Source organism: Streptomyces sp. NBC_01317, assembly GCF_035961655.1.
Lineage (GTDB): Bacteria > Actinomycetota > Actinomycetes > Streptomycetales > Streptomycetaceae > Streptomyces.
This window is the reverse complement of the sequence record NZ_CP108393.1, coordinates 5,057,005-5,171,997: the sequence shown is the minus strand read 5'-3', so window position 1 is coordinate 5,171,997 and position 114,993 is coordinate 5,057,005. Positions and strand designations below refer to the sequence as shown.

The 114,993-nt window shown below is 71.2% G+C and carries 98 protein-coding genes, 1 tRNA gene, 1 pseudogene and 1 riboswitch (2 of these 101 cut by a window edge); of the genes and pseudogenes, 34 read left to right on the top strand and 66 right to left on the bottom strand.

The genetic code is table 11. From position 1 onward, the window contains the following. From OG349_RS22425 to hutU, 5 genes are all read right to left on the bottom strand, one after another. Positions 1-662: the 5' portion of a GNAT family N-acetyltransferase gene (locus OG349_RS22425; RefSeq protein WP_442806290.1), read on the bottom strand. The gene continues 499 nt to the left of window position 1, outside the view; only the first 662 of its 1,161 coding nucleotides appear in the window; it begins with the start codon at positions 660-662; its stop codon lies off the left edge, out of view. A gap of 164 nt (positions 663-826) precedes the next feature. After that, positions 827-2,029: an imidazolonepropionase gene (hutI, locus tag OG349_RS22420; protein ID WP_327236310.1), complete on the bottom strand. Its 1,203-nt coding sequence runs from the start codon at positions 2,027-2,029 to the stop codon at positions 827-829. A gap of 38 nt (positions 2,030-2,067) precedes the next feature. Continuing rightward, entirely contained in the window at positions 2,068-3,564 is a 1,497-nt protein-coding gene (locus OG349_RS22415) for a formimidoylglutamate deiminase (RefSeq protein ID WP_327236309.1), read from the bottom strand. Further along, entirely contained in the window at positions 3,561-4,769 is a 1,209-nt protein-coding gene (locus OG349_RS22410) for an allantoate amidohydrolase (protein ID WP_327238669.1), read from the bottom strand. The genes OG349_RS22415 and OG349_RS22410 overlap by 4 nt, the downstream gene beginning before the upstream one ends. 95 nt (positions 4,770-4,864) lie before the next feature. Beyond that, positions 4,865-6,595 (bottom strand): urocanate hydratase, encoded by a 1,731-nt coding sequence (gene hutU, locus OG349_RS22405; protein WP_327236308.1) that lies wholly within the window; start codon positions 6,593-6,595, stop codon positions 4,865-4,867. Between the two features lie 192 nt (positions 6,596-6,787). Between hutU and OG349_RS22400 the strand changes: the two genes are divergently transcribed. The 3 genes from OG349_RS22400 to OG349_RS22390 all read left to right on the top strand — a co-directional run bounded on the left by OG349_RS22400 (position 6,788) and on the right by OG349_RS22390 (position 10,242). Beyond that, entirely contained in the window at positions 6,788-8,278 is a 1,491-nt protein-coding gene (locus OG349_RS22400; protein WP_327236307.1) for a diaminopimelate decarboxylase, read from the top strand. A 2-nt stretch (positions 8,279-8,280) separates the two neighbouring features. Next, positions 8,281-8,958, top strand: a complete 678-nt coding sequence (locus OG349_RS22395; RefSeq protein WP_327236306.1) for an alpha/beta hydrolase — start codon at positions 8,281-8,283, stop codon at positions 8,956-8,958. A 69-nt stretch (positions 8,959-9,027) separates the two neighbouring features. After that, complete coding sequence (locus tag OG349_RS22390) at positions 9,028-10,242, top strand: MFS transporter (protein WP_327236305.1); 1,215 nt, start codon at positions 9,028-9,030, stop codon at positions 10,240-10,242. A gap of 430 nt (positions 10,243-10,672) precedes the next feature. Here the strand turns inward: OG349_RS22390 and OG349_RS22385 are convergent, their stop codons facing one another. From OG349_RS22385 to OG349_RS22370, 4 genes are all read right to left on the bottom strand, one after another. Next, entirely contained in the window at positions 10,673-11,251 is a 579-nt protein-coding gene (locus tag OG349_RS22385) for a hypothetical protein (RefSeq protein WP_327236304.1), read from the bottom strand. Between the two features lie 115 nt (positions 11,252-11,366). Then, complete coding sequence (locus OG349_RS22380) at positions 11,367-12,203, bottom strand: MurR/RpiR family transcriptional regulator (RefSeq protein WP_327236303.1); 837 nt, start codon at positions 12,201-12,203, stop codon at positions 11,367-11,369. Next, the gene (locus OG349_RS22375) at positions 12,200-13,837 is read right to left on the bottom strand and encodes an aromatic amino acid ammonia-lyase (RefSeq protein WP_442806408.1); all 1,638 of its coding nucleotides are present in this window, start codon (positions 13,835-13,837) and stop codon (positions 12,200-12,202) included. The genes OG349_RS22380 and OG349_RS22375 overlap by 4 nt, the downstream gene beginning before the upstream one ends. Before the next feature lie 135 nt (positions 13,838-13,972). Beyond that, on the bottom strand, positions 13,973-14,920 hold the full coding sequence (locus OG349_RS22370) for an FkbM family methyltransferase (RefSeq protein ID WP_327236301.1): 948 nt from the start codon (positions 14,918-14,920) through the stop codon (positions 13,973-13,975). Between the two features lie 195 nt (positions 14,921-15,115). Between OG349_RS22370 and OG349_RS22365 the strand changes: the two genes are divergently transcribed. Continuing rightward, complete coding sequence (locus OG349_RS22365) at positions 15,116-15,526, top strand: hypothetical protein (protein ID WP_327236300.1); 411 nt, start codon at positions 15,116-15,118, stop codon at positions 15,524-15,526. A 306-nt stretch (positions 15,527-15,832) separates the two neighbouring features. On the opposite strand, the gene OG349_RS22360 is transcribed toward OG349_RS22365, so the two are convergent. After that, entirely contained in the window at positions 15,833-17,239 is a 1,407-nt protein-coding gene (locus OG349_RS22360) for a cystathionine beta-synthase (protein ID WP_327236299.1), read from the bottom strand. 169 nt (positions 17,240-17,408) lie between these two features. On the opposite strand from OG349_RS22360, the gene OG349_RS22355 reads away from it, so the two are divergent. The 3 genes from OG349_RS22355 (at position 17,409) to OG349_RS22345 (ending at position 21,355) form a co-directional block, all read left to right on the top strand. Continuing rightward, positions 17,409-18,545 (top strand): SGNH/GDSL hydrolase family protein, encoded by a 1,137-nt coding sequence (locus OG349_RS22355; protein ID WP_327238668.1) that lies wholly within the window; start codon positions 17,409-17,411, stop codon positions 18,543-18,545. 319 nt (positions 18,546-18,864) lie between these two features. Then, positions 18,865-20,085: an acetyl-CoA C-acetyltransferase gene (locus tag OG349_RS22350; RefSeq protein WP_327236298.1), complete on the top strand. Its 1,221-nt coding sequence runs from the start codon at positions 18,865-18,867 to the stop codon at positions 20,083-20,085. A gap of 334 nt (positions 20,086-20,419) precedes the next feature. Beyond that, on the top strand, positions 20,420-21,355 hold the full coding sequence (locus OG349_RS22345; RefSeq protein WP_327236297.1) for a hypothetical protein: 936 nt from the start codon (positions 20,420-20,422) through the stop codon (positions 21,353-21,355). A gap of 3 nt (positions 21,356-21,358) precedes the next feature. On the opposite strand, the gene OG349_RS22340 is transcribed toward OG349_RS22345, so the two are convergent. From OG349_RS22340 to OG349_RS22330, 3 genes are all read right to left on the bottom strand, one after another. After that, on the bottom strand, positions 21,359-21,730 hold the full coding sequence (locus OG349_RS22340) for a hypothetical protein (protein WP_327236296.1): 372 nt from the start codon (positions 21,728-21,730) through the stop codon (positions 21,359-21,361). A 122-nt stretch (positions 21,731-21,852) separates the two neighbouring features. Then, positions 21,853-22,713, bottom strand: a complete 861-nt coding sequence (locus OG349_RS22335) for a Bax inhibitor-1/YccA family protein (RefSeq protein ID WP_327236295.1) — start codon at positions 22,711-22,713, stop codon at positions 21,853-21,855. A 216-nt stretch (positions 22,714-22,929) separates the two neighbouring features. Continuing rightward, positions 22,930-23,013 (bottom strand) — tRNA-Leu (locus OG349_RS22330). Positions 23,014-23,399: 386 nt separating this feature from the next. On the opposite strand from OG349_RS22330, the gene OG349_RS22325 reads away from it, so the two are divergent. Continuing rightward, complete coding sequence (locus OG349_RS22325) at positions 23,400-24,170, top strand: ABC transporter ATP-binding protein (protein ID WP_327236294.1); 771 nt, start codon at positions 23,400-23,402, stop codon at positions 24,168-24,170. 156 nt (positions 24,171-24,326) lie between these two features. After that, a complete protein-coding gene (locus tag OG349_RS22320) occupies positions 24,327-26,903 on the top strand; it encodes an ABC transporter permease (protein WP_327236293.1) in 2,577 nt (858 codons plus the stop codon). Between the two features lie 96 nt (positions 26,904-26,999). Here the strand turns inward: OG349_RS22320 and OG349_RS22315 are convergent, their stop codons facing one another. The 15 genes from OG349_RS22315 to OG349_RS22245 all read right to left on the bottom strand — a co-directional run bounded on the left by OG349_RS22315 (position 27,000) and on the right by OG349_RS22245 (position 44,609). Then, positions 27,000-28,319 carry a cyclopropane-fatty-acyl-phospholipid synthase family protein gene (locus tag OG349_RS22315; protein WP_327236292.1) on the bottom strand — a complete coding sequence of 440 codons (1,320 nt, stop codon included), beginning with the start codon at positions 28,317-28,319 and terminating at the stop codon, positions 27,000-27,002. A 276-nt stretch (positions 28,320-28,595) separates the two neighbouring features. Next, positions 28,596-29,981 (bottom strand): NAD(P)/FAD-dependent oxidoreductase, encoded by a 1,386-nt coding sequence (locus OG349_RS22310; RefSeq protein WP_327236291.1) that lies wholly within the window; start codon positions 29,979-29,981, stop codon positions 28,596-28,598. A 319-nt stretch (positions 29,982-30,300) separates the two neighbouring features. Continuing rightward, positions 30,301-31,275 (bottom strand): Ppx/GppA phosphatase family protein, encoded by a 975-nt coding sequence (locus OG349_RS22305; RefSeq protein ID WP_327236290.1) that lies wholly within the window; start codon positions 31,273-31,275, stop codon positions 30,301-30,303. After that, on the bottom strand, positions 31,272-31,853 hold the full coding sequence (locus OG349_RS22300) for a DUF501 domain-containing protein (protein WP_327236289.1): 582 nt from the start codon (positions 31,851-31,853) through the stop codon (positions 31,272-31,274). Before OG349_RS22300 ends, OG349_RS22305 begins: the two co-directional genes overlap by 4 nt. A 39-nt stretch (positions 31,854-31,892) precedes the next feature. Then, a complete protein-coding gene (locus OG349_RS22295) occupies positions 31,893-32,366 on the bottom strand; it encodes an FtsB family cell division protein (protein ID WP_327236288.1) in 474 nt (157 codons plus the stop codon). Between the two features lie 126 nt (positions 32,367-32,492). Beyond that, complete coding sequence (gene eno, locus OG349_RS22290; RefSeq protein ID WP_161311171.1) at positions 32,493-33,779, bottom strand: phosphopyruvate hydratase; 1,287 nt, start codon at positions 33,777-33,779, stop codon at positions 32,493-32,495. A gap of 298 nt (positions 33,780-34,077) precedes the next feature. Further along, on the bottom strand, positions 34,078-34,761 hold the full coding sequence (locus OG349_RS22285; RefSeq protein WP_327236287.1) for a transglycosylase family protein: 684 nt from the start codon (positions 34,759-34,761) through the stop codon (positions 34,078-34,080). A 4-nt stretch (positions 34,762-34,765) separates the two neighbouring features. Beyond that, positions 34,766-34,961: riboswitch (cyclic di-AMP (ydaO/yuaA leader) on the bottom strand. Positions 34,962-35,271: 310 nt separating this feature from the next. Continuing rightward, positions 35,272-36,261 carry a transglycosylase family protein gene (locus tag OG349_RS22280; RefSeq protein WP_327236286.1) on the bottom strand — a complete coding sequence of 330 codons (990 nt, stop codon included), beginning with the start codon at positions 36,259-36,261 and terminating at the stop codon, positions 35,272-35,274. 181 nt (positions 36,262-36,442) lie between these two features. After that, positions 36,443-37,684, bottom strand: coding sequence for a cytochrome P450 family protein (locus tag OG349_RS22275; RefSeq protein ID WP_327236285.1), 1,242 nt, complete (start codon positions 37,682-37,684; stop codon positions 36,443-36,445). A gap of 42 nt (positions 37,685-37,726) precedes the next feature. Then, a complete protein-coding gene (locus tag OG349_RS22270) occupies positions 37,727-38,740 on the bottom strand; it encodes a nucleoside triphosphate pyrophosphohydrolase (RefSeq protein WP_327236284.1) in 1,014 nt (337 codons plus the stop codon). A gap of 201 nt (positions 38,741-38,941) precedes the next feature. Continuing rightward, positions 38,942-39,598 carry a SurA N-terminal domain-containing protein gene (locus tag OG349_RS22265; RefSeq protein ID WP_327236283.1) on the bottom strand — a complete coding sequence of 219 codons (657 nt, stop codon included), beginning with the start codon at positions 39,596-39,598 and terminating at the stop codon, positions 38,942-38,944. Positions 39,599-39,697: 99 nt separating this feature from the next. After that, positions 39,698-40,117 carry a GtrA family protein gene (locus OG349_RS22260; RefSeq protein WP_327236282.1) on the bottom strand — a complete coding sequence of 140 codons (420 nt, stop codon included), beginning with the start codon at positions 40,115-40,117 and terminating at the stop codon, positions 39,698-39,700. Beyond that, positions 40,117-41,646, bottom strand: coding sequence for a serine/threonine-protein kinase (locus OG349_RS22255; RefSeq protein WP_327236281.1), 1,530 nt, complete (start codon positions 41,644-41,646; stop codon positions 40,117-40,119). The genes OG349_RS22260 and OG349_RS22255 overlap by 1 nt, the downstream gene beginning before the upstream one ends. Continuing rightward, positions 41,643-42,326 (bottom strand): hypothetical protein, encoded by a 684-nt coding sequence (locus OG349_RS22250; protein ID WP_327236280.1) that lies wholly within the window; start codon positions 42,324-42,326, stop codon positions 41,643-41,645. Before OG349_RS22250 ends, OG349_RS22255 begins: the two co-directional genes overlap by 4 nt. A 177-nt stretch (positions 42,327-42,503) precedes the next feature. After that, a complete protein-coding gene (locus OG349_RS22245) occupies positions 42,504-44,609 on the bottom strand; it encodes an N-6 DNA methylase (protein WP_327236279.1) in 2,106 nt (701 codons plus the stop codon). A gap of 172 nt (positions 44,610-44,781) precedes the next feature. Here OG349_RS22245 and OG349_RS22240 point away from each other — a divergent pair, with 172 nt between their 5' ends. Continuing rightward, positions 44,782-45,579, top strand: coding sequence for a hypothetical protein (locus OG349_RS22240; RefSeq protein WP_327236278.1), 798 nt, complete (start codon positions 44,782-44,784; stop codon positions 45,577-45,579). Positions 45,580-45,591: 12 nt separating this feature from the next. Here OG349_RS22240 and OG349_RS22235 read toward each other — a convergent pair whose 3' ends face one another. Both OG349_RS22235 and mfd read right to left on the bottom strand, forming a co-directional pair. Further along, positions 45,592-46,407 (bottom strand): HNH endonuclease family protein, encoded by an 816-nt coding sequence (locus OG349_RS22235; protein WP_442806289.1) that lies wholly within the window; start codon positions 46,405-46,407, stop codon positions 45,592-45,594. 112 nt (positions 46,408-46,519) lie between these two features. After that, complete coding sequence (gene mfd, locus OG349_RS22230; RefSeq protein WP_327236277.1) at positions 46,520-50,080, bottom strand: transcription-repair coupling factor; 3,561 nt, start codon at positions 50,078-50,080, stop codon at positions 46,520-46,522. Between the two features lie 221 nt (positions 50,081-50,301). Between mfd and OG349_RS22225 the strand changes: the two genes are divergently transcribed. Beyond that, the gene (locus OG349_RS22225; RefSeq protein WP_327236276.1) at positions 50,302-50,478 is read left to right on the top strand and encodes a hypothetical protein; all 177 of its coding nucleotides are present in this window, start codon (positions 50,302-50,304) and stop codon (positions 50,476-50,478) included. Between the two features lie 9 nt (positions 50,479-50,487). Here OG349_RS22225 and OG349_RS22220 read toward each other — a convergent pair whose 3' ends face one another. Genes OG349_RS22220 through OG349_RS22210 form a run of 3 tightly spaced genes read right to left on the bottom strand, consistent with a single transcriptional unit; the run spans position 50,488 to position 52,105 of the window. Continuing rightward, the gene (locus tag OG349_RS22220; RefSeq protein ID WP_327236275.1) at positions 50,488-51,342 is read right to left on the bottom strand and encodes a helix-turn-helix domain-containing protein; all 855 of its coding nucleotides are present in this window, start codon (positions 51,340-51,342) and stop codon (positions 50,488-50,490) included. A gap of 21 nt (positions 51,343-51,363) precedes the next feature. Then, positions 51,364-51,879, bottom strand: a complete 516-nt coding sequence (locus OG349_RS22215; RefSeq protein ID WP_327236274.1) for a DUF6879 family protein — start codon at positions 51,877-51,879, stop codon at positions 51,364-51,366. Continuing rightward, complete coding sequence (locus tag OG349_RS22210) at positions 51,851-52,105, bottom strand: hypothetical protein (RefSeq protein ID WP_327236273.1); 255 nt, start codon at positions 52,103-52,105, stop codon at positions 51,851-51,853. Before OG349_RS22210 ends, OG349_RS22215 begins: the two co-directional genes overlap by 29 nt. Before the next feature lie 303 nt (positions 52,106-52,408). Between OG349_RS22210 and OG349_RS22205 the strand changes: the two genes are divergently transcribed. After that, entirely contained in the window at positions 52,409-53,575 is a 1,167-nt protein-coding gene (locus OG349_RS22205; RefSeq protein ID WP_327236272.1) for a methyltransferase domain-containing protein, read from the top strand. A gap of 1,100 nt (positions 53,576-54,675) precedes the next feature. Here OG349_RS22205 and OG349_RS22200 read toward each other — a convergent pair. Beyond that, on the bottom strand, positions 54,676-54,888 hold the full coding sequence (locus tag OG349_RS22200; protein WP_327236271.1) for a DUF397 domain-containing protein: 213 nt from the start codon (positions 54,886-54,888) through the stop codon (positions 54,676-54,678). A gap of 15 nt (positions 54,889-54,903) precedes the next feature. After that, the gene (locus OG349_RS22195) at positions 54,904-55,758 is read right to left on the bottom strand and encodes a helix-turn-helix domain-containing protein (protein WP_327236270.1); all 855 of its coding nucleotides are present in this window, start codon (positions 55,756-55,758) and stop codon (positions 54,904-54,906) included. 144 nt (positions 55,759-55,902) lie between these two features. On the opposite strand from OG349_RS22195, the gene OG349_RS22190 reads away from it, so the two are divergent. After that, positions 55,903-56,241 (top strand): hypothetical protein, encoded by a 339-nt coding sequence (locus OG349_RS22190; protein WP_327236269.1) that lies wholly within the window; start codon positions 55,903-55,905, stop codon positions 56,239-56,241. 136 nt (positions 56,242-56,377) lie between these two features. On the opposite strand, the gene tgmC is transcribed toward OG349_RS22190, so the two are convergent. From tgmC to tgmA, 3 genes are read right to left on the bottom strand one after another with little or no spacing between them, the layout of a single operon-like run. Then, a complete protein-coding gene (gene tgmC, locus OG349_RS22185) occupies positions 56,378-57,523 on the bottom strand; it encodes an ATP-grasp peptide maturase system methyltransferase (protein WP_327236268.1) in 1,146 nt (381 codons plus the stop codon). After that, the gene (gene tgmB, locus OG349_RS22180) at positions 57,520-58,506 is read right to left on the bottom strand and encodes an ATP-grasp ribosomal peptide maturase (protein WP_327236267.1); all 987 of its coding nucleotides are present in this window, start codon (positions 58,504-58,506) and stop codon (positions 57,520-57,522) included. The genes tgmC and tgmB overlap by 4 nt, the downstream gene beginning before the upstream one ends. Beyond that, positions 58,506-58,763, bottom strand: a complete 258-nt coding sequence (gene tgmA / locus OG349_RS22175; RefSeq protein ID WP_327236266.1) for a putative ATP-grasp-modified RiPP — start codon at positions 58,761-58,763, stop codon at positions 58,506-58,508. Before tgmA ends, tgmB begins: the two co-directional genes overlap by 1 nt. A 147-nt stretch (positions 58,764-58,910) precedes the next feature. Between tgmA and OG349_RS22170 the strand changes: the two genes are divergently transcribed. Genes OG349_RS22170 through OG349_RS22160 form a run of 3 tightly spaced genes read left to right on the top strand, consistent with a single transcriptional unit; the run spans position 58,911 to position 60,464 of the window. After that, positions 58,911-59,114 carry a hypothetical protein gene (locus OG349_RS22170; protein WP_327236265.1) on the top strand — a complete coding sequence of 68 codons (204 nt, stop codon included), beginning with the start codon at positions 58,911-58,913 and terminating at the stop codon, positions 59,112-59,114. Then, positions 59,114-59,635, top strand: a complete 522-nt coding sequence (locus OG349_RS22165) for a DUF6879 family protein (protein WP_327236264.1) — start codon at positions 59,114-59,116, stop codon at positions 59,633-59,635. Before OG349_RS22170 ends, OG349_RS22165 begins: the two co-directional genes overlap by 1 nt. 4 nt (positions 59,636-59,639) lie before the next feature. After that, complete coding sequence (locus tag OG349_RS22160; protein ID WP_327236263.1) at positions 59,640-60,464, top strand: helix-turn-helix domain-containing protein; 825 nt, start codon at positions 59,640-59,642, stop codon at positions 60,462-60,464. Between the two features lie 126 nt (positions 60,465-60,590). Here OG349_RS22160 and OG349_RS22155 read toward each other — a convergent pair whose 3' ends face one another. Together OG349_RS22155 and OG349_RS22150 are read right to left on the bottom strand one after the other, a co-directional pair. Further along, positions 60,591-63,197, bottom strand: coding sequence for an ABC transporter permease (locus tag OG349_RS22155; protein ID WP_327236262.1), 2,607 nt, complete (start codon positions 63,195-63,197; stop codon positions 60,591-60,593). After that, positions 63,194-63,982: an ABC transporter ATP-binding protein gene (locus tag OG349_RS22150; RefSeq protein WP_327236261.1), complete on the bottom strand. Its 789-nt coding sequence runs from the start codon at positions 63,980-63,982 to the stop codon at positions 63,194-63,196. Before OG349_RS22150 ends, OG349_RS22155 begins: the two co-directional genes overlap by 4 nt. A gap of 370 nt (positions 63,983-64,352) precedes the next feature. Between OG349_RS22150 and OG349_RS22145 the strand changes: the two genes are divergently transcribed. Next, the gene (locus tag OG349_RS22145; RefSeq protein ID WP_442806288.1) at positions 64,353-65,966 is read left to right on the top strand and encodes an MFS transporter; all 1,614 of its coding nucleotides are present in this window, start codon (positions 64,353-64,355) and stop codon (positions 65,964-65,966) included. Positions 65,967-66,094: 128 nt separating this feature from the next. Here OG349_RS22145 and OG349_RS22140 read toward each other — a convergent pair whose 3' ends face one another. Then, positions 66,095-66,925, bottom strand: coding sequence for an SDR family NAD(P)-dependent oxidoreductase (locus tag OG349_RS22140; protein WP_327236260.1), 831 nt, complete (start codon positions 66,923-66,925; stop codon positions 66,095-66,097). 64 nt (positions 66,926-66,989) lie between these two features. On the opposite strand from OG349_RS22140, the gene OG349_RS22135 reads away from it, so the two are divergent. Continuing rightward, the gene (locus tag OG349_RS22135; RefSeq protein ID WP_327236259.1) at positions 66,990-67,724 is read left to right on the top strand and encodes a TetR/AcrR family transcriptional regulator; all 735 of its coding nucleotides are present in this window, start codon (positions 66,990-66,992) and stop codon (positions 67,722-67,724) included. A gap of 1,308 nt (positions 67,725-69,032) precedes the next feature. Here the strand turns inward: OG349_RS22135 and OG349_RS22130 are convergent. The 3 genes from OG349_RS22130 to OG349_RS22120 form a co-directional block, all read right to left on the bottom strand. Further along, positions 69,033-69,932 carry a cellulose-binding protein gene (locus OG349_RS22130; protein WP_327236258.1) on the bottom strand — a complete coding sequence of 300 codons (900 nt, stop codon included), beginning with the start codon at positions 69,930-69,932 and terminating at the stop codon, positions 69,033-69,035. A 240-nt stretch (positions 69,933-70,172) separates the two neighbouring features. Then, entirely contained in the window at positions 70,173-73,292 is a 3,120-nt protein-coding gene (locus OG349_RS22125) for an SUKH-4 family immunity protein (RefSeq protein WP_327238665.1), read from the bottom strand. A gap of 5 nt (positions 73,293-73,297) precedes the next feature. Then, entirely contained in the window at positions 73,298-74,275 is a 978-nt protein-coding gene (locus OG349_RS22120) for an SMI1/KNR4 family protein (RefSeq protein ID WP_327236257.1), read from the bottom strand. A gap of 310 nt (positions 74,276-74,585) precedes the next feature. Here OG349_RS22120 and OG349_RS22115 point away from each other — a divergent pair, with 310 nt between their 5' ends. Both OG349_RS22115 and OG349_RS22110 read left to right on the top strand, forming a co-directional pair. Further along, positions 74,586-75,086 carry a YwqJ-related putative deaminase gene (locus OG349_RS22115; RefSeq protein WP_327236256.1) on the top strand — a complete coding sequence of 167 codons (501 nt, stop codon included), beginning with the start codon at positions 74,586-74,588 and terminating at the stop codon, positions 75,084-75,086. A gap of 8 nt (positions 75,087-75,094) precedes the next feature. Further along, entirely contained in the window at positions 75,095-75,580 is a 486-nt protein-coding gene (locus tag OG349_RS22110) for an SUKH-3 domain-containing protein (protein WP_161312482.1), read from the top strand. Between the two features lie 51 nt (positions 75,581-75,631). On the opposite strand, the gene OG349_RS22105 is transcribed toward OG349_RS22110, so the two are convergent. Continuing rightward, positions 75,632-76,963, bottom strand: a complete 1,332-nt coding sequence (locus tag OG349_RS22105) for a sensor histidine kinase (RefSeq protein WP_327236255.1) — start codon at positions 76,961-76,963, stop codon at positions 75,632-75,634. A gap of 156 nt (positions 76,964-77,119) precedes the next feature. On the opposite strand from OG349_RS22105, the gene OG349_RS22100 reads away from it, so the two are divergent. From OG349_RS22100 to OG349_RS22075, 6 genes are all read left to right on the top strand, one after another. Beyond that, complete coding sequence (locus OG349_RS22100; protein WP_327236254.1) at positions 77,120-77,974, top strand: hypothetical protein; 855 nt, start codon at positions 77,120-77,122, stop codon at positions 77,972-77,974. Positions 77,975-78,183: 209 nt separating this feature from the next. Continuing rightward, complete coding sequence (glmU, locus tag OG349_RS22095; protein ID WP_327236253.1) at positions 78,184-79,653, top strand: bifunctional UDP-N-acetylglucosamine diphosphorylase/glucosamine-1-phosphate N-acetyltransferase GlmU; 1,470 nt, start codon at positions 78,184-78,186, stop codon at positions 79,651-79,653. A gap of 139 nt (positions 79,654-79,792) precedes the next feature. Continuing rightward, complete coding sequence (locus OG349_RS22090) at positions 79,793-80,770, top strand: ribose-phosphate diphosphokinase (protein ID WP_161312478.1); 978 nt, start codon at positions 79,793-79,795, stop codon at positions 80,768-80,770. A 242-nt stretch (positions 80,771-81,012) separates the two neighbouring features. Continuing rightward, on the top strand, positions 81,013-81,606 hold the full coding sequence (locus tag OG349_RS22085) for a 50S ribosomal protein L25/general stress protein Ctc (protein WP_327236252.1): 594 nt from the start codon (positions 81,013-81,015) through the stop codon (positions 81,604-81,606). 108 nt (positions 81,607-81,714) lie between these two features. Further along, positions 81,715-82,311, top strand: a complete 597-nt coding sequence (pth, locus tag OG349_RS22080; protein ID WP_161312476.1) for an aminoacyl-tRNA hydrolase — start codon at positions 81,715-81,717, stop codon at positions 82,309-82,311. A gap of 53 nt (positions 82,312-82,364) precedes the next feature. Further along, a complete protein-coding gene (locus OG349_RS22075; protein WP_327236251.1) occupies positions 82,365-82,835 on the top strand; it encodes a hypothetical protein in 471 nt (156 codons plus the stop codon). Between the two features lie 88 nt (positions 82,836-82,923). Here the strand turns inward: OG349_RS22075 and ppc are convergent, their stop codons facing one another. Next, the gene (gene ppc, locus OG349_RS22070) at positions 82,924-85,653 is read right to left on the bottom strand and encodes a phosphoenolpyruvate carboxylase (protein WP_327236250.1); all 2,730 of its coding nucleotides are present in this window, start codon (positions 85,651-85,653) and stop codon (positions 82,924-82,926) included. 243 nt (positions 85,654-85,896) lie between these two features. On the opposite strand from ppc, the gene OG349_RS22065 reads away from it, so the two are divergent. From OG349_RS22065 to OG349_RS22055, 3 genes are all read left to right on the top strand, one after another. Then, positions 85,897-86,904: an acyl-CoA desaturase gene (locus tag OG349_RS22065; protein ID WP_327236249.1), complete on the top strand. Its 1,008-nt coding sequence runs from the start codon at positions 85,897-85,899 to the stop codon at positions 86,902-86,904. Continuing rightward, the gene (locus OG349_RS22060; RefSeq protein ID WP_161312472.1) at positions 86,901-87,602 is read left to right on the top strand and encodes a TetR/AcrR family transcriptional regulator; all 702 of its coding nucleotides are present in this window, start codon (positions 86,901-86,903) and stop codon (positions 87,600-87,602) included. Before OG349_RS22065 ends, OG349_RS22060 begins: the two co-directional genes overlap by 4 nt. Positions 87,603-87,726: 124 nt before the next feature. After that, the gene (locus tag OG349_RS22055; RefSeq protein ID WP_161312471.1) at positions 87,727-88,323 is read left to right on the top strand and encodes a Uma2 family endonuclease; all 597 of its coding nucleotides are present in this window, start codon (positions 87,727-87,729) and stop codon (positions 88,321-88,323) included. On the opposite strand, the gene OG349_RS22050 is transcribed toward OG349_RS22055, so the two are convergent. Beyond that, positions 88,298-89,194 (bottom strand): trans-aconitate 2-methyltransferase, encoded by an 897-nt coding sequence (locus tag OG349_RS22050; protein WP_327236248.1) that lies wholly within the window; start codon positions 89,192-89,194, stop codon positions 88,298-88,300. The genes OG349_RS22055 and OG349_RS22050 overlap by 26 nt on opposite strands. Positions 89,195-89,342: 148 nt before the next feature. Here OG349_RS22050 and OG349_RS22045 point away from each other — a divergent pair, with 148 nt between their 5' ends. Beyond that, positions 89,343-89,840: a MarR family winged helix-turn-helix transcriptional regulator gene (locus OG349_RS22045; protein ID WP_327236247.1), complete on the top strand. Its 498-nt coding sequence runs from the start codon at positions 89,343-89,345 to the stop codon at positions 89,838-89,840. Here the strand turns inward: OG349_RS22045 and OG349_RS22040 are convergent. Then, positions 89,799-90,572, bottom strand: a complete 774-nt coding sequence (locus tag OG349_RS22040; RefSeq protein ID WP_327236246.1) for a response regulator transcription factor — start codon at positions 90,570-90,572, stop codon at positions 89,799-89,801. The two genes, OG349_RS22045 and OG349_RS22040, sit on opposite strands and share 42 nt — an antisense overlap. Before the next feature lie 245 nt (positions 90,573-90,817). Here OG349_RS22040 and OG349_RS22035 point away from each other — a divergent pair. Beyond that, a pseudogene (locus OG349_RS22035) lies at positions 90,818-91,258 on the top strand (GNAT family N-acetyltransferase); the annotation flags it as partial. A gap of 144 nt (positions 91,259-91,402) precedes the next feature. On the opposite strand, the gene galK reads toward OG349_RS22035, so the two are convergent. From galK to galT, 3 genes are all read right to left on the bottom strand, one after another. Continuing rightward, positions 91,403-92,545 (bottom strand): galactokinase, encoded by a 1,143-nt coding sequence (galK, locus tag OG349_RS22030; RefSeq protein ID WP_327238664.1) that lies wholly within the window; start codon positions 92,543-92,545, stop codon positions 91,403-91,405. Positions 92,546-92,628: 83 nt separating this feature from the next. Further along, positions 92,629-93,597, bottom strand: coding sequence for a UDP-glucose 4-epimerase GalE (gene galE, locus OG349_RS22025; protein ID WP_327236245.1), 969 nt, complete (start codon positions 93,595-93,597; stop codon positions 92,629-92,631). Beyond that, entirely contained in the window at positions 93,594-94,643 is a 1,050-nt protein-coding gene (gene galT, locus OG349_RS22020) for a galactose-1-phosphate uridylyltransferase (RefSeq protein WP_327236244.1), read from the bottom strand. The genes galE and galT overlap by 4 nt, the downstream gene beginning before the upstream one ends. A gap of 223 nt (positions 94,644-94,866) precedes the next feature. Here galT and OG349_RS22015 point away from each other — a divergent pair, with 223 nt between their 5' ends. After that, a complete protein-coding gene (locus tag OG349_RS22015) occupies positions 94,867-96,537 on the top strand; it encodes a sodium:solute symporter family protein (RefSeq protein WP_327236243.1) in 1,671 nt (556 codons plus the stop codon). A gap of 46 nt (positions 96,538-96,583) precedes the next feature. Next, complete coding sequence (locus OG349_RS22010; protein WP_327236242.1) at positions 96,584-96,871, top strand: hypothetical protein; 288 nt, start codon at positions 96,584-96,586, stop codon at positions 96,869-96,871. Positions 96,872-96,894: 23 nt separating this feature from the next. Here OG349_RS22010 and OG349_RS22005 read toward each other — a convergent pair whose 3' ends face one another. The 15 genes from OG349_RS22005 to rsmI all read right to left on the bottom strand — a co-directional run bounded on the left by OG349_RS22005 (position 96,895) and on the right by rsmI (position 114,288). Then, positions 96,895-97,674, bottom strand: a complete 780-nt coding sequence (locus tag OG349_RS22005; RefSeq protein WP_327236241.1) for a helix-turn-helix transcriptional regulator — start codon at positions 97,672-97,674, stop codon at positions 96,895-96,897. Between the two features lie 179 nt (positions 97,675-97,853). Further along, entirely contained in the window at positions 97,854-99,632 is a 1,779-nt protein-coding gene (locus tag OG349_RS22000; RefSeq protein ID WP_327236240.1) for an outer membrane protein assembly factor BamB family protein, read from the bottom strand. A gap of 94 nt (positions 99,633-99,726) precedes the next feature. Further along, entirely contained in the window at positions 99,727-101,487 is a 1,761-nt protein-coding gene (locus OG349_RS21995; protein WP_327236239.1) for an outer membrane protein assembly factor BamB family protein, read from the bottom strand. 252 nt (positions 101,488-101,739) lie between these two features. Further along, entirely contained in the window at positions 101,740-103,566 is a 1,827-nt protein-coding gene (locus OG349_RS21990; protein ID WP_327236238.1) for an ABC-F family ATP-binding cassette domain-containing protein, read from the bottom strand. A gap of 79 nt (positions 103,567-103,645) precedes the next feature. Continuing rightward, complete coding sequence (locus OG349_RS21985; protein ID WP_327236237.1) at positions 103,646-104,485, bottom strand: methionyl-tRNA formyltransferase; 840 nt, start codon at positions 104,483-104,485, stop codon at positions 103,646-103,648. 8 nt (positions 104,486-104,493) lie between these two features. Continuing rightward, positions 104,494-105,102 (bottom strand): DUF6879 family protein, encoded by a 609-nt coding sequence (locus OG349_RS21980; protein WP_327236236.1) that lies wholly within the window; start codon positions 105,100-105,102, stop codon positions 104,494-104,496. Further along, complete coding sequence (locus OG349_RS21975) at positions 105,095-105,364, bottom strand: hypothetical protein (RefSeq protein WP_327236235.1); 270 nt, start codon at positions 105,362-105,364, stop codon at positions 105,095-105,097. The genes OG349_RS21980 and OG349_RS21975 overlap by 8 nt, the downstream gene beginning before the upstream one ends. Positions 105,365-105,384: 20 nt before the next feature. Next, complete coding sequence (locus OG349_RS21970) at positions 105,385-107,370, bottom strand: tetratricopeptide repeat protein (protein ID WP_327238663.1); 1,986 nt, start codon at positions 107,368-107,370, stop codon at positions 105,385-105,387. A gap of 188 nt (positions 107,371-107,558) precedes the next feature. Then, positions 107,559-107,969 (bottom strand): hypothetical protein, encoded by a 411-nt coding sequence (locus tag OG349_RS21965; protein WP_327236234.1) that lies wholly within the window; start codon positions 107,967-107,969, stop codon positions 107,559-107,561. Between the two features lie 164 nt (positions 107,970-108,133). Next, positions 108,134-109,042, bottom strand: coding sequence for a 4-(cytidine 5'-diphospho)-2-C-methyl-D-erythritol kinase (locus tag OG349_RS21960; RefSeq protein WP_327236233.1), 909 nt, complete (start codon positions 109,040-109,042; stop codon positions 108,134-108,136). After that, positions 109,039-109,989: a 16S rRNA (adenine(1518)-N(6)/adenine(1519)-N(6))-dimethyltransferase RsmA gene (rsmA, locus tag OG349_RS21955; RefSeq protein WP_327236232.1), complete on the bottom strand. Its 951-nt coding sequence runs from the start codon at positions 109,987-109,989 to the stop codon at positions 109,039-109,041. Before rsmA ends, OG349_RS21960 begins: the two co-directional genes overlap by 4 nt. Before the next feature lie 118 nt (positions 109,990-110,107). Then, positions 110,108-111,349, bottom strand: a complete 1,242-nt coding sequence (locus OG349_RS21950) for a ubiquitin-like domain-containing protein (RefSeq protein ID WP_442806407.1) — start codon at positions 111,347-111,349, stop codon at positions 110,108-110,110. A 506-nt stretch (positions 111,350-111,855) separates the two neighbouring features. Next, on the bottom strand, positions 111,856-112,734 hold the full coding sequence (locus OG349_RS21945) for a TatD family hydrolase (RefSeq protein WP_327236230.1): 879 nt from the start codon (positions 112,732-112,734) through the stop codon (positions 111,856-111,858). Between the two features lie 82 nt (positions 112,735-112,816). Next, the gene (locus OG349_RS21940) at positions 112,817-113,263 is read right to left on the bottom strand and encodes a hypothetical protein (RefSeq protein WP_327236229.1); all 447 of its coding nucleotides are present in this window, start codon (positions 113,261-113,263) and stop codon (positions 112,817-112,819) included. 128 nt (positions 113,264-113,391) lie between these two features. Next, complete coding sequence (gene rsmI / locus OG349_RS21935) at positions 113,392-114,288, bottom strand: 16S rRNA (cytidine(1402)-2'-O)-methyltransferase (RefSeq protein ID WP_327238662.1); 897 nt, start codon at positions 114,286-114,288, stop codon at positions 113,392-113,394. A gap of 215 nt (positions 114,289-114,503) precedes the next feature. On the opposite strand from rsmI, the gene OG349_RS21930 reads away from it, so the two are divergent. After that, on the top strand, positions 114,504-114,993 hold the 5' portion of the coding sequence (locus tag OG349_RS21930; RefSeq protein ID WP_327236228.1) for a dolichyl-phosphate-mannose--protein mannosyltransferase. The gene runs 1,238 nt beyond the window's last position; only the first 490 of its 1,728 coding nucleotides appear in the window; it begins with the start codon at positions 114,504-114,506; its stop codon lies beyond the right edge, outside the window.

Genomic DNA, 114,993 nt, shown 5'->3' with positions numbered 1-114,993 from the left:
GCGGACTTCCACTCCATGAGCGTGCGCAGTGCGCCGGGGTCGCGTTCGTCGAAGACGAAGCGTGTCCCGCCCTCCTGGCGGCCGAGTCTGCGCTCCTTCGCCATGGTCGTCCTGAGGAACTTGGGCGACTGGGCGCGCAGGACCGTCTCGTACGCCTCGTACCCCTGTCCGATGTCGATGACCGGTGATCCGAACTCCTCGGCGGCGGCCGGGACGAAGAGATCCTGTCCCGCTTCGAGGTTGTCGAACTCCCAGGCGGAGAGGGAGCAGGCGCGCAGCAACTCACCTGCTGTGAGCCGCAGTCCGGGGCGGAGGACCGCTCCCTGACAGTCCGAGACGCCTTGCCCGATGGCTCTGCCCTGCCCCAACGGGCCTTTCTCGTAGGGGAAGAAGCCCACGGGCCCGTCCCCATCGCTGTCCCCGTCCGTGTCCCGTACGAGGGCGATCCTGGACCGGGGGCGTACCCGGCCGACCGCCCGGGTGAACTCCGGTTCCATGAACGGGTTGGCGGGGGCGCCGGACTTGGCGCGCAGTCCGCGCCAGGCCTCCGCCTCCGCCTCACTCAACTCCGCGGGCGCCACCACCCGGATGCGCGCGGCACTGCGTACGTCGCCCAACTCAACCCCCCGGTCCACTGCCCTCACCGCGTCCACGTCCCCCATGAACTCCCGCGTGGGCGCACGCTCGTGAGGACGGTACCGGCCCAAATCCCGCCGGGACAGTGCCAGTCGCCCATCTTGCGACGGATCCGTCGAGGAGACCGGAGGGGTGGGGCGGGAGGGGATTCAGGGGCGGTTCCGAGGGGGCGGTTCCGGGAGCGGCGGTCTCAGAGGCGTACCCCGTTCCGCCAGACCGACGACACCAGCGGGACGCCGGGACGGTAGGCGAGGTGGACGTGGCTCGGGGCGTCCAGGACGGTGAGGTCCGCGCGGGCGCCCGGGGTGAGGCGGCCGATGTCCGTACGGCGCAGGGCCCGCGCGCCGCCCGCCGTGGCCGACCAGACCGCCTCGTCCGGGGTCATGTGCATGTCCCGTACGGCGAGGGCGATGCAGAACGGCATCGAGGAGGTGAAGGACGAGCCGGGGTTGCAGTCGGTGGAGAGGGCGACCGTCGCGCCCGCGTCGAGGAGCCTGCGGGCGTCCGGCCACGCGGCGCGGGTGGAGAACTCGGCGCCGGGGAGCAGCGTGGCGACCGTGTCGCTGTGCGCGAGCGCGTCCACGTCCGCGTCGGTGAGGTGGGTGCAGTGGTCGGCGGAGGCGGCGTCGAGTTCGACGGCGAGCCGCACCCCGGGGCCGTACGACAGCTGGTTGGCGTGGATCCGGGGGTGCAGTCCCTTGGCGCGGCCCGCGAGGAGGATCGCGCGGGCCTGGTCGCCGTCGAAGGCGCCGGTCTCGCAGAAGACGTCGATCCAGCGGGCGTACGGGGCGCACGCGTCGAGCATGTCGCCGGTGACGAGCGCGACGTACGCGGCGGGGTCGCCGGCGTGGTCGGGCGGGACGATGTGGGCGCCGAGGTAGGTGACCTCGTCGGTGTGCTCGCTCGCGATGCGCAGGGAGCGTGCCTCGTCCTCGACGGTCAGGCCGTAGCCGGACTTGGTCTCCAGGGTGGTGGTGCCCTGGCGCAGGGCCTCGGCGACATAGCGGGCGACGGTGGCGTCCAGGTCGGCGTCGGAGGCGGCGCGGGTCGCGGCGACGGTGGTACGGATGCCGCCGGCGGTGTAGGCGCGGCCGGACATCCTGGCGTTGAACTCGGCCGTGCGGTCGCCGGCGAAGACGAGGTGGGAGTGGGAGTCGACGAAGCCGGGGACGACGGCCCGGCCGCCGAGGTCGAGGGCGTTGTCAGTGGGGGGTGCTTTGCTTGATTCACCGACCCAGACGACGCGGTCGCCGTCGATGACGACGGCCGCGTCCTGGATCAGACCGATGGGGGATCCGTCACCGAGGGAGGGGTCGTTGGTGACCAGACCGGCGATGTTGGTGAGGGCGGTGGTCGCCGCCGTAGTGGCGGTGTTCGGCGTGCTCGTGGGCATGGGGGAGGTGCGCTCCTTCGGCGGCGGGCCGGCGGGGGTCAGGCGCGGCGGGACAGGGCTCCGATCGCGTCCGCGAGGGCCCGCGCGGTGTCGGGGACCTGTGCGTGGACCCCGTCCCGGACGACATGACGACCGCTCACGACCGTGTGGCGTACATCAGCGGCGGAGGCGGCGAATACGGCGGTCTCCGCTCCGAGCCGGGGCAGGGGTCCCGCTGTCCTGACCGAGTCCAGGGCGATCGTGACGAGGTCGGCGAGTGCCCCTTGTTCGATACGGCCCGCCTCGGGCCAGCCGAGGGCCGCGTGGCCGTCGGCGGAGGCGGCGTGGAGCAGGGCGCCGGCCGTCCAGTGGCCGCGGGTGCGGGTGCGCAGGCGTTCGTTGAGTTCCATCGCGCGGGCCTCTTCGAAGAGGTCGATGACGGCGTGGCTGTCGCTGCCGAGCGAGAGCGGCGAGCCGGCGCGCTGGAGCTGGGCGGCGGGTCCGATGCCGTCGGCGAGGTCGCGCTCGGTGGTGGGGCACATGCAGGTGCCGGTGTGGGTGGCGCCCAGCAGCGCGATGTCCTCGTTGGTGACGTGGGTGTTGTGGATGCCCGTGGTGCGGGCGCCGAGGACGCCGTGGTCGTTGAGGAGCTGCACGGGGGTGCGGCCGTGGACGGCGAGGCAGGCCTCGTTCTCGGCGGCCTGCTCGGAGAGGTGGACGTGGAGGGGGGCGCGCCGGGCCCGGGCCCACGCGGCGACGGTCGGGAGCTGTTCGGCCGGCACGGCCCGTACGGAATGGATCGCCGCGCCGATCCGGGCGTGGCGGCTGTCCTTGAGGGCGGAGGCCCTCTCGGCCCAGGCGTCGGCGGTGCCGTCGGAGAAGCGGACCTGGTGGCGGTCGGGGGCTGCCCCGCCGCGCCGCTTGGAGACGCCGGACGAGAGATAGGCGGTGTCGAGCAGGGTGATCCTGATGCCGGCGTCGGCGGCGGCCGCGATGAGGGCCTCGCCCATCGCGTTCGGGTCGTCGTAGGGGGTCCCGTTGGCCCCGTGGTGGAGGTAGTGGAACTCACCCACGCAGGTGATGCCGGCCAGCGCCATCTCGGCGTACACGGCCCGGGCGAGGGCGTGGTACGAGTCGGGGGTGAGCCGGGCGGCGGTGCGGTACATCAGCTCGCGCCAGGTCCAGAAGGTGCCGGAGCCGACCTGGGTGGTGCCGCGCAGGGCGCGGTGGAAGGCGTGCGAGTGGGTGTTGGCGAGCCCGGGGAGGGTCAGTCCGCGCAGGGCCACGGCGCCCGGGGGCGGGGCGTCGGTCTCGGTGCGGACGGCGGTGATCCTGCCGTCGGCGACCTCGACGGCCACGCCTGGCTCGACGTGGTGGTCGAGCCAGGCGTGCTCCAGCCAGTAGGTGGCGCGGAGGCCCTGCCGGTGGTCCGGTGGCTCGGGCGACTCCTGCGGTGCTTGCCCGTCCTGCGGCGCTTGGCGGACCTGCGGTGCTTGCCCCTCCTGCGGTGCTCGGCGGTCCTGCGACCCGTGCGACTGCTGCGGTCCCTGAGTCATGCGCACGCCAGTCCTTCCAGTACGTCGGCCAGGGCGAGGACGCCCGCCAGGCAGTCGTCCTCGGCCGCGGATTCGGCCGGGGAGTGCGATACGCCGGTCGGGTTCCGTACGAACAGCATGGCGGTTGGAATGGATCCGGACAAAATGCCCGCGTCGTGCCCGGCGCCGGTGCCGAGGACAGGGACGGAGGCGGGGCCCTTCGCGGCGCCGGAAAGGATCCTGGCCAGCTCGTCGCGCAGGGCGTGCTCGAACTCGACGACGGGGGTGAAGGACTCCCGTACGACGGTCAGATCGATCCCGGCGCGTTCGGCGGCCTCGCGGGCCGCCGCCTCGATCCCGGCGACGACCGTGTCCAGGGTGGCCTGGTCGGCGGCGCGGGAGTCCAGCCAGCCACGGACGAGGGAGGGGATGGCGTTGACGCCGTTGGGTTCGACGGAGATCTTGCCGAAGGTGGCGAGGGCTCCGGCCAGCTCGGCCTCGCGCCGGGCGGCGAGGACGGTCTCCGCGTACGTCAGCATCGGGTCGCGGCGGTCGGCGAGGCGGGTGGTGCCCGCGTGGTTGGCCTCGCCGTGGAAGTCGAACCGCCAGCGGCCGTGCGGCCAGATCGCCGAGGCGATGCCGACCGGGTCGCCGGAGAGGTCGAGGGCGCGGCCCTGCTCGACGTGCAGTTCGACAAACGCGCCGATACGGGCCAGGCGTTCGGGGTCCGGGCCGAGGGTGGCGGGGTCGTGTCCGGCGGCCTCCATCGCCCGGGGCAGGGAGACGCCGTCGCCGTCGCGCAGCTCGTACGCCTTCTCGGCGGTGAGCTGTCCGGTGGTGAGCCGGGAGCCGACGCAGGCCAGACCGAAGCGGGCCCCTTCCTCGTCGCCGAAGTTGGTGACGGCCAGGGGCCTGGTGAGGCGCGCTCCCCTGCGGCGCAGTTCGTCCAGGGCGGCGAAGGAGGACACCACACCGAGGGGGCCGTCGAAGGCGCCGCCGTCGGGGACGGAGTCGAGGTGGGAGCCGGTGACGACGGCGTCCCCGGCGAGGGGGTCGCCGAGCCAGGCCCACTGGTTGCCGTTGCGGTCGAGTTCGTGGGCCAGGCCGCGGATCTCGGCCTGGGCGCGGAACCAGGCGCGGCAGTCGGTGTCGGCGGCGGTCCAGGCGTAGCGGCGGTAGCCGTGGCTGGTGGCGTCACGTCCGACGGGGGCGAGGTCGCGCCACATCTCCTGGAAGGAGGGCGGGTTCCCGGCCGTCCCCGCTTCCCCGGCGGGGGTGCCGGGTTCGCGGGCGGGCGGCGCGGGGTGCGGGGTGCGGGGGCTCACGCGGGGGTGCCGTCCGTCGTAGGAGTGGCGGACCCGGGTGCGGAGGACCCGGCTGCGGAGGACTCGTCGGGGGCGCCCTCGCGCATCGGGACGCGGACGCCGCGCGCCTCGGCGACCCTCTCCGCGATGTCGTAACCGGCGTCGACGTGGCGGATGACGCCCATGCCCGGGTCGTTCGTCAGGACGCGGCGGATCTTCTCGCCCGCGAGCTTCGTGCCGTCGGCGACGGTGACCTGACCGGCGTGGAGGGAGCGGCCCATGCCGACACCGCCGCCGTGGTGGATGGAGACCCAGGAGGCGCCGGAGGCGACGTTGACCATGGCGTTGAGGAGCGGCCAGTCGGCGATGGCGTCGGAGCCGTCGAGCATGGACTCGGTCTCGCGGTACGGCGAGGCCACCGAGCCCGCGTCCAGGTGGTCGCGGCCGATGACGACGGGCGCGGCCAGCTCGCCGGAGGCGACCATGTCGTTGAACCGCTCGCCCGCCTTGTCGCGCTCGCCGTACCCGAGCCAGCAGATGCGGGCCGGGAGTCCCTGGAAGTGGACACGTTCGCCGGCCAGCTTGATCCAGCGGTGGAGGGACTCGTTCTCGGGGAAGAGTTCGAGGATCGCTTTGTCGGTCTTGTGGATGTCGGACGCCTCGCCGGACAGGGCCGCCCAGCGGAAGGGGCCCTTGCCCTCGCTGAACAGCGGCCTGATGTAGGCCGGTACGAAGCCGGGGAAGGCGAAGGCCCGCTCGTACCCGGCGAGTCGGGCCTCGCCCCGGATGGAGTTGCCGTAGTCGAAGACCTCGGCGCCCGCGTCCATGAAGCCGACCATGGCCTCGACGTGCCGGGCCATCGACTCGCGGGCACGCAGGGTGAAGTCGGCGGGCTTCTCGGCGGCGTACGCGGCCATGTCGTCGAAGTCGACGCCGAGCGGGAGGTAGGCGAGCGGGTCGTGCGCGGAGGTCTGGTCCGTGACGATGTCGATCGGGGCGCCCTCGGCGAGCATGCGGGGCAGCAGTTCGGCCGCGTTGCCCAGCAGCCCGATGGAGAGCGGGCGGCGCGCGTCGCGGGCCTCGGTCGCCAGCTGGAGGGCATGGGCGAGGCTGTCGGCCTTCACGTCCAGGTAGCGGTGCTCGATCCGGCGCTCGATGGCGCGCGGGTCGCAGTCGATACAGATGACGACGCCATCGTTCATGGTCACGGCGAGCGGCTGGGCGCCGCCCATGCCGCCGAGACCGGCGGTGAGGGTGATCGTCCCGGCGAGCGTGCCACCAAACTTCTTGGCGGCGACGGCGGCGAACGTCTCGTACGTGCCCTGGAGGATGCCCTGGGTCCCGATGTAGATCCACGAACCGGCCGTCATCTGCCCGTACATGGTGAGCCCGAGGGCCTCCAGGCGCCGGAACTCCTCCCAGTTCGCCCAGTCCCCCACCAGGTTGGAGTTGGCCAGCAGCACCCGGGGCGCCCACTCGTGGGTCTGCATCACGCCCACCGGGCGGCCGGACTGGACGAGCATCGTCTCGTCCTGCTTGAGCGTGCGCAGCGTACGGACCATGGCGTCGAAGGAGCGCCAGTCACGGGCCGCCTTGCCCGTGCCGCCGTACACGACGAGCTGGTCGGGGTGTTCGGCGACCTCGGGGTCGAGGTTGTTCTGGAGCATGCGGAGGGCGGCCTCCTGCTGCCATCCCAGGGCGCTCAGTTCCGTACCGCGCGCTGCCCGTACGGGGCGGGGTCCTGACATGGCGGTGCCTCCTCCATGGGGGTGGTGCACAGTGGATCGCGTGGGCCGTGCACGTCATGTTGGCCGATCTATTCACATCCTGGACGGATGAATAGTTGTAGTCAACAGGCGCGGGGCGCACGCGGCCCGATCGGGGGCAGATCGACCGCAAATCGACGGCAAGCGGCCGACAACGATGATTGGCTGGCATCCATGGGCCTGGACCGCGAGAACGACCACGACCACGATCAGGACAGCGACCACCACCACGGCCGGGACAGCGATCGGGACCGGGACGGTGACGCGCCCGCCCGGCGCGACCGTGCCGTGCGGGCCGCCGTCGCACAAGGGCTGCTCACCGAGGACCAGCCCGTGATCGCCCTGCTCGACGTGGCCGGCATCCGCGCCTCCGCCGCCGCGCTCCGTACCGCGTTCGCCGAGGTCACCGCCCCGGGCACCGCCGTCCTGCACGCCTTCGCCGTGAAGGCCACCCCGCTGGTGCCGGTCCTGCGGCTGCTGAACGACGAGGGCATCGGCGCCGAGGTCGCGAGCCCCGGCGAGCTGGCGCTGGCCAGGGCCGCGGGCGTAGGGGCCGAGCACACCGTCCTCGACTCCCCCGCCAAGACCACCGCCGAGCTGCGCGAGGCCCTCGCCCTCGGCATCGCGGTCAACGCCGACAACCCGCAGGAGCTGGGCCGCCTCGACGCGCTCGTCCCCTCGCTCTCCCCGGGTACCCGCTCCCCCCTCGGCCTGCGCGTCAACCCCCAGGTCGGCGGCGGTTCCATCGGCGCGCTGTCCACCGCCACCGCGACGTCCAAGTTCGGTGTCGCGCTCCGCGACGAGGGGTCCCGCGCCTGGGTCGTCCGCGCCTGCCTCGACCGCCCCTGGCTCACCCGGCTGCACACCCACACCGGCTCGCAGGGCGTCCCGCTGGAGCTGATGGCACAGGGTGTGCGGGCGGCGTACGAACTGGCCGAGGAGATCAACGCGGCCGTCGGCCGGCAGCAGATCGACACCCTGGACCTCGGCGGCGGGCTCCCGGTCAACTTCGCCTCCGACGAGGAAACCCCGACGTACGCCACCTACGCGCGGCTGCTGCGGGACACCGTCCCCGGGCTGTTCGACGGCAGGTACGGCCTGGTCACCGAGTTCGGCCGCTCGCTGCTCGCCAAGCACGGCACGGTCCTGGCCCGCGTCGAGTACGCCAAGTCCGCGGGCGGCCGCCCGATCGCGGTCACCCACGCGGGCGCCCAGCTCGCCACCCGTACGGTCTACGACCCCGCCTCCTGGCCGTTGCGCCTCGCCGCGTACGACGCCGAGGGCCGCCCGAGCACGGCCCAGGTCGTGGCGCAGGACGTCGCGGGACCCGCCTGCTTCGCGGGCGACCTCCTCGCCGAGAACCGGGCCCTGCCGCTGCTGGGGCAGGGGGACCTGGTGGCCGCGCTCGACACCGGCGCGTACTACTTCACGAACCACTACGCGTACAACAGCCTGGCCCGGCCGGGGATCTACGGTTTTGTACGGTCCTCCGGCGGCGGCAGCGGCATCGACGGCGACGACGGCATCGACGGGGTGCGCTTCGCTACCGTACGGACTCCCCAGACGGTCGAGGAGATCGTCGCCGAGTCGGGCGGACCGCACGCGGACGCACTGCGCGCGGACGCATCGCACACGGATCGCGACACCCCACCAAGGAGCCTCTGACGATGGCCACGTACATACTGCTTCCCGGCGCCGGAACCGACACGTGGTACTGGCACCTGCTGGAGGCCGAGCTGCGCGGGCGGGGCCAGGACGTGGTGGCGGTGGACCTGCCGTGCGACGACGACACGGCCGGGCTGGCCGAGTACACCGACACGGCGGTCGGCGCCATCGGTGACCGTACGGATCTGATCGTGGTGGCCCACTCCTTCGGCGGGTTCACCGCCCCGCTGGTGTGCGACCGCGTGCCGGTCGACCTGTTGGTGCTGCTCCAGGCGCAGATCCCGGCGCCGGGTGAGAGCCCGGGCGAGTGGTGGGGCAACACGGGTTACGAGCAGGCCCGGCGCGAGCAGGATGAACGGGACGGCAGGGATCCTGACGACAACATCGCCCTGTTCCACCACAACACCCCGCCGGGGCTGGCCGCGCAGGCCCAGGAACACGCGCGTCCCCAGTCGGCCACCCCCTTCATGAAGCCCTGGCCGCTGGCCGCGTGGCCGGACGTGCCGACGAGGTTCCTGCTGCCCCGGGACGACCGCTTCTTCCCCGCCGCGTACATGCGGGGGATCGTGCGGGAGCGGCTCGGCATCACTCCCGACGAGATGCCCGGCGACCACTGCCCGATGCTCGGCCACCCCCGGGAACTGGCCGACCGGCTGGAGGCGTACCGCACGGAGGCGTAAGAGCCGCCCGTCGGCCACGCCCCGTGGCGGAGCCCGTCGGCCGGGCCGATTCCGCGCATCCTGGGACCCATGCGGATCACACCACGACACCTCGGCTACCCGGCGGCCGCGGCGGTGTTCGCCATCGGTATGGCGGGCACCACGCTGCCCACCCCGTTGTACGGGCTGTACCGCGAGGAGCTGGGCTTCTCCGAGTTCATCGTGACGGTGGTCTACGCCGTCTACGCGGTGGGCGTGATCGCGGTCCTGCTGTTCGCGGGGAACTACTCCGACAAGGTGGGCCGGAAGCCGGTCCTGCTGATCGCGGTGGGGCTGTCGGCGGCGAGCGCGCTGTGTTTCCTGTTCGAGGGCGGGCTGGGCCTGCTCTTCGTGGGCCGCCTGCTGTCGGGGTTCTCGGCCGGTCTGTTCAGCGGCTCGGCCACCGCGACCGTGCTGGAACTGGCCTCCCCCGCGCACAAGGCGCGCGCGGGCCTCGCGGCGACCGCCGCCAACATGGGCGGGCTCGGCTGCGGGCCGCTGCTGGCCGGGCTGCTGGCCGAGTACGCGACACACCCCCTGCGGCTGCCGTTCCTGGTCCACCTCGTACTGCTGGCGATGGCGGCCTGCCTGACACTGCTGCTGCCGGAGAGCGTGAAACGGCAGGCACCCGCCGGGGACGGGAAGGCGGGCCGCGTACGGCGGTGGCCCCCGCTGACCCCGCAAGGCCTGGTGGTCCCGCCCGAGGTCCACGGGGTGTTCGGCCCTGCCGCGCTCGCCGCGTTCGCCGGCTTCGCGCTGCTGGGACTGTTCAGCTCGGTCGCCCCGAGCTTCGCGGCCCAGACGCTGCACGAGGACAACCTCGCGGTGGTGGGCGCGGTGGTCTTCTCCACCTTCCTGGCCTCGACGCTGGGACAGCTCGCGATGGGCTGGGTCGGCGGACGCAGGGCGCTGCCGCTGGGCAGTTTTGTCCTGGTGGGCGGGCTGGCCCTGGTCGCGGCGTCACTGGCGGCGGAGTCGCTGGGACTACTGGTGGCGGGCGCGGTCGTCGGGGGCCTGGGCCAGGGCCTGGCCTTCCGGGCCGCCGTCACCTCCATCGGCGCGGCGGCACCACCGGCCCAGCGCGCGGGCACGATCTCGGCGTTCTTCGTCATCGCCTACATCGGCATCTCGCTGCCGGTGATCGGCGTCGGCGCACTCTCGCTCCTGCTGGACCTGCGGACCGTGGGCCTGATCTTCACGGGGTGCGTGGCGGTGCTGGCGGCGTGGGTGGGGATGCGCACGGCGGGGCGCGGTGCGAGGGGGTAGGGGCGGCGGCGCGGGGCACGGCCCGGGGAGTACGAGCGGGCGCGGCCCGGGAGGCGTACGAGCGGGCACGGCCCGGGAGGCGCGGGCGGAGGTCGCCCGGGGAGCGCCACCGGACACGGCCCGGGAAGCACGGGCGGGAGCCGTCCGGAGGAAACAGGCGGAGACCGCCCGGCAAGAACCGCCGGGCATGACCCGGCAAGTACGGGCGGGCACGGCCCGGGGGAAACGGGCGGAGGCCGCACGGGAAGCGCGGGTGGGCGCCGCACGGGAGGCAGGGGTGGGGGACGTCCCGGATGTGTCCTCGAAAGCGGCACAAGAGAGGTCGGTGGGGGGCGGAGCGAGCGAGCGGCGCGCGCGGGTTTTGGGAGCGGCCGCGCCATGAAAAGCCACGCCCCGGGAAGGGGCCCAGCGGCAGCGAGGGGCGCCCCGGTCAGGGGTGGTGGCGCCGGCCCCCGCCCGGCACCGCGTCGCCCGCGCCGGTTCCGGTGGTGCGGTAGCCCTTGACGCGTTTGCCGGCGGGACGGCCCGAGCCGGCCCAGTCCGTACGTACCCACAGCAGCGCGTCGTCCCGCCGCTCCAGGCGGCCCAGCCAGGCCGCCTTGAGCCACAGTCCCACCCCCGCGCCCGCCAGGACCGCGCCCGCGACGACCGGCACCGCGAAGGAGCTGCCGACGGCGGCGGCGAACGCGCCCACCAGCCACCAGACATGGGCGCGCCGCCAGTTCCGCAGCGTCACGGCGCGGTCCTGGAGGACGTCGAACCTGCCCGCGCGCGAGGCGCGTTCCGCCCAGGCCGTGTACTTGCGGCGGCGTACGAGCACCACGGCCGCCGCAGAGACGACGAACAGCGCCGCACCCGCGTAGACGCCGATCCTGCGCCCGGTCAGACCGGGGATCAGCAGCCCGATCCCGGCGGCGGCCAACCCGAGCCACCAGAGCGGGACCGCACCGGCCCGTACGACCACCGCGACCCTCACCAGCGATTGTCCACCGCGTCCCGCACGCCCCACGATCCGCCTCCTCACGCCTGTGTGTGGCGGGGAGATTAATAGGACTTCCTGAACATTTTCTGAGAACCGATCGCCGGGAACCGATCGGTTCTCAACCGGTCGCCCCAAGGGCGGCCTACTCCACGAACAGCCCCCGCGCCGCCGCCCCCGCGTCGAACTCCTCCAGCCGCGTCTGCGCCTCCGGCAGGTGGTCGCACATCGCCTCCAGTAGGACCCGCCCCAGCAGCATCGGCGCGCAGGCCGTGTCGAAGGCGAGGCCCGTGCCGACGGCCGCCGGGATCAGCAGGTCGCTGTGCTTGGCGACCGGCGCGAACGCGGAGTCGGCCACGGTCACCACCGTCAGCCCCGCCGCGCGCGCGTACGTGAGTGCCTCGACGACCTCCTTGGGGTGGCGCGGCAGCGCGAAACAGAGCAGGGCGCTCGCGCCCGCGCTCCTCGCCGTGTCGATCCGGTCGGCGAGCATCGTGCCGCCCTCGTCCAGCAGCCGTACGTCCGGATGGACCTTGGCCGCGAAGTAGGAGAAGCCGCGCGCCTGCGAGGAGGCGGCCCGCAGCCCGAGCACCGGCAGCGGGCGGGAGGCGGCGAGGAGCCGGCCGGCGCGCTCGACCGGCGCCGGGTCCGCGAGCAGCTCGGCCAGATGCCGGAGATTCTCGATCTCGCCCAGCACGGCCTGCTGGTACTCGTTGTACGGGGCCGCCCCCGCGTCCTGCTCGGTGGGCGCGACCTCGCGCAGGTGCTTGCGCAGCGCCGGGTAGCCGTCGAAGCCGAGCGCGACGGCGAAGCGGGTGACGGACGGCTGGCTGACCCCGGCCAGTTCGGCGAGTTCGACGCTCGACAGGAAGGGCACGTCCCCGGCCCGGCGCACCATGCTGTGCGCGATGCGCCGCTGGGTGGGGGTGAGGCGGTGGCCCTCGAAGAGCTGCTGGAGTCGGGCGGCAGGGCTGTCGCTCACGCGATCCCCCTTCTCGGGTCCGGGTCGGGCGGCCCGACGGGCGGCGGGACGGGCGGCTGGACGGACGTCGGAACGGCGTTGGCGGGTACGGCTGTTGTACGGGGCGTCGCCCGTGCCGTACGGCCCCCCGCGTCCGCCGCCAGGTCGGTGAACCGGTCGAGCAGCGCGGCGGCCCCCGTCACATCATCGGTCAAGGGCCGGTCGGCGAACGACTCCTGGAGTACGGACTCCGCCAGCTCGAAGGCCCGCCCCACCAGCAGCCCGGCCTCGGGCCGCAGTCCGCGCTGCCGCAACGCCCGCACGGCGGCGACCAGTTCGCAACCGACGACCAGCCGGTACGCACCGGCCGCGCGGAGCGTCTGGCGGGCGGCGAGCGAGGCGAAGCTGGCCTGCTCCTCGACGCCCCGGGAAAGGACGGTGTGGCCGAGGGAGGCCGGCGCGGAGTAGGCCCGCAGATCGCCCAGCGCCGCGCCCGCCGCGTACTCCAGGATCATCACGCCGGAGCTGGCGGGCTCGGCGTCGGCGAGGAAGGGCCGCAGCCGGGTGAAGGCGGGCTCGTTCAGGGCGGCGAGGCGGGAGGTGGACAGCCGGGCGGTCTGGACGAGCGAGAGCCGGAAGTGGTCCAGGGCCAGGGCCAGTTGGGCGAGGTAGAAGCCGCCGTGGTGGTACGCGGCGGGCGCCGGCTCGCTCTCCGTGCCGGGGACGATCAGCGGGTTCTCGGCGGCGGCGTTGATCTCGACGGCCAGCGCGCTCTCCAGCGCGTCGGCGGCGTCCCTGGCCGGGCCGTGTATCTGCGGGACGCACCGGAAGCCGTACGGGTCCTGGATGCGGCCGAGCGGCGGCGCGGGGCGGTCGGGCGCGCCGAGCATCCGCCGCATGTCGGCGGCGACGGCGTACGAACCGGCGTGCGGGCGGGCCGCGTGGACCGGTTCGGCGAACGTCTCGTACGAGCCGTCGACGGCCAGCAGCGAGAGCGCGGCGACCAGTTCGGTGGCGGTCACGAGGCGCCGCAACTCGTCCAGCGCCAGGGCTGCCTGACCGAGCGTCAGCGCGTTGCTGCTGATGAGCGCCAGCGCGTCGTTGTTGTCGAGGGGCTGCGCCTCGGGGGGCCGCCCGCCCCGCCAGGGGTGTTCACCGGCGAGGGCGAGGCCCAGCTGGGCGAGGGCCGCGATGTCGCCCGTACCGACGGACCCGAATTCGTTGACCACGGGGTACGCGCCGGTCTCCAGCGCCTCGCAGAGCGCGGTGACGACGGTCGGGCGCAGCCCGGCGCCGCCGGCGAGGAGCTGGTTGGCCCGTACGGCCAGCATCGCGCGGACCTCGCGGGCGGGCAGGGTGCCGCCGATGGCCCCGGCGTGGCTGCGCAGCAGCCGCAGCCCGTGGTCGGCGGCGGCCTCGGTCGGCACGGCCTCGGTGCGGTTGGCGCCGACGCCGGTGGACCGCCCGTACACCCGGCCTGACGCGGCCAGCTCGCGCGCCACGTCCCAGGTCCGCTCGACGCGCTTCATCGCGTCGGTGCCGGGGACGGGACGGGCGGCGCCGTCGGCCAGCCGCACGACGTCGGCCACCGGGAGGCTCTGCCCGTCCAGGACGACCACGGCGGCGGCCACCGGGTACGGCGGGTGGGACGACATCATGCGCGCATGCCCCCTTTTGGCATCCATTCAGCCACACACAACTCTGCATGACTATATGCAAGCCGGGCAAGCGCGGCAGCCGTCGGGCGCAGCCCTTCTCCCGAAGGTCAGGGCAGGGTCACGGCACCGTGGTCAGGCGTACTCCTTCTCCCGGGGCGCGAAGATCAGGTTGCGGCTCTTGCCCGGGCGTCCCTCGGCGATCGGCACGAGCCGGCGGTCGGACTCCGAGATCCAGCGGAAGGTGTAGTCGAGGTCCCGGAAGGGCTCGGTGAGCTGGTCGAGCAGCGTCGACTGGAGCGCTTCGAGGATGACGACGGGCCGGTCGCGCTTGAGGAGGTGCCGGGCCCCGGCGAGGACACTCGGCTCGTGGCCCTCGACATCGATCTTGATCAGGTCGATCGGGGTGTCCCCCAGGGCGTCGTCCAGGGAGACCAGCTGCACCCGGCTGGTGATCGCGCTGGCCACGGGCTTGGTGAAGTCCTCCAGGGAGGAGCCGGTGGAGAGCAGGTTCACCAGCGGGAAGCGGATGTTGATGTCCGCGAACCCCACGTGGTCGGAGACGCCCTTCTGGTGCAGCACCAGGTTCTTGACGCCGTTCACCCGGTGGTTGACGGCCAGCCTGGCGTGGATGGGCGGGACCGGCTCAAAGGCGTGCACCTTGGCCTTGGGGGCGGAGAGGGCCGCGATCATCGCGTAGTAGCCGACGTGCGCGCCGACGTCGAGGACCGTACGGCTGCCGGCGGCGAGACGGCTCCAGTGGTAGAGGCTCGCCGACTCGTAGCCGAAGCGGCCGTTCCACACGGTGTCGAGGGCGACGGCCTCGTCGTTCGCGCAGAACATGACGAACGGCGGACAGAGGCCCGAGTCGATCTCCACCCACCCGTGGTGGGGGAAGGCCTTGCGGTGGGTGTTGAGGATCTCGGTGGTCGTGACCGGCCGGACGCGCGCGGCCTCCGCCGCGGTCGCCCGGTTCGCCGCGTCGAGGTCTTGGATCCGGGTGCCGCGCGGGGCGGCGGCCGGCCGGCCGGAGCCCGGCTGCGCCCGGCGTGCGGCTGACGAGATCTTGCGGAGGATCTTCACGGGTCTCCTTGGATGTCTTCCGACGGAAGGGCCGTTCGAGTCTGCCGATGTTGTCGCCGCCCGCTGAGCGCAGGATGTTCACCGGGTGAACGTGAGGCGAATGCCTGGGCGTCGGAGCCGGCCCGTCCCGGGGACCGGGAAATGGGGGGTTACCCCCAGGGACCGGAAGCACTCCCGCTTCGTACGGTGGTCCGCATGGAAGCCTTCGATCCTGAGCTCAAGAAGGAGCTCGACGCGACCCTTCAGGCCCGCCGGGAGCTGGGGGCGGAGTACGAGCCCGCGCTCGTCGAGTCGTTCCTGGAGAAGGTCGAGCAGCGCCTCGACGGGACGGTCGACCGCCGGGTACGGCGCCAGCTCGCCGAACAGCAGATGTCGGCGGCCCGCAGCAGCCGCTCGCCGGCCGGGCCCCAGGGGTTCGGGGAGCGGTTCGGGTTCGGCATCATCTCGCTGATCCTCGCCATCCCGCTGTCCGCGATCGCCGCCGTGGCCGGCACCAAGGGGCTGGTCGTGTGCTGGCTGGGCATCGTGGCGGTCAACACGGTGCATTCGTCGCACGGCTGGCCGTGGGCCGCACGGCGGCGGCGCGAATCCGACTGGGAGGACTGACAGGCGCGGTCCCGCGCCCGGAAGCCAAGGAAACGGGGGGAAAACGGGAAACGTGAGCGCGTCCGGGAAAAAGTAAGCGCGGGGACCGCCGCACCCCCATTGCTGGGGGGCGGGACGACGACGGTCCCCGCGAGGGACACGATCCGGGTCAGGGCCGGTTCTCGTGTCCTGGGCGTCCATGGAGGTCCGGGAGCCGCTCCGTAGTCCGTGACGCCGACAACAACCAATGTGCCGTACGCGTGTTAAGCGGGTGCTGCGTGGACGTGTCGCCCTCGTACCACTTTCGCGAATGCGCGAAACCCCGGGTCAATGTGCCGGGTGGGGCACGTCCTTGGACAGGAACGCCAGCAGATCCTGCCTGCTCACGACACCGGTCGGCTTCCCCTCCACCAGCACGATCGCCGCGTCGGCGCCGTCCGAGCCGCTCAGCGCGGCCATCAGGTCGGCCACCGCCTCACCGGAACCGACCTGCGGCAGCGGCCCCGACATGTGCTTCTCCAGCGCGTCACCGAGCGCGGCCCGCTGGGTGAACAGCGCGTCCAGGAGGTCCCGTTCGACCACCGAGCCGATGATCTCGGCGGCCATCACGTCCGGGTGTCCCGCGCCCGGCTTCACGATGGGCATCTGGGAGACGCCGTACTCCCGCAGGACCTCGATGGCCTGGCCGACCGTTTCCTCCGGGTGCATGTGGAGGAGCGTCGGGATGGGGCCCTCCTTGTGCCGCAGGACGTCACCGACGGCCGCCGCGCCCCCGGTCTGCTCCAGGAACCCGTAGTCGTTCATCCACTCGTCGTTGAAGATCTTGCTGAGGTAGCCGCGCCCGCTGTCCGGCAGCAGGACGACCACGACGTCGTCGGGGCCGAGCCCCTCGGCGACCTTCAGCGCCGCCACGACCGCCATCCCGCAGGAGCCACCGACGAGCAGCCCCTCCTCCTTGGCGAGCCGGCGGGTCATCCGGAACGAGTCCTTGTCGGAGACGGCGACGATCTCGTCCGTCACCGTGCTGTCGTACGCCGTCGGCCAGAAGTCCTCACCGACCCCCTCGACCAGGTACGGCCGGCCCGAGCCGCCCGAGTAGACGGACCCCTCGGGGTCGGCGCCGACGACGCGCACGCTGCCGCCGCTGACCTCCTTGAGGTAGCGGCCGGTGCCCGAGATGGTGCCGCCGGTGCCCACACCGGCCACAAAATGGGTGATTTTCCCCTCTGTCTGCTCCCACAGCTCCGGACCGGTGGTCTCGTAGTGCGAGCGGGGGTTGTTCGGGTTGCTGTACTGGTCCGGCTTCCAGGCGCCCGGCGTCTCCGCGACCAGCCGGTCGGAGACGTTGTAGTACGACTCCGGGTGGCTGGGGTCGACCGCCGTCGGGCAGACGACGACCTCGGCGCCGTACGCGCGCATGACGTTGATCTTGTCCGTGGACACCTTGTCAGGGCACACGAAGACGCACTTGTAGCCCTTCTGCTGGGCCACGATCGCGAGTCCGACGCCGGTGTTGCCGCTGGTCGGTTCGACGATCGTGCCGCCCGGCTGGAGCTCTCCGCTCTGCTCCGCCGCCTCGATCATGCGCAGGGCGATCCGGTCCTTCACCGAACCGCCCGGGTTGAAGTATTCGACCTTGGCAAGGACTGTCGCCCGAATGCCCGTGGTCACGCTGTTCAGTTTCAACAGCGGGGTATTGCCAACCAGACTGATCATCGAGTCGTGGAATTGCACCGTATGTCTCCGGGGTCTCCGTGATGGTCCGGCCAGCGTATGCGGAGACGCGCGAGATTGGGCGACGGGCCTTACGGGGCAGTTAGCTGGTGTACGTACTCACGCGTAGGGCGCGCGGCGTACGGCGTGCGGCGAGGAGGAGGTGGCTCGGACTGTGTCGAGGGCGAGGGTGGCACGGCGGATCGCGGCGGGCGCGGCCTACGGGGGCGGGAGCATCGGCCTGATCGGCGCGGCCGGCGTGGGGATCCTGCTGGCGGAGGCGCAGCTGGCGAAGCGGTCGGTGGGCGGCGGGATCGCACCCGTACCGCCGAGCGGCAACGGGTGGTACGGACTGGCCTTCGGGCACACCGATCCGCTGCGGATGGGCATGCTGGGCGATTCGACGGCGGCGGGGCAGGGCGTGCGCCGGGCGGGGCAGACCCCGGGGGCGCTGCTGGCCTCGGGGCTGGCGGCGGTCGCGGAGCGGCCGGTGGACCTGCGGAACGTGGCGCTGCCGGGGGCGCGCTCCGACGACCTGGACCGGCAGGTGACGCTCCTGCTGTCCGGCGCGGAGCCGCCGGAGGTCTGCGTGATCATGATCGGTGCCAACGACGTCACCCACCGGATGTCGGCGACCCGCTCGGTGCGGTACCTGTCGGCGGCGGTACGGCGGCTGCGGACGGCGGGCGCCGAGGTGGTCGTGGGGACCTGTCCCGACCTCGGCACGATCGAGCCGGTGTACCAGCCGCTGCGCTATCTGGCCCGCCGGGTGAGCCGGCAACTGGCGGCGGCGCAGACGATCGTGGCGGTCCAGCAGGGGGCCCGTACGGTCTCGCTGGGCGACCTGCTCGGGCCCGAGTTCGCGGAGAACCCCCGGGAGCTGTTCGGTCCTGACAACTACCACCCGTCGGCCGAGGGGTACGCGACGGCGTCGATGGCCGTCCTGCCGACACTGTGCGCGGTGCTGGGCCTGTGGCCGGAGACCGATCACCTCGACGTGTCGCGCGACGAGGACATGCTCCCGGTGGCCAAGGCCGCCTCGGCCGCCGCGTCCCGGGCGGGCACGGAGGTCACGGGGGCGCGCGGGCCGTGGGCCCTGCTGAAACACCGGCGGCGCAGGCACCCGGTCACGCCGGTGGACGTGGCCCCCCAGGAGGCGGCCTCCCAGGACGAGGACGCGGCTGCCCAGGACCTCGCTTCCCAGGAGGCCGCCCCGCACAACACCACCCCCCGGGGCGCGAGCGTCGCGGACCCGGACGCCGAGACCCCCGCCGAGGCGCGCCGGGCCCGCAGGGCGCGCCAGGGGACGACCCCCCAGCAGACCTGACGGCCGCGCGCCACCGGTATGGAGGGAGTGGCGCATACCGATCATGGGCGGCCACCGCCCGGGGACGGTGGCGCGCGAATCGCGCCAGAGTCGGGCCGCGATCCGGTGCGTAACAGAAACCGACCGCGCGCCCCGGTACGCCGGGCGTACGCGTGCGCTACGTGTACGCCCCCGCACCCTGCGCCCGCACCACCCCAGCTGAGCAAGCGCTTAGAAAAGAGGTCCGCATCACACGGCCGGCTCGGTGACCCGAGCGCTACGTACGGGTAACTTCCCAGAGAGTCCCGCTTTCGCCGTCCAGCACCCTGGGAGCCGTCCGATGCCCGAAGCCGTGATCGTCTCTGCCGCCCGTTCCCCCATCGGCCGGGCCTTCAAGGGCTCGCTCAAGGAGCTGCGGCCCGACGACCTGACCGCCACGATCATCCGGACCGCGCTCGACAAGATCCCGGAGCTGGACCCGCACGACATCGACGACCTGATGCTGGGCTGCGGGCTGCCCGGCGGCGAGCAGGGGCACAACCTCGGCCGCATCGTCGCCGTGCAGATGGGCATGGACCACCTCCCCGGCTGCACGATCACCCGCTACTGTTCCTCGTCGCTCCAGACCTCCCGCATGGCGATGCACGCGATCAGGGCGGGCGAGGGCGACGTCTTCGTCTCCGCCGGCGTCGAGATGGTGTCGCGCCAGGTCAACGGCTCGTCGGACGGCATGCCCGGCACGCACAACCCGCTCTTCGCGGACGCCGAGGCGCGTACGGCGGAGGTCGCCCAGAGCGAGGGCGCGAGCTGGCACGACCCGCGCGAGGACGGCCTGGTCCCGGACGCGTACATCGCGATGGGGCAGACGGCGGAGAACCTGGCCCGCCTCAAGGGCGTCACCCGCCGGGACATGGACGAGTTCGGCGTACGGTCCCAGAACCTCGCCGAGGAAGCCCTCAAGAACGGCTTCTGGGAGCGGGAGATCACCCCCGTCACCACCCCCGACGGCACGGTGGTGACCAAGGACGACGGCCCGCGCGCGGGCGTCACCCTGGAGGGCACGCAGTCCCTCAAGCCCGTGTTCCGCCCCGACGGCCTGGTCACGGCGGGCAACTGCTGCCCGCTGAACGACGGCGCCGCCGCTCTGGTGATCATGTCCGACACCAAGGCCCGTGACCTGGGGCTGACCCCGCTGGCCCGGATCGTCTCCACCGGTGTCACCGGCCTGTCGCCGGAGATCATGGGCCTCGGCCCGGTCGAGGCGTCCCGACAGGCGCTCTCCCGCGCCGGGCTGACCATCGGCGACATCGACCTGGTCGAGATCAACGAGGCCTTCGCCGCGCAGGTCATCCCGTCCTACCGTGACCTGGGCGTTCCCCTGGAGAAGCTCAACGTCAACGGCGGCGCGATCGCCGTCGGCCACCCCTTCGGCATGACCGGCGCCCGCATCACCGGCACCCTGATCAACAGCCTCCAGTTCCACGACAAGCAGTTCGGCCTGGAGACGATGTGCGTGGGCGGCGGCCAGGGCATGGCCATGGTGATCGAGCGGCTGAGCTGAGCCCGTCCGGGCCGCCCCCGGACCGCCCGGGGCGGCCCGTGTTCGGTACGGCGGCGAGCCGCTGACCTGGCACGAAGAGGCACGGGGAGGCCGCCCGGGGCCTCCCCGTCCCAGCCTGCCGGTCCTCGCCGATCCCCAGTCGTGACTGAATCTCCCCCAGGATGTGACCTCTTCCACGGGGAGATTCGTTTGAGCCGGTCAGGTCCGGATGGAGACTAAACCTAAGGCCCAAAGACCTGTCCCATTCATGACGTAATGCACTGACGGCGGGCCCCGCACCCACGACAAGCTGATGTAGGAAGTCGGGGGTATCTATTGAGACCGGGAGTTGTCAGTGAGCGCCACATCTCTTGCCCTGCTGCTGACCACGGCCGCCGCGACGGCCGTGGGAGTCGCCGCACTGCACGCCGCCCACGGGCTGCGCCGCGAGGTGGCCGCCCTGCGCGGTGAGCTGGCCGCGAACCCCGCCGGGCCCGCCGTGTCCGTACCGCAGGCCAGAAGCGCCACACCGACCGAGGAGATACGTTCCGCCGTCGCCGAGGCCCTGGCCGAGGAGCGCGAGCGCGAGCTGGCCGAGGCGCGTGCCTTCTGGGCCGCGCAGGAGGCCCGCGACGCGGCCGACACCCCGTCCCTGCTGGGCGGTCTCGCCGGGCTCGGCACCGAGGAGGGCGGCCCCTTCTACGTGCCCCGCCAGGCCGACTTCGCCGGACTGGAGTCCCTGGAGTCCGTGGACGCGCTGGACTCCCTGGACCTCGACGCCCTCGACGGCGGCGGGTTCACCGACGCGGACGACACCTTCGCCGACCTGCCCGACCTGAGCGAGGTCAGTGAGGTGAGCGAGTTCGCCGGCGAGTACGCCGAGGACTCTCCCGAGCTGGCCGCCGCCCGTCGCCGGCACCCCTCGCACCCGGACTTCGTACCGGTGCAGACGCCCGTGGTCACCGACCACGAACGCACCGTCGCCCGGCTCGAAGAGCTCGCCGAGACCCGTACGGCACTGGCGGACGTACGGCCGGGACCGCTGGGCACGCTCGACGTCTACGTCTTCACCGACGGCACCACGCTCTGCATGACGCCCGGCCACCGCGAGACCGCGGAGCGGCTGGCCGAGTCCCTGCGGCAGGGCGGCGCGCCGTTCCTGCTGGGCGGCTCGGGAGTCTCCGGGGCGTACACGCTGACCTTCTCGACCGACGGTCCCGCCGCGGACACCGGCAGGGACGCCGGGGAGCACATCTACATCCTCGCGGACCGCGTCATAGCTTCGCTCTAGTCGTCAGAGCTTCGCTCTGGTCACGGCCCGCTCGACCGACCTCACGGCCTCGTCCAGCTCCACCAGGGACGGGGCCGTTCGCAATGCCTCGGCCAGGTCGGCGGCGGCGACGGTCAGCTGGTCCGCGACCACGAAGACCCCGGCGTCCGGCATGAGCCGGGGCTCCGGCGCTGGGCCGGCGCCGCTCGCGTCGCCACCACCGCCACCCCCGCTCGCGTCGCCGGCCGCTTCGAGGCGCTGGGCCCGTACGGACAGCTCCCTCGCCAGCGCCAGCGCCTCGGACGCCGCGCCCCTCTGGAGCCTGCTGCGGGGGGCGGACCGCAGGCGGTCGGCGAATCGGTCCACGGCGGCCGTCAGGGGCGTTGTATCGAGCACGCCGCGACCCTACGCGCCCGGGCGACGCGAAGGGGTCCGTGGCACCTGCCACGGACCCCTTCGCGTCTGTCTGTTGCCGCGTCAGCCGTTCTGTGCCGCCGTCAGCCGTTCTGTGCGCCGCGTCAGTCGTTGCCCTGAAGGATCGACAGGACCCGCAGCATCTCCGTGTAGATCCACACGAGCGTCACGGTGAGGCCGAAGGCCGCCAGCCAGGACTCCTCGCGCGGAGCGCCGTACGCGACGCCGTCCTCGACCTGCTTGAAGTCCAGAGCCAGGAAGCACGCGCCGAGGATGATGCCGACCACGCCGAAGAGAATGCCGAGGCCGCCGCTGCGGAAGCCGAGGCCGTCACCGCCGCCGAACAGGGCGAACAGCGCGTTGACCGCCATCAGGATCAGGAAGCCCATCGCCGCGGCCATCACGAAGCCGTAGAAACGGCGGGTGACCCGGATCCAGCGCATCTTGTACGCGATCAGCACGCCGGCGAAGACCGCCATCGTGCCGAGCACGGCCTGGATCACGACACCCGGCGAGATGTACGTGCTCACCGCGTTGCTGATGACCCCGAGGAAGACACCCTCGAAGGCGGCGTACGCGAAGATCAGCGCCGGGACCGGCGTGCGCTTGAACGACTGGATCATCGCGAAGACGAAGGCGATGAGCGCGGCGCCGATGGCGATGCCGTACGACTTCCCGAGGTTCGCGTCGTCCACCGGCAGCAGGACCCAGGACAGGACCGCCGTGAGCACGACCGTGCCCAGCGTCATGGCCGTACGGGCCACGACGTCGTCGATCGTCATGACGTCCGCGCGGGCGGGCGCCTGCGGGCCGCCGAGCTGAGTGCCCTGCTGAGGCGCGTAAGGGTTGGTCGCGTAGGGGTTGGTTCCTACGGCGGGGCCCCCGGCCGGTGCCGCGGTGAAGCCCGCTTGGCCGTTGTCGCGGCTGAAGCCCCGCCGCGAGAAGACCGGGTTGGTGCTCCTCATCTCACTCCTCCATGGCCACCCAGCGCGGCCTTGGCACAAGAGTAATGGGCGAGCAAAAGGAACACCCTACTGCTCCGGGAGGATCTTTCCGGGATCGTGACCCGAAACGGGTGCCGTCCATCACACCGGCGGAGCGACGGCGGGCCGGCCGGCCCGGGCGGAGAAGTCGTCGGACCGGAATGAGGGCTTCCGGTGGGGAATGAAAAGTCGGATATGTGCCCGGAACCGGACTTGAACCGGTACGCCCCGAGAGGGGCAGCGAGGTTTAAGCTCGCCGTGTCTGCATTCCACCACCCGGGCGTGGCGCGGCTCCGCGTTGGCACACGAGCATATCGGGGCGCGCGCCCCGAATTTCAGCCCCATGGCCCGATGTTGTCTTATTTTACTGACACCTGAGGGTGCGTCAGCACATGGAATGAGCCATCGACACATGGTGGGCGCGGGTGGTCATTACCTACTGCGGCGTACGGAAATGACGAAAAGTCGCCGCCCGGTCACTCAAGTCGTACCTGTCCGGGGGCAGGTCGTACCTGTCTCAGGGGTGGTGTCATCCCCGAGGAGGAGCCGGACGGGCTCCGGTCAGTCCCAAGAGGGCCCCGGGAACGGGCATCGGGGCTGACGCACCGCCGCCGGACGGCCGAGACGATGAAGGGGTCCACTCAGCGCGTCGACAGGAGTCCCCCGCCGTGACCACCACCCCGCTCGCCCACCGCGCCACCGCCGTGGCCGCCCGCGCCTCCGGGCTGTCGAAGGTCTACGGACAGGGCGAGACCCAGGTGGTCGCCCTCGACCAGGTCAGTGTGGACTTCGGCCAGGGCGAGTTCACCGCCATCATGGGCCCGTCCGGTTCCGGCAAGTCGACGCTGATGCACTGCGTCGCCGGCCTCGACAGCTTCAGCGCCGGGTCCGTACGGATCGGGGACACCGAGCTGGGCTCCCTCAAGGACAAGCAGCTCACCCAGCTCCGCCGGGACAAGATCGGCTTCATCTTCCAGGCGTTCAACCTGCTGCCCACGCTGTCGGCGCTGGAGAACATCACGCTTCCCATGGACATCGCGGGCCGCAAGCCCGACAAGGCCTGGCTCGACCAGGTCATCACCATGATCGGCCTGGCCGACCGGCTCGGCCACCGGCCCACCCAGCTCTCCGGCGGCCAGCAGCAACGGGTCGCCGTCGCCCGCGCCCTGGCCTCGCAGCCGGAGATCATCTTCGGCGACGAGCCGACCGGGAACCTGGACTCGCGCGCGGGCGCCGAGGTGCTGGGCTTCCTCCGCAACTCCGTGCGGGAGCTGGGCCAGACGGTCGTCATGGTGACCCACGACCCGGTGGCCGCGTCCTACGCCGACCGGGTGATCTTCCTCGCCGACGGCCGGATCGTCGACGAGATGCTCCACCCCACCGCCGACGGCGTGCTCGACCGGATGAAGGCGTTCGACGCCAAGGGCCGCACGAGCTGACGGGTCGTACGACCACCGGCGCACGACCCGTCACCGCACGACCCGTCACCGCGGGACCGCCTTCGCGCGACCGCCTTCGCACGCCAGCACGGCCGTACGACCGCACCCGCCCGGCCCGCCCCGTCCCACCCGGCCCATCCCACCAGGACTCCCACCATGTTCCGTACCGCCCTGCGCAGCGTGCTCGCGCACAAGGCCAGGCTGCTGATGACCGTGCTCGCCGTGATGCTCGGCGTGGCCTTCGTCTCCGGCACCCTGGTCTTCACCGACACCCTCGGCAACGCCTTCAGGAACCAGTCGGCCAAGAGCTACAAGGACGTCTCCGTCGCCGTCAGTTCGCACGACAGCCGTGACGACGGAGGCCGTGACGACGGAGGCCCGGGAGGCGGCGGCGGCGAAGAGGGCGGCGGCCGGAACCCCGGCATCAGCGCCGCGACCCTCAAGAAGATAGGCGCGCTGGACGGCGTCTCCTCCGTCGTCGGCCGGGTCGACGGCTTCGCCGGGGTCGCGGACCAGGACGGCAAGCTGATCGGCAGCGGCTGGTCCAACACCGGCTCCAACTTCGTCCCCGCCAAGGACGGCGAGGACCCCGCCTACACCTTCACCGAGGGCGCGGGCCCCGAGCGGGACAACCAGGTCGCCCTCGACCGCACCACCGCCGACAAGGGCGGGTACCAGGTCGGTGACACGGTGCGGGTCGGCACCAACGGCCCGGTGCGCGAGTTCACCCTCAGCGGCGTCTTCACCACCGAGGACGGCGCGGTCAACGCGGGCGGCAGCCTCGTCCTCTTCGACACCGCCGTGGCACAGAAGCTCTACCTGGAGCCCGGCTTCTTCAAGGACGCCACCATCAGCGCCGACCCGGGCGCCTCCGACGCGGCCGTGCTCGCCGGGGTCAAGAGCCTCCTGCCGGACAACGCCGAGGCACAGACGGGCAAGCAGCTCGCCGACGACCAGGCCGCCGACATCGAGAGCGGGCTCTCCGGCCTCAACCAGATCCTGCTGGCCTTCGCCGCGATCGCGCTGTTCGTCGGCGTCTTCCTCATCTCGAACACCTTCACCATGCTCGTCGCCCAGCGCACCAGGGAGCTGGCCCTGCTGCGTGCCGTCGGTGCCTCGCGCCGCCAGGTCAAGCGCTCCGTGCTGACCGAGGCCGCGGTGGTCGGCCTGATCGCGTCGGCGGTCGGCTTTGTCGTCGGCCTGGGGCTGGCGACCGGACTGCGGTCCGCCATGGGCTCGTTCGGCGCGCAGCTCCCCGCCGGACCGCTCGTCGTCTCCCCGACGGCGGTCGCCGCCGCCTTCGGTGTCGGTGTCCTGATCACCCTGCTCGCCGCCTGGCTGCCCGCCCGCCGCGCGGCGAAGATCCCGCCGGTCGCCGCGATGAGCAGCGTGCACGGCCTGGTGACCACCAAGTCGCTGGTGGTACGGAACTCGATCGGCGCCGGACTGACCCTCATCGGGTCCGCCGGAATCTTCGCGGGCGCCGCCGCCGGCTCCGACGGACGGATGCTCATCGGGGCCGGCGCGTTCCTGACGATGATCGGTGTCATCGTGCTCATCCCGCTGCTCTCGCGCCCGGTCATCGCGCTCGTACGGCCGCTGCTCCGGGGGGTGTTCGGGGTCTCCGGCAAGCTGGCGGCGCAGAACGCGGTGCGCAACCCGCGCCGTACCGGAGCCACCGCCTCCGCGCTGGCCATCGGCCTCACGCTGGTCACCGGGCTCACGGTCATCGGGGTGACGGTCGGCCGGGCCGTGGACAAGGCGACCACGGACAACATCCGCGCCGACTACATGGTGCAGATGGCGAGCGGCGGCGGCCTGGACCCGTCGGCGGTCGCCGCGCTGGAGAAGGCGCCGGGCGTGAGCGCGCTCTCCCCGCAGCAGTCCGCCGGCATCGAGGTGAAGGGGAAGTTCCACTCCGCCTCGGCCGTCACCCCCGGGGACATCCAGCAGCTGTTCGCGGTCGCCACCCTCTCGGGCTCGCTGGACACTCTCGCCCAGGGCGAGATCGCGGTCTCCGGCAAGATGGCGAAGTCGAACCACTGGCGGACCGGTGACACCCTGCCGGTGACGTACGACGACGGGAAGCGGGGCTCGCTGCGGATCGGCGCCACGTTCGAGGAGAACGAGTTCCTCGATTCGATGCTCGTTCCTACGGACGTCGTCAAGGCGCACGAGTCGCGGCCGTACATCGGCGAGGTGTGGGTCAAGACGGACGGCGGCGCGAGCGCCGCTCACGAACAGGCGCTCGTGGACGCGCTGGGCGACAACCCCGGCATCAGCGTCATGGACCGGCAGGACATCAGGAACACCTTCGGCGGCTTCATCAACACCGCGCTGAACATCATGTACGGCCTGCTGGCGATGGCCCTGATCATCGCGGTCCTCGGCGTCGTCAACACCCTGGCGATGTCCGTCTTCGAGCGGCAGCAGGAGATCGGCATGCTGCGGGCCATCGGTCTCGACCGGGCGAAGGTGAAGCGGATGATCCGGCTGGAGGCCGTGGTCATCTCGCTCTTCGGCGCGGTGATCGGGGTGGCGCTGGGCGGGTTCCTGGCCTGGGCGATCGGCCAGACGATCAAGAGCTCGATCCCCGGGTACGTACTGGTCGTCCCGTGGGAACGGATCGGGATCTTCCTGCTGCTGGCCGGGGTGGTCGGCGTACTGGCCGCCCTGTGGCCGGCGCGCAGCGCGGCGCGGCTGAACATGCTGACGGCGATCAAGACCGAATAGCGCATCTCCTCAGGACGCCCTGAAGAGAGACGAGCGCCGGACGGGCCTGGAGCCCGTCCGGCGCTCTGTCCCCGCGCTGTGTCAGTGCCCCCTGTGTCAGCGCCAGTCGCGGGCGCGCAGCGGCATCCCTGACGCGCCGTTCTCCGGAGGCCGTACGGCCAGGATCTGGTTGACCCCGATCCGGTTGGTCTCGAAGGAGAGGGCGGACGCGGCCATGTAGAGCCGCCACACGCGGGCGCGGCCCGGGGAGGTGGCGCGGACCGCGCGGTCCCAGTGCTTCTCCAGGTTGGCCACCCAGCGGCGCAGGGTCAGCGCGTAGTGCTCTCTTATCGACTCGACGTCACGGGCCTCGAAGCCGGCCTCCTCCAGGGTGGCGACGGTCCGGCCGAGCGGGGCCAGTTCGCCGTCCGGGAAGACGTACGCGTCGATGAAATCGTCTATGCGGTACTCGTCCTCGTTCTTCTCCGGCCGGCGGGCGATCTGGTGGTTGAGCAGCCGCCCGCCGGGCTTGAGGAGGGCGTACAGATCGTCCGCGTACTCGCGGTACTGGACCGAACCCACGTGTTCGGCCATGCCGATGGACGAAATGGCGTCGTACGGACCGTCCTTGACGTCCCGGTAGTCCTGGACGCGGATGTCCACCAGGTCCGCGAGCCCCTCCTCCGCGATCCGCTCGCGCGCGTACGCGGCCTGCTCCCGGGAGAGGGTGATGCCGGTGACCCGGACGCCGTACTCGCGGGCCGCGTGCAGGGCCATCGAGCCCCACCCGCACCCCACGTCGAGCAGCCGGTCCCCCTTCTTGAGCGCGAGCTTGCGGCAGACGAGGTCGAGCTTGTCGCGCTGCGCGTCCTCCAGGCTGGTGCCGGCGTCGGGCGCGCCGCCGGTGCCGGGGCCCGCGTCCCAGTAGGCGCAGGAATAGACCATGGACGGGCCGAGGACCATGGCGTAGAAGTCGTTGCCCACGTCGTAGTGGTGGCTGATGGCTTCCTTGTCACGGCGCTTGGTGTGCGTCGCGCCGTGCCGCCGCCTGATCTCCTCGGGGGGCGGGGCGGGCGGCGGCCACGGCCCCGCGATCGCGACCAGCCCGCGGGCCGCGGCCCGCATCCGGGGGTCCAGTACGGGATGGACCGCGTCCTTCGCGTCGGCGCCGCGCTCCCAGATGATCCCGGCGAGCTGCTCCAGCAGCGCGTACAGGTCGCCGTCGACGTCGATCTCACCGGCCACCCAGGCGCGGGCCAGGCCCATTTCGCCGGGCTTCCACAGGAGTCGGCGCAGGGCCCGGCGGTTGCGGATGATGAGGACGGGTGCGTTCGGGGGGCCCGACTCGCTGCCGTCCCAGGCACGGATACGGACCGGGAGCGGCGCCCCCAGCAACTCTTCGGCAAGAGTGGTCAGCCGCGGCGCGGCGTCGGCCATGGCGTACACCTCCGTGGTGGTGGATACCGGACATACACAACACCACGTAAACACCGGAGGCGGTCACTTGCAGTCCCGACAGCACGCAATGAGAAGGCAAAATACCTGCATTCACCATGCACTTTGTTCCGGTTGTACCCGGCCGGGGCGGGGTGACCCACCGGTCAGGGGCGGGGCACGTACCGACCGGACCGGGCCAGGACACGGTGAAGGGCCGCCCGCACCACGGATGGCGGGCGGCCCTTCACCGGGTCGCAGTCGTACCGGCGCCGCCGGTCAGGAGGCCTTGGCCTTCTCCTGCGCGGGCTGCGGGGCAGCGGCCGCCGGGGCCGGCTTCGCGGCCTCGTAGAACTCCTCGCGCGGCGTCTCCATGGCGCCCAGCGAGACGACCTCGCGCTTGAGGAACATCGCGAGCGTCCAGTCGGCGAAGACCCGGATCTTGCGGTTCCAGGTCGGCATCGCCATGCCGTGGTAGCCACGGTGCATGTACCAGGCCAGCCGGCCCTTGAACTTGATCTTCACCTTGCCGGCGACGATCATCGCGACGCCCTTGTGCAGGCCCAGACCGGCGACCGCGCCCTTGTTGGCGTGGCTGTAGTCCTTCTGCGGGAAGCCGCGCATGCCGGACATCACGTTGTCGCCGAGGACCTTGGCCTGCCGGAGCGCGTGCTGCGCGTTCGGCGGGCACCAGGCGTTCTCCACGCCGGCCTTGCGGGCGGCGATGTCCGGGACCTGCGCGTTGTCGCCGGCGGCCCAGATGTAGTCGGTGCCCTGGACCTGGAGCTTCTCGCTGGTGTCCACGTGGCCGCGGGGGCCGAGCGGGAGACCGTAGCGGGCGAGCGCCGGGTTCGGCTTGACGCCGGCCGTCCAGACGATCGTGTTGGAGTCGACCTCCAGGCCGTTGTTGAGCACCACATGACCGTCGACGCAGGAGTCCATGCCGGTCTTGAGGTAGATCTCGACGCCGCGGCCCTCAAGGTGCTCCTTGCCCCACGTGCCCAGCTTCGGGCCGACCTCGGGGAGGATCTTGTCGGCGACGTCGACGAGGACGAACCGCATGTCCTCGCGCGTGACGTTCGAGTAGTACTTGGCCGCGTCGCGGGCCAGGTCCTCGACCTCACCGATGGTCTCCGCGCCGGCGAAGCCGCCGCCCACGAAGACGAAGGTCAGCGCCTTGCGGCGGACCTCCTCGTCGGTGGTCGAGTCGGCCTTGTCCAGCTGCTCCAGCACATGGTTGCGCAGGCCGATGGCCTCCTCGATGCCCTTCATGCCGATGCCCTGCTCGGCGAGGCCGGGGATCGGGAAGGTACGGGAGACCGCGCCGAGCGCGACGACCAGGTAGTCGAAGGGCAGCTCGTAGGCCTCGCCGACGAGCGGCGCGACCGTGGCGACCTTGCGGTCCTGGTCGATGGTCGTGACCCGGCCGGTGAGCACCTCCGCCTTGGGCAGCACGCGTCGCAACGGGACGACGACATGCCGGGGCGAGATGCTGCCGGCGGCAGCTTCGGGGAGGAAGGGCTGGTACGTCATGTACGAGCGAGGGTCGACAACCGTGACGGTCGCCTCCCCGTAGCGCATCTTCTTCAGAATGCGACGAGCTGCGTACAGGCCTACGTACCCACCGCCTACAACGAGGATCCTGGGACGCTCCGTGGTGCTCATGCCATCGAGTATCCACCCCCCTCGGAGGGGGTGCTCGTGAGCCCCTTCACAAGGTGTTGGGTACCCCGTGCTACACTGCGCGGCCGCCTTACCGGGAGGCCCTTTTCCGGCACCGTACCGGAGGGGTGAGTGAGGCCTTGTTCACCCCCCGTGAGCTGCCCCTCTCCCTCTTACACGGAGTGGACCACCCCTCGGGTTCATGCGCGTGTAACGCCCCCGGAACTGTGTCGCATTGAGGTCCGGGGACCCTGTTCGGCCACCGGACGGCCCTACGGAACACGAAGAGCGCCCAAGCGAGCCGTTTTCCTTGTGAAGAACTTCACGAAGTTTCTCGCGGGCCTCTCCGCGCGGCTCCCCGGACGTCCGCCGCGACGCCGTGGGCGATGCCGTCGAGGATGTCGTGCTCGCTCACGACGACCTCCGTCGCGCCGGTCCTTTCCATGATCACCAGGAGGATCAGGGAGCCCGCGCCGATCACGTCGACCCGGCCCTCGTGCATCACCGGGATCGCCGCCCGCTCGTCGTGCGTGGCGCGGAGAAGGCGCTCGGTGATCTCCTTCACCCGCGCGAAGGGGATACGGGAGCGGTGGATCGCGGCGGAGTCGTACGCGGGCAGGTCCAGCGCGATCCCGGCGACCGTGGTCACCGAACCGGCGAGCCCCACCAGCGTGCGCGGCTCCTCCAGCGGGACGCTCTCCCCCGCCAGGTCCAGGGCCGCCTCGATGTCGGCCCTCATCGCGGCCACCTCGGCGGCCGTGGGCGGGTCGCTGAGGACGCCGTCGTGCAGGAGGTGCCGCTCGGTCAGCCGTACGCAGCCGATGTCCACGGACCGTCCCGCCCTGACCCGGTCGTCGCCGACGACGAACTCCGTCGAGCCGCCGCCGATGTCCACGACCAGGCAGCTGTCCCGGACCTCCAGCTCGTTCGTGGCGCCGGTGAAGGAGAGGGCCGCCTCCTCGTCGCCCGTGACGACCTCGGGCTCGACACCCAGGATGTCCAGGACCCCGCGGACGAAGTCGTCGCGGTTCTCGGCGTCGCGCGAGGCGGAGGTCGCCACGAAGCGGACCCTCTCCACCGCGTGCTCCGCGACGACGGCCGCGTACTCACGGCAGGCGGCGAAGGTGCGCTCCAGCGCCTCGGGGGCGAGCCGGCCGGTCCTGTCCACGCCCTGGCCCAGCCGGACGATCCTCATCCGCCGGTCCAGGTCGGTGAGTTCGCCCGTACCGGGATCGATGTCCGCGACGAGCAGGCGGATCGAGTTCGTACCGCAGTCGATGGCCGCGACCCTGGTCACGCGGGACTCCCGTCGCTGGGCCGGCTGTCCTCGGCGGTGGGCCGGTCGTCTCCCGGGGTGGCCCCGCACGGCGTCACGCACGGGCCCTTGCGCCACCACTCCGGCAGCATCGCCAGCGCCTCGTCCCCCAGCGGGTTCACGCCGGGGCCCGCCGCCAGCGAGTGGCCGACCAGGACGTGCAGGCACTTCACCCGGTCCGGCATGCCACCGGCGCTGGGGAAGCCCTCCAGGACCTCGATGGCGTCCCGGCGCGCCAGGTAGTCCTCATGGGCCTTGCGGTACGCGGCGGCCAGCCCGGGATCGGTCGCGAGGCGCTCGGACATCTCCTTCATGACGCCGTTCGCCTCCAGCGTGCCGATGGCCGAGGCCGCGCGCGGGCAGGTCAGGTAGTACGTCGTCGGGAAGGGCGTGCCGTCGGGGAGCCGCGGGGCGGTCTCGACCACGTCCGGCTGTCCGCAGGGACAGCGGTGCGCGATGGCCCGCAGCCCGCGGGGCGGGCGGCCCAGCTGTTCCTTGAAAGCCGCGACGTCCGCCTCGGTGGGCTCGGTGCGTTCGGTCTGCGGAGGGGGCGTGTCCATGCCTGCCTAGGTTCTGCGTCGAGTGTGACGTGTCCGGTGTTACGTGTCCGGGCGGTCCGCGTTGTCCACACTGTCCAGCACGTTCGAGTACCAGGGGCGGTCGGCCGCGCCCTGGTCCTCGCGTTCCTGGCGCGCCGCGTCCGGGTCGATCATCGTGTAGCCGGTGTCCCCCGGCATCAGGTAGTGGAGATGCTCGCGGGCCAGCCGCTCGATGTAGGCGTCGTCCTGGAGACGCGCCTTCTCGTCGCGCAGCTCCTCCACCCGCTGCCGCGCCTCGCGCGAGAGCCTCTCCTGGTCGGCGATCTCGTTCTGCTGCGACACGTACTGCCGCATCGGATAGGCGAGCGCGACGACCAGCGTGCAGACGACGAGGGCGAGGAAGGCCGCGCGTCCGGTGAGCCGGGAGCGGCGGGCCTGGCGGCGGTTCTGCGAGCGGTAGACACGGGCCGCGGTCTGCTCTCCGAGCACCCGCAGCCTGGTCGCGGTGGAGAACCGGTCCCGGTTCCCGGCCATGGTCCGCCTCCCCTGTCACGTACGTACGTCCCCGGACACGGTACGGGACCGGGGACGGGGACGTACGGACGACGGGCTGGTCGGCGCCTGCCGACCGGCGCGGTCGGAGGGCGCCGGGCGGCGCGGTCAGCCCTTGAAGCGGGGGAACGCGCTGCGGCCGGCGTACACCGCGGCGTCGTCGAGGATCTCCTCGATGCGCAGCAGCTGGTTGTACTTGGCCACGCGCTCCGAGCGGGCGGGCGCGCCGGTCTTGATCTGGCCGCAGTTGGTGGCGACGGCGAGGTCGGCGATGGTGACGTCCTCGGTCTCGCCGGAGCGGTGGGACATCATGCACTTGAAGCCGCTGCGCTGGGCCAGCTCGACGGCGTCCAGCGTCTCGGTGAGCGAGCCGATCTGGTTGACCTTGACGAGCAGGGCGTTGGCGGAGCCCTCCTCGATGCCGCGGGCGAGGCGCTCGGGGTTGGTGACGAAGAGGTCGTCGCCGACGATCTGGACCTTGGAGCCCAGCTTGTCGGTGAGGACCTTCCAGCCGGCCCAGTCGTCCTCGTACAGCGGGTCCTCGATGGAGACCAGCGGGTAGGAGGCGACGAGCTCCTCGTAGTACTCGGTCAGCTCGGCGGCGGAGCGGGACTTGCCCTCGAACTCGTACTTTCCGTCCTTGTAGAACTCGGACGCGGCGACGTCGAGCGCGAGCGCGATGTCGCGGCCCGGCGCGTAACCGGCCTCCTTGATGGCTTCGAGGATGAGGTCGAGCGCGGCGCGGTTGGAGTCCAGGTTCGGCGCGAAGCCGCCCTCGTCGCCGAGGCCGGTCGACAGGCCCTTGTCCTTCAGGACGCGCTTGAGCGTGTGGTAGACCTCGGCGCCCCAGCGCAGGGCCTCGGAGAAGGACTCCGCGCCGATCGGGGCGATCATGAACTCCTGGATGTCCACGTTCGAGTCGGCGTGCGAGCCGCCGTTCAGGATGTTCATCATCGGAACGGGCAGCAGGTGCGCGTTCGGGCCGCCGAGGTAGCGGAAGAGCGGCAGGTCGGAGGCCTCGGAGGCGGCGTGCGCGACGGCGAGGGAGACGCCGAGGATGGCGTTGGCGCCGAGCGACGACTTGTCCGGGGTGGCGTCCAGGTCGAACATCGCCTGGTCGATGAGGCGCTGCTCGGTGGCGTCGTACCCGACCAGCTCCGGGCCGATCTGCTCGATGACGGCGAGGACGGCCTTCTCGACACCCTTGCCCTGGTAACGGTTGGGGTCACCGTCGCGGAGTTCAAGGGCCTCGAACGCACCGGTGGAGGCACCGGAGGGGACAGCAGCACGGCCGGTGCTGCCGTCGTCGAGGCCGACCTCGACCTCGACCGTGGGGTTGCCTCGGGAGTCGAGGATTTCCCGGGCTACGACGACGTCGATGGACGGCACGAGCATCTCCTTCATGGGATGTGACGCTTTGGGTGCGGGGCCGCTCGGCCGCGCGACACGAGCCTAACCGGCCCCGGGCCGTCGGCAGGCCGGTGCCCGCCCGCTGGGACGAAATGAAGACGTCATCCTGATGACACGGGGGCGAACGGGCCCGCGGCCGGAACGTGGAAACCCCGGCCCGCGCGCGTACGGGGGAAGAACGCGCGGGGCCGGGGTGGTCCGGGGTGGGGCCACGAGGGGGGACGGACGGCCCCGGGGGAGAGCGGATCAGCTCACCGGGCGGCTCGGCTCAAGCCCGCCGGGCTCAGCTCAGGTGGAGCTGCTGGCCCGGGAAGATCACGTCCGCGTCGGTGACGATGTCCTTGTTCAGGTCGAACAGCTTCTTCCAGCCACCCTTGACGTGGTGACCGGCGGCGATCTTCGACAGGGTGTCGCCGGACTTGACCTTGTACTCGCCGTCACCCTTCTTGATCGTGGTGGGACGGCTCGCACCGCGCGAGGCCGGCTGCTCGGCGCTGCGCGTGGACGGCGCGGACTGCTGCTGCGGCGCGGACTGCTGCGGCTGCGCGGCGGGCTGCTCGGCCGGCTGCGACGGGGCGGCCGGGGCGGAGTCGTTCGAGGCGCCGGAGAGGCCCACACCACAGCTCGGCCACGCGCCCTTGCCCTGGCCCGCGAGGACCTTCTCGGCGACGGCTATCTGCTGGGACTTGGAGGCCTGGTCGGCGCGGGCGGCGTAGGCGGTGCCGCCGTACGCGGCCCAGGTGGACGGGGTGAACTGGAGGCCGCCGTAGAAGCCGTTGCCGGTGTTGATGGACCAGTTGCCGCCGGACTCGCACGCGGCGACCTGGTCCCACTCGGCGGTGGTCGCGGCGGAGGCGGACGTGGCGCCCAGCAGCGGGACCGCGACGGCGGCACCGGTCACCCCGGCGAGCGTGGCGTAACGGACGGCCTTGGACGGACGGCGGTGCTTGGCCTTGGAACGCAGCATGAAGCTATCTCCTCACCGACGCCTGCGAGGTCAGCTGTCGGGTTCGGGCCAAGTGAGTTGCCCGGCCGCGTGCCAACAGGGGCCTCCCGGCCCTCGCTGTACGCGGCTTCACCCCGAGCCGGTCGCCGGACGTCTCTCGACGGCCGGGGCCGGCACCTAACCTGTGGGTCCCCCGCTCCTGCCTTCGGCGCTTGACGCGACGACTACTCCCCCCGACCGACGGCAGGATTCGGCGTGACGGTCGACGGGGCCCGCGGTGCGAGCGGTTCAGACCGTAGACACAGGTCCACCCGATGTCCAAAGAGCCCGATCAGGGAAAAATCGCCCGAACTCCCCTGTGTTCCGTCCGTGTTTTCGCAGGTGAGGGCCGAAAACGTGCCACCTGGGGGCCAAAGGTCCCCTGTTGAGACAAAGAGACCCTTGTCTCACTTGCGCAGAAGTGGACATAGGGTCTCCAACCGCCCCCGGAAGCGGACCGGGGGCGGACCGGGGGCGGACCGTCAACTGCCCCTACTTCACGCTGAGATCAACGGTCTGGCCAGGCAGGATGACGTCGGGGTCGGAGCCGAGCGCGTCCTTGTTCGCCTCGTAGAGCGCGGACCAGCCGCCCTCGACGCCGTTCTCGTCCGCGATACGCCACAGACAGTCACCGGGGCGGACGACGTATTCGCCGTCGGGGGTGCCGGCGACGTCGGCCGTCACGCCTTCCGCGTCACGTGTCACCCCGTCACCTCGGGAGGCGTGACGCCCGGATTCACGCTCTTCGCCCGAGTTGTCCGGCGTGAGGCCGGTCGCGCCGGGGCTCGCCGGGTCCTCGGGGGCCGCGCCGCCGCGGTGCTTGCCCTTGACGGTGTCCGTGGTGGCTCCGGAGGAGGGGGTGGCCGAGCGGGAAGGCCTCGGGGTGCCCGCGTCCGTGGCGCCGCTCTCCGTACCGTCACCGCCGTCCCGTTCGCCGCCCGCGCTCCTCGCGCTGCCGGAGGGGGTGCTGTCGGGGCTGGTCGGGGTGGTGTCGGAGCCTTCCGCCCGATCCGTGTCCGACTCGCCGCCGGAGTCGGTGGACGCCTCCGGGCTCGCGGACTCCTCGACCGTCCCGGGAGCCGCTCCGGGGTCGACCTGGGGCTCCTCCGTGTTCTTCAGGAGTCCGGCGACGGGCGCGCAGCTGGCCCACGCCGACGGGCCCTGGGCGTCGAGGATCTTCTCGGCGACCGCTATCTGCTGCGAGCGGCTGGCGAGGTCGGGGCGGGTCGCGTAGTCCCCGCCGCCGAAGTCGTCCCAGGTCTCCTGGGCGATCTGGAGTCCGCCGAAATAAGCGTTGCCGAGGTCCGCGCTCCACGCGCCCCCGCTCTCGCAGTCGGCGACGCGGTCCCAGGTGGAGGCGTCCGCCGCGCTGGCGGAGGTGGCGCCGAGCAGGGGAATGGCGATCGCGGAGCCGGTCACCCCCGCCGCGACGATGAGAGCGGGCGCCTGGCGGGGGCGACGGTGTCGGCCGTTCGCGGACATGCGGTTGCCTTCCGTGTGCCGTACGACGCAGGGAGCGTCACACGTGAAATCGACTACAGCGTGTGGCTGCTGAGCTGTCGGTGAAGGTAGCCGGACTCGAACGCTTGTCACAAGTCGATGCAGGGGAGATCACGTGAAAGTCACAATCCTGACGGTCCGTCAGCCATTTCAGGGCTGTAAGTCAGCTGGGCAAAGGCGTGAACTGCACCGGAAGTGTGCGCAATCCACGCATGATGAGCCCTCCCCGCCACCGCAAATCAGCCGGATCTCCCGCAAGTCGCACGTCGGGCAGGCGTGTCAGCAGCGTGCCGAGCGCGGCCTGTCCTTCCAGCCGGGCGAGCGGCGCCCCGACGCAGTAGTGGATGCCGTGTCCGTAACCGAGATGCTGGTTGTCACGCCGTGCGAGATCCAGCCGGTCCGGATCCTCGAACCGCGCGGGGTCCCGGTCGGCCGCCGCGAGGACAACAAGGACGGGATCGCCGGTCGCGACCGCCTGCCCGCCGAGCGTCAGCGGCTCGGTGGCGTACCGCCACGTCGCCAGCTCCACCGGCCCGTCGTACCGCAGCAGTTCCTCGACGCCGGTCGCCAGCAGGCCGCTCTCCCCCGCGTCGAGCGACGCCTGGAGCAGCGCGCGCTGCTCCGGGTGGCGCAGCAGCGCGTACATACCGTTCCCGATGAGGTTGACAGTGGTCTCGAACCCGGCGAAGAGGAGGATGAAGGCCATCGCGGCGGCCTCGTTCTCGGTGAGGTGCTCGCCGTGGTCGCTCGACCGGATCAGGTCGGAGATCAGGTCGTCGCCGGGGTTCTCCCTCTTACGGTGGATGAGTTCGGCGAGATAGTTCCGCATCTTCTTGACCGACCGCGCGACGCCGCCGCGCGGGCCGCCGCCGTGGCGGATCATCATCCCGGCCCAGTCCCGGAAGTCGTCCTGGTCCTCGCGTGGCACCCCGAGCAGATCGCAGATCGCGTAGATGGGGAGGGGGAAGGCGAAGTCGTGGATGAGGTCCGCCTCGCCCTTCGCCGCGAAGCCGTCGATGAGACGGTCCGTCAGCTCCTGCACGCGTGGCGCGAATTGAGCCACGCGGCGGGGGGTGAACGCCTTGGACACGAGCCGCCGCAGCCGGGTGTGGTCCGGCGGGTCGATGTTCAGCAGATGGGTCATCAGCTCGGCGTTGCGCTCCCCCGGAATCCCCGTCCTCCCCTTGGCGTGCGCCGACCCGGCGTGGTGGACGGGGTTCTTGGAGAGCCGGGGGTCGGCGAGCGCCCGCTTGGCGTCGGCGTACCGCGTGACGAGCCAGGCCTCCACGCCGCTGGGCAGCTCGGTCCGGTAGACGGGCGCGTGCTCGCGCAGCCAGGCGTAGGCGGGATAGGGGTCGGTGGCGAACTCCCAGGTGAAGAGCTCGGGCACATCGGGGGTGGACATGCCCTGACAGTAATCGGGGGTGGTCGGGGCGGTGCGTACGGGCTATTCGGTGAGGCCCTCCGCCGCGCGGATCGCGTCCCGGTACGTGCGGGCGGCGGCGCGCAGGGCCGTCTCCGGGTCGGTGCCGGTGCGCTCCGCCTCCATGGCCAGGGCGAGCAGTTGGTAGCCGATGCCGTCGCCCGCCGGGGGCGGGACGTCCAGTCCCGCCGTACGGACCCGGCCCGCGAGCTTGGCCGCCAGGGCGAGTCCTGGCTGGCCCAGCGGGACGCCGTCCGTGACCGAATCGCGCTGCTTCTCGATCGCCTTGGTCCGCAGCCAGTGCGCCTTGACGTCCTCGGGGGTCTCGGCGGTCTCGTCGCCGAAGACATGGGGGTGGCGGTGGATGAGCTTGTCCACGAGCGTGCCCGCGACGTCGTCGATGGAGAACGGCTCGATGTCGTCGTCCAGGCCGTCCTGGGCGATGCGGGCGTGGAAGACCACCTGGAGCAGGACGTCCCCCAGCTCCTCGCGCAGCTCGTCGCCGTCGCCGTCCTCGATCGCCTCGACCAGTTCGTACGCCTCCTCGATGCCGTACTTGGCGAGGCCCTGGTGCGTCTGGACCGACGACCACGGGCATTCGGCGCGGATGCGGTCCATGACCTGGACGAGGTCGAGGAGCCGGGCGCCGGGGAGGTCGTACGAGCCGGGGAGCAGCTCCAGGTCCGGCATCTGGACGCGGCCGGAGCCAGCCAGGCGGGCGAGGCCGTCGGTGAGGACGGTGTCCGTGCCGTCGCCGCCGGCGGTTGGCAGGACCACGACCGTACGGCCGCCGGTGCACTCCTCCACCAGCTCCTGGGCGGTGGGCGCGGTGTGCTCGACGGTGACGCCGGCCTCGCGGAGGTACGGGAGCTGGGGGTGCGCGGGGTCCGCGCAGAGGACCCGGTCGGCGGCGTGCAGGGTCTGCCAGGCGGGCCAGGAGAGGAGGCCGGGGGCTACGCGGTGGCTGGCGGTGAGCAGCACGATGCGGCCGGGGGCCGCGGTGTCCTGGTCGGTGGGCGCGGGGGGTTCTTGGGTCACCTCTTGAACCTACCTCCGGTGCGGGCGGGGCCCGCCGGGCGGGCGGGTCCTCAAGCGCCGGACGGGCTGGGGGTGCGGCGGGTCGTGCCGGAGCCGCCCGGCGGGCGGGTTGTCCTCAAGCGCCGGACGGGCTGGAGTGGTGCGGCAGGTCGTCCACGCCCGCCCGGCGGGTGGGTGTCCTCAAACGCCGGACGGGCTGGACTACGCGTCCGTCGGTTGTTCCTGCGGGGCCTCTTTGGTCACCTGGGTGATCCATGGGGTCTTCGCGTCGCCCAGCTGGACCTTGCTGTTGTCCCAGCTGCCGTAGCGCGGGTTCACGTCGATGCTCAGCTTCTTGGACGTCGCCGCGAGGCCCGCCACCAGCTTCTGCTGGCCCTGCGGGGTCATCGAGTCCGCGCCCAGCGCCGCGCCGACCTTCGTCAGCAGGACGTCACGGCGGATCGCGTCGTCGAGCTGGTCCGGGGTGACCGCGCCCTGCTGGAGGGCCAGCGCGAGGAACTGCTTCTCGCCGCCGGACTGCGCGACCGCCTGCTGCCGGGCCGCCTGGATCTCCTTGCGGCTCACCGTCACGTCGGCGTCGTCCGCCGCCCGCTGGAGGACGCGGTCGAAGATCATGCCGTTCAGCTTGATCTGGCTGAGCCGGCCGGTGTTCTTGATGAGTTCGGCCGACTGGGGCGACGCCTCCTGGGCGGTGCGGACGTCCCGTACCGCTCCCTGGAGGGTGGACACCTCGATCCGCTGCCCGCCGACCACCGCCGCGGCCCCGGGATGGGCGTCGCTGCCGCAGGCGGTGAGCAGGGGAGCCGCGGCGAGGAGCGCGACGGAGAAGGAGAGCGCGGTGCGACGGCGGCGGTGCAAAGGGAGCCTCCCGGCGTGATTGTGCGGCGATGCACAAGGCCTTGCAGTGATCGATGTTAGGCAGTCCGCGTGGCAGGGGCCACTGGTTCGACCAACGATTCACCGGGAGATTGGGGTGCGCCCCGCCGGAGAAGTCGATTCCGGGTCCCGGTCGGGGCGGAGCATGATCGCGCGGGAGACCACAAAAGTGATCGGCACGGCCGCGCCCGCGGCGCCCAGCGGGGCGTAACGGCTGCTGAGGCGCAGCACGTCCACCAGCAGGTAGACACCGCTGGTGGTGATCACGAAGTTCGCGGCGTTGGTGAGCGGGAAGAGCACGAACTTCCGCCAGGTCGGGCGGGTCCGGTAGGTGAACCGGCTGTTGAGGAAGAACGAGCCGACCATGGAGAGTGTGAACGCGATCACATGCGCGGCGACATACGGCAGCCGGGTCAGCAGGAGCAGGTAGAGGGCGTAGTAGGTCCCGGTGTTGACCACTCCGACCAGGGCGAACCTGATCAGCTGGCCGCGGAGCGTCATCAGGCGCCCCGGAACTGCTGCTGGTGTTCGAGCGCGCGCCGCAGTTCGGCGGGGAGCGGGTGGTACGGGCCGTACGCCCGCTCCGTGTCCCACAGCAGGCTCTGCAGCTGCCGCCGCGCCGCCGCGTGATCGCCCACCGCGAGCAGCAGGTGCCCGATGCGGTGGCGGATCTCGAAGGTCCGGCCCGCGTCGCCGCCCGGCTGTCGCATGCTTTCGTAGTACGGCACCAGCGCGCGGTACTCCGCGAGCGCGGCGGCGGCCTCGCCGAGCTGTTCCAGGCACTGCGCGGCCTCGTACCGGAACTGGAGCGCCTGCGGGTCGCCGGCCCCCGCCTCGGCCGTCCTGTCGTCGGCGAGGCGGCGCAACTCCGGGAGGGCGCGCCGGTACTGGCCGTCGTCCAGCAGGGTCGACGCGTACTGCTTGCGCAGGATGCGGACCACCGGGGAGTACTCGCCGTGTTCCGCCGCGGCGGCGGGCAGGATGCCGCCGAGGATGTCCACGGCCTGCGTGATGCTGCCCTCCCCCAGCAGCCGCTTCACCTCGTCCACCGCCGCGGCCACGTCCGGCCGTTCGGCCGGGACGGGCGCCTGCTGGGTCACCGGCGGGGACGGCACGGTGGTGGCCCGGTCCGGCCAGGGGGCGTGCGGGCGCAGGAAGGGGCGGGTCGGGTCGAGCGGGCCCGTGGGGCCGCCCCGGGCGGGCAGGAGCGGGACGAGGTGTTCGTACACCTCCTGGGCACCGGCGGGGCGGTGTTGCGGGTCCTTGGCGAGCAGGCGCAGCACGATGCGCTCCAGCTGCTCGGGCACCTCGGCCCTGAGCCGGCGGATCGGCACGGGCGCCTCGTACAGATGGCGGTGCAGGACCCCGAGGACGGTGGAGCCCGCGAAGGGCACGTTCCCGCTGAGGAGTTCGTGGAGGAGCACGCCGAGGGCGTAGAGGTCGGTGTACGGGCCGACGGCGCCGCCCATCGCCTGTTCGGGCGCCATGTAGGCGGGGCTGCCGATGGGCGAACCGGTGTGGGTGAGGCGGGTGGTGTCGGTGTCCAGGACGGAGGCGACACCGAGGTCGAGGACCGTGACCGTACCGTCGGGCCGCACCATCACGTTCCGCGGCTTGAGGTCGCGGTGGACGATGGGCACCGCGTGTACGGCGCCGAGGACGGAGCAGAGCTGGGCGGCGACGGAGACGGCCCAGGGCCAGGGGTACGGGTCGTGCTCGGCCAGGTGGTCGGCGAGGTCCGCGCCCTCCACGTACTGCATGACCAGGTACAGGTCGTCGTTGTCGCCGCCCGCGTCGTGGACGGTGACCAGGCCGGGGTGGTCGACCTGGGCGGTGACCCGGCACTCGCGGACGAAGCGGCGGCGCATCTCGTCGGCGCCGCTGGCGGCCGTCATCCGGTCGGGGCGCAGGAGCTTGACGGCGACGCGGCGGTCGAGCCGCTGGTCGTACGCGGTCCAGACCTGGCCCATGCCGCCCTGTCCTATGACCGTGGACAGCTCGTAACGGTCCGCGATGACCCGTCCGTTCACCGGCCTTCCTGGCCCTTGCCCTTGCGCAGGAGGTCGCTCAACTCGTCCAGCTCGGCGCGCACCTGGTCGATGCGGGGGTGGTCGGTGGTGCGCGGGAGATCGGAGGTGCGGGGCAGATCGGAGGTGCGCGGGCCGTCCGTGCGCGACGGGTCCGGGTGCGGGGTGTCCGTACGCGCGAAGTCCGCGGGGTGGCCGTGCGCCGGGGGTACGGCCGGGGGCGGCGGGACGTGCGGGCGCACGGCGGGCGGCGGGGTGGCCGTACCCACCGGGGGGTAGCCGTAGGCAGCCCGCGGCGGGACGGGCAGCGGCGGCACGGGCTGCGGGAAGGCCGCTTGGGCGTCACGCCGCCTGAAGTGCGCGATCTCCGCGTACAGGTAGTAGGCGAGGACGGAGACCGCGGTCGCCAGGAGCAGACCCACGCCGACGTCCGACTGGGTGGCCGTCAGGTTGTCGGTCTCGTCCGTCCCGATCAGCCCCACGCTGAGGACGAGCACCGCGACGGTGAGGATCAACAGCGCCCAGTTCAGGCCCTTGCGGGTGATGATCGCGAGCCGCAGCATCGGCGCCCAGGCGAGGAACCCGCAGCTGAGGACAGCGGCCAGCGCGAAGAACACACGCAACACGATGACCGCGGATCCGTCTCGCGGTTGCTGCGGCGGCACGTAGCCGTGGCCGTGCATCACTGCTCCTGAAGGCCTGGGGACGAGGCGGAACCCGCTGTACGGGGACGAGCGTATACAGCGACGGTGACACACCGCCCCCGGGTTGCGCGGAACTGGTACCGCATCGACAACTCCTCCCCGAACCGGGCCCGTACAGGCCCTTACCGGCCACGGAACGGATCCGCGGCCGTTGGTTCAGCCGGGGTCGACGCTGCCGTCCGTCAGGCCGTCGTGAAGCCCTCGGACCAGCTGTTCCCCCAACTGTCCCGCGAGCCTCACCGCATCCTCGAAGGCGGCCAGCGCGCGGAAGCGTTCACCGTACCGCCGCTGGTCGGTGAGCGGGAGCCTGGGCAGGCGCAGACGCCGTACGTCGAGCCGGGTGGCGGTGGAGGCGTAGCTGCTCGCCCGGCGGTTGTTGGCCGTGCCCCGCAGGAATCCGGCGAGGAACCAGGGGTCGAGGGCGGCCGGATCCGGCCGCAGCAGCTGGAGGTTGCGGCCGAGGGCGGCTCCGGCCGTCGCGGCGTCGACCACGCGCACCACCGCGCCGCCTCCTAGGACGGGGACGACGACATCCCCTTCCTCGGTACGTACGGGCTCCTCGGGCGGGCCTTCGGGGAGGGCGCCGGAGGGGGCGCGGCCGGCGAGGACGTCCTGTTCGGTGAGGACGGGGGTGGGGGCGGCGGACGGGGTGGGGGCGGCGGTGCCTGTGCCTGCGCTTGTGCCTGTGCCGCCCGCGTGGAGCACCAGGGCTCCGGCGCGGGCGAGTTCGCCGACGGTGACGGTGACGGCCGGCAGGGGGGCCCGGTCCGCCTCCCCCGCGCCGTCCGCCGCCCTGACGGCCGGCGGGACCAGGTCGTGGGTGCGGCGCAGGGTGTCCGTCAGCCGTTCCCGTACGAGGGCGAGTTCGGCGGTGCCGCTCGCGGCGGCCGGGGGCGGGAGATGGCGGGCCGGGGCCAGGTCCACGTCGTCGTCCAGCAGCTCGATGACGGACACCGCGCCGCTGACGCCGGGCCGCTCCTCGACCGTGCCCTGCCGCTCGAAGGCTCCCCAGGCGTCCAGGACCGTGCCGTGGACGGCGGACCAGTCGAGGGTGTCGCGCCCGCCCCCGGGGGCGGCGAGCCCGGCGGTGTCGACGAGGAGCAGCTCGGGCGGGGGCCGGTCGCCGGCTGCGGGCCTGCGCAGGACCCAGAGGTGGAGCGGGATGCCGTACGGGGGCGCGGCGCCGGCCGGCAGGGCCACGACGGCCCGCAGGGCGCCGCGCCGCAGCAGGTCGGCGCGGATGCGGCGGCCGGAGCGGCGGGAGGCGGCGGCGGGCGGCATCAGGAGGACGGCGGTGCCGCCGGGGCGCAGGCGGGCCAGGGCGTGCTGGACCCAGGCCAGTTCGGACTCCGTACGGGCGGGGAAGCCGTACTCCCAGCGCGGGTCGTAGGCCAGCTCGTCGTGGCCCCAGTTGCGCTCGTTGAACGGCGGGTGGCAGAGGACGGCGTCGACCGCCAGGCGGGGGAACGCGTCGGCGCGCAGGGTGTCGCCCGCGTGTACGCGCACGTCGGCCTCCGTATGAAGGGCGACGCGCAGCGCGGTGAGCGCGGCGGGCTCGGGCACGGCCTCCTGGGCGTACAGGGCGGCCGGGTGCGGGACGGCGCGCAGCAGCGTGCCGGTGCCCGCGGCGGGGTCGAGCACACTCACACCCTCGGCGGTGGCGCCCGCCAGCGCGGTCATGAGGGCGGCGGCTTCGGGCGGGGTGAGCGTGTACTGGCGGGGGTTGGCGTCGAGGTAGCGGCCGAGCAGGAACTCGAACGCTTGGCGCGCGCCGAGGTCGGCGGCCAGTTCGGCGGCGGAGCGCAGCAGGGGCACACGCGAACGCATCTCTTTGGTGCCGGGGGTGTGAACCGGTCTGTCGCCCTGTTCGCCGAGGCGGGCGGTGAGGACGTCGTCCAGGGCGGCGGGCAGCAACTCGGCGAACCGCACGTCACTGGCGGCGGCCAGCTCCAGCCAGACCATGGGGCGCTCGTGGACGAGGAGGAGGGCGCAGCCGGTACGGATCAGGGCGGAGGCGGCGCCCGCAGGGTCGCCCGAGACTTCCTGCCAGACGCGTTCGCGCAGCGGGACCTCGGCGAGTTTTCCCTGGTCGCGCAGCCATTGTTCGACCTCGCCGAGGGCGAAGGACGGGCTGGTCTCGGTGCCTCCGACGGGCTGGGGGAAGTCGCTGTGGCGGCGGCGCCAGTTGCTGACGGCGGCCCTCCCGACGCCGGCGAGCCGGGCGATTCCGGCGGCCGTGACCTCCGCTGCGCTCTCCGGCACCTGGCTGCCTCCCTCACCCGCACGGCTGTCGTGTCGGACCGAGCATAGCGGCGCGCAGCCCTTCGTACGGATTCATGTGGTGGACGTTGCTGATTCCGAGAATCGTGGTTGACTCGGTTCACAGCATCTGTTGTCATTGACTCATCGCCACACAACTTTCCCGGAGACCACCATGCATGTCCTTCTCTCGACCCGCGCCCGCCGTGGCGCCCTCGCCGCCCTCTGCGCGGCCGCCGTCCTGACGCTCCCGGCCTGCGGAACGGGCTCGGGCGGCGACAACAGCCCGGCGAAGAAGTCCGCCAAGGCCGCGAAGGCCGAAAAGAAGCCCGCGCCCTTCGCGGACCAGTCCGGCCCCGAGGTCATGGACCAGGCCTTCGCGGCGACCCGCGCCGCCACCTCTCTGACCCTCAAGGCCGACATGCCCGACCCGGAGGGGCGCGTCGCCGTCGATGTGGCCCTCGACAAGAAGGGCGACTGCGCGGGCACGATGTCGATGAACGGGCAGGGCACGGTGACGCTCACCAAGACCGGCTCGACCGTGTACATGAAGTACGACGAGGAGCTGCTGCGGGCGCAGGGCAAGGGGCAGCCGAAGGCCGAGGTGGACGCGGCGGTCGAGATGCTCGCCGACCGGTGGATCAAGGCCGACGCCAAGGAGCCCGACGCCAAGGACCTGGTCGGCTTCTGTGACCTGGACGAGCTGCTGGCCGCGTTCGAGGGCGGCGACAACGTGGCCCGCAAGGGCCCGGTGAGCACGGTGGACGGCCGGCCGGCGCTCACGCTGACGGAGACGGACGGCTCGTCCGACTACACCGTGCACGTCGCGACGGAGGGGAAGCCGTACCTGCTCAAGGTCGCCTGGACCGGCAAGGAGGAGGGGACCATGGCGTTCTCGGAGTTCGACCGCCCGGTCGCGGCGGAGATCCCGGCCGACAAGGACGTGGTGGACCTGGCGAACCTGGACGGCTGACGACCGTCCGCGTCAGCCGCCGCACTGACGGAGCATCACCTTCTTGTCCGCCGCCGTCACGGGCAGTTCGTACTTGAGCGAGACCTGGGCGAACCGCACCACGTACGAACAGCGGATCCGCTTGTCCGGGGGCAGCCAGGACGCCGGGCCCGAGTCCGACTTGGATCCGTTGGTGGGGCCGTCCACCGGGATGAGGTTGAGCGGGTCGTTGGCGATCTGCTTGCGCTTGTCCTCGTCCCAACGGGCCGCGCCCATCTGCCAGTCGTACGACAGCGGCATCACATGGTCGATCTGCACCTTCGACGCGGACTGCTTGCGCCACTCGATCGTCTTGCCGGTGTACGGGTCCCGCAGCGTCATCGAGACGACGACGCAGTCGGACCCCGACCGGTACTTCAGCCGCTCGCCGTCCCGGGCGAGCAGGTCGTTCCTGGTGTCGCAGCCGTTGTGCGCGAAGGGCACCCCGTCGGCGGAGTCCAGCCAGGCGTAGCCGAACTTGTCGCGGTCGTAACCGGTCTTGGGGCCGCGCCCCTTCGTCTTCACCCGGTCGATGAGCTTGCGGCCCGCGCTCCTGTCCGCCTCCGACGTGAGGGGAGCGAGGCCGCGCTTCGTCCCGTCGGGGTTCTTCAGCGGGCCCGCGCCGGAACCGCCCGAGCCCGAGCCCGAGCCCGAGCCCGCGTCCGAGCCCGGGTCCTGTGCCCCGGCCGACGCGGCCGGCCCCGGGTCGATGCCGATCCCGCCCTCGCACCCGCCGAGGACGGCGACCGCCAGCACCACGGCCCCACCGCGCAGGCCTGCCCGCGCCACCCGTACCCCACGTCCGTTCACGCCCGCACCCTACGCTTCCCGCCGGCCGGCCCGGCAGGAGACGTATGCCCCCGATCCCCCTACTGAGGCCCGGCGTTCCGGGCCTCAGCGGGTGGAAAGGACGGCGGCGTCCTCAGGACCCCAGGATCGTCGCCAGGAACTCCCCGGTCCACGACAGCAGTTCGCGTCCCACCACCGGCTTCCCGCCGATCTTCCCCGCCGTCGGACGCGGCACCAGGATCTGGTGCGCCGCCGGCTTGATGACCGTACGGGGATGCAGCCGCTTGAGGCGCAGTTCCTGCGACTCCCTCAACTCCACCGGCGCGAAGCGGATGTTGGGGCCCTGGAGCACGATCTCCCCCACCCCGCACGCCCGCGCCAGCATGCGCAGGCCCGCCACCAGCAGCAGGTTCTCCACCGGCTCGGGCAGCTTGCCGTAGCGGTCGGTCAGCTCCTCGCGTACCGCCGTGATGTCCGCCTCGGTGGTGGCGGAGGCGATGGCGCGGTACGCCTGGAGGCGCAGCCGCTCGCCCGGCGCGTACTCGTGCGGGACGTGCGCGTCGACCGGCAGCTCGATCTTGACTTCCAGCGGCGCTGCCTCCTCCACCGTGCCGTCCACGGCGGCGCGGTAGTCCGCGACCGCCTCGCCGACCATGCGCACGTACAGGTCGAAGCCGACGCCCGCGATGTGGCCGGACTGTTCGCCGCCGAGCAGGTTGCCCGCGCCGCGGATCTCCAGGTCCTTCATGGCCACGTACATGCCGGCGCCCATCTCGGTGTGCTGGGCGATCGTCGCGAGCCGTTCGTGCGCGGTCTCGGTCAGAGGCTTCTCGGGCGGGTAGAGGAAGTAGGCGTACCCGCGGTCGCGCCCACGGCCCACCCGGCCGCGCAGCTGGTGGAGTTGGGACAGGCCGAAGTTGTCGCCACGCTCCACGATCAGGGTGTTGGCGTTCGAGATGTCGATGCCGGACTCGACGATCGTCGTGGAGACCAGCACGTCGAACTTCTTCTCCCAGAAGTCAACCACGACCTGTTCCAGCGCGCTCTCGCCCATCTGCCCGTGCGCCGTGGCGATCCGCGCCTCGGGGACGATCTCGCGCAGCCGGGCCGCGGCCCTGTCGATCGACTCCACCCGGTTGTGGATGTAGAACACCTGGCCCTCGCGCAGGAGTTCACGGCGGACCGCCGCGCCGATCTGCTTCTGCTCGTACGGGCCCACGAAGGTCAGCACCGGGTGGCGCTCCTCCGGCGGGGTGGTGATGGTCGACATCTCGCGGATGCCGGTGACGGCCATTTCGAGCGTACGGGGGATGGGCGTCGCGGACATCGTGAGGACGTCGACGTTGGCGCGGAGCTTCTTGAGCTGCTCCTTGTGCTCGACGCCGAAGCGCTGTTCCTCGTCCACGATGACCAGGCCGAGGTCCTTGAACTTCGTCTCGGACGAGAACAGCCGGTGCGTACCGATGACGATGTCGACCGCGCCTTCCCGCAGCCCCTGGAGCGTCGCCTTGGCCTCGGCGTCCGACTGGAAGCGGGAGAGGGCCTTCACCGAGACGGGGAACTGCGCGTACCGCTCGGAGAACGTACCGAAGTGCTGCTGCACCAGCAGCGTGGTCGGTACGAGCACCGCGACCTGCTTGCCGTCCTGGACGGCCTTGAAGGCGGCCCGTACGGCGATCTCCGTCTTGCCGTACCCGACGTCGCCGCAGACCAGCCGGTCCATCGGGACCGTCTTCTCCATGTCCTCCTTGACCTCGGCGATCGTGGAGAGCTGGTCGGGCGTCTCCACGTACGGGAAGGCGTCCTCCAGCTCGCGCTGCCAGGGGGTGTCGGGGCCGAAGGCGTGGCCGGGGGCCGCCATGCGCGCCGAGTAGAGCTTGATCAGGTCGGCGGCGATCTCCTTGACGGCCTTCTTCGCGCGCTGCTTGGTCTTCGTCCAGTCGGCGCCGCCGAGGCGGTGCAGCGTGGGGGCCTCGCCGCCGACGTACTTGGTCACCTGCTCCAGCTGGTCGGTCGGGATGTACAGCCGGTCGCCGGGCTGCCCGCGCTTGGCGGCGGCGTACTCGACCAGCAGGTACTCGCGGGTCGCGCCCTGGACCGTACGCTGCACCATTTCCACGTACCGTCCCACGCCGTGCTGTTCGTGGACGATGAAGTCGCCCGCCTCCAGCGTGAGGGGGTCGATGGTCTTGCGGCGCTTGGTGGGCAGGCGCTGGCCGTCCTTGCCGGCGGCCTTCTGGCCGGAGAGGTCGGTCTCGGTGAGGACGACGAGCTTGAGCGCGGGATCGACGAATCCCCAGTCGATGGAGCCGCGGGCGACGTGCACCACGTTCGGCGAGATGTCCACGAGGCCGCGGCCGTTCCCGGCCTCGGGGGTGTCGAGGCGGGCCGCGATGCCCTCCCCGCCCAGCACCTCGACCGTACGGGCAGCGGTGCCCTGGCCCTCCGTGACGTACACCGTGCGCCACCCGTCGGCCAGCCAGCCCTTGGTGTCGGCGAGGGCGCGGGAGGTGTCGCCGCGGTACGACTCCGGCGCGCGCATCCCGAGCCTGATCGTCTCCGCCGAGACGTCGTCGGCCTCGGAGTCTGCCGCGAACGGGGACACGGACCACCACATCATGCCCAGCTCACGGGCCCGGTCGCGGACGTCCGCGATGCCCCGGAGCGAGGCCGCGCCCACGTCGATGGGGGCCTTCCCGCCCTCGGCGCTGGCGGCCCAGGACGCCTGGAGGAATTCCTGGCTGGTGGCGACGAGGTCGGCGGCCCTGGTCCGTACCCGCTCCGGTTCGCACACCAACGCCATGGATCCCTCGGGCAGGACGTCGAGCAGCAGCTCCATGTCGTCCACCAGCACGGGGGCCAGGGACTCCATGCCCTCGACGGCGATCCCCTCGGCGATCTTGCCGAGCAGTTCGCCCAGCTCGGGGTGGACCTCGGCGAGCGCGGCGGCCCGCTCCCGTACCTGCGGGGTCAGCAGCAGCTCACGGCAGGGCGGCGCCCACAGCCCGTGCTCGGCGACCTCCAGCGAACGCTGGTCGGCGACCTTGAAGTAACGGATCTCCTCGACGTCGTCGCCCCAGAACTCCACCCGCAGGGGGTGCTCCTCGGTGGGCGGGAACACGTCGAGGATCCCCCCGCGTACGGCGAACTCACCGCGCTTCTCGACCAGCTCCACGCGGGCGTAGGCGGCTGCGGCGAGGGCCTCGGTGACCTCGTTCAGATCGGCGCTCTGCCCGCTCTTGAGCGCGACGGGCTCCAGCTCGCCCAACCCTTTGACCTGCGGCTGAAGGACGGACCGAATGGGCGACACCACCACACTGACCGGCCCGGCGGACGGATCGTCCTTGGCAGGGTGGGCGAGGCGGCGCAGGACGGCGATGCGCCGGCCGACGGTGTCGGACCGGGGCGAGAGCCGCTCGTGCGGCAGCGTCTCCCAGGACGGGTACTCCACGACGGTGTCCGGATCCAGCAGCGTCCGCAGCGCCGCCGCCAGATCCTCGGCCTCCCGCCCGGTCGCCGTCACGGCCAGCACCGGTCGCCCCGACTCCCGCGCCAGGGCGGCGACGGCGAAGGGCCGCGCGGCGGGCGGCCCGACCAGGTCGACGTGCATACGGTGACCGTCGGCGGCGGCCTTCACCGCTTCGGCGAGCGCCGGGTCCTTGATGACGGCGTCGAGCAGACCGTGCAGGCTCATGAAGGGTGGTTTCCGTCCAGATCCGTTGAGCGGGGCTGCCGCGGTGCGGCTGAGGGGACAACGCGAAGGGCCCGACACGTCGCACGGGCCGGGGTGCTCCCAGGGTACGTCGCCGGGAGAGACGGGGGGGACGGGGCGGTGGCCCCCGAGAGACCGCTCGGACGGCCGAGGAATAGCCACCACCGTCCGAAGGTTCCCGTTCCAACGAAGGAGGCGTCGACATGCCCGATGCGAAGACCCCCCAGGACCAGGCCGAAGCAACCCGCCACACCCGCTTCGGCACACTGCCGGAGCGCATCCGCCTGGAGGACACGGTCCAGGCCGTCCCGGCGACGCCCCCGGACCCGTCGAGGGACTCGTACAACCACGACGAGTGGTTGACGCGTAACGCCCTGTAGCGGGTGTGCTCAGGCTCTGCGAAGACGTTCCGCAGCGTCAGAGATCAGCTTCCGCGCAGACTCTCCTCGTACGGAGTGCCGTGCGAGGAGGTCGAACGCTCTGGCGTACAGATCGACCTGACTCGGCTGGGTCAAGGTCACGGCGGCGTCCAGTGTGTCGGCGTGCACGCGTTCGGCGTCGAACACGGTGAAGGTCGGCAAGGGCCACATGGTGCGTACGGCCGAGAACGGAATCACGCCCAGGTTGACATGGGGGCGGGCCGTGAACGACAAGAGGTGGTCGAGCTGGGCGGACATCGTCCTGTCGTCGCCGATGCGGTACCGGAGAACGGATTCCTCCATCACGAGGAAGAACTGACGCCGGTCTTCATGTACGACTCTGTTGCGCCTCAGCCTCGCCGCGACAGCTTCCTCCACGTCGTGCCGGGTGCCTCGGAAGGACGCAATGGAAGTGAGCAGCGCGGTCGCGTAATCCGGCGTCTGTAGAAAGCCAGGCACTACGTCGGAGCAGTACGCACGGAATCGCGCCGTACGTTCGTAGAGTGGCGCGCCCGCCTCCTGAAGGTTTCGTAGACCGGAGCGTTGAAGCCGCCGCCACTCCACATTCGCCTCGGTGGACTGCCTGTTGGCCGCGACCAGGTCCTCCGACCGGTCGGCGGCATGACAGGCCACGCACCAGCTTCGGATGTCCGCATCCGACGGCTGCGTACGGGCGTTCTCGATCCGCGATGTCTTCGACTCGGACCACGCGCACCTGACGGCCAGTTCACGCCCCGAGATCCCAACGTCGAGCCGCAGATCGCGCAGGCGTGCCGCGAGCGCCTCGCGGGCCTGGCGGGCGGTGGCGGAGGGGTGCTGGGGCATGGTGGCGAGCCGGCCGTTCGTTCAGATCACGAAGTCCTCGTGCGGGATGGCACGTTCCCACACCCTCTCGAAGGCCGCCACACAGAGCGCCATCATGGCGGGGGCGTCGGTGAGTTCATCCTCGACCACCTCCCCGTCGCCGGAGAAGTGGTGCACGCGGAGCATGGACTCGTCGAAGGCCCAGAAGTCGTTGGCAGGCAGCGGGATTCCGTTGGCCAGCCGACGTGGCAGCCAGCGCACTTCCTCCCCCGCCATGACATTGCCGCGCGTGACGTAGTGCTCCCAGCGGATGTATTCGCTCACCGGCTCGGAGATGATGCGCGCGCGACGGATCATTACGCCCCGAGCCACGCTGTTGGCGATCAACTGGTCGTACGGGTGCCACCACGACCCCTGATCGGCCCAGTTGATCCGCTCCCCTCGCCTCCACGCGTCGAATCGCTCCGTGGGTGCGTAGCTGTCCCGCATCTCCAGGTGCAATGCGGACATCCGGCACTGACCCAGCAGTTCACCGAAGCTCGGCGCGTTCGACGGCATCGCACGCCTCTCTGATCATGGGAACCATACGGGCGGGAATCCTGATAATCGCCTCGCTGTCCGGCACGGGTCCGTTCGCCGGGCTGGTCGCGTCACACTCCGCTGCTGTCGCGGGGTCGGGCTTCCAGCCCTGCAAAAGGATTTCACGTGCCTCGGGGTCCACCCACACCGTAGGACAGTGATCACGATCGGTGTCAGGATCGATTCCGATGAACTTCAGGGACATCCTCAGCCTTCGACTGTCTGTGCGCTTGGCTCCCCTCGCCTTTTGAAGTTAAGCCGAAGACGCGCCAATGCGAACGCTGAGCAGGCGATTTGGTGTGCAAGCTGATGCAAGGTGGTGGAAGAGGGGACGGCGGCGACGTCATCCTGAAACAGCGTCACAGGACGCTGACGAAGGAGGCGCACCATGGCCAAACACGAGAAGCCACCACCGCAGCCCGGGCAGGGCACACCGCCGCCGGGGAACTCGGACGGGCAGGTGCCGAAAGCACCTGAGCCCGACGGCAAGCACAAGAAGTAGGAACGCGTGGACTCATGGGATGAGTGGCGTCGCGGCCTGGCGGCGGAGATGGACCTGCGTGGCGACTGGCCCGACCGGTCTCCTTGGATCCGCTCGGCTGTCGACGCCGCGCCACGGCACCTCTTCGCACCGGACCGGCTGTGGCATTGGGACGATTGTGCGTACGTGCCGGTGGACCGGGACAGCGACCCCGAGGGGTGGGCGGCGGAGGTGTACGGGAATCCGGACGACGCCGCTGTCACCCAGGTCACCGACGGGCTCCCTTCCTCCAGCCTCTCGTGCGAGGCGGTGGTGGTCGACATGCTGGACTCGCTCCTGCTGGAACCGGGCCACCGGGTTCTGGAACTGGGCACCGGCACGGGCCGGAACGCCGCGTTGCTCGCGTGGCGGGCGGGGGACGAGTCGGTGACCAGCGTCGAGGTGGATCCAGACTTGGCGGTAGGGGCACGGGAGCGCCTTGGCGCGGCGGGACGCTCGGGTGACCGGGTGCGGGTCGTGGTGGGTGACGGCGGCACGGGGTGGCCGGCGGGGGCACCGTACGACCGGGTGATGGCCACGTACGCGGTCGACCGGATCCCGTGGGCGTGGGTGGCCCAGACCAGACCGGGCGGCAGGATCGTGACCCCGTGGGGCCGGCTGGGACACGTCGCGCTGACGGTGGCGGAGGATGGCAAGTCGGCGACGGGTTGGGTGCAGGGACTGGCCCAGTTCATGTCCGCGAGGGGAACCGCCGGTCCGGCGCGGACCTTCAGCCAGGTACGCGGAACCGCCCCCGCCGAGGCCGAACGCTCGATGACCAGAAACCTGGAACCGCTGCGGGACAACGCCCATCTACGGTTCGCGTTGAGGGTCGCCCTGCCGGACGTCCGAATCACCACAGCGGAGGACGAAGACGGCCTGAACGCGTGGCTGCACGACGAGGGTGGGGTCGGGTCCTGGGCAACACTGTCAGCCGTGGGCAGTGGCGGTGACGACGACAACAGCACGGTGGTACATCAGGCCGGACCGCGCCGGTTGGCCGACGAGTTGGAGGAGGCGTGGGACGCATGGATCGCCATGGCCAGCCCCAACCTGTACGACTACGGCATGACGGTGGAGCCCGACGGCCAGTATGTGTGGTGCGGAGACGCGGCAACGGGCCCGAGGTGGCAATCGGTTCAGACCGAGGAGTAGTCGGGGGCACCCGGGTTGTCTGGTTCGGGTGGGGCCGCCCCTGTTGTTGATTGTCGCGGGGCCGGGCCGGGCGTCAAGGGCGCTCCTTCGTCGCGTCGGCTTCGCCGATTCCACTTCGTTCCACCCTTGACACCCACCCCGGCCCCGCTAGGAAAGGCGGAGGGGGGCGGCCCGGGGGAAGGTCCCCCGGGGGGCAGTCTGTTGTCGGGGTTTCGTCGCGGACCGCGCCTCTCGGCGGGGATTTTCGCACCACTTGAATGGGGCAGTCGGTCTCGGCCCGGCGGCTGACGACCGCCTGTTGGCGGGCGCGCAAGCACCGTGTCTGAGCTGAGTGGATGGTGGGGCGGAGGTGGCGGGGAGAGGCGGCCGGTCCGGCCTGTTTCGGTGGGTGGTGTGCTCTGAGAGCCCGTTAACGCAACACACGACGCAAGATCGGGGATGAAGGGCTCTCAGGAGCCCTCAAGGATAGGGCAAATGAGGCATTTCACCTGCCGGGGCTGGGCCCACCACCCGGCCGCCAGCCACCGGCCCGCACACAGAGGTCAAACCGCAGCCGAGTGAGTGGGATGGGCGGCCGCCCGGCCCGTTTCGGTGGGGTGTGTGCCACCAGAGCCCCTTAACGAAACATAGGACGCACGACCGGCCACGAGAGGCCTCCAGCGGACCCCAAAGGCCAAGCAAATGCGGCATATCGGCCACCAGGGCGGATGGGAACCCTGCCCGACCCCGCAGCCGACCACGGATCTCAGACACGGTGCCTGCACACCCGCCAACAGGCGGTGGTTGGCCGCCGAGACGGCTCGCCACCGCCCCATTCAAGTGGTGCGAAAAACCCCGCCGAAAGCCGAGGCCCGCGACGAAACAGGAAGCACAAACTAGCCCCCGGGGAACCTTCCCCCGGGCCGCCCCCCTCTGCCTTCCCTTGCGGCTTCGGGGCGGGGGTCAAGGGTGACCGCAGGTCATCGCGCAGCGACGCGACGCAGGAGCGCCCTTGACGCCCGCCCCGAAACCGCGACACTCAACCGCAAGGGGCGGCCCCACCCGCCTCACTCGATGCCGGGCACCCCGACTACCCCTCGGCCCGAACCCGAGCACTGCAACTACCCGTCGCCTTCAACCTCGGCGAAGTGGTCAAACTCGCCTGCTTTGATACCCAGGATGAAGGCGCGGAGCTTCTCCGGGGTGGTGGTGACGATCATGTCCGGGTCGTCGCTCTCGTGGAGCTTGACCGTCCCATCGTCGGCCGCAGCGATGTGGAGACAGTTGGCTGCCTCGCCACTGAACGACGACTTCTGCCAGTCGAGGGCGGACACGATGGTTCCCCTTCCTTACATGTCTCCTGCGATCCTGCGAATCAGATCCCGGGACTTCGCTGGTTTGAGGCTACAGCCCTCCATGCGGTCCAGAACGGTCCGGTACTTCACCAACTGCGGTTGGGCGTCAAGAAACGCCGAGCCATGGTCCGTGTCGAGTTGGACCGTGTCCAGAGCCGGGACCTTTCCTGCGATGTAGTGAATTCCCTGTCCGGAGCTCGGGAAGGTGCCTCCACCGAAGGGGATCACCAAGATGGTGATGTGCTCGCGCTCGCTCATGTCGAGGAGAGCCTCCAACTGGGAGCGCGCAGTCTCCGGTCCGCCGAAACCCATGCGCAGTGCGGCCTCATGGATGATCGCGGTCAACGGCGTCGGGCTGTCCCCGTAGAGAACCACCTGCCGCTTGATTCGGTACGAGACCCGGTGTTCAACCTCATGCGGCGCCAGTGACGGCACCACGTCACCAATGATGGCGTGGGCATGGGCTCTTGTCTGGAGCAGACCAGGCAGATGAATCACCGAAGCCGTACGCATCGCGCTGGCGTGGTGTTCAAGTTCGGCCAGATCAATCGTGTCCGGCGGAAGCATGTCCCGGTACTCGTCCCACCAGCCGCGCGTCCGTCCACCGGTCATCGCCGCAAGAGCCTCGATCAGCGGTTCATCCGTGCAGGTGTAACTACGCGCCATGGCCCGGACCCGGTCCGCCCCCACCGAGTACCGTCCCGCTTCGATGCTGCTCATGCGAGGTTGAGATGTGCCGTGCAGTGCGCCGGCCTCAGTCGTGGACAGATCGGCCTGCTCGCGCAGTCTGCGCAGTTCAGTACCCAAGCGGCGCTGGCGTACCGTCGGCGGCACAACTTTTGACGGCATGAGTCTCCCCTCTCTTTCGAGTGCATCACGTTGACTCAACGGCATACATGCCATCACTCGGCTACATTGTGAACCACGTCACGGCAGTTGACCAACTCCCGTGCCTATCACCCCGCCCCGCCCTTCTCCCGACAGGGGAATCCCATGACCGTATCGCCGCAGAACCCCGCCCCGGACCCGTTCGACTTCGAGCGGGAGTTGTACGAACTCGTGCGCGACACCGCGCCCCGCCTGTTCGCCGTCGTTGTCGAGTCGGGGATCGGTACGGAGGACCGGGACGCCGTTGTCATCGCCTGGGGGCTCGCGTACGAGGACGGGAAAGCTGAGGTCACCCAGGTCGGCGGCGGGCGGCGCTGGCGGCTGGAGGCGGCGGATCACGTGATGCGGTTTGTCGGGCGGTCGGAGGGGTGTGCGCCCCGGCTGGTCTGGCTCGCCCCCGCAGGCGACAACGGCCAAGGACAAGAGCAGGAGCAGGCCGCCTGAACACCGCACAGAACGCACAAGTCCGGCCCCGGTGGGCGTTGGAGGACGCCCACCGGGACCGGAGGCCCGTACGTTATCGCGGCCGTGCCGACCCGCTGCCACCGCGCCGCTCGGCCCACCACCGCCACCGATCCGCTCAGGTGGGCAGTTGCCATCCCGGGCCGTCCGGAGCTTCGAGCCACACCGTCTGAACTTCGTCAGTGACCGTCATTCCGAAGGCGGTCTGAGCCGGTGATCCAGCGGCCTGCCACGTCGCCAGTGCCTCCTCCACCCGGTCCCACAGCCGAAGCGGCCCGCTCTGGTGGACGGTCCATCCCTTCCCCGCACCCTCGGGCTCGGTCCACGCCTGCGAGCCGGTCGCCACGTCCACCAGGACCACATCGTCGCCCTTGGTGACGAACTCAGCCGACGGTGCGGCTAGTTGAGCAACGAAGCGGCCGGTCCAGTCTTGGAAGAGGCCGGGATCGACACGGCAGGCACGGACGTCACCCACCCGCCGGATCAACATCGGCCGAGGCGGGCGTTCATGGGGTCGGGCGAGCATGAACGAGACCTCGTCTCCGGTGAATCGACCACTGGCGGCACCGTCGCCACCGAGGCTCAGACGGATGAGTCCTGAACCTGTCATCCAGCCCCCGAGCGCGCCGGTGATGGTGCCACCGTCCCGGACCTGCCACAGCCAGGACGGCGGGATGTGCCGTACGGCACAGGTGGCGACAACGGCGTCGTAGTCGCCTCCCTCGTAGTACCCCTGGAGCCCGTCCCCTGTGACCAGGGTCGGCGAAAAGCCAACCGTCGACAGATGCTCGGCCGCGCTCCGCCCCAGGCCCGGGTCGTACTCGATCGACGTGACGTTGGCCGCTCCCAGCCGGTGACAGAGGATGGCGGTCGAGTACCCGGTCCCCGTTCCGACTTCCAGTACCTTGTCCCCTTCCTTCACGCCGGCCACTTCGAGCATCCGCACGACCAGGGACGGGAGGGTCGAGGACGACGTGGGTCTCCCCGCCACGGGGTCGGAGGCATCGGCCGCGTCGGTCCCGTCAACCTGAGTCACCCAGGTGGTGTCGGCATGAGCGAGCCCGAGCCACTCCTTCTCGCCGACACCGTGGCGGCGGACCGGTTCCCACAGCGGGCCGGCCGGCCGGTACACATCCGTACCGAGAAAGACGTCACGAGGTACGGCTTCCACCGCCGCACGCCACGCGGGGTCGGTGAGCGAGCCGATGTCCGCCATGCGAGCGGCGAGGTCACGGCGGAGGCTCGCCGTGTCGTCAGTGGTCATGCCGACTCCCTGGTCAGAGAAGTCCCCTGATACTGGAGCTGATCGGCGAGCGCCACGGCGATCTGCCGGGTGAGCGGATCGGGGAACCACGCCCACTGACCGTTGGGGTTGCATTCGTACATCCACCAGAGCCCGGTGCGGTCGAGGCCGAAATCGAAGGCGGCGAAGACCAGTCCGAAGGCGTCCAGATAGCTCCGTACAGCCTTGGCCACACGCGGCGGTGTCTCGATCAGCGTGTACGACAGAGCATCGTAGTCCCGGCGCCAGTCCAGCCGAGGCGCGCCGTCGACGCGCACCGCGAAGGCCTTCTCGCCGACGACGGTGAGCCGGACGTCGGCCACCTTGTCCACGCGGTGCTGGAACAGATGAACTGTCCGCGCCACGCCCGGGGTGATGTCCGCCGGTTCCACCTCGTCGACCCAAACGGTGAGCGCTCGGCCGCCACCCCCGAGGTAGTCCGTGTTGCGCACAGGCTTGTACACGACGGGCCCGCACTGTGTGGCGAACTCCCTTGCGTGTTCTGCGTCGTTGGTCATCAGTGTCGGAGGTACGTCCAGCCCGCACCGCGCGGCGGTGACGAGCTGGGCCGGCTTGTACTCCGCGTCGCGATTCCGCCAGGGGTGATTCACGTAGTGCGCGCCCGGCAGCGCCCCGAGGATGCCACCGAGCCCGTACTGGGCCTGACCACGACACCAGTCACCGTCCTGTTCGCTCAGGCCTTCCGGAGCGGCGTAGACGCCGGGACGGCGCCAGTAGACGGAGCGGACCCCACCGAGTTCGACCGTGCGGGTCGAGGTACGCAGGCTGCCGTGCAGTCCTCGTCCGAGGAGCGCGTCGACCGTGACCGTGCCGGGGAAGTCGGCGGGGTTCAGACGTACGACCGGGACGGCCCTCTCGTTCAACTCCTCGATGACCAGGTCGGCAGTGACATCATCCGCCCGGCTGACGACGAGGACGGGCGCCTCCCCACTCTCGACGCCCATCAGTCGCTGTCCCCGCTCTGGTCGCTTCCTTCGTCCGGAGTGCCGTCCAGGCTGGTTCTCGGCTTGGTCTCCGACGAGGTTTCCGACCTCTTGTGCTTGCTCATCAGCGTCACGGGCACCATGCTCCCGTCGTCGTCGCACCACACCCCTGTCTGTGTCACCGGATCGAGTACGACAGTGGCAGGCGCGTCACGGGGGCCGGCCGGAAACGGCCGCATGCGGGTCAGACCCCAAGGTGCTGCGGACTCATCGATCATTGCTACCTCCTCGGTCGACAGAACCGTAGGGACGCGGCGGAATGCCGTGCCAGAAGGTTGCGGAAAGTTGCAGATTGACGACCCGCACACCTTCCGTAAGGATGCCGTTACTGCATGTTTCCGCAACCCTCTTCCTAGGAGGCGGAGTTGTTACTCACCCTTGTAGCCAAGGACCCGGATTCGGAACCCAGCGGCTCACCGACGCTTTATCGCACCGACCGCGAATCCTGGGTCGTGCAGGGCTGGGTGGTCACCGATCCCGACGCGCTGGCCGCCATGGACATCCCGGAAGGCGAGACGTGCGTCGAGATCCCCGACCGGATGATCCCGTTCTTCCGGCAGCGGCAGTGATGCGCCCCGCCGACCACGACGAACTGAATCGGCTGTGCAAAGGCGTCAAGAAGTCGTTCGTCCATCTGGAAACCCGGGATTCCTATGGAACCGAAGTCGAACTGCCGCACATGGCCACGTGGCGCCGCGGAGAGCCCGACGACTTCGCCTGGCTGGGCTGGTGGCTCGAGATGCTGCGGGGGCACCGGGCCGCCGGGCGGACGTGCCGCCGGGCCCGTGTGGTGTCCGAGCCCGTCAGCGATTACCAGCGGTGGACGATGAGCCACGTCGGCCTGTTCACCGACGCCGGTGAGGACATCCGCTACGTCGCCCGGCCGCGACTGGCGACGGTGCCGCTGCCGGGCAGTGGGGACTTCTACGTATTCGACGACGAACTCGTCCTGTTCCTCCACTACACCGGGAACGGAACCAATTTGTCGTTCGAGATCACCGAGGACGACCGGACCGTACGAACCTGTCGAGAGGCATTCGAATCCGTCTGGGCCTTGGCGGCGCCGCTCCATGCCTACCGATCCGAGTAGCCCCGTGGCCGAGGCACGCAAAGACCTTGGCGCCCGGCTGCGAGACATCCGGAAGTCGGCCGGTCTCACCGGCCAGGCCGTCGCGGATGCCACAGGACAACACGTCACACGAATCAGCCGGGTGGAGAACGGTGGCCAGACGCCCACCGAACGCAACATCCGGGACTGGTGCGCCGCATGCGGCGCCGAGGATCAGATTCCCGAACTGGTCGCGACGGCACGCTCCGTGGAGTCCGCCTATGTGGAATGGGCACGGCAATCCCGGGCAGGGCTGCGGCGTCTCGGTGATCTGCACACTGTGGCCACCTACCGGAAGACGTCGGTCTTCCGCATTCACGAACCCGTCGTCATGCCCGGCATCTTCCAGACGGAGACGTACATCAGGCACATGCTCGCCTTCTGGTACGAGTTCCTCGACTCCCCGGACGACGCCGATGCCACCGTGGCCATGAAAGCCGAACGTACCGCCGCCGCCATGACGCCGGGCAAACGCATCCTCGTGGTCCTCGGCGAACAGGCGCTGCGCACACGCCGCGGTACGCCGTCCGACCAGGCTGACCAATTGGCCCACCTGTTGTCGCTCATGCGCCTGCCGTTCGTGTCCGTCGGCATCATCCCGGCCGACGCCCGGCGACGAGCCGTCGGGACCACCGGTTTCTGGATCTTCGACGAGAACGCCGTGGCACTCGAGACACCCACAGCGGCGATCAAGGTCACCAGACCGAAGGAAATCGCCCTCTACGCCGCGATGTTCGAACGACTGCAACGTGAATCCGTCTACGGGCACGAGGCACGGCAGCTGGTTGCCAAGACTCTGGCGAGTATGTGAGACGCCCTCCGCCTCCGCCCGCCGGGAGACACCCGCTGAATGGCCCGGCCGCTGTCGTCGCCCCACGTACCGGGCCCTGGTAGGCATCCGTGATGCCTACCAGGGCCCGTCTGTCGTCGAGAAGGGTCAGTCGCTCGCGATCGCGTTCAGTACGTTCATCCGGCCCGCCCTGAACGCCGGGACCAGGGCTGCGAACAGGCCCACGAAAGCCGAGGCCACGAAGACGCCCGCTATCGTCGGCCAGGGGATTTCCAGGACCCCCAGGCCCTCCAGCGCCAGCAGCTTCTGGGCCGCCGTGCCCCAGCCGAGGCCGAGGCCCAGGCCCAGCAGCGCGCCGAAGACCGCGATCACCACCGACTCCAGGCGGATCATGCGCCGCAGTTGGCGCCGCGAGAGGCCGATCGCGCGCAGGAGGCCGATCTCGCGGGTGCGTTCCACCACCGACAGGGCCAGGGTGTTCACCACGCCCAGCACCGCGACCACGATCGCCAGGCCCAGCAGGCCGTACACGATGTTGAGCAGCTGGCTGATCTGGTCCTTGAGGTCCTGCTTGAAGTCGGTCTGGTTCTGCACCTTGTACTGCGGGTACTCCGCGAGCGACTTCTTGAGGGCCTCGTACGCCTCCTTCTCCTTGCCGTCCTGCGCCGCCGCGAACATGATCATGTTCTTGGGCATCTTGTCGGCCGGCACGTACTTCTCCGCCGTCGCGAGGTTGGTGTACATCGCGCCCTTGTCGATGTTCGTGTCGTCCGACGTGATCGCCGCGACCTTGAGCCGAGCCGTCTCACCGGCCTTGAACGCGACCTTGATCGTGTCGCCGACCTTGACGCCGTGCCGCTCGGCGAAGGCGTCCCCGACCGACATGGCGTCCTTGCCGTACGCCCCCGCCAGCTCCCCCGACACCGTCTCCCGGCGCAGGTCCTGCGCGTACGTCGGGTCGGCGGCGACCACTCCTTCGTCCTCCGCCTTGCCGTCCGGCGTGGTCAGCTTGGCGTCGACCATCCGGTACTGGGTGACGTGTTCGATGCCGGGCGTACGCTCCAGCGCGGCCTGCGCCTTCGGCACGATCGGTGTGTTCGGTACGGAGGGCTGGATGATGAAGTCCGCGCCCACCGACTTGTCCAGCTCGTCGGTGGCCGAGGCGACCATCGAGGAGCCGACCACCGAGAGGCACGCCACCAGCGCGAGGCCGATCATCAGCGCGGCGCCCGTGGCTCCCGTACGGCGGGGATTACGCAGCGCGTTGCGCTCCGCCAGCCGCCCGACCGGGCCGAACACCCGGAGCAGCACCGCGCTGAGCACCCGTACCAGACCACCTGCGAGCAGCGGGCCGATCACCACAAAACCGATCAGCGTGAAGACCACGCCCACCCCGAGGAACAGCGAACCCTCCGCCGCCTCGTCGGCGCGGGTCGCCACGACGAGCGACAGAGCGCCCGCCGCTGTGAGCAGCAGCCCGAGGACGGCCCTGAGCAGGCCGGCCCGTCCGTCCGCGGGGGTCCCGGCGTCGCGCAGCGCGGCCATCGGGGAGATCCGCGCGGCCCGCCGGGCCGGGATGTACGCGGCCACGACCGTGACCACCACACCCAGCACGAGCCCGATCGCCGGAGTCGTCCACTTCACGGTCAGGTCGCCGGTGGACAGTTCCAGGCCGGTGGCCGACATCAGCTTCATCAGCCCGACGGCCAGGCCCACCCCGGCCGCCACCCCGGCGACCGACCCGAACACCCCGAGCAGTACGGCCTCGAAGAGCACCGAGCGGTTGATCTGCTTGCGGCTGGAGCCGAGCGCCCGCATCAGGCCGATTTCCCGGGTGCGCTGGGCGACCAGCATCGAGAAGGTGTTGACGATGAGGAAGATGCCGACGAGGAAGGCGATCCCGGCGAAGCCGAGCATCGCGTACTTCATCACGTCCAGGAAGGACCCGACGTCCGAACGGTTCGCGTCGGCGGCCTCCTTCTGCGTCTGGAGCTTGTACGGCCCCGCTGTCCCGGCCGTCCCCGCCGTCCCCGCTCCCAGCGCCGCCGCCACGTCCTGCTTGAGCTCCGTGTCGCTGACGCCCGCGTCGGCGGTGACGTACAACTGGGTGAACAGTCCCGGGGCGCCGAGCAGTTCACGCTGGGCGGTCGCGGTGTCCAGGTAGAGGACCGTCGCGCCCGGGTTGGTCACCTTGAAGGCGGCGATGCCGGTGATCTTCTTGGGGAAGGTGCCCGTGACGGCGATCGCGCGCAGCTCGTCACCGATCTTGATGTGGTGCTTGTCGGCGGTGTCGGCGTCGATCATCGCCTCCGTGGGACCACGCGGCGCGTGGCCGGAGGTGATCTCCATCGAACGCAGGTCGTTGCGGGTCCAGTTGCCGACGAACGTCGGCGCGCCGGTCGTGGCACCCACGTTCTTGTTCTCCGCGTTGACGACGGTCACGCTCTGGCTGCTGACCGCGCCCTCGACGGACTTCACCCCGGCCACCGCGCCCACCCGCGCGACGGTGGAAGCGGGCAGGGTCTCGGGCTTGCCCGTGCCGGGCTGGCCGCCTTCGCCACCGGAGGACTTGGGGCTCACCGTCACGTCGGGCGAGCTGACGGCGAAGAGCTTGTCGAACGTCGTGTTCATCGTGTCCGTGAAGACGAGCGTGCCGGAGACGAACGCCACCGACAGCAGGACCGCGACGGCCGACAGCGCCATCCGCCCCTTGTGCGCGAAGAAGTTGCGCATCGAGGTCTTGACCACGGTCACGACGTCCGCCCCCGCGCGTCGAAGTCCTTCATGCGGTCCAGTACGGCCTCGGCGGTCGGGCGGAACATCTCGTCCACGATCCGGCCGTCCGCGAGGTACAGCACGCGGTCCGCGTAGGACGCGGCGACCGGGTCGTGCGTGACCATCACGATCGTCTGGCCCAGGTCGTCCACCGACCGGCGCAGGAAGCCCAGCACCTCGGCGCCGGCCCGCGAGTCCAGGTTCCCGGTCGGCTCGTCGCCGAAGATGATCTCGGGGCGGGCGGCGAGTGCCCTGGCCACCGCGACCCGCTGCTGCTGACCGCCGGACAGCTGCGTCGGCCGGTGCTTGAGCCGGTCGGCGAGGCCCACCGTCTCCACCACCTTCCGGAGCCACTCGGCGTCCGGCTTGCGGCCGGCGATGTCCATCGGCAGCGTGATGTTCTCCAGCGCGTTGAGCGTCGGCAGGAGGTTGAACGCCTGGAAGATGAAGCCGATCCGGTCCCGGCGCAGCTGCGTCAGGCGCTTGTCCTTGAGCTTCGTTATCTCGGTCTCGTCGAGGTAGATCTCCCCCGAGGTCACCGTGTCGAGCCCGGCGAGGCAGTGCATCAGCGTCGACTTGCCCGAGCCCGAAGGGCCCATGATCGCCGTGAACTCCCCCCGGGCGACGTCCACATCGACGTGGTCGAGCGCCACGACGCGGGTCTCGCCCGCCCCGTACGCCTTGACGACCTGCCGCGCTCGCGCCGCGACGGCCGTACGCTCTCCAGTGCCCCCGTGCCTGGGGATGGTTGCAGCCGTTGTCACGGTCATTCTCCTAAGTCAGTCGTTCCCCTCGTCGCGGTCGGCGCGACGGGGTCCCGGGATGTGCTCTGAGTCTGTCGGCCGACGCCCGCGCGCACCCTGGTGCGCGGCGGTGTCTTGGCCAGGGGGTTTTCCCCACCCCCCGGGTGCGGTCGCCCCCCGTACCGGCGGCCGCGGTTGCCGTACGTACAAGCTAAGGACCACGGCGCTCTCCACGCGTCCTCCACCGGAAGGACAGGCCCCTGGCCGGAAGTAAGGAGGAGCCCCTAGGGGACTCGCTCCGTGGCCGGTGGCGGGGCCGCGCCCTGCCACCGGGGGGCCGGTGGGTGAGAGGGTGTCCCCGACGCACATACGTGCATAGGGAAGGGATCTTGTGAGCAGCGGCGGCACCGAGGACACGGAAGACACCAAGGACGCCGGGGACGCCCACGACACCGAGGCGATAACCGAAGCCGCTCCCGCCACTCCCCGCGGGCGCGGCCCCGTCGTCGCGGCGCTGATGCTCGGCATGGCGCTGGCGGCGCTGGACGGCACGATCGTCGCGACCGCCGTCCCGCAGATCGTCGGCGACCTCGGCGGATTCTCCGTCTTCTCCTGGCTGTTCTCCGGCTATCTGCTCGCCGTGACGGTCACCCTGCCCGTGTACGGGAAACTCTCCGACACGCTCGGCCGCAAGCCCGTCCTGATCGCCGGCATCATCATCTTCCTCATCGGCTCACTGCTCTGCGCGAGCGCCTGGAACATGGCCGCCCTCATCGCGTTCCGCGTCGTCCAGGGCCTCGGCGGCGGCGCGCTCCAGGGCACGGTGCAGACCATCGCGGCCGACCTCTACCCCCTCAAGGAACGCCCCAAGATCCAGGCCAGGCTGTCCACCGTCTGGGCGACGTCGTCGGTCGCGGGACCGCTGGTCGGCGGGTTGTTCGCGGGGTACGTGGACTGGCGGTGGATCTTCATCGTCAACCTGCCCGTGGGGGCGGTGGCGCTCTGGCTGATCGTCCGCCACCTGCACGAACCGGCCAGGCCCGCCGCCGGGCCGCGCCCCCGCGTCGACTGGGCGGGCGCGCTCGCGGTCTTCGCCACCGCGACGCTGCTGCTCACCGCGCTGGTCCAGGGCGGGGTGGCGTGGCCGTGGGTCTCCGTACCCTCCCTGGGGCTGCTCGCGGGCTCCGTGGCACTGGCCTGCCTGACCGTCGTGATCGAGCGCAGGGCGGCGGACCCGATCATTCCGGGGTGGGTGTGGAAGCGCCGTACGATCGCGGCGGTCAATCTGGCGCTCGGCGCGCTGGGGCTGCTGATCGTCGCGCCGACGCTCTTCGTACCCACGTACGCGCAGTCCGTCCTCGGGCTCGGGCCGATCGCGGCGGGCTTCGTCCTGTCCGCGATGACGCTGAGCTGGCCGGTGAGCGCGGCACTCTCGAACCGTGTGTACAACCGGATCGGATTCCGCAGGACCGCGCTCGTCGGGATGTCGGTCGCGCTCGCGGTCCTGCTGGCGTTCCCGCTGCTCCCCTTTCCCGGGGAGGCGTGGCAGCCGGCGCTGATCATGCTGGTCCTCGGGGCGGGGTTGGGGCTCTTCCAACTCCCCCTGATCATCGGGGTCCAGTCCTCGGTGGGCTGGGCGGAGCGGGGTACGGCGACCGCGTCGATCCTCTTCAACCGCCAGATCGGTCAGAGCGTGGGGGCGGCGGTGTTCGGGGCGGTGGCGAACGGCGTCCTGGCGTCGCGGCTGGCGGCGGGGGCGGGCGCGGGTTCGGGTTCGGGGGCGGGTTCCGGGGCGGGGCCGGGGTTGCCCGGAGACCTGGACGCGGTCTCCACCGCGCTGAGCCACCCCGGGTCGCTGAGCGCGTCGTCGGAGGAGTACCTGCGGCGGGCGGTGGACGCGGCGGTGGACCACGTGTTCGTGGGGGCGGCGGGGGCGGCGGTGCTGTGTGTTCTGGTGCTGCTGTTCGTGGCGCCGCGCGTGTTCCCGGTGCTGCCGGACGAGTAGGCGGTGTCCCGCAGTGTCTCGCGGTGTCCCGCGGTGTCCCGCGGTGTCTCGCGGCGATACGGCCAACTCGTCCTGAGCCGGGTCTGTACGCGGCATGTCGGGCCGGCGCCGGGCGCCGGTGGGGTGGCTCAGTCGAAGTCCACCGAACGGCCCAGCTCCGCCCACCGCTGGTCGCCGGCCACCAGCGCGGCCATGTTGGCCGCGTTCATGTCCACGGCGGCTTTGCCGAGCACGAGGTGCAGCGGGGGCTCGTCCATCTCCGCCACCTGGAGGAACACCCGCCCGATCTTGGCGGGGTCGACCGGTTCCTTGCCCCGCAGGCCACGGAGGTGGTCGGCTATCGCGCCGACTGTGGGCGCGTACGCCTCTCCGTACGGGGCGATCTTCATGGACGGGCCCGACCAGTTGGTACGCATGAGGCCGGGCTCGGCGAGGGTGACCTTGATGCCCAGGGGGCCCAGCTCGTCGTTGAGCACACCGGAGAAGCCCTCCATCGCGAACTTGGCGCTCTGGTACGCGGACACACCGGGGGCGGTGCCGCGCCCGCCGATCGAGGCGACCTGGATGAAGTGACCGGAGCCCTGCTTCCGGAAGACGGGGACGGCGGCCTTGGACACGTGGACGGTGCCGAAGAAGACCGTCTCCACCTGGGCCCGGAAGTTGTCCAGGGTGATGTCCTCGAAGGGGATCATGTCGGCGTACCCCGCGTTGTTCACGACCACGTCGAGGCGGCCGAACGTGTCCACCGCCGCGCGCACGGCCTCCTCGGCCTGGCCGAAGTCGGTCACGTCGAGCCGCTGGAGCAGGACCTGGTCGCCGTACTTGTCGGCCAGGTCACGCAGGACGTCGGGGTTCCGCGCGGTGGCCACGACGTTCTGGCCGGCGGCGAGGACTTCCTCGGCGACCGCCCTGCCGAGGCCTTGAGAGCTGCCGGTGATGAGCCAGGTCTTTGTGTTCACGCCTCCGAAGTTAACGCAACGGCGTTCCGATAACAAGAGAACGCTGTTGTGTTAACTTTGGGGTATGAATGGCCAGCTCCCTGCCTTCCAGCGCGCCCGCAGCCCCGAGAACAAGGAACTGCGAGCGGCATCGATCATGGAAGCGGCCCGGGTCCTGGGGCTGCGCAAGGGCGTACGGGAGGTCACGCTCACGGACATCGCGGCCGAGGCGGGCATCAACAAATCGGCGGTCCTGCGCTACTTCGAAACGCGCGAGGAGATCTACCTCCGGCTGACGGCGGAGGGCTGGACGCGGTGGGCGGGAGCGGTGGGGGAGCGGTTGGCGGGGGCGGGGGTGGGGGTGGGGGTGGATGCGGGCGCGGGCGCGGCGGTGGGTACGGGCGCGGCGGTGGGTACGGTGGCCGGCCTGGCGGACGTGCTGTCCAGGACCCTGGTCGATCAGCCCCTGTTCTGCGACCTTCTCGCCCATGCCGCGCTGAACCTGGAACGCAACGTCTCCCGCGAGGCGGTCCTGTCGTTCAAGCTGACCGCTTTGGCCGCCCTCGACGAACTCGCCGCGATGGCGACGCGCTTCCTGCCGTCACTGGGACCTGTGGCGGCAAAGAGACTGATCGGCGGCGCAAGCGTCCACGCGGCGGCGCTGTGGCAGTTCTCCCACCCCCCGCAAACCCTCGCGGACCTTTACGCGGAACACCCGGAACTGGGCCACGTGGTGGTCGACTTCGCCCCGAGACTCACCGCGATCACGCTGGCGCTCGCGGTGGGCTTGATGGAGGTGCGGGGGGTGGATGGGTTGTAGGCGGTGGCGGTGGTTGTGTAGTTGCGGTGCTGCCCAGTGCCCGGGTTCGGGCCGAGGGGTAGTCGGGGGTGGCCAGCACCCAACAAGGCGGGTGGGGCCGCCCCTTGCGGTTGAGTGTCGCGGTTTCGGGCCGGGCGTCAAGGGCGCTCCTGCGTCGCGTCGGCTTCGCCGATTACGCTGCGCTCCACCCTTGACCCCCGCCCCGAAACCGCAAGGGAAGGCTGGGGGGGCGGCCCGGGGGAAGGGTCCCCGGGGGCCAGTCTGTTCTCGGCGTCTCGTCGCGGGCTGCGGCTTTCGGCGGGGCTTTGCGCACCACTTGAATGGGGCAGCCGGTCTCGTCTCGGCGGCTGACGACCGCCCGTTGGCCAGCGCACAAGCACCGTGTCTGAGATCCGTGGTCAGCTGCGGGGTCGGGCAGGGCCCCGGCCCGCCCTGGTGGTCAATATGCCCCATTTGCCCAGGCTTTGAGGCTCATAGGGGCCTCTTCCCCCTGGCCTTGTGTCCTGTGTTTCGTTAAGGGGCTCTGACAGCACACAACCCACCGAAACGGGCCCGGCGACCGCCCCACCCACCACACATGCCCCCACCACCCACTCAACTCCGGCTTGACGCCCGCGTACGGGCCGGTGGGTGACAGTCGGCCGCCAAGACTGCCCACCACCACACCCCGGCAGGCCAAATGCCCCATTTGACCTGGATTTTAGGGCTCCTGAGGGCCTCTCCCACCCGGCCTTGTGTCCTGTGTTGCGTTAAAGGGCTCTCACAGCAAACAACCCACCGAAACAGGCCAGACCAGCCGCCTCCCCCTACCACCACCGCCCCACCACCCACCCACCACAGACACGGTGCTTGCACACCCGCCAACAGACGGCGTGGCAGCCGCCGAGACGACTCGCCACCGCCCCATTCAAGTGGTGCGCAACACCCCGCCGAAAGGCGCGGACCGCGACGAAACACCAGGGACAAACAAGCCCCCCGGGGACCCCTCCCCCCGGGCCGCCCCCCTCCGCCTTCCCTAGCGGGGCCGGGGTGGGGGTCAAGGGTGACCGCAGGTCATCGCGCAGCGACGCGACGCAGGAGCGCCCTTGACGCCCACCCCGGCCCCGCGACAATCAACAACAGGGGCGGCCCCACCCGAACCACACAACCCGGGCACCCACGACTACCCCTCGGCCCGAACCCGCACCCAATCACTCACCCAAACCCAAACCCCCGTCACCACGACAAACCCAGCCCGTCCGGCGATTGAGGACAAGCAGTAAGCGCAACCGAACACCAACCCGCACCGAAGGAACCGAAGAAAACGCGTCACCCCTCCGCCGGCGCCCTCCCCGTCAGCGCGGCCAGCGCGTTGCGCACCAGCGTCATGTGCGCCTGCATCTCCTCGCGCGAGGCGTCGTGTTCCCGCACCACCCGCTGCGCCTCCCGCAGCGCCCGCTCCGCCGAAGCTCCCGCCGACGACAGCAGCTCCGCCGCTTTCGCCTGCGCGTTCTCCTGGCCGTGGCGGGCCCGCTCCCCCGCCTCGGAGAACGCGCGCTGCGCCTCCGTCAGCTCCGCCTGCGCGTACGCGGAGAGTTCCGCCGTACGGACCTCCCACTCCGCCGCCCGCCCGGCGATCTCCCGGTCCGTCGCCGCCAGCCGCTCCGCGTGGCCCTTCTCCAGGCCCTCCACCACCGCCTGCGTCCGGCGGCGCATCTCCCGCAGCTCCTCCAGCGCCTCCCCGCGCCACGCCTTCGCCTCGCGCCGCGCCTCGACGCGTTCGGTGTCGGCCAGCGCCTTCGCCGCGCCGAGCACGTCACGCGCGTACGCCTCCGCTTCCGCCCGCACCGCCTCCGACGCCTCCCGCGCCGCCTCCTTGGTCTCCCGGCCCTCCGCCCTGGCCGTGTCGAGCACCGCCCTGGCCTCCTCGCGGGCCTCCGCCCGCACCCGGTCGCCCTCGTCGGCGGTCAGCGTCATGATCTGCGGGGCCCGGCCGCCGAGCGACTCGTACGTCTGCGGTCCGCGCGCCCGCACCTCCTCGGCCCGCTCCCGCAGCAGCGCCGCCTCGCCCTCCATGCGCTTGGCGAGGACGGTGAGGCGGGCCGCGCGTTCCCACGCGTCGTCACGGACCCGCGACAGGGTGGTGACCTCGTGGTCCACCTGTTCCGGGTGGTAGCCACGCCCGCGCGTGGGCACGAAACCGTGAACAGACGGCTGAGCAGCACTCATCGGGAAGCCCCTTCCGGCACACAACGCGATCCGGCGCACATCCTGCTGGATCGAAGCGAAATGCGCATAATGCGACACTCCGCCCATCTGTCCTGCCCAAGGATGCGGCATGGCACGCGGAATGCCGGAATCCGCTGCTCAAGAGGGAGACGAGCCGGAAACGGCCCGGGCGCCCGCCGCGTCACGCGGAGGGCGCCCAGGTCATCCGTACAGCACGTTGTGAGGCTCGGAACGGATCTGTCAGAGCAGGCCGTCCCACATCTGCTCCAGCAGCACCGACCACCAGCTCTCCGGCGACGACAGCGCCGCCGGGTCCAGCGCCGCCAGCTGCGCCTGGAAGTCGACGGTCCAGCGGCCCGCCTGTTCCGGCGTCAGCCCGTAGCGCAGACGCCACATCCGGCCGAGGAGCGCCAGCGAGCGGGTGAACTCCGGCAGCCCCGTGTTGACGAACTGCGGCGGCACCGACTGCCCGCCAGGACCCGGCTCGACGGGGACGGCCATGATGTGCGCCGTACCGTACTGGACACAGATCGCCCGGCCGAAGTCACTGCCCATGACGAGGTACGAGCCCGCGTCGGCGGCCGGCTGGATCTGCCGCTGCGCGGCCAGTTCGGCCAGGGTCGGGACGACCGGGTGGGCCGGCTGCGCCCAGAAGAACGGCCCGAAGTCGGCCGGCAGCCCCGCCCACACGAGCGTGCGCGCGACGAGGTCCGGCACGCCCTGCCGGGACACCGCCCGCTGGTCGAACCGGCAGATGCCCTGCGGGCCGAAAGCCCCCAGCAGCTCCTGCGCGACGCCCTCGGGCGGGATCGGCGGCGCGGGCGGGATCTGCGGCAGCGGTGCCCGTACCGGCGCGGGGCGCGCCGGGCCGTCCGCGACCTGGTGCAACTCGCCCTGGTGGGTGAGCAGATGCTGCATGCCCTGCTGGCGGCTGGCGTGGTCCTGGCCGTACGGGGCGACGCTGGTGATCCGCACCTGCGGCCAGCTCTCGCGGATCATCCGCGCGCAGTACGCGCCGGGCAGCTCGCAGGACTCCAGCTCCGTGTGGAGTTCGAGGACCTGCTGCGGCGGCACGTTCAGGGCGCGCAGCTCGTGCAGGATCTGCCACTCGGGGTGCGGGGTCCCGGGCGCCGAGCGGCGGATGATCTGCGCCTCCGAGCCGTCGGGCGCGCGGTAGCGCAGGACGGCCTGGTAGCCGGGGCCGACGGTCGGCAGGCCGTAGGGCTGCGGGTAGCCGTACGGCGGGGGGCCGGACGCGGGTGCCTGGGGCACGGGGCCCGGTCCGTGGGGTGCCATGCCGTGCGGTACGGGACCGGCGCCGGGACCGGAACCGGGTGCGTACGGTACGGGGCCCGGCGGTACGGGGCCGTGCCCGGCCCCGGGCACGCCGGGCGGACCCGGCGGCTGCGGGGGGCCGGCCGGGGGGCCGACCGGGTTGGGGCCCGCGAGCATGGTCGCGGCGTGGTGCACACCGCCCGGCGGCGGCCCGGGAGGGCCGGGGGGCTGGGGAGCGCCGGGACCCGCGCCGGGAGGACCGGGCGGGCCGGGCGGCTGCGGGGCGCCCGCACCAGGGGCGCCGGGCGGGCCCGGCGGCTGGGGGAAGCCGGGCGGGGGACCGAGCGGGTTGGGGCCCGCGAGCATGGTGGCGGCGTGGTGCACCCCGCCGTCCGAAGGCGCACCGGGCACACCGGGACCCGCGCCGGGAGCGCCCGGCGGACCGGGCGGCTGCGGGGCGTCGGAGCCTTGCTGCGGGACCAGTTGAGTCGGCAGATAGCCGCTCGCCGGCACACCGGGCGCACCCGGGCCGGACGTCGGAGGCGTCCCGCCGGCCGCACCGGCCCCACCGGGAACACCCGGCGGGCTCGGCGGCGGAGGCGTGGTGGAACCACCCCCACGCCCGCCGCGCGGAGGCGCGTACGCCTTGCTGGTCGCGGCATCGGCGATGTCCCGGGCTCCGGGGGCGGGACCACTGCCGGGGCCAGCGCCGGGTCCGGCACTGCGATCCGGGCCGGGGGCGGCAGGGCCCGTACCAGCACCCGCGTGCCCGGCGGCCGGACCTGCCTGGCCTGCGCCGGGCCCTACGCCCGGACGCGCCTGACCTGTGTTGAGCTCCTCGCCGGGGCCCTGCCCCGCGCCGGGGCCCGCGTGGCCCATGCCGGGGCCCATGCCCGGCCCTGCGGGACCCACGCCGGGAGCCGAAGGGCCCGATCCGGGCCCCCCAGGGCCGGCGCCCGGACCCGTGCCCGGACCCGCGCCGTGTCCCATGCCGTGTCCCACGCCGGGAGCGTTACCGGGAGCCCCACCATGGCCCGCGGGGCCCGCGCCTGAACCCGCGTGAGCTATGCCCTGCCCTGCGGGACCCGCAAGACCCGCCCCCGGACCTGCGTGGCCCGCGCCGGGACCGCCACCAAGCCCCGCAGGGCCCGCGCCCTCGCCGGAACGCGCGGAATCCGTGCCGGGTTGTCCGGCAAAGCCGCCCCCCGGCCCCTCCACCGCCGGTGCGATCGTCGTCCTCGGCAGTCCGCTGCCGCTCGACATCAGGGCCGTCGGGGCGTCCGCCGCCAGGCCCGGGGGTGGGGTGTCCTCGTCGTCCGCGCCCGAGAGCGGCGGGGCGAAGACGGTGGGGGGCAGCGGTACGGAACCGTCGTTCGCCGCGTTTGTGTCCGTGCCCGTCCAGGGCGTCGCCCCGGGCGGTACGGGCGGCTGCGGGCCCGGTCGTACGGGACCGCCGGGCGCCGGCGCGTTCGTGTCCGTCCCGGCCCACGGTGTCGGCCCGGGCGACCCGGAGGGGACGGAGGGGACGATGTCGGTGGGGGCGTAACCCCCGCTCGCCGCCAGCGGCGCCGCGCCGCCCAGTGAACCGCCGCCCAACGACTCGTTGCCGCCCAGCGATCCGTTGCCGGGGGCGCCGGCCCCGTACCCGCGTACGAGATCGGTCGGCGCGTCCTCCGGAGAAGGCGACGGAGACGGAGCCTCGCGCCTGTCCGGGATGCCCAGTCTGTCCGCCGCCTCCTGGAGCCACTCCGGCGGCGTCAGCAGGAACGACGTCTGGTTCAGGTCGATCCGCTGCGGCGCCTCCGGCGCGGGTACGGCGTCCGTGGGCGCCCCGTACTCCTCCTCGTACCGCCGGATCACCTCACCGACCGGCAGCGCCGGCCACAGCGACGCGTCGCCGCTGTCCCTGGCGATCACCAGCCGCTGCCGCCCGCCGTCCGAGACCGGACCGCCCTCGCGGTCCTCCGCCCAGACGACGAAGCCCAGCTCGAACTCCCGTACCCGCACCTCACGCTGCTGGTAGCCGGGCACCTCACCGTTGATCCACTCTTCCGCGCGCTCCTGCGCCTGCGCGAAGGTCACCATCGTGGTCATCCCTCCACCGGGACGGCGCGGGCGAAGCCACCGTCCACCATCAGGTTCGCCACCGTCTCCAGCTCCGGCGGGTTGCCCGCCAGGCGGAGCAGGAAGGCGTCGAAGTCGTCGCCGCACGGCAGCAACAGCCGTTCCACCCGCTCCTGGACGCTCCAGCCGTCCTGGTCGCGGGCGTCGTCGTACGCGCAGAACCAGACCGAACCGAGCCGCTCACCCCTGACCTTGACGGCCAGGATGCCGCCCTGGACGAAGCCCACCGCCAGGTAGTCCTTCGTCAGATGGTCCCGCAGGCACTTGTTGACGTACACCAGGTCGTTGAACGCCGCCTCCTCACGCACCGTGAAGAACGGCTGGTCCACCAGCAGCCCCAGCTCCGCGTCGAGCGCCGCGCCGGCCGGCGCGCAGCCGCCCGCCGCCTTGAGGAACGAGCGGTACGCGCCCGGCAGCCGGTAGCCGAGATCCTCCTCGACGCCGAGCACCTGCTGCTCGGTGACCGACATCGCTCCCTTGGGCAGCCCGAAGTGGCCGGGCCTCGTCTCCTGGAGCGGGCGCGTCCCGCGCTTGGCGTGGTCCACGCGCGCCGTCGCGAGACCCCCGTGGTGCCGCAACAGGGCCTTCACCTCGACCGGTACGAGCACCAGCCGGCGCGAGCCCGGCGTGTGGTGCCAGGTCCAGCCGTGCGGAGTGGCCACCGCGGGGACCGTGTCCCACAGCTCATGGCCCGCGGCGGCCAGCGCGGCGTTCGCCGACACGTAGTCCGTGAGCCGCAGTTCGTCCACGCCGAACCCCTCCGGGGGGTCCGCTATCTCCGCCGCGGCACGCGCGTACGGCACAAAATCCGGACGGCCGTCCTCGTCCACCCGCACACCCCCGGGGTGGCGGGACGCCCGGACCGGGTCCGGGAAATGCACGACCTGCCCGGCGTAGGCCGCGTTCGGTGGCGCGGCTTGCTGCCCGAGCCGACCTGTCGTCATGGCGGTTGCCCCCTGCTGCTTCCGGCTGGTTCAGCACAGCCCTGGTCCGGACAGCCTATGCGGTGGGGCAAGAGGGGACCGAGACGCTCCGGGGCCGCGATCGCACCCCCGGCCCCGGGTCCCGGCACACCCCGGCCGGACCCTCCCCGTCCCCGTGACCAACGGTCACGCCCGGGTGACCCAGCGCCGACAGAACGCCCCTATTCATGCCCCAGCTTTCCCACGGCCCGTCACATTTGGCAGGCTGTCCCCTCGACACGGGGGCGTGATACCAGCGGCTTCCCGCCGCGGGCACGGGAGGGACAGCACTTTGCACACAGCACCGACCGACACGTCCGGCGACCCACGCCTCAGCTGGAGCAGTACGGAACCGCACCGGGCGCCCGCGCTCCGGCAGCGCCGCGACGGCATCCTGCCCGCCGTCGCGGCGGCCCTCACCGTGCGCGGCGAGAACCTCACCTGCACCGCCGGCAAGGCCGACAAGCCGCCGACGCTGCACCCGCTCGTACAGGACTTCCTCGACACGCTCACCAGCGGACAGCGGGAACGGTTCACCGGCCGCTGCCCCGAGGCGATCCTGCTCTCCCGCCACCTCACGGCCACCGAGGAGGGCCGCTCCAAGCGGGCCAGGCGCAAACCCCTCACCCACGGCGAGGCGCGCCGCTCCCTCAAGCAGGCCAAGCTGACCGCCCGTCGCATCCGGGAGGACGGCGACCCGCTGCACGGCAGTTACGCACCGCCGTGCCGGTCCTGTACGGCCATGCTCGCCCACTTCGGCGTGCAGCCGGTCGACCCCACCGAGAAGAACTGAGCCGCGCCATGCCCGACCTCTCCACCACCCGCTTCCCCGTGCCCATCGACGCCGCCCTCCGCGACGCCGGCTGGCAGCCGGGGCGGTGGGACATAAAGCAGGCCGAGGAGTGGGCGGACACGCTCCGCGCCCACATCACGCCCGCCGGGCACACACACGCGGTGTTCCCGGCCGCCGTGGAGGCCTGGGCGGAGTTCGGCGGCCTGCGGGTCGCCGCGCCGGGCCCGGGCCGTCAGATAGCCCCCGTGGCGTTCCGTATCGACCCCATGGCGGGCATCCACCTGGCCCGTACCCTCTCGGACCTGGGGCGCTCACTGGAGACCGGGATGAGCCCGCTGGGCGAGGACGACGGGCAGGGGGTGCTGGCGATCGACGACACCGGGGCGGTCTACAGCATCGACCACACGGGCGACTGGTTCCTGGGCCCGGACATCGACCAGGCGCTGGCCACCTTGATCGCCGGCAAACTCCCCACGCGCCTGACGGAGAACTGACCCCGGACCACCTCGTCCCAGGACACGAGTGCCACCACCCACCCCACCCCCCTAAGCCGCAGCCCGGTACGGCAGCACCGCCGACACCCGGAAACCCCCCGCGTCCGTCTCCCCCGAGACGAAGACGCCGCCCAGCGCCGTCACCCGCTCCCGCATCCCCAGCAGGCCGTTGCCGCCGCTCGGCAGGCCCGCGTCCTGCGCGCCGCTGTCCGACGGGCCGTTCTCCACCTGCATCGCGACCTCCGCCTCGCGGTGCGCCAGCCGTACCACCACCTTCGCGCCCGCCGCGTGCTTCAGGACGTTGGTCAGCGCCTCCTGCACCACCCGGTACGCGGTCTGTTCCACCTCGGCGGCGTACGGTCGCGACTCCCCGTGCACCGTCAGCTCCACCACCATCCCCGTCTCCCGGGACTGGCCCACCAGCGCCTCGATGTCCCCCATGCCGGGCCCGTCCTCGGCCGCCGCGGCGGCGGCAGCGGCGGCCGCCAGCCCCACCGCCGCCAGCGGCACGGTCAGCGCGGGACCCGTGTCCGAGGCCTTGCGCGCCGCGACCTGCTCACCGGCCCGCAGCACCCCGAGCATCTCGCGCAGCTCGGTCAGCGCCTGGCGCCCCATGTCGCCCACCAGCGCCGCGTTCTTCACCGCCTTCGGCGGGTCCTTGAGCGCCACCGCCTGCAACGCCGCCGCGTGCACCACCATCAGGCTCACCCGGTGCGCCACCACGTCGTGCATCTCCCGGGCGATCCGGGTCCGCTCCTCCGTACGCGCCCACTCCGCGCGCTGCTCCGCCCGGTCCGCCAGCAGCGACAGTTCCTGCTCCAGGCTGTCGGCGCGCTCCCGCAGGCTCTCCATCAGCCGCCGCCGGGCCCCGACGTAGAGGCCGAAGAGCACGGGCGGGGCGGTCAGTCCGACGGACATCATGATCGCGATGAGCGGTACGTACCACCGGGCGGCGTCGAAGTCCCCCTCGGAGACGCTCTGCCGGGTCCGTATGAACGTGACGATCAGCGTGCCCGCCAGCTGCATCCCGGCCAGGGAGGCGATGACGCGGCGCGGTATCTCGGAGGCGGCGAGGGTGTAGAGCCCGACGACCGCCATCAGGAAGCCCATCTCCGCCGGGGTCACGGCGATCGAGACGAGCACCACGCTGGCCGGCCACCGCCGCCGCAGGAGCAGCGCGGAACCGGCCAGGAGGCCGAAGACCACCCCCACCGGTACGGGCAGCGCGGCGGTGTCCGCGAACCGGACCCCCTCCAGCCCGCACTCCAGGGCCGACACACCGGCCAGCCCCACATCCAGAACAACACTCCGCCGACGCTCCCACCACCAGTAGCCGCGGGCGGTCGGGCCCGCGGCGTCCTGATGAGCCCCCGTTGTGGTCATGTCTCCCAGCCTACGGGCGGGCGCGACTCATTTTCTTGTGTCCTGGATTGCGCTGGACGGGACGAGGGACACAACAGATGGGGAGCGATCACTCGAACTGGTGAATCGACCATGCATTCGAGCCGGAAGTCATGATTCCGTACGACGATTTCCCGCATGACATCTCTGAACGGCAAATATGCCGACTTCGAAGGACTCCGGGAGCGGGCGGTGGCGCTGCGGCGGGAGGGGTTGAGCCTGCGGCAGATCCGCGACCGCCTCAAGATCCACAACAACGACCTCCTCGGCCGCCTGGTCAGGGGCGAGCCCGCACCGGAGTGGACCAAACGCCCGAGAGCCAAGGACGACCTGCGGGAGAAGGCGCGGGAGCTGCGCTTACAGGGGCTCACGTACGACCAGATCCAGGTGGAGCTGGGGTGCTCGAAGAGTTCGATCTCGCTGTGGGTACGGGACCTGCCGAAGCCGCCGAAGCGCACGCGCGAGGAGGCGTCGGCGATCGGGCGGCGAGGCTGGGAGGCAACGCTCGCTCGGCGGGATGTGGAACGGCAGCGGACCAAGAGCGAAGCGACGGCCGAGATAGGCACCCTGTCCGAGCGCGAACTCTTCCTGATCGGAGTCGCGCTCTACTGGGCGGAGGGGGCCAAGCGCAAGACCCACCGACCGCAGGAACGGGTCTCGTTCATCAACAGTGATCCGAACATGATCAGAGTGTTCCTGGCATGGCTCGATCTGCTCGGCGTCAGCAAGGATCGCTTGCGCTACCAGGTGCAGATCCACGAGTCCGCCGACGTGGGCGCCGCCGAGCAGTTCTGGGCAGAGGTCGCGGGCGTCGAGGTCCAGGCGTTCGGCAAGACCACACTGAAGAAGCACAACCCCACGACCAACCGGAAGAACGTCGGAGACAGATATCGCGGGTGTTTCTGCGTGCGAGTCCTACAGTGCGCCGACTTGTACCGTCGCATCGAGGGCTGGTGGTACGGCATAGTGTTAGCTGCGACGCCACCAGCCTAGCCAAATGTCTGGTTTGGTTGCACATGATCCCCCATGGTGTAATCAGGCAGCACTGCGAGTTTTGGTCTCGTATGTTCAGGTTCAAATCCTGATGGGGGAGCTTCACGGAACGGGTCCTGACCTTCACGGTCAGGACCCGCACTCGTTTCCGGCGCGAAACCCCCCGGTATCCTGCGGTGGTCCACCACCCGAAGCCGAAGGGCATTCCCGTGAGCGCCAACCGCCCGGCAGCCGTCGTCGTTCTCGCAGCGGGTGAAGGCACCCGCATGAAGTCGAGCACTCCCAAGGTCCTGCATGAGATCTGCGGGCGTTCGCTCGTCGGACATGTGGTGGCCGCGGCCCGTGACCTCGGGCCCGAGCATCTCGTCGTGGTCGTCGGACACGCCCGTGAGCAGGTGGAGACCCATCTGACCGAGGAGTACGACGGGGTACGCACCGCCTTCCAGGCCGAGCAGAACGGCACGGGACACGCCGTCCGTACCGCCCTCCAGGAGCTGGGCAGTGTCCCGGACGGGACCGTGGTCGTCGTCTGCGGCGACACCCCGCTCCTCTCCGGCGACACGCTGAACGCGCTCGCCGCCACCCACGCGGCCGACGGCAACGCCGTCACCGTCCTGACCGCCGAGGTCCCCGACTCCACCGGGTACGGACGGATCGTGCGGGACGGCGCCAGCGGCGCGGTCACCGCGATCGTGGAGCACAAGGACGCCACCGACGCGCAGCGCGCGATCCGGGAGATCAACTCCGGGGTGTTCGCGTTCGACGGGCAGCTCCTCGCGGACGCGCTCGGCAAGGTCCGTACGGACAACAGCCAGGGCGAGGAGTACCTGACGGACGTCCTCGGCATCCTGCGCGAGGCCGGCCACCGCGTCGGCGCGGCGGTCGCCGCCGACCACCGCGAGATCCTGGGCATCAACAACCGGGTCCAGCTGGCGGAGGCGCGCCGGCTGCTGAACGCGCGCCTGCTGGAGCGGGCGATGACGGCCGGGGTGACGGTCGTGGACCCGGCGTCGGTGTTCGTGGACGTGGACGTGACGTTCGAGCAGGACGCGGTGATCCACCCGGGCACCCAGCTGCTGGGCACGACGCACCTCGGTGAGGGGTCGGAGGTCGGGCCCAACTCCCGGCTCAAGGACACGCACGTGGGCGCGGGCGCGCGCGTGGACAACACGGTCGCGGACGGCGCGGAGATCGGCGCGTCGGCGACGGTCGGCCCGTACGCGTATCTGCGGCCGGGGACCCGGTTGGGTGTGAAGGCCAAGGCCGGTACGTACGTGGAGATGAAGAACGCGACGATCGGCGAGGGCACGAAGGTGCCGCACCTGTCGTACGTGGGTGACGCGACGATCGGCGAGTACACGAACATCGGCGCGGCCAGCGTCTTCGTCAACTACGACGGCGAAGTGAAGCACCACACCACGGTCGGCTCACATTGCAAGACGGGCTCGGACAACATGTTTGTGGCGCCCGTCACCATCGGCGACGGCGCGTACACGGCGGCCGGGTCGGTCATCACGAAGGACGTACCGGCGGGTTCGCTGGCCGTGGCCCGTGGCCAGCAAAGGAATATCGACGGCTGGGTGGCGCGGAAGCGGCCGGGCAGCGCGGCAGCGCGGGCGGCCGAGGCGGCGGGTCCGGCAGCCGCTCCGGCGGGTGGAGGGGCCGGCGGCGAAAGCTGACCGGAAACAGCCGCGCTCATCTCGGCGTACCGTGATATCGACCCATCCGTTTATCGCACATCGCGTAACTGCACGATTCGGCTGGCTCGCAGCGACACGCGGGTGCAGCGGCAGTCAACACGTCTGAGGAGACAGTGCTGTGACCGGGATCAAGACGACCGGCGAGAAGAAGCTGATGCTCTTCTCCGGCCGCGCCCACCCCGAGCTGGCCGAAGAGGTCGCCGACCAACTGGGTGTCGGGATCGTTCCGACCAAGGCGTTCGATTTCGCCAACGGTGAGATCTACGTCCGCTACCAGGAGTCGGCCCGTGGCGCGGACTGCTTCCTGATCCAGAGCCACACCGCTCCGATCAACAAGTGGATCATGGAGCAGCTGATCATGATCGATGCTCTCAAGCGGGCCTCGGCCCGGAGCATCACCGTGATCGTGCCCTTCTACGGATACGCCAGGCAGGACAAGAAGCACCGCGGGCGGGAGCCGATCTCGGCCCGTCTGGTGGCGGACCTGATGAAGACGGCGGGCGCCGACCGAATTCTGACGGTCGATCTGCACACGGACCAGATCCAGGGGTTCTTCGACGGCCCGGTGGACCACCTCTTCGCGCTGCCGGTCCTCGCGGACTACGTGGCCGGGAAGGTGGACCGTACGAAGCTGACGGTCGTCTCGCCGGACGCGGGCCGGGTGCGGGTCGCGGACCGCTGGTGCGACCGTCTCGGCGCGCCGCTGGCGATCGTGCACAAGCGGCGTGACAAGGACGTGGCGAACCAGGTGACGGTCCACGAGGTCGTGGGCAATGTCGCGGGCCGGGTGTGTGTGCTGGTGGACGACATGATCGACACGGGTGGCACGATCTGCGCCGCGGCGGACGCGCTGTTCGCGCACGGCGCGGAGGACGTCATCGTGACGGCGACGCACGGGGTGCTGTCGGGTCCCGCCGCGGACCGGTTGAAGAACTCGAAGGTCAGCGAGTTCATCTTCACCAACAGCCTGCCGGACCCGGGTGACCTGGAGGTCGACAAGATCACGGTGTTGTCGATCGCGCCGACGATCGCCCGCGCGGTGCGCGAGGTGTTCGAGGACGGGTCGGTGACCAGCCTCTTCGAGGAGCAGGCGTGACGACCTTCGCCTGAGAGGCTTGAGAGGCCCGGGAGCCTGGGCCAAGATCGCCCGGGAGCCCGGGCGAAGATCGATTTCTGGGGCGGCCTCCCCGCCGGGTAGACTCACCGAGTTGCTCGGCGAGGGAGGCCGCACCTGTGTGCGGTTGGTCCGTTATCGACGCGCTCTTCGTAGCAGGCCTGTCGTGGCCGGGTGACGGCATTTTCCGTCATCTTCTGTCAGAATCTACGAGGAGTGCAGTCATGTCCGAACTGAAGATCAGCGCCGAGATCCGCAACGAGTTCGGCAAGGGCGCCGCCCGCCGTGCCCGCCGCGACCAGAAGGTCCCCGCGGTCATCTACGGCCACGGCGCCGACACGGTGCACGTGACGCTGCCGGCCCACCAGCTCCAGATGGCGCTCCGTACCGCGAACGCCCTGCTCGACCTGGACATCGACGGCCGCAGCGAGCTGGTCATCCCCAAGGCGATCCAGCGCAACGCCATCAAGGGCGACATCGAGCACGTCGACCTCCTCGCGGTGAAGCGCGGCGAGAAGGTCATCGTCGAGGTGGCCGTGCACGTCGAGGGTGAGCTGGCCCCGGGCGGGAACCTGCTGGAGTACGTCCTCAACACGATCACCGTCGAGGCCGAGGCCACGAACATCCCGACCTCGGTGACGGTCTCCATCGAGGGCCTGGACTCCGGCGCGACCGTGCTCGCGCAGGACATCCCGCTGCCGACCGGCACGACGCTGTCGATCGACGGCGAGGCGGCCGTCCTCCAGGTCGTGTCCGCGCAGGCCGAGGAGCCGGCCGCGGAGACCGCCGAGGGCGAGACCGCGGGCGCCGAGGCCTGATCCAGGCGCATCCACGCCTGACTCGACGGGGTGGCGGGCCTGCGGGCCCGCCACCCCTTTCGGCTGTGACGACAGACGGCTGTACGACCATGAGGAGACGCGGCGCCGATGACAACAGATGCCAACGCCCCCTGGCTGATCGTGGGCCTGGGCAACCCCGGGCCGGGGTACGCGGCCAACCGGCACAACGTCGGCTTCATGGTGGCGGATCTGCTGGCGGAACGCATCGGCGGCTCGTACAAGCGCGCCCAGAAGGCTCAGGCGCTGGTCATCGAGGGCCGGCTCGGCGCCCCGGGCCCCACCGGCCGCCGCGTGGTGCTGGCCAAGCCGACCTCGTACATGAACCTCTCCGGCGGACCGGTCGCGGGCCTGCGTGACTTCTACAAGGTGGAGACGGCGAACATCGTCGCGATCCACGACGAGCTGGACCTCGACTTCGGCGCGCTGCGGCTCAAGCTGGGCGGCGGGGACAACGGGCACAACGGCCTCAAGTCGATGACCAAGTCCATGGGTCCCGAGTACCACCGGGCGCGGTTCGGCATCGGCCGCCCGCCGGGGCGGATGCAGGTCGCGGACTTCGTGCTCAAGGACTTCTCGTCGGTGGAGCGCAAGGAGCTGGACTACCTGGTCGACCGTACGGCCGACGCGGTGGAGGCGCTGGTGACGCAGGGCCTGGAGCGGGCGCAGAGCGCGTACAACTCCTGAGCCCACCGGCCCGACTTGACCTTGTGCCATCCCATGGCCAAGGATCGCGGCCCATGAAGGCCAGCTCCTCCGACCGCCTGTTCCTCCTCGGCCGCCGCACGGCGATGGGCGGGGTGGCCGTCCTGCTCCTCGCCGCCGGTTTCTGGTCGTCGTGGGGGACGGCGCAGCACGTGGTGCTCGCCAAGGGCCGGGAGCACGGCACCCTCACGGTCACCAGCTGCTCCGCCTCGTCCTGCACGGGCCCGTACGACCCGGACGGTCCGGCGGGTCCCCGGACGGGGATGAGCGCCGAGCGGTCGGTCGCCGTGAAGGAGGGGGAGCGCATCCCCGTGGTGGTGAAGCCCGACACCGACGAGCTGGTACGGACGGGCCTGGGCGGTCAGTTGCACGCCTGGCTGCCGTTCGGCGGCGCGCTGCTGCTGGCCTCTCCGCTGATCGGGGCGGGGCTGCGGATGACCCGTACGGCGTGGGTGACGGGTCTGGCGGGTCTTGCGCTGCTCCTGGCGACGTTCCTGGCGCTGTGACGTCCTCAAGGACAGTCCCGTACCACCCGAAAGGGGTACGTCCGCGTCACGTCGACGCGGACGTACCCCTTCGCACACACGTAGGACGTCAGCCGGTGTTGCGCAGCCCGGCCGCGACCCCGTTCACCGTCAGCAGCAGGGCCCGTGAGAGCAGCGGGTCCGGTGTCTCGTGGCGCTCCGCCGCCGCGCGCTGGCGGGCCAGCAGCGAGACCTGGAGGTACGAGATCGGGTCGAGGTAGGCGTCGCGGATCGAGAACGTCTGCTGGAGCACCGGGTCGGAGTCGAGCAGCTTCTCGCCGCCGGTGATGCGCAGGACTTCCCGCACGGTGAGCGCGTGCTCGGCCTCGATGTCCGCGAAGACGTGCTTGAGGTTGTCGGGGACGAGCGTGTCGACGTAGTGGCGGGCGATCCGCAGATCGGTCTTGGCCAGGGTCATCTCGACGTTCGAGAGGAAGTTCTGGAAGAAGTGCCACTGGCCGTACATCTCGTCGAGGACCGTGTCGAGACCGGCCTCGCGCAGCGCCTTGAGGCCGGATCCGACCCCGTACCAGCCGGGCACGATCTGCCGTGACTGGGTCCAGCCGAAGACCCACGGGATGGCCCGCAGGCCGTCGAGGCCCGCGCCCGAGTCGGGGCGGCGGGAGGGGCGGGAGCCCAGGTGCAGGTCGGCCAGCTGGTCGACGGGGGTGGAGGCGAAGAAGTACGCGGGCAGGTCCGGGTCCTCGACCAGGCCGCGGTACGCGGCGTGCGCGGCGTCCGAGACGGTGTCCATGGCCGCGTCCCAGCGGGCCAGGGCCTCGTCGGACTGGCGCGGCGCGGTGTGCAGCGCGGAGGCCTGGAGGGTGGCGGCGACGGTCAGTTCCAGGTTCTCCCTGGCCAGGGAGGGGATCAGGTACTTGTCGGAGATGACCTCGCCCTGCTCGGTCACCTTGATCTCGCCCTCCAGCGTGCCCCAGGGCTGCGCGAGGATCGCGGTGTGCGAGGGGCCGCCGCCGCGGCCGACGGTGCCGCCGCGGCCGTGGAAGAGCCGCAGCCGTACGCCGTACCGGTGCGCGACGTCACGCAGCCGCCGCTGGGCGCGGTGGATCTCCCACTGGGAGGTGGTGATGCCGCCGAACTTGGACGAGTCCGAGTAGCCGAGCATGACCTCCTGGACGTCGCCGCGCAGCGAGACGAGCCGGCGGTACGAGGGGTCGGCGAGCATCTCGTCGAGGATGACGTCGGCCGCGCGCAGCTCGTCGGTGGTCTCCAGCAGCGGCACGATGCCGATCTTCGCCCAGCCGCCGTGCAGGTCGAGGAGGCCCGCCTCGCGGGCGAGGACGGCCGCCGCGAAGACGTCGTCGGCGCCCTGGCACATCGAGATGATGTACGACTCGATGACCTCGGGGCCGAAGCGCTCGAAGGCCTGGCGGACGGTGTGGAACACGCCGAGGGTCTTCTCGCCGGCCGCGTCGAGCGGGGCCGGGGTGGGTGCGAGCGGGCGGCGGGAGCGCAGCTCCTTGGCGAGGAGCTTCTGCCGGTAGTCGCGCGGCATGTCGCTGTAGCGCCAGGATTCCTCGCCGAGCCGGTCGAAGAGCTGTCCGAGCGCGTGGTGGTGGGCGTCGGCGTGTTCCCGTACGTCCATGGTGGCGAGCTGGAGGCCGAAGGCGGCGAGCGTACGGATCGTCCGGTCCATGCGGCCGTCGGCGAAGAGGCCCCCGCGGTGTTCGCGCAGGGAGGTCTGGATGAGTGTGAGGTCGGCGAGCAGCTCGGAGGTGCCGAGGTAGTCGCGGCCTTCTTCGTGCGGGGTGTTCCTGGCCAGGCGCTCGCGGGTGTTGACGAGCTTCTGGCGGATGCAGGTGGCCTTGAGGCGGTACGGCTCCTCGGCGTTGAGGCGCTTGTAGCGGGGGCTGATCTCGGGGAGCCGGGCGAGGTCGTTCTGGAGCGAGTCGAGCAGTTCGTCCGTGGCGCCGGTGTAGCGGATGGAGTTGGAGAGCAGTCCGCGCAGGTAGTCGATCTGTTCGAGGGCGTCGGTGATGCCGTGTTCGTGCTGGAGGATCAGTACTTCGCGGGTGACCTCGGGGGTCACGTTCGGGTTGCCGTCGCGGTCGCCGCCGATCCAGGTGCCGAAGGTGAGGGGCCGGGTGCCGGCGGGCAGCTCGACGCCGACGCGCTCCAGCTCGGCGACGAGGTCCTCCAGGACGTCCCCGACGGCTCCGGCGTGCAGTTCGTCCAGGTAGTAGATGGCGTTGCGGGCCTCGTCGGCGGGCTCGGGCCGTACGACGCGCAGTTCGTCGGTCTGCCAGATCAGGTCGATCGACTCGGCGAGCCGCAGGTCGTGGCGGCGGCGGTCGGAGGCGATGACGGGGACTTCGAGCAGCTCGGCGATCCGGCGCAGCTTGTTCAGCACGGAGCGGCGGGCGGCCTCGGTGGGGTGCGCGGTGAACACCGGGCGGACGTTGAGGTTCTTGACGGTCTCGCGCAGGTGCTCGGGGTCGGCGTCCTTGAGCCGGTCCGCGGTGCGCGCGAGGAGCCCGCCCTCGGCGGCGCGCCGCTCGCGCATCTCCCGGCCGCGGTGGACCTGTTCGGTGACGTTCGCCAGATGGAAGTAGGTGGAGAACGCGCGTACGAGCTTGGCGGCGGTCTCCAGGTCGGTGTCGCCGAGCAGCTCGGCGGCTGCCTCGCCGTCCTCGCGGGTCAGCGCGCGGACACGCTCGACGAGTTCGAGGAGTTCGGGGCCTTCCTGGCGGACGAGGGTCTCGCCCAGCAGGTCACCGAGACGGCGGATGTCGGAGCGCAGCTCCGCGCTGGCGGATGGGGTCTGGTCGGCACTGCTCACAGGTGCGGCTCCTTGCAGTGTTCAAGCACGTCTGGAGGGTCTGGGGGCATTCGGACCGGCCGGGTGTTCGAGCGGCGGGTCCGGCGGACCGCGCTGTCCGACCACACCAAGGATAGGTGTCGTTCGTTCGACGTTATCCACAGGCCTCTTGTCGCGGCGTTGGGCGCTGCCATACTTACGATGCCGTAGGTTACGCACCCGTATCCGGGCATCTGCCGCATTCCTCACCCCAGGGGCTCCCCAATGACCACAACCCCCGATGTGATCGAAGAATCCACTCCTCCTCCCACCGTCCCCGCGCCGTCCGACGGCGGCGCCCCACTCCCCTCCGCCACCCTCGGCGCGGACAGCAAGGGGACGATCGAGCAGGTCGCTCTCCTGCTCTTCATCGCCGTCCCGTTCGTCGCCCTCGTCGCGGCCGTGCCGCTCGCCTTCGCGTGGGGCGGCGTCAGCTGGCTCGACCTGGGCCTGATGGTGTTCATGTACTACCTCGGGTGCCACGGCATCACGATCGGCTTCCACCGCTACTTCACGCACGGCTCGTTCAAGGCGAAGCGGCCGTTGCGGATCGCTCTCGCGGTGGCCGGGTCGATGGCCGTGGAAGGCCCGCTGGTGCGCTGGGTGGCCGACCACCGCAAGCACCACAAGTTCTCCGACGCGGAGGGTGACCCGCACTCGCCGTGGCGCTTCGGCGAGACGCTGCCGGCCCTGATGAAGGGCCTGTGGTGGGCGCACATCGGCTGGCTCTTCGACGAGGAGCAGACACCGCAGCAGAAGTACGCGCCCGACCTGATCAAGGACCCGGCCCTGCGCGCGGTGTCCCGGCAGTTCGCCCTGTGGACGGTCGTCTCGCTGGCGATCCCCCCGTTGGTCGGCGGTCTGGTAACGATGTCCTGGTGGGGCGCCTTCACGGCGTTCTTCTGGGGTTCACTGGTCCGGGTGGCTCTCCTGCACCACGTCACCTGGTCGATCAACTCGATCTGCCACGCGGTCGGCAAGCGTCCGTTCAAGTCCCGCGACCGCTCGGGCAACGTGTGGTGGCTGGCCGTGCTCTCGTGCGGCGAGTCGTGGCACAACCTGCACCACGCGGACCCGACCAGCGCGCGGCACGGCGTGCTGCGGGGCCAGGTCGATTCCAGCGCCCGCATCATCCGCTGGTTCGAGCAGCTCGGCTGGGCCTCGGACGTCCGCTGGCCGAGCGCCGACCGCGTGGACTCCCGGCGCCAGGGCGCATCCTCCAACGCGGCATGATGGGCAACGTGGCGATCGACGGCGGTACGGACAGCACGGGCAGCACGGAGAAGAGCCGGCCCCCCGCGGGAGGCCGGCGTGCACGCCGAGTCCGTATGACCGGTGCGGAGCGCCGCGAACAACTGCTCGACATCGGCAGGACGGTGTTCGCCGAGAAGGGTTTCGAAGCGACGTCGGTGGAGGAGATCGCGGCGAAGGCCGGGGTCTCCAAGCCCGTCGTGTACGAGCACTTCGGCGGCAAGGAAGGGCTGTACGCGGTGGTCGTGGACCGCGAGATGCGCCAGCTGATGGACATGGTGACCAGCGCACTGACCGCCGGTCACCCGCGTGAGCTGCTGGAACAGGCCGCGTTCGCGCTGCTCGACTACATCGAGCGGTACACGGACGGTTTCCGGATCCTGGTCCGCGACTCGCCGGTGGCCCAGTCCACGGGCACGTTCGCGTCCCTGATCAGCGACATCGCGGTCCAGGTCGAGGACATCCTCGGCACGGAGTTCAAGAACCGCGGCTTCGACCCCAAGCTGGCGCCGCTGTACGCCCAGGCGCTGGTGGGCATGGTGGCGCTGACGGGCCAGTGGTGGGTGGACGCCCGCCGCCCGAAGAAGTCCGAGGTGGCGGCCCACCTGGTCAACCTGGCGTGGCACGGCCTGGAGGGCCTGGAGCCGAAGCCCCGGCTGATCGGGCACCGGAGGTCGTGATCCGTGCCGATGTCCTCCGGGCGGTCAGCCCGGAGGGCGCGCGGTCACTCGTTGTGATGACGACATCCGATTCCAGCCGCTACCGTGAAGCTGTAGCGCCAGTATCCCGTTCATGGGAGGAATCATGACCGCCGAGCCAGTCAAGGTCGCGCACCAGTGGCCTTTGCCCCCGCAGGACGGATACACCGTGGACGATCTGTTCACGCTGCCGGAACTCCCGCCTCACACAGAGTTGATCGACGGGAGTCTTGTTTTCGTGAGTCCGCAACGCCGCTTCCACGCCAAGATGATCAATCTGCTGCTGAACGGGCTGGAGCGCACCGTACCCGCGGAGATGACGATCGAGCGGGAGATCACCGTGGTGCTTGATCGCCGCAACGGACCCGAGCCGGACATTTCCGTGGCCCGTAGCAGTGGCATCGTCGACATGGACCAAACGCATTTCCTGGCGGCGGACATCCTCCTGGCCATCGAGGTCATCTCACCGGAGTCCGAGGCACGTGACCGCAGCGCCAAGCCCGCGAAGTACGCCGCCGCGGGCATTCCGAACTTCTGGTTGGTCGAGAGGGCCGGGGCCGACAAGCACCCCGTCGTCCATGTCTACGAACTGGACCGTCTGACCAAGGCTTATGCCCTGACAGGGATTCACCACGACCGCCTCAAGACCGGTGTCCCGTTCACCATCGACATCGACATCAGTCGTGGTGCGCTGGGTCGCTGAGCGGCTTGCGGGCCACCGCGAAAATGCGGCGGAACGGGAAGACCGTGCCGTGGGGGCCCGGGGGGTAGGCCTCGCGCAGGGCGTCTCGGTATTGGGTGGTGAACCGGTCGATCGCCTGGTGGTCGTCCCCCAGTGCCGTGAGGACCGGGCGCAGCGCCGTGCCCTTCACCCAGTCCAGGACCGGGTCCTCACCGGGGAGGAGTTGCAGGTACGTGGTGTCCCAGACGTCCGCCTCGCAGCCCAGGTTCTCCAGGAGGGTCAGGTAGTCGGCGGGCTCCAGGACGCGGGCGTCGCGGCGGGCGCGGCCTGCCAGGCGGTCGCGCCAGGCGGGGCTGTCGCACAGGGCCGCGAGCAGGACGTGGCTGGGGGCGTCGAAGTTCTTCGGGACCTGGAAGGCGAAGGTGCCGCCGGGGGCGAGGCCGTCGAGCCAGGCGGGGAAGAGGCCGGGATGGCCAGGGACCCACTGGAGCGCCGCGTTCGAGACGATCAGGTCGTACGGGCGGGCCGGGTCCGGTGTCCACGTGGTGGCGTCCCCGGCGACGAAGTCCATCCGGCCGCCGCCCGGCGTGGGGCCCGCGTACCGCTCCGTGGCCAGGTCCAGCATCTCGGCGGAGTTGTCGAAACCGGTGATCAGCGCGTTCGGCCAGCGGTCGGCGAGCAGGGCCGTGACGTTGCCGGGGCCGCAGCCGATGTCCGCGACGGTGAGGGGGGCGGCGCCGGCCGGCGGGTCGGGGATCCGGGCCAGCAGGTCCAGGAAGGGGCGAGTGCGGTGGCCCGCGTGGCGCAGGTACTGGCGAGGGTCCCAGGTCGCGGCGGGGGGTGGGGCGGAGGCGGAGGGTGTTGCGGAGGCGAGGTGCGCGTCGGGGTGCATCGTCGGGTCCCTTGGGGGTCGGGGAACGGGTCCGGGCAGGGCGGGGCCCGGCGCCAGGCATCCGCGACCGCCTACGGCACCCAGCCTGCACCGGATGTATCTTGACGTCAAGAGACTTCATGTCGAGGGACCCTCTACACTGATCGCCATGGAGGATGAGGTCGACCGACTGGTGGCGGCATGGCGGCGGGAGCGTCCTGACCTGGACGTGGAACCGCTGGAGGTGCTCAGCCGCGTCTCCCGGCTGGCCCGTCACCTCGACCGCGCGCGCCGGCTCGCCTTCGCCGAGCACCAGCTGGAGCCGTGGGAGTTCGACGTACTGACGTCACTGCGGCGCGCGGGAGACCCGTACCAGCTCTCACCGGGGCAGCTGCTGACCCAGACACTCGTCACGTCGGGCACGATGACCAACCGTATCGACAGGCTGGCCAAGAAAGGCCTGGTCGAGCGGCTGCCGGACCCGACCGACCGGCGGGGCGTCCTGGTCCGGCTCACCGTCGAGGGCCAGGACCGCGCGGATCAGGCGCTCGCCGGGCTGCTGGCCCAGGAGCGCGCGATCCTCGCGGAGCTCTCCCGCGCGCAGCGCGGGGAGCTGGCCGGGCTGCTACGCCAGCTGACCGCCCCTTTCGACAACATCCCCGGCTAGATCCGCCGGACCGACCCCGGCCCGGCGGGCCAGGGCGACGGCGGCCAGCGTGGAGTGCACACCCAGCTTGCCCAGCACGTTCTGCATGTGCGTGCGCACGGTGTGCGGGGAAAGGAAGAGACGCTCGGCGACCGCCTTGCGTCCCAGCCCCGCGACCATGCACCGCAGCACCTCGCGCTCGCGCGGAGTGAGCGACTCGACGAGCCGCTCGCTCTCCGTGCGGTGTTTGCGCGCGGCCGTCAACTCCCGCAGAACGCCGGTGAGCAGCGCCGGCGGCAGATGCGTCTCGTCGCGCAGGACGCCTCGTATCACCGCCAGCAGCCGTTGCAGTGAACAGTCCTTCGCGACCCAGCCGGACGCGCCCGCCTGGAGCGCCAGCGCCGCGCGGCGCTGGTCGTCCTTCTCGGCGAGCACGACCGCCCGGACGGACGGCTGGCCGGAGCGGACCCCGGCGACGAGCGAGAGCCCGTCGACCAGTACCGCCCCGCCGTTGTCGGGCACGGCCCGCGCGACCGGCACCTGAACCGGTCCCGCGATCGTGCCCAGGTCGGCATCGACGAGCATCACATCGAACCGGCGTCCCTCGGCCGCCGCGCGGTCGAGACAGCGCAGCGCCGCGGGGGCGCTGCCGGCCGCCGCGACGTCCACGTCCGGCTCGGCCGCGAGCGCGGCGGCGAGTGACTCGGCGAAGATGCGGTGATCGTCCACCACCAGAACCCTGATACGTACCAATGGACACCCCCAGAAGGCGGGGAGCGGACGTCGCGGGTACGGCGCCCGGCGAACGGGGTCGCGTCGACGGCACGGCCGCCGCCGTGCTGCTGACTGTGCACCCCACCCCGGGCGTCGTACCCGACTTGCTCCACCCCTGCATCAGCACCGGCCCCCACCGGTGCTGTGCATCAGCGTACGGCCGTGGGCCGTGAGCGGAAGGAAATTCGCAGAACTGGTTGACGGGGTTGTTTAAGGTGGGCTTCATGTTTCGTATTGAGACAGAAGTCGACAAAGAACGACGTACTGAGCTCGGCGAACGACTGCGGGAGACCAACGTGGAGCGCTCCCCCGTGATGCGCACACTGCGGGACAGCCCGCTGGGCCGGGAGGAACCGCTCCACGTGTGGCTGCTGGAGGAGGCGACGGGCGCACTGGCCGGCGGGCTCGTCGGCCGCACCTGGGCCCGCTGGCTGCATGTGGACCTCCTCTGGGTGGACCCGAACCACCGGGGCGCCGCCCTCGGCAGCCGCCTCCTGGGGGAGGCGGAACGGGTGGCGAGGGACGAACGCGACTGCGCGCGGGCGCGGTTGGAGACGTGGGACTTCCAAGCGCCCGGCTTCTACCGGAAGCAGGGGTACGAGGTGGCCGGCGAGGTGACGGACTATCCGCCGGGGGTGACGGAGTACATCCTGGTCAAGTCGCTGAGCGGGAGCAGCACTTCGGAGGACGGGCAGGACGGTCAGGACGGTCAGGAGGGGCGGGACGGTCAGGAAGGCCGGGGAGGCCGGGGGCGCCTTCTGCGCCGCTTCGGGCGGTGACGCCCCGGCCCCGCCCGTCGGCTCAGCCGGTCAGACCAGCCGTCGCGCGCCCCCCGACGGGACCGCCGTGAAGACGCGCGGCGCGGTGAAGCCCGCCGCCGCGAACGCCTTCTCCACCGCCGCCGTGACCCCGTCCGCGTCCGCCTCCTCCACCAGTACGATCGCCGAGCCGCCGAAGCCGCCGCCGGTCATCCGGGCCCCCAGCGCGCCCGCTCCCACCGCGCCGCTCACGACCAGGTCCAGCTCCGGGCAGGAGACCCGCAGGTCGTCGCGGAGGGAGGCGTGGCCCTCCACCAGGACCGGGCCGACCGCGCGTACGTCCCCCGCGTCCAGGAGCGCGATGACCCGCTCGACGCGGTGGTCCTCGCTCACGACATGGCGTACGTAACGGCGGACGTTCTCGCCCTCGTCCGCCAACCGGTTCAGGGCGGCGGAGAGTTCGCCGTACGGGACGTCCCGCAGGGCCGGTACGCCGAGCGCCCGCGCGCCCGCCTCGCAGCCCGCGCGCCGTTCCGCGTACGCGCCGTCGCCCAGCGCGTGCTTGACCCGGGTGTCCACGACCAGCAGCCGGAGCCCCTGCGCCGCGAGGTCGAACGGCACTTGACGCCGCGTCAGGTCGCGGGTGTCCAGGTAGAGGGCATGGCCCTCGGTGCAGCACGCCGACGCCGTCTGGTCCATGATCCCGCACGGAACGCCCACGAAGTCGTTCTCGGCGCGCTGGGCCAGCACCGCCAACTCCCCGCCGTCCAGGCCCAGTTCGAACAGGTCGTTGAGGGCGAGCGCGGTGACGACCTCCAGGGCGGCCGAGGAGGAGAGCCCCGCGCCGGTCGGCACGGTCGACGTGAGATGGATGTCCGCGCCGGTGACGGGGTGCCCGGCGGCGCGCAGCGCCCAGACGACCCCGGCCGGGTACGCGGCCCAGCCGGTGTCCGAGCGGGGTTCGAGGGCGTCGACGGCGAGTTGCACGACGCCTTGGGCGACGTCGGCGGAGTGGAGCCGCAGCACTCCGTCCGTACGGCGGGAGACCGCCGCGACCGTGGTGTGCGGCAGCGCGAGCGGCATGACGAAGCCGTCGTTGAAGTCGGTGTACTCACCGATCAGGTTGACCCGTCCGGGCGCCGCCCAGACCCCGTCGGGCCGGGCCCCGTACAGGGCGAGGAACTGCTCGGCCACGCCCCGGTCACCCGTACCACCACCGCCGTGGCTCGCGCTCCCGCCGCCCGTACCCCCGCCGCCCGCACCGCTCTCCGTCACGCTCACTCCCGCGTCTCCTCACGCCGTGCGAACGCCCACGCGTCCGCCACAATGTCACCCAGGTCCGAGCGGGTCGGGGTCCAGCCGAGCCGCGTGCGCGCGGTCTCGGCGGACGCGACGAGCACCGCCGGGTCGCCGTCGCGGCGCCCGGCCACCACTTCCGGGACCGGGTGGCCCGTGACCTTCCGTACCGTCTCGATGACCTCACGCACCGAGAACCCGCTCCCGTTGCCGAGGTTGCACACCAGGTGCTCGCCCTTCACCGCCGCCTCCAGCGCGCTCAGGTGCGCGTCGGCGAGGTCCGCGACATGGATGTAGTCGCGCACGCACGTGCCGTCCGGCGTCGGGTAGTCCTCGCCGTAGACGGAGATGAACTCCCGCTTTCCTGCTGCCACTTGGAGCACCAGCGGGATGAGGTGCGATTCGGGGTCGTGCCGCTCCCCCGCGCTCCCGTACGCCCCCGCCACGTTGAAGTACCGCAGCGACACCGCCGCGAGCCCGTGCGCCGCGCACTCCCCCGCGATCATGTGGTCGACGGCGAGCTTCGAGGCGCCGTACGGATTGGCCGGCGCGGTCGGGTCGGTCTCCGTGATGGGCGTGGAGACCGGTTCGCCGTACGTCGCCGCTGTGGACGAGAACACCAGCGTGCGCACCCCGGCGGCGCGCATCGCGCCGAGCAGCGCCAGGGAGCCGCCGACGTTGTTCTCCCAGTACTTCTCGGGTTTCGCCACCGACTCGGCGACCTGTGAGGACGCCGCGAAGTGCAGGACGCCGTCGTACGAGGAGTCCAGCCATTCGGCGGCGTCCTGGACGCGGCCCTCGATGAACTCCGCGCCCGCCGGGACCGCTTCACGGAATCCGGTGGAGAGGTCGTCGAGGACGGTCACCTCGTGGCCGACCTCCAGCAGATGGGTCGCCACCACCCCGCCGATATATCCCGCGCCACCTGTGACCAGGTACTTCTTGCTCACTTGCTCGCTACCTCTCGCAATCGCCCGGCCGCGGTCTCCGGCGGCACGTCGTTGATGAACACGCTCATGCCGGACTCGGAGCCCGCGAGGAACTTCAGCTTGCCGGACGTACGCCGTACGGTGAAAAGCTCCAAGTGCAGGGCGAAGTCGTCCCGCCCCGCGGCCCGGAAGGGCGCCTGGTGCCAGGCCGCGATGTACGGGGTCGGCGGTTCGGCCTCCCCGAAGATCCGGTCGAAGCGCTTCAAGAGTTCCAGATAGATCTGTGGGAACTCTGTGCGGGCCGCGTCGTCCAGGGCCCGCAGGTCGGGGACGCGGTGCTTCGGGTAGAGGTGGATCTCGTACGGCCAGTGCGCGGCGTACGGCACGAACGCCACCCAGTGCTCGCCCTCCAGCACCACCCGGGTGCCCTCGGCGCGTTCGCGCGCGACGACGTCGTCGAAGAGGTTGCGGCCGGTCTCCGCCCGGTGCGTACGGGCCGAGCGCAGCATCAGCTCGGTGCGCGGGGTGACGAAGGGGTACGCGTAGATCTGCCCGTGCGGGTGGCCGAGCGTCACCCCGATCTCCTCGCCGCGGTTCTCGAAGGCGAAGACCTGTTCCGCCTGGGGCAGCCGGGCCAGGTCGGCGGTGCGGTCGGTCCAGGCCGCCAGGACCAGCGCGGCCTGTTCCTCGCCGATGTCCGCGAACGACGCGTCGTGGTCAGAGGTGAAGCAGACCACTTCGCAGCGGCCCGAGTCCCCGGCGAGGGAGGGGAAGCGGTTCTCGAAGACGACGACCTCGTACGACGAGTCCGGGATCTCGCTGAGCCTGCCGTCCCTGGAGGGGCAGAGCGGGCACTCGTCGGCGGGCGGGTGGTACGTACGGCTCTGGCGGTGCGAGGCGATGGCGACGGAGTCGCCGAGCAGCGGGTCGCGGCGGATCTCGGAGGAGGTCGCGACCGGGCCGAGGGGCCGGCGGTCCACCGCCTGGCGCACCACGCTGCCCCCGTCCCCGGAGTCGTAGTAGATCAACTCCCGGCCGTCGGCGAGCCGCGTCACCGTCTTCTTCATTCCGTCGCCTCCAGGCCCGGCCCACACGTGTAGAGCGTCACCACTCAAACAGAATCGCACACAAGAAACCACAAGCAAACAGATGCGTCAACGCTTGCCTGTGGGGCACATGCAACGACGGCACCGATCAGTTTCCGATTCCCCACCGACAACCCCGCATCACCAAAGCCGTACATATCAACCAAGATCGATCACGATCGAACTTGCGACGAAGCGAGTACCCATGCCATATCTGGCCGAAGGGCTCCGTCTCCCGACGAACGGGCTCGACTACACCATCCTGGCGATCTACTTCATAGTGGTCCTCGGCATCGGGTTCGCCGCCCGGGCCAGCGTGAAGACCAGCCTCGACTTCTTCCTCTCCGGCCGTTCGCTGCCGGCCTGGGTGACGGGACTCGCCTTCGTCTCCGCCAACCTCGGCGCCACCGAGATCCTCGGCATGGCGGCCAACGGCGCGCAGTACGGCGTCTACACCGTGCACTGGTACTGGATCGGCGCCATCCCCGCCATGGTCTTCCTCGGCCTGGTGATGATGCCCTTCTACTACGGCTCGAAGGTCCGCTCCGTACCGGAGTTCCTGCTCCACCGCTTCGGACCCTCCTCCCACCTGCTCTCCTCGATCATCTTCGCGGTGTCCGCCGTCCTGATCGCGGGCGTCAACCTCTACGCGATGGCGATCGTGCTGGAGGCGCTGCTGGGCTGGCCTCAGTGGGTCGCGATCGTCGTCGCGGGCCTCTTCGTCCTCGTGTACATCACCATCGGGGGCCTCTCCTCGGCGATCTACAACGAGGTGCTCCAGTTCTTCGTCATCCTCGCCGCGCTGATCCCGCTGACCGTCGTCGGCCTCAAGCGGGTCGGCGGCTGGGGCGGCCTGACCGACTCCCTGACGGACTCGAAGGGCGGCGCGTTCCTCACCGCCTGGCAGGGCACGGGCGTCGGCTCGCCCAACCCGCTCGGCGCGAACTGGCTCACCATCGTCCTCGGCCTCGGCTTTGTCATGAGCTTCGGCTACTGGACCACCAACTTCGCAGAGGTGCAGCGCGCGCTGTCCGCGAAGAACCTCTCCGCCGCCAAGCGGACCCCGCTCATCGCCGCGTTCCCGAAGATCTTCATCCCGCTGGTCGTGATCGTCCCCGGTCTGATCGCGCTGGTCATGGAGCCGACGCTCGGCAAGGCCGGCAGCGGCCTCCAGTACAACGACGCGATCCCGGTCCTCATGCGCGACCTGCTCCCCAACGGTGTGCTGGGCATCGCCGTGACCGGCCTGCTGGCCGCCTTCATGGCGGGTATGGCGGCGAACGTGTCGTCGTTCAACACGGTGTTCACGAACGACATCTGGGGCGCGTACCTCAAGAAGGACCGTGAGGACGCCTACTACTTGAAGACCGGGCGGATCGTCACGGCGGTCGGTGTGCTGATCGGCATGGGTACGGCGTTCATCGCCTCCAGCTTCAGCAACATCATGAACTACCTCCAGACGCTGTTCTCCTTCTTCAACGTCCCGCTGTTCGTGGTCTTCATCATCGGGATGTTCTGGAAGCGGACCACCCCGGCCGCCGGTTTCTGGGGCCTGCTCTCCGGCACGGTCGCCGCGATGGTCAACTACTTCTGGCTGTACAAGGGCGGGGTCATCTCCATCCCCAGCGACCAGGGCGCGAACTTCGTGTCGTCCATCGTCGCGTTTGTCGTCGGCGCCGTGGTGATGGTCGTCGTCTCGTACGTCACCAAGCCGAAGCCCGCCGAGAAGCTCGACGGCCTGGTGTACGGGACCCGCTCGCCCGGCATGGACGAGGCCGCCGCCGAGGGCGACGACGCGTGGTACCGCAGGCCGGCCCTGCTGGGCTGGGGCGCGCTCATTCTCGCCGCCGTCTGCTACGTCCCGTTCTCTCTCTGATCCCGACTCTCTCTGATCCCGACCGGTCGACAAGGAACACAACGACATGAGCGACTACCGGAACGACGTCGAGGAACTGGAGACCAAGTCCGCCACCGCGGCACGGCTCTTCGACGTACGACGCATCATCGGCGGACTCTTCGTGGTCTACGGGATCATCGTGACGATCGCCGGGATCACCGCGTCCGACGCCGACCTCAAGAAGGCACAGGACATCAACATCAACCTGTGGACGGGCATAGGCATGCTGGCGCTCGGACTCTTCTTCCTGATCTGGCTCAAACTGCGCCCGACCGCGCCGGCCGAGGAGTCAGGACCGCCGCCGGCCGAGTGAAGCCCCCATGGCCGGGCCCGACCTCATTCGCGATCGCCGAAGCGTTCGTCGCCGAAGCGTTCGTCGTCGAGGTCCGGCCCGGTGCCGGGCCCTCCGGTGGCAGACCCTCCGGCGGCAGACCGCCCGGTGACGGGCCCGTTCACCACCGCCCGGTCCAGCAGTCCCGTACGGGCGGCCAGCGCCGCCGCCTCCAGCCGTGAGCCCACCCCGAGCTTCATCAGCACCCGCTGCACATGGGTCCTGGCCGTGCTGGGCGCGATGTTCATGCCCGCCGCGATCAGCCGGGTGTCCTCGCCCTCGGCGACCCGTACCAGCACCTCGACCTCGCGCGGGGTGAGCATCCGCAGCAGCCGCTGGCCCTCGTCGTCGGGCTGCGCCGCCGGGTTCAGCAGCTCGGTGAACGCGCCCTGGAGCAGCATCGGCGCCACCGCCGCCTCGCCCGCGCGTGCCTTGACCATGGCGCGCTCGACGCCTTCGATCCGCTCGTCGTGGCGTACGTAACCGGATGCCCCGGCGGCGAACGCGGCGGCGATGCCGCGGGGGCTGGGGACCGGCCCCAGCACCACCACGGCCACCTGCGGGCGCTCGCGCTTGATCCGTACGATCGGGTCGAAGACCCCGGGCTCCGCCGGTGTCGCCGTACCCATCAGGCACACTTCGGGCGCCCTGCTCACCACCAGCTCGGCGACCCCCGAGGTGGGGGCGGCCGCCGCGAGCACCCGGTGCCCGCGCAGTTTCAGGGCCGAGGCGAGCGCCTCGGCGAGCAGTCGGTGATCATCGACCACCATGAGCCGCACGCCCATCGAGCCAACCCCCATCGCGCTGGAGCCTGGTCCCCCCGGGCTCCTGACCCGGCAAGCTACACGCTTGTTCGAGATCGCGCGCCCCCTACCGGCCAGAAGCCCCCCGGATTGCGGAATTTCCTGCCATTCAGGACGAGTGGGGGCAGGTCATGTCCGCGAAGTGGCGTTACCCGGTCGTGCTACCCGGTCGTGAACGACACCGCGAGGTACGACGTCAGGTTCAGCGTCGACGGCTTGCTCAGCATCGCGTCCGCGATGAAGAGCCGGCCCCCGGCGAAACGCATCTCCGAGTATCCCTTGGTGAAGCTGGTCTCGGCTTCCCGTACCGCCTTGTCGGACGGATTCTCCATCAGGACGGTCTGCTTGAAGGTGGACCCGTCGATGGAGACGATCTGGCCGCCCTTGTCGTACGGGGGCCACTTGTACGCGATCAGGTTGCCGCCGTCCATCCGCAGCGGCGTGATCGTGTAGCGGTCGCCCGCGTCCGCGCGGTCGCTGGTCGTCTTTCCCGTGGCGAGGTCGAAGGAGACGATCTCGTTGGTCTGCCCGTAGTCCCCGGAGCCGTCGTGCTCCTCGGTGGGCAGGTACAGGCGGTCGTTGCCGACCACGACGTCCCGGCAGGACTCGACCTCGGTGGTCGCGCAGTCCGCCGCGTACGTGTCGGCGTCGGCCGGGATCTTGGCCCGCAGCGCACCCGTCTTCTCGTCGATGGAGAAGAAGTCCGAGATGCCGCTGCCGTCGCCCGCGGTGTCACCGACGTCGGCGGCGACGACGAGCGGCTGGGTCGAGATGACGCTCGCGTACGCGACACCGGGCGGCATCTTGTACGAGGAGAGCGGGGCGCCCGTCACCGGGTTCAGGGTGTCGATGCTGACCTGGGGGTCCTCGTACGTACCGCACTTGCGCGCCACGACGAGCCCGGCGCCGCCGCCGTACCCCATGTCGGCGCAGTTCTCGGCGCTCGCCTGGGGCTTCCAGCGGAGGGCGCCGGTGGCGAGGTCGAGGGCGGCGCCGCCGTCCGTACCGCCGAGCGCCACCGTGCCGGCGCCGATGGTGATCTCGTCGAACTTGAGCTTGGCGTCACCGGTGTTGGGGCCTGTGACGCTCTTGCGCCACACCAGCCTGCCCGCCGTGAGGTCGATCGCGCCGATCTCCGTGCACGGCTGGTAGTCCGTCTTGCCGGTGCGCTTGGCGGCCTCGAAGGCGATGGCGGTGAGGTTGTCCTTGACGTGGTCCGTGGCGGCGCAGAGCTGGCCGGGGAGGGGGATGCTCCACAGCTGGGTGCCCTTGGCGGGGTCGTACCCGACGATCTCGTTGACGCCGGTCTTCACGAAGGCGGTGTCGGTGAGCCAGGAGCCGGAGACGTTCGTGATGTCGGTGACCTTGGGGGTCGCCAGCTTGAAGGCCATCGTGGACTTGACGTCGGCGGGGGCCTTCTCCTTGCCGCCGCCTCCGATGCCGTTGTCGGTGTCCTTGCCGTCCTTCTGGCCGTCCTTGCCGTCCTTGCCGCCGTCGGCGCCGGCGGTGGTGTTCTTGCCGTCGTCCTTCGTGCCGTCGCCACCGGAGTTGGCGACGTAGATCCCGCCGACGACGATCAGGGCGACGGCGACGGTCGCGGCGAGGATGATCTGGGCCTGGGTGGAGAGCTTCTTGCGGCCGCCGTTGTCGCCGGCCGGTGCGGGTGGCGGCGGGTACGGGGACTGCGGCTGGGCCGGGTAGCCGTACGGGGGCTGCTGGCCGGGGTAGCCGTATCCCGGCGGGGGAGGCGGCTGTTGGCCGGGGTAGCCGTATCCGGGCTGCTGGCCCTGCGGCGGGTGGCCGTACTGCGGATTCTGTGGCGGGTAGCCGTACTGCGGGGGTGGCGTCGGGGCTCCGAAGCCGGCGGGCGGCGGGTCCTGCGGGGCGCCGAACCCTCCCTGAGGGGGCTCGTTGGGCGGCGGGGGCGGCGGCTGTGTCATGGCGTACGTACCTCGGAGGAAGGCTCGGAAGGCGGGGAGGAAAGGGGAGCGCGGGGAGCGGCGGGCGCGGGGCTCAAGACGTCAACAGCCACGGTCAGTTGCCGAACGCCATCATCGTCTTCTCCTTCAGCTCCGCCGCGTCGTTGCTCGCGCTGACGCGGCCGCCCACGACGTAGAAACGCCCGTCCGCCCAGGCCAGGGTCGGCTGGTAGAACGAGTCCTCGATCTCGGCCGTGGACGCGGGGTGCTGCTGAACGATCGTCGGCACACCGCCGGTCGGGGCGATGGTCGCGACCGCGCCCGCCTTGTCGTACGTCGGCTCCACGTACACCACCACCTTGCCGCCCTCCATCCGCAGCGGCGTGATCATGCGGTCGCCGGGTGCCTTCGAACGCCACGTGGGCTTACCGGTGTTGAGGTCGAAGGCGACGACCTCGTTCGTACGGGACGTGCTGCCCTTGGCGGGCGCCGTCGCCATGTAGAAGGTCTTCGCATCGGCGGCGAGGCCGGTGCAGCCCTCCAGGTTCCGCCCGAAGATGACAAACCCGCCGCCGCAGTTGGGCGCGAACGAGTCCTTGCCGCCGGCGAGCGAGGAGCGGAGCGTGCCGTTGGCGTTGAGCGCCAGGACGTTCCAGGACGAGTCCTTGTCCTTCTCGCGCGTGGAGATCACCAGCGGGTCGACCGAGTAGACCTTGTCGACCTCCCAGTTCTTGGCCAGCTTGTACGTCCACCTGGCCTTGCCGGTGACGGGGTCCAGCTCCTCCAGCTGGTGGTGCGAGGTCTCGAAGTCGCCCGTGGGGCAGCTCTCGGCCGCGATCAGCTTGGGGCCGCCGGCGAAGGCGAACGGCTTGCAGGTGCCCGTCGACTTCTCGAACAGCTGCTTGCCGTCGGTCATCCGGTAGGCCTGGGCGCCCGCGGTCCTGGCGGCGGTGACGGTGCTGCCGCTGATCGTCAGGTTCACGTCGCTCAGGATGTCGAAGAGACCGATCTCCTTGATCTCCTGCTTCCAGCCGCCCTTGCCGGTGGCGAGGTCGACGAGCTGGAGCTGGTTGCAGTCGCTCTTGTCGCTGGTGCCGTTCATGTACCCGATGACGATCTTGCCGTCGGCGGAGGGCGCGGTCGGTGCGGCGCACAGCTCGGCGGGCAGGTCGAGCGTCCACTTCTTCTTGCCGTCGGTGGCCGAATACCCCACGACCTGCTTGTACATGGCCTTGACGACGGTGTCGCCGGCGAACCACGGGCCGTAGACGTCGGCGCCGTCGCGCGGCAGGTCCACGTCGTTGGTCTGGAGGAAGAGCACCTTGGACTCCCCGTCCTCGCGCCCGGCGTTGAGGTCGTCGTCGGCCTCGCGCCCGCCGCCGGTGCCGTCGCCCTGGTCGACGTCCGCCGACGAACTGCCCGTCGGCTTCGGGTCCTGGCTCGTGTCGGCGACGGGCTTCTTGCCGTCGTCGTCACCGCCGCTGAGGACGGCGTACGTACCGCCGCCGACGACCAGGAGCGCGGCGGCCGCCGCGACGACGAGGCCGGGCTTGCCCTTGAACGGGTTCCGGCCGCCGCCGCCCGGGGGCGGGGTGGGGGCGCCGGGGAACTGCTGGGGAGGGTAGCCGTAGGGGCCCGGCTGCTGACCGTACGGACCGGGCTGCTGGCCGTACGGGCCGTAGGGACCGGGCTGTTGACCGTAGGGCCCGGGCTGCTGGCCGTACGGGCCGGGCTGTTGCGCGTACGGGCCGGGCTGACCGTAACCGGGCTGACCGTAGCCGGGCGGGCCGGCGGGCGGCGTGGGCGGCGCGGCCGGTACGTGCGGTGTCTGCGACGGCTCCTGCGGTGGCGGCTGCTGCCCGGGTGGCTGAGTCATCAGCGCGTTCCCCCTGTGTCCCCTGTATACGGCCCACTGCCCGACCGGTCTCCCCCGCTGCTCCGATGGCTGGTCCCTCGGAACGGAGCGGTTCGGGTATGGATTCCGCATCGTCACTTCAGTCGAGCGGGGCTTCTTTGTATCACTCGGACGCGTGTACGGAACGGGCCGGTCCTCCCCTGTTCCCAAGGGAGAACCGGCCCGTGACGCGCCCGTTATGCCTCGGCGCGCGCCCTCTTCACGCGTCCTCTTTCACGCGTCCTCGGCCAGCTCCAGCCACCGCATCTCCAACTCGTCGCGCTCACCGATCAGTTGGCGAAGCTCGGCGTCCAGCTTCGCCACCTTCTCGAAGTCGGTGGAGTGGTCGGCGATCTGCTGGTGCAGCAGCGTCTCCCGGTCCGACATCTTGGTGAGTTGGCGCTCGATCTTCTGGAGTTCCTTCTTCGCCGCGCGGTCGTCCTTGGCCGACGCGGGGGCGGCGGCGGCCGGCGCGCCTCCGGAGGCGGGCAGGGTGGCGGCGGGAGCGGCCGGGGCGCCCGACTCGGCGAGCTTCTTGCGTCGCTCCAGGTACTCGTCGATCCCGCGCGGCAGCATCCGCAGCGTGCGGTCGCCGAGCAGTGCCATCACCTTGTCGGTGACGCGCTCGATGAAGAACCGGTCGTGGGAGATGACCACCATCGAGCCCGGCCAGCTGTCGAGCACGTCCTCCAACTGGTTGAGCGTCTCGATGTCGAGGTCGTTGGTGGGCTCGTCGAGGAAGAGGACGTTCGGCTCGTCCATCAGCAGCCGCAGCAGCTGGAGCCGGCGCCGCTCGCCACCGGACAGGTCCCCCACCGGGGTCCACTGCTTCTCCTTGGTGAACCCGAACTGCTCGCACAGCTGACCGGCCGTCATTTCCCGTCCACCCCCTAGGTCCACCCGGTCCCGCACCTGCTGCACGGCCTCCAACACCCTCAGCGTGGGCTTGAGTTCGGCGACCTCCTGGGAGAGGTAGGCGAGCTTGACGGTCCTGCCGACGGTCACCTTCCCCGCCGCGGGCTGGACGTCGCCGCGGGTACGGGACGCCTCGGCGAGCGCGCGCAGCAGCGAGGTCTTGCCGGCGCCGTTGACCCCGACGAGCCCGATCCGGTCACCGGGTCCGAGCTGCCAGGTCAGATGGCTGAGCAGCACCTTCGGCCCGGCCTGGACGGTCACGTCCTCCAGGTCGAAGACGGTCTTGCCGAGCCGGGCGTTGGCGAACTTCATCAGCGACGACGTGTCGCGCGGCGGCGGCACGTCGGCGATCAGCTCGTTGGCGGCCTCGATCCGGAAGCGCGGCTTGGACGTACGGGCGGGGGCGCCGCGCCGCAGCCAGGCCAGCTCCTTGCGGACCAGGTTCTTCCGCTTGACCTCTTCGGTGGCCGCGATGCGCTCGCGCTCGGCGCGGGCGAAGACGTAGTCCGAGTAACCGCCCTCGTACTCGTGCACGGCCCCGCGCTGCACGTCCCACATCTTCGTGCAGACCTGGTCGAGGAACCACCGGTCGTGCGTGACGCAGACGAGCGCGGACCGCCGCGCCTGGAGGTGCTTCGCCAGCCAGGCGATGCCCTCGACGTCGAGGTGGTTGGTGGGCTCGTCGAGCACGATCAGGTCCGGCTCGCCGATGAGCAGCTTGGCGAGCGCGATCCGCCGCCGCTCCCCACCGGAGAGCGGCGCGATGACGGTGTCGAGCCCCTGCGGGAACCCGGGCAGGTCCAGCCCGCCGAAGAGCCCGGTCAGCACATCCCGGATCTTGGCGTTCCCGGCCCACTCGTGATCGGCGAGATCCCCGATGACCTCGTGCCGGACGGTGGCGGCCGGGTCGAGCGAGTCATGCTGCGTGAGCACCCCGAGCCGCAGCCCGCCACTGTGCGTGACGCGCCCGGAGTCGGTCTCCTCCAACTTGGACAGCAACCGGATCAGGGTGGTCTTCCCGTCCCCGTTACGCCCCACAACCCCGACCCGGTCCCCCTCGGAGACGCCGAGCGAGACACCGTCGAGCAGCGCACGGGTGCCGTACACCTTGGTGACTGCTTCGACATTGACCAGATTGACGGCCATTTCACTCCTGTACGGGGGGACGGATCGACGTCCCAGCGTAGTCGCCGTACCAACCCGCCTGACATTCCGGGCGGCCGGCTCACTCCGGCAGCGACTCCACCACCCACAGCGGGCCGTCCGCGCACCGGACCGCCACCGCACCGCCGACAGGATCGACGGAGGTGCGCAGCACCCTCACCCGCTCCCCCGCCACGTCCGCGATCGGTCCTGACCTGCCGGAACTGCCGAAACGCAGGGCACGTACCTGGTTGTGGATCCGCGACCGGGTGTGATTCCAGTCGACGTACGAGAAGCCGGGCTCCATCCACCCCGCGTAGGACGCCTGGTCCTCGCGTTGGGCGGTCCCGGGGAATCCGTCGGCGACATGGTCGAGTGCCGCCGGCAGGAGTCTTTCGATACACGTATCGACCACTGACCAGAGTTGATCGGGAATGACATCGTCCGCCAGGGCGATCCCGGATTCCTGGACCAGGATTCCGCCGGAGTCGAACTCCTCGTCCATCCGGTGAATACTGACACCGATGTCGGGGTCACCGTTCCGGATCGCCCAATGCACGGGGAGGGGACCCCGGTATTTCGGCAGCGTCGACGTGTGGACGTTGACGGCTCCGTACCGGGTGGCCGCGAGAGCCGAGGCCGGGAACTTCCACGGGAATCCGTAGCAGACGACGAGATCCGCGCCGTACAAACACAAGGTTTCCGCCAGCGCCTTCTTGTTGCCGGGGAGAATCAGGTCGATCCCGGGCGGAATTCCGTCGACGATCTCACCGGCCACCTGGCCGGCTCCGGACCGGGTGGGACCGGCGGGGCGCAGGGATCGCGCGTGGACGTAGGCGACGGGCGTACGGCCGGTCCGCTCGCAGACCCGGTGGAGCAGGGCGAACCCCTGCGCCGAGTAGGACACCAGGATGACGCGCACGAGTCTCCTCACACCTCGGGGGGAGGCAGGGGGCTGACGCGGCGCTCGAAGAAACTGTGGAGCCGTTCTCCGGAGCGGTGCAGGTCCTGGATCACCTTCTTGCACTCGGCGATCTTCGCTGCGTCGGTGAACCGGCGGCTGCCGGCGAGCACCCCCTGCTCGTCGTAGACGATCTCGTACATCACCGATGTCCCGAGAATCGCGATTTCCGGCAGCACCTCGTCCGATTCCCAAGCGCGGACGTCGTCCGGGCCCACGACCCGGGTGTCCTCACCGTGTTTCTCCTTCAGCCGCAACAGGTGGAGTTCCCATTGCAGATAAGGCACGAGGGGTTCCTCGACCACACGCACCCGGTGCAGAGCGAATCCGTGGTCCTTGATTTCGTGGAAATACCGCTCGAAGTGGTCTTCCTGCTCCGCGATCAGCGTCAGCGCGGTGGGCCATTCGCCCCGGGAGAACGCTTCCCAGCTCGCCACCCCGGGCTCCCGGAAGTGCTGCTGCCTTTCGAGCTTCCAGAAACCGGCTTCGCCGCAGTTCCAGAAGTACGTGGCGAATTCTTCCTGGTACGCGTCCAGGTCGAGCCGCTCGCTCGGCACGCCCGCCAGAAGGTTATGCATCCGGTGTGTCCGCCTTCGCCGCGACCGCCGTCCTGCGGGGGATGACGACCAGTCGCTCGTCCGGAGCGATCGTCACCCCCTCCGGCAGCCGGCCCCGGTAGGAGTCCGTGAGATCCCTGCCGATCACCGCGACATCACCGTTCTCCAACTCCCAGATGTCCGGGCAGCCCTGCTCGCCGCCGGTGGTCCCCAACTCCTCCGGGGACTTCCCCAGCCGACGGCGCAGCGGCGAGGAAGCGTCGGCTTCCCATCCACGCGTCATGCGTACCTCCCAGTAGGCCATCACGATGTCATGCCGTTGTGACGCTCGGCACACGCTTGTCGTTGACCGGCCAGCCTCTCGCGGGCCACCACGGTCCACGGATGCGTGGGCCCGAGCACCCGCTCCCGCGCCTCCACCACGATCCCGGTCTGCTCGATCGCCTCCGCGTTCTCGCCCAGCGCCGCGAGCACACTGCCGAGCAGGCTCCGGGACGCCAGTGTGATCGGGTACTCGGCCCCGTACCGAAGCTCGTGGGCCGCCAGAGCGCCACGGGCCAGTGGCAGCGCCTCGGCGGGTCTGCCCGTGTTGAACAGGGCTCCGGCGCAGTTGAGTTCGGCGGACAGTGTGATCGGGTGCCCCGGTCCCAGCTCGCGCACGCAGTCGGCGACCAGAGCGGGTCCGCCCTCCACTTCACGCTCCAACTCGGGCCCTGGCGGCAGCTCCAGCAGACACGCGCGCGCCTCCAGCGTCAGCGGGTGCCCACTGCCCAGCACCGAAGCCCTGCCGGTCACGGTCCGGTGCATCAGCGCCACCGCCTCCGCCGTACGGCCGAGCCAGGTGAGCGGACGTGACAGATGCAGGCAACTCGTCAGCGTGTCAGGGGCGTCGGCGCCCTGGGTACGGACCAGGTCGGCGAGCACCTCCCGGTGGAGCGTCACCGACTCCTCCAGGCGCCCCAGCCGGTCGACGGACTTGCCGATGCGCTGGCGGAGCCGTAACAGAAGGATGTGGTCGCTCTCCAGCCGGGCCCCGGCGAGTCGCACGGACTCCCGCGCCACGGTGAGCGCCGAGGCGTAGTCACCGGCCCGGTGCTGGGCGGTCACCAGGCGCAGCGCGCAGGTGACCGCCGCCTCCACCGTCGTCCGCCGCACCGCGGACCAGTCGCGGACGCGCCGCAGGAGGGCGAGGGTGTGCGTGGCGAGCAGACCGGTCCCCGCGTCCCGTGATCCGCGCTCGGGCAGTTCGGGGAGCGCCCGGGCGAGCAGATCCGCGGCGGTCGCCGCGACCGGGTCCCGTCGCTCCTCGGGGACTCCACGCGCGACGCTGTCGAGCAGCACACCGTGGGTACGGAGGCAGCGCGGCCCGTCCCCGGGAATGAGTTCGGTGAGTGAGTGGTCGAGCAGCCCCCGCAGGGCGGACTCGACACGGTCCGCCCGTAGGTCCGGGAGGAGTTCGGCCCCGCTCAGGACGGTGAGCGGCAGCGGGTCGTCCGACCAGCAGGCCAGCAGGCGCAGCAGCGGGACGGCGTCCGGCATGCCTTGGCCGACCAGGGTGTTCAGCGAGAGCTGCCAGGTGCCGCTGACCAGGTGGCGAGAGTCGTGACCCGTGGCTGTCGCCCCCTTGTCGATCAGTTCGATGGGGTCCTGACGATCTTCGAGGCGCCGACTGTACTCGGCCATGGTCCAGGGCTCGATCATCTGGTGGGCCAGGAATCCGCCGGCGAGCGTCAGGGCCAGCGGAAGGCGGCCGAGCCGGTCCGCGATGGCGCCGGCGTCCTCGACGGTGCCGGTGCCGGGAGCGAGGTCGCACAGCACCTGGGCGGCCTCGTGGCGGGGCAGGACACCGACGTGGAGCAGTTCGGCCGCCGGCCACCAGCGGGTCGCCGACTGACGTGTGGTCACCAGCAGGGTGCCCCGGGGGCTCGTACGCGACCAGCCGCCGTCGCGCAGTACCGCCGGGTCGTCGGCGTTGTCGAGCACCAGCAGCCAGGGCTCGTCGGAACGGTCGAGGCGGTCCCAGACCAGGTCGGCCGCCGCGCGGAGACCGTTGCGTGCGGCCATGAGCGCGCCGTCGCCCGCACCCCGGTCCGCGGCGACGGCGAGCATGCCGGCGCGCAGGGAGGCGTGGTCGGAGGCGTTGACCCAGAACCCCAGGCGGCCGGCCTCGGTCACCGCGTGACGGAACAGGGTGTACGCGACGGCCGTCTTGCCGCAGCCGCCGAGACCATGAAGGACGAAGACCTCGTTCCCCGCTCCCTCGGTGAGGGCGGTGCGCAGCCGCCGCATGAGCTCCTCGCGGTCGCGGAGGATCGCGGGTGCCCGGCCCACCGCGGGATGCCGTACGGAGTCGGGGCCCTGCCACGAGGGACCGTGGTGATGATGTTCGGTGATGTGCTGGTCGCCCGAGGCCTGGTAGACGCGCCCCCGGTCCTCGGCCCGCCCCTCCTGCCCGCCCCCGCCGCCCTGGCGACCGGTCACCCCTGGTCCAGCCGCAGATCTCGGCCGGCCTGGTAGATCCGGGCCTGCCCGGACGCGGTGGCCTGCTGCGTCGGAGCCGGTCGAGCCGCTTCGTCCGGAGTCACATCGGCGAGCAACGCCCGTAGATCCTCGGCCACTTCGGGATGAGCGATCAGCAGCCGCCGGATGCGGCCCTGCCACTCCGCCCGTACCTCCGCCTCGGTCTCCGGGTCGTCCATGGCCCGGGCACTGAGCAACTCCTCGCGGGAGGAGTCGAGTTCGGCGGCGACGGACTGTTCCCTGTCGGGGCGGGCCCGTCGCCAGAGGAGCGGTAACCGCTCACTCACGCCGTGCCAGGCGTCCGTCGCCAACAGGCTGACCAGGGTCGTACCGGCGGTACCCGCCAAAGCGGCCAACTCCGGATCCATGCGCGCGGCCCTCCGTCGAAATGTCACCGGGCGCATCACATTAGGTGGTGGGTGGGTTCACGTACAGTGAGCCGCTCTTCCGCTGCGGGGGCGCGGGATCGGCCGGGTACGTGGGTGGTCGGAGCGCAAAGGGTGGGAGCGCAGGTGGCCCGGAGCGCGGGCGGTCAGGACGGGTCGTGCCTGATGACCGTCGCGCCCTGGGACGGGGACGGGGCCGGGCGGGCTGTGTGGCAGGTGGTTGAGGTGTGGAGGGCGGTGGCTACCTGGGTGGCTGATTCCTCGTCCTTGGTCAGGAACGCCGTCGTGGGGCCCGAGCCGGAGACCAGGGCCGCCAGGGCGCCCGCCGTCATGCCTGCCGTGAGGGTGGCCGCCAGGGACGGGCGCAGGGAGAGGGCCGCGGGCTGGAGGTCGTTGGAGAGGGTGCCGGCCAGGGCTACCGCGTCGCCCGTGCGGAGTGCTTCCAGGAGTGCCGGGTCGGGGGCCGGGGCCGGGATGTCCTTGCCGGCCGTGAGGCGGTCGAACTCCCGGAACACCGTCGGCGTCGAGAGCCCGCCGTCCGCCACCGCGAACACCCAGTGGAAGGCCCCGCCCACCGGGAGCGGGGTGAGCTGTTCGCCCCTGCCCACACCCAAGGCCGCGCCGCCCAGCAGGCTGAACGGTACGTCGCTGCCCAACTCCGCGCAGATGGAGAGGAGTTCGGATTGCGGGGAGTTGAGGGACCAGAGCGTGTCGCAGGCCAGTAGCGCGCCTGCGCCGTCCGCGCTGCCGCCCGCCATGCCGCCCGCCACCGGGATGTCCTTGGCGATGTGGATGTGCACCCGGGGGTCGATGCCGTGGCGGGCCGCCAGGGCCATCGCGGCCCGCGCCGCCAGGTTGGTGGTGTCCAGGGGGACCCGGGCCGCGTCGGGGCCCGTGCAGGTGATGCGCAGTTCGTCGGCCGGCGTGACCGTGATCTCGTCGTAGAGGCCCACGGCGAGGAAGACGTTCGCCAGGTCGTGGAAGCCGTCGGGGCGTGCGGCGCCCACGGCCAGCTGGACGTTGACCTTGGCCGGTACTCGTACGGTGACGCTCACGCGTCGGTCTCCTTCGGGGGTGGGGACGGAGGCGGGGTGGTCGGTTGGGGGTCCGTCGGCGGCTTGGGAAGTGTGGTGGGTTTTGACTCCGCGATCCTCGCGAACTCCTCCACCGTCAGCCCCTCCCCCCGCGCCTGCGGCGAGACCCCCGCCGCCACCAGGGCCGCCTCCGCCGCCGGTGCCGAGCCCGCCCAGCCCGCCAGGGCCGCGCGCAGGGTCTTGCGGCGCTGTGCGAACGCCGCGTCCACGACCGCGAAGACCTCTGTCCTGGAGGCCGAGGTCGCCACCGGTTCCGCCCTGCGGACCAGCGAGACGAGGCCGGAGTCCACGTTGGGCGCCGGCCAGAAGACCGTACGGCCGATGGATCCGGCCCGTTTCACGTCCGCGTACCAGTTGGCCTTCACCGACGGCACTCCGTACACCTTGTTGCCGGGTCCGGCCGCCAGCCGGTCCGCGACCTCCGCCTGGACCATCACCAGCGTCCGCTCGATGGTCGGGAAGTGCTCCAGCATGTGCAGCAGGACGGGCACGGCCACGTTGTACGGAAGGTTCGCCACCAGCGCGGTCGGTGGCGGGCCCGGCAGTTCCGCGACCCTCATCGCGTCGGAGTGCACGAGCGAGAAGCGGTCGGCGCGGGCCGGCATCCGTGCCTCGACCGTCGCGGGCAGCGCGGCGGCCAGTACGTCGTCGATCTCGACGGCGATCACCCGGTCCGCCGCCTCCAGGAGCGCCAGAGTCAGCGAGCCGAGCCCGGGGCCGACCTCCACGACGACGTCGTCCGGGCGCACCCCGGCGGTGCGGACGATCCTGCGGACGGTGTTGGCGTCGATCACGAAGTTCTGCCCGCGCTGCTTCGTCGGGCGTACGCCCAGCGCCGCGGCCAGTTCACGGATGTCCGCGGGGCCCAGCAGGGCGTAGGTGTCGGGCGGTGGCTCAGTGGTGCTCACCGGGTAAGCCTACGGTCAACCGGGGCCAGCCCTGTCGCCCCTGTCGTCCCCGTCGGCCCCTCCGCCCGTCAGCCCGCCGCCCCGCCGCCCCGTCACCGCCGTCACCCCGTCACCGCCGTCACCCCGTGAGCCTCCGGCCGCAGTGCGGCCACGGGCTCGCGCCCCGCTGCACGTACAGCTTCTTCGCGCGGAACGTCTGCTCCGCCGCCGGGGCGTCCTGCGGGCGCCCGCTGCCGCCCAGCGCCTGCCAGGTCCCCGTGTCGAACTGGTAGAGCCCGCCGTAGTTCCCCGACGCGTCGACCGCCCCCGGGCGTCCGCCCGACTCGCAGGCGGCCAGCCCGCTCCAGTTCAGGCCGTCCGCGCCCGCGACGGACGTCGGCATCTCCTTCGTACCGACCCTGACCCGCTGGGTGACCGGCTCGCGGACGATCTCGTCGTGGAGCCTGCGGGGCTTCTGCCGTACGCCGTTGACGGTCCGCAGCGCGTACGTGACCCGGCGCGCCCCCTGCCGTCCCTGCCGGTCCACGACCTCCGTGCCCTTGAAGAGCGAGGCGTCCCGGGTCGTCACGGTGTCGTACGGGATCGCCTCCTCGCGTACCTCCTCGCGGCCGGTGATGCGCAGCACCGTGACCGTCTGGCCGTCGCGCGGGAAGCTGTCGCGCGCGACGGAGGTGGTGTCCTGGCCGCGCAGGGTGATGCCGGCCTGGGCGAGGGCCTCGCCGACGGTCGCCGCGTTGGTACGGATCGTGCGCTCGCGGCCGTCTGCCATGAAGGTCACGGCGCGTTCGGTCCGTACGTCGAGGGCCAGGCCGTGCCGGGCGATCGAGGACGAGCGCGAGACGGACAGGAACGCGCCTTCCGCCCGTACGCCCAGCTGGCGCAGGGCTCCGTCGACCGTGCGGGCCGTCGTCCACACCTGGCGGCGGTGGCCGTCGAGGGTGAGCAGGACGGGGCGGCCGTAGCGGACGACGACCTCGTCGCCGCTGGCCAGCTCGGCGCCGGGCGCGGGGGCGATGATGTCGTGCGCGCCGACGGTGACGCCCTCGTCGGCCAGCAGCTCCGCGACGTTGTCGGCGAAGGTGTGCATGGTGCGCGGGACGCCGTCGACGCTGAGTTCGACGGCCTTGTCGTTGGCGACGAAGGCGGAGGTGCCGCCGGCGAGGAAGGCGACGACGAGGGCCTGGGGGACGAGGCGGCGGAGATTCCCGGCGGGGAGGTGGTTCCCGCCGGTGAGACGGTTCCCGGCCGGGAGACGGTCGGGGGCCGCTTGGGGGTGTTCGTCCTGCGGGAGGCGCGGGGGCGGCGGTGCGGGGCGTCTGCGGCGGTGGGAGGAGTGGCGGCCGGGGGTGGGGGCGGGCACGGGGGCGTACACGTCGGGGCCGGCGGAGGGGGCGCTGTAGGGGTCATGCGTGCTGTACGGGGCGTTCGGGGCGTACGCGTCATGGGTGCCGTCAGGGGTGCCGTACCCGTCAGGGGTGCCGTACCCGTCAAGGGTGTCGTACGCCTCGGGCGCCTCGTACCGCGTCTCGCACGGGGCCTGCGCCTCGTACCCGCCGCCGTACGGCGCCTCTCCCCCGTACGGCAGCACCGGCGCGACCCGTCTCAGGTCCAGGATCTCCACCACCTCGGCCGGCTCGGCCGTTTCCACGGCCCTGGCACCGCGGTGCCCGCCGCGTGCGGCCCGGTGACTGCCTTGCGCATTGCTCACGACGCTCCAGAGGATCCGGTCGGCCCCGCCGCGATCGACGGTGCGGCCGGGACACTAGCGGAGCTTCGGTCACTCTCCAAAGCGACTCGACCACTCAGCGTCGTGACGCTACCCTGCGCGCGGCGGCCTCCCGGGAGCCGGGAAGCACTGCGGACCCCTCAGGACAACCCGTAACCGAACGCCTGCGCCGTATTGCGCGCGATCGCCTCCGCCAACATGTCCTCTCCGATCCCACGCACCTCAGCCATCGCGCGCAAAGTGACCGGAATCAGATACGGCGCATTCGGCCGGCCCCGGTAGGGCGCCGGTGTGAGAAAAGGCGCATCTGTCTCGACAAGGACACGTTCCAATGGCGCTACTGTGAGCGCGTCACGCAACGGCTGAGCGTTTTTGAATGTCACATTGCCTGCGAAAGACAGGAAGTAACCGGCGGCCGAACAAATTTCGGCCATTTCCGCGTCACCCGAATAACAATGGAAGACCGTACGCTCCGGCGCACCTTCTTCGGCCAGGATGCGCAGCACATCCGCGTGCGCCTCGCGGTCGTGGATGACCAGCGCCTTGCCGTGCCGTTTGGCCATCTCGATGTGGGCGCGGAACGACCGCTCCTGCGCGGCGACGCCGTCCGGGCCTGTCCGGAAATAGTCGAGACCGGTCTCGCCGACGGCCCGTACGTGGGGCAGCGCGGCCAGCCGGTCGATCTCCGCCAGCGCGTCGTCCAGCGCCGCGTCGCCGCCTCCGGGGCGCGCGCCCTGGCGCGACCACCCGTCGGGGTCGCCGAGCACGATCCGGGGGGCTTCGTTGGGGTGCAGGGCCACCGCCGCGTGGACGTTCTCGTACGCGGCTGCCGTCTCGGCGGCCCACCGGGACCCCTTGAGGTCGCACCCCACCTGGACCACAGTCGCCACACCGACCGAGGCGGCCTTCTTCAGGGCGTCCTCGACCGTGCTGTCCTGCATGTCCAGGTGGGTGTGCGAATCCGCGACCGGCACCCGGAGGGGCTCGGGCAACGGTGGCGCGGCCTGTTTCGAACTCATGGGCGCGATCCTACGAGAGGACCGCGCCCACGGGTTCACGTGCGGTGATCACCCGGGTTCGGGGTCACTCGGCCACGTCGGTTCACCTGCGGTGATGGAACGGGTGCAGCAGGTCCGACAGGTGCCAGTGGTGGACGGGCCTCCCCGTGCCCCCGTCCCCCGGCTCCGACCCGTCGTCCCGCACGGGTATCTTCCCGTTCTTGTCCGCCTTCGACGCCTTCCCGGCCCTGCCGTTCCTGGCCGCCCTGGTCGTCCTCGCGGGCTCGTAGTGCTGCATCGCCAGTGCCCTCACCGACGACACCTGCCCGGACCTCATGATCCGTACGACGTGTCCCCCGCAGTTGCTGCACGACGGGCTGGAGAGCGGGGAAGGGACCCGCACTCCGCCGGCCTTGTATACGACGAAATTGTGGCCCGTGCCGTCGACGTGGTGCTCTATGTCATAGGCCTGTTCCCACCCATGACCACAGCGCATGCAACAGAACGCATATGCCTCGTGCGCGACAGCGGCGCCCGTAATCTCAGTCATGCCAGCTCCTCTCCACTTCTCCAGTGGACGCCTATTACGGCGGGAGCGCACCAGGCCCTGTCGATTAATGGAGCGGTCTTGGCCTACTCATGCCCAAATGGCCCGGCACCCGGTCCGCGCTTTGCAATTCACGATCGTCCTTTACCTTCCCGAGCGGCGTTCTTCGCCGCGACCACGGCGTCGAACACCTCGCGCTTGGGCAGCCCCGCCTCGGTGGCCACGGCGGCGATCGCCTCCTTGCGCCGCTCGCCCGCCTCCTCCCTCACCAGCACCCTGCGCACCAGCTCCTCCGGGGCCAGGTCCCCGGCCCCCGGCGCCGACGCGCCCTCGACGACGACGGTGATCTCGCCCCGTACCCCCTCCGCCGCCCAGGCGGCCAGTTCGCCGAGACCGCCGCGCCTGATCTCCTCGTACGTCTTGGTCAGCTCGCGGCACACGGCGGCCCTGCGGTCGGCGCCGAAGACCTCCGCCATCGCGGCGAGGCTGTCGTCCAGCCGGTGCGGGGCCTCGAAGTAGACGAGGGTGCGGCGCTCGCCGGCGGCTTCCCGGAGCCGGGTGAGGCGTTCGCCCGCCTTACGGGGCAGGAACCCCTCGAAGCAGAAGCGGTCGACGGGCAGGCCGGAGAGGGCGAGCGCGGTCAGGACGGCGGATGGTCCTGGTACGGCGGTGACCCGGATGTCGCGCTCGACCGCGGCGGCCACCAGCCGGTAGCCGGGGTCGGAGACGGACGGCATGCCCGCGTCCGTGACGAGCAGCACCCGCGCGCCACCGGACAGGGCGTCGACCAGATCCGGGGTCCTGGCCGACTCGTTGGCCTCGAAGTAGGACACGATCCGGCCACGGGGCTGCACGCCGAGCGCCTGGGTGAGGCGGCGCAGCCGGCGGGTGTCCTCGGCGGCGATGACATCGGCGGTCTCCAGCTCGGCGGTGAGCCGGGGCGGGGCGTCGCCGAAATCGCCGATCGGGGTGCCGGCGAGGACGAGGACGCCGCCGGTGGGGCGGGTGGCGTAGGCGCCGGGTTCCAGGGGGAGGTCGTCGTCGCTCTCGCCCGGCCCGTCTCCCAATCCCTCTCCCACCCCGTCGTCATCTTCGTGATCTTCGTGCGACGCACTCAATGGATGAGATTCGTACGCTTCATGCGGCTCGTTCGGTCCCGGCGTTGCCTGCGTTCCGTTCACATCCGTCATCCTCGCAGGGCGCGACGCGCACCACTCACAGCGGCGTTCCCTACGATGGCGCGGTGACCAGTACTGCGCCAGAAGCCCTCCACGGGCCCGACGCCGGCGACAAGCCGCCCTCATGGCCCCAGCGGCTGCGCCGATTCGGCCATGTTCCCCGGCCGGTGATCGGGCTGCGCGAGCGGCTGGTGCCGCCGTACACCGAGCCCTCCGAGCGGCTGTGGGCCGTGCTCGCGTGCCCGCCCGTCCTGGCGGCGCGGCTGACGCGCTGGTCGGCGTGGGGCGGGCCGCTGCTGATCACGCTGGTGGCGGGGCTGCTGCGGTTCTGGCACCTGGGGTCACCCAAGGCGGTGATATTCGACGAGACGTACTACGCCAAGGACGCCTGGGCCCTCATGCACCAGGGGTACGAGGGCAACTGGAAGGTCAAGGACGTCGACAAGCTGATCCTGGCCGACCCGTCCTCCGTGACGGTGCCGTCGGATCCCGGCTATGTCGTGCATCCGCCGGTGGGCAAGTGGGTCATCGGGCTCGGGGAGGAGATGTTCGGCC

What these genes read in the sequence shown, in the direction of transcription:
- OG349_RS21980 (WP_327236236.1), bottom strand. Translation starts at nt 105,102, where the DNA reads ATGCATAACCTTCTGGCGGGCGTGCCGAGCGAGCGGCTCGACCTGGAC.
- OG349_RS21975 (WP_327236235.1), bottom strand. Translation starts at nt 105,364, where the DNA reads ATGACGCGTGGATGGGAAGCCGACGCTTCCTCGCCGCTGCGCCGTCGG.
- OG349_RS21970 (WP_327238663.1), bottom strand. Translation starts at nt 107,370, where the DNA reads ATGCGGCGGCTGCGCACCGCCCTCACCGAGGGAGCGGGGAACGAGGTC.
- OG349_RS21945 (WP_327236230.1), bottom strand. Translation starts at nt 112,734, where the DNA reads ATGAGTTCGAAACAGGCCGCGCCACCGTTGCCCGAGCCCCTCCGGGTG.
- eno (WP_161311171.1), bottom strand. Translation starts at nt 33,779, where the DNA reads ATGCTCGTGCCGTCCATCGACGTCGTCGTAGCCCGGGAAATCCTCGAC.
- tgmB (WP_327236267.1), bottom strand. Translation starts at nt 58,506, where the DNA reads ATGGGCGTCGAGAGTGGGGAGGCGCCCGTCCTCGTCGTCAGCCGGGCG.
- OG349_RS22195 (WP_327236270.1), bottom strand. Translation starts at nt 55,758, where the DNA reads ATGCCGTCAAAAGTTGTGCCGCCGACGGTACGCCAGCGCCGCTTGGGT.
- OG349_RS22335 (WP_327236295.1), bottom strand. Translation starts at nt 22,713, where the DNA reads ATGAGGAGCACCAACCCGGTCTTCTCGCGGCGGGGCTTCAGCCGCGAC.
- OG349_RS22310 (WP_327236291.1), bottom strand. Translation starts at nt 29,981, where the DNA reads ATGAGCACCACGGAGCGTCCCAGGATCCTCGTTGTAGGCGGTGGGTAC.
- OG349_RS22260 (WP_327236282.1), bottom strand. Translation starts at nt 40,117, where the DNA reads ATGACGCTCCGCGGCCAGCTGATCAGGTTCGCCCTGGTCGGAGTGGTC.
- OG349_RS21940 (WP_327236229.1), bottom strand. Translation starts at nt 113,263, where the DNA reads ATGACTGAGATTACGGGCGCCGCTGTCGCGCACGAGGCATATGCGTTC.
- OG349_RS22275 (WP_327236285.1), bottom strand. Translation starts at nt 37,684, where the DNA reads ATGTCCACCCCCGATGTGCCCGAGCTCTTCACCTGGGAGTTCGCCACC.
- OG349_RS22285 (WP_327236287.1), bottom strand. Translation starts at nt 34,761, where the DNA reads ATGCTGCGTTCCAAGGCCAAGCACCGCCGTCCGTCCAAGGCCGTCCGT.
- OG349_RS22400 (WP_327236307.1), top strand. Translation starts at nt 6,788, where the DNA reads ATGGGCCTGGACCGCGAGAACGACCACGACCACGATCAGGACAGCGAC.
- OG349_RS22410 (WP_327238669.1), bottom strand. Translation starts at nt 4,769, where the DNA reads ATGTGGCGCGACCTCGCCCCCGTCGGACGTGACGCCACCAGCCACGGC.
- OG349_RS22110 (WP_161312482.1), top strand. Translation starts at nt 75,095, where the DNA reads ATGCCCGACCTCTCCACCACCCGCTTCCCCGTGCCCATCGACGCCGCC.
- OG349_RS22055 (WP_161312471.1), top strand. Translation starts at nt 87,727, where the DNA reads ATGACCGCCGAGCCAGTCAAGGTCGCGCACCAGTGGCCTTTGCCCCCG.
- OG349_RS22295 (WP_327236288.1), bottom strand. Translation starts at nt 32,366, where the DNA reads ATGGCCGGGAACCGGGACCGGTTCTCCACCGCGACCAGGCTGCGGGTG.
- OG349_RS22075 (WP_327236251.1), top strand. Translation starts at nt 82,365, where the DNA reads ATGAAGGCCAGCTCCTCCGACCGCCTGTTCCTCCTCGGCCGCCGCACG.
- OG349_RS22005 (WP_327236241.1), bottom strand. Translation starts at nt 97,674, where the DNA reads ATGGGCGTGCGGCTCATGGTGGTCGATGATCACCGACTGCTCGCCGAG.
- OG349_RS22210 (WP_327236273.1), bottom strand. Translation starts at nt 52,105, where the DNA reads ATGTCCCTGAAGTTCATCGGAATCGATCCTGACACCGATCGTGATCAC.
- OG349_RS22300 (WP_327236289.1), bottom strand. Translation starts at nt 31,853, where the DNA reads ATGGACACGCCCCCTCCGCAGACCGAACGCACCGAGCCCACCGAGGCG.
- hutU (WP_327236308.1), bottom strand. Translation starts at nt 6,595, where the DNA reads ATGTCAGGACCCCGCCCCGTACGGGCAGCGCGCGGTACGGAACTGAGC.
- OG349_RS22315 (WP_327236292.1), bottom strand. Translation starts at nt 28,319, where the DNA reads ATGGCCGACGCCGCGCCGCGGCTGACCACTCTTGCCGAAGAGTTGCTG.
- OG349_RS22045 (WP_327236247.1), top strand. Translation starts at nt 89,343, where the DNA reads ATGGAGGATGAGGTCGACCGACTGGTGGCGGCATGGCGGCGGGAGCGT.
- OG349_RS22105 (WP_327236255.1), bottom strand. Translation starts at nt 76,963, where the DNA reads ATGACCACAACGGGGGCTCATCAGGACGCCGCGGGCCCGACCGCCCGC.
- OG349_RS22050 (WP_327236248.1), bottom strand. Translation starts at nt 89,194, where the DNA reads ATGCACCCCGACGCGCACCTCGCCTCCGCAACACCCTCCGCCTCCGCC.
- OG349_RS22395 (WP_327236306.1), top strand. Translation starts at nt 8,281, where the DNA reads ATGGCCACGTACATACTGCTTCCCGGCGCCGGAACCGACACGTGGTAC.
- OG349_RS22250 (WP_327236280.1), bottom strand. Translation starts at nt 42,326, where the DNA reads ATGCACGGCCACGGCTACGTGCCGCCGCAGCAACCGCGAGACGGATCC.
- OG349_RS22100 (WP_327236254.1), top strand. Translation starts at nt 77,120, where the DNA reads ATGACATCTCTGAACGGCAAATATGCCGACTTCGAAGGACTCCGGGAG.
- OG349_RS22320 (WP_327236293.1), top strand. Translation starts at nt 24,327, where the DNA reads ATGTTCCGTACCGCCCTGCGCAGCGTGCTCGCGCACAAGGCCAGGCTG.
- OG349_RS22000 (WP_327236240.1), bottom strand. Translation starts at nt 99,632, where the DNA reads ATGACACAGCCGCCGCCCCCGCCGCCCAACGAGCCCCCTCAGGGAGGG.
- galT (WP_327236244.1), bottom strand. Translation starts at nt 94,643, where the DNA reads ATGAAGAAGACGGTGACGCGGCTCGCCGACGGCCGGGAGTTGATCTAC.
- pth (WP_161312476.1), top strand. Translation starts at nt 81,715, where the DNA reads ATGACAACAGATGCCAACGCCCCCTGGCTGATCGTGGGCCTGGGCAAC.
- OG349_RS22220 (WP_327236275.1), bottom strand. Translation starts at nt 51,342, where the DNA reads ATGCCCCAGCACCCCTCCGCCACCGCCCGCCAGGCCCGCGAGGCGCTC.
- OG349_RS22375 (WP_442806408.1), bottom strand. Translation starts at nt 13,837, where the DNA reads ATGTCGTCCCACCCGCCGTACCCGGTGGCCGCCGCCGTGGTCGTCCTG.
- OG349_RS22085 (WP_327236252.1), top strand. Translation starts at nt 81,013, where the DNA reads ATGTCCGAACTGAAGATCAGCGCCGAGATCCGCAACGAGTTCGGCAAG.
- tgmA (WP_327236266.1), bottom strand. Translation starts at nt 58,763, where the DNA reads ATGATCGATGAGTCCGCAGCACCTTGGGGTCTGACCCGCATGCGGCCG.
- OG349_RS22130 (WP_327236258.1), bottom strand. Translation starts at nt 69,932, where the DNA reads ATGAGTGCTGCTCAGCCGTCTGTTCACGGTTTCGTGCCCACGCGCGGG.
- OG349_RS21965 (WP_327236234.1), bottom strand. Translation starts at nt 107,969, where the DNA reads ATGGATCCGGAGTTGGCCGCTTTGGCGGGTACCGCCGGTACGACCCTG.
- OG349_RS22215 (WP_327236274.1), bottom strand. Translation starts at nt 51,879, where the DNA reads ATGCCGTCGAACGCGCCGAGCTTCGGTGAACTGCTGGGTCAGTGCCGG.
- OG349_RS22065 (WP_327236249.1), top strand. Translation starts at nt 85,897, where the DNA reads ATGACCACAACCCCCGATGTGATCGAAGAATCCACTCCTCCTCCCACC.
- tgmC (WP_327236268.1), bottom strand. Translation starts at nt 57,523, where the DNA reads ATGACCACTGACGACACGGCGAGCCTCCGCCGTGACCTCGCCGCTCGC.
- OG349_RS22415 (WP_327236309.1), bottom strand. Translation starts at nt 3,564, where the DNA reads ATGACTCAGGGACCGCAGCAGTCGCACGGGTCGCAGGACCGCCGAGCA.
- OG349_RS22225 (WP_327236276.1), top strand. Translation starts at nt 50,302, where the DNA reads ATGCCCGATGCGAAGACCCCCCAGGACCAGGCCGAAGCAACCCGCCAC.
- OG349_RS22015 (WP_327236243.1), top strand. Translation starts at nt 94,867, where the DNA reads ATGCCATATCTGGCCGAAGGGCTCCGTCTCCCGACGAACGGGCTCGAC.
- OG349_RS22390 (WP_327236305.1), top strand. Translation starts at nt 9,028, where the DNA reads ATGCGGATCACACCACGACACCTCGGCTACCCGGCGGCCGCGGCGGTG.
- OG349_RS22010 (WP_327236242.1), top strand. Translation starts at nt 96,584, where the DNA reads ATGAGCGACTACCGGAACGACGTCGAGGAACTGGAGACCAAGTCCGCC.
- OG349_RS22365 (WP_327236300.1), top strand. Translation starts at nt 15,116, where the DNA reads ATGGAAGCCTTCGATCCTGAGCTCAAGAAGGAGCTCGACGCGACCCTT.
- OG349_RS22135 (WP_327236259.1), top strand. Translation starts at nt 66,990, where the DNA reads ATGAATGGCCAGCTCCCTGCCTTCCAGCGCGCCCGCAGCCCCGAGAAC.
- OG349_RS22350 (WP_327236298.1), top strand. Translation starts at nt 18,865, where the DNA reads ATGCCCGAAGCCGTGATCGTCTCTGCCGCCCGTTCCCCCATCGGCCGG.
- OG349_RS22060 (WP_161312472.1), top strand. Translation starts at nt 86,901, where the DNA reads ATGATGGGCAACGTGGCGATCGACGGCGGTACGGACAGCACGGGCAGC.
- OG349_RS22240 (WP_327236278.1), top strand. Translation starts at nt 44,782, where the DNA reads ATGCATGTCCTTCTCTCGACCCGCGCCCGCCGTGGCGCCCTCGCCGCC.
- OG349_RS21990 (WP_327236238.1), bottom strand. Translation starts at nt 103,566, where the DNA reads ATGGCCGTCAATCTGGTCAATGTCGAAGCAGTCACCAAGGTGTACGGC.
- OG349_RS22165 (WP_327236264.1), top strand. Translation starts at nt 59,114, where the DNA reads ATGCGCCCCGCCGACCACGACGAACTGAATCGGCTGTGCAAAGGCGTC.
- mfd (WP_327236277.1), bottom strand. Translation starts at nt 50,080, where the DNA reads ATGAGCCTGCACGGTCTGCTCGACGCCGTCATCAAGGACCCGGCGCTC.
- OG349_RS22120 (WP_327236257.1), bottom strand. Translation starts at nt 74,275, where the DNA reads ATGACGACAGGTCGGCTCGGGCAGCAAGCCGCGCCACCGAACGCGGCC.
- OG349_RS22190 (WP_327236269.1), top strand. Translation starts at nt 55,903, where the DNA reads ATGACCGTATCGCCGCAGAACCCCGCCCCGGACCCGTTCGACTTCGAG.
- OG349_RS22280 (WP_327236286.1), bottom strand. Translation starts at nt 36,261, where the DNA reads ATGTCCGCGAACGGCCGACACCGTCGCCCCCGCCAGGCGCCCGCTCTC.
- OG349_RS21995 (WP_327236239.1), bottom strand. Translation starts at nt 101,487, where the DNA reads ATGACTCAGCCACCCGGGCAGCAGCCGCCACCGCAGGAGCCGTCGCAG.
- OG349_RS22125 (WP_327238665.1), bottom strand. Translation starts at nt 73,292, where the DNA reads ATGGTGACCTTCGCGCAGGCGCAGGAGCGCGCGGAAGAGTGGATCAAC.
- hutI (WP_327236310.1), bottom strand. Translation starts at nt 2,029, where the DNA reads ATGCCCACGAGCACGCCGAACACCGCCACTACGGCGGCGACCACCGCC.